Source organism: Streptomyces sp. NPDC048297 (assembly GCF_043201585.1).
Taxonomy (GTDB): Bacteria; Actinomycetota; Actinomycetes; order Streptomycetales; family Streptomycetaceae; genus Streptomyces.
The window spans coordinates 115,343-230,685 of the sequence record NZ_JBICZA010000011.1 but is presented as its reverse complement, the minus strand read 5'-3'; the positions used below and the strand labels follow the sequence as shown (position 1 = coordinate 230,685).

87 protein-coding genes and 3 pseudogenes (2 of these 90 running past the window's edge) are annotated in these 115,343 nt (G+C 71.5%); 40 read left to right on the top strand and 50 right to left on the bottom strand.

Annotation, left to right across the window (positions count from 1 at the left end):
- A protein-coding gene (locus ACGFYV_RS15065) for a fumarate reductase/succinate dehydrogenase flavoprotein subunit (protein ID WP_393878808.1) crosses the window boundary here: on the bottom strand, positions 1–576 show its 5' portion. The gene continues 1,383 nt to the left of window position 1, outside the view; the window shows 576 of its 1,959 coding nt (coding positions 1–576); it begins with the start codon at positions 574–576; its stop codon lies off the left edge, out of view.
- 2 nt (positions 577–578) lie between these two features.
- A complete protein-coding gene (locus ACGFYV_RS15060; protein WP_393878837.1) occupies positions 579–1,250 on the bottom strand; it encodes a succinate dehydrogenase in 672 nt (223 codons plus the stop codon).
- Between the two features lie 119 nt (positions 1,251–1,369).
- Between ACGFYV_RS15060 and ACGFYV_RS15055 the strand changes: the two genes are divergently transcribed.
- The 3 genes from ACGFYV_RS15055 to ACGFYV_RS15045 all read left to right on the top strand — a co-directional run bounded on the left by ACGFYV_RS15055 (position 1,370) and on the right by ACGFYV_RS15045 (position 3,685).
- Positions 1,370–2,254 (top strand): LysR family transcriptional regulator, encoded by an 885-nt coding sequence (locus ACGFYV_RS15055; protein WP_393878807.1) that lies wholly within the window; start codon positions 1,370–1,372, stop codon positions 2,252–2,254.
- A 100-nt stretch (positions 2,255–2,354) separates the two neighbouring features.
- Entirely contained in the window at positions 2,355–2,771 is a 417-nt protein-coding gene (locus tag ACGFYV_RS15050; protein WP_393878806.1) for a hypothetical protein, read from the top strand.
- The gene (locus ACGFYV_RS15045; protein WP_393878805.1) at positions 2,768–3,685 is read left to right on the top strand and encodes a hypothetical protein; all 918 of its coding nucleotides are present in this window, start codon (positions 2,768–2,770) and stop codon (positions 3,683–3,685) included. Before ACGFYV_RS15050 ends, ACGFYV_RS15045 begins: the two co-directional genes overlap by 4 nt.
- Positions 3,686–3,788: 103 nt before the next feature.
- Here ACGFYV_RS15045 and ACGFYV_RS15040 read toward each other — a convergent pair whose 3' ends face one another.
- The 3 genes from ACGFYV_RS15040 to ACGFYV_RS15030 form a co-directional block, all read right to left on the bottom strand.
- Positions 3,789–5,927 (bottom strand): putative bifunctional diguanylate cyclase/phosphodiesterase, encoded by a 2,139-nt coding sequence (locus ACGFYV_RS15040; protein ID WP_393878804.1) that lies wholly within the window; start codon positions 5,925–5,927, stop codon positions 3,789–3,791.
- Entirely contained in the window at positions 5,924–6,736 is an 813-nt protein-coding gene (locus ACGFYV_RS15035; protein WP_393878803.1) for an SAM-dependent methyltransferase, read from the bottom strand. Before ACGFYV_RS15035 ends, ACGFYV_RS15040 begins: the two co-directional genes overlap by 4 nt.
- A 285-nt stretch (positions 6,737–7,021) precedes the next feature.
- A complete protein-coding gene (locus tag ACGFYV_RS15030; protein ID WP_393878802.1) occupies positions 7,022–7,975 on the bottom strand; it encodes an SCO0930 family lipoprotein in 954 nt (317 codons plus the stop codon).
- 783 nt (positions 7,976–8,758) lie between these two features.
- Between ACGFYV_RS15030 and ACGFYV_RS15025 the strand changes: the two genes are divergently transcribed.
- Positions 8,759–8,887 carry a hypothetical protein gene (locus ACGFYV_RS15025; RefSeq protein ID WP_393878801.1) on the top strand — a complete coding sequence of 43 codons (129 nt, stop codon included), beginning with the start codon at positions 8,759–8,761 and terminating at the stop codon, positions 8,885–8,887.
- Positions 8,888–8,917: 30 nt separating this feature from the next.
- Positions 8,918–9,682 carry a DUF4239 domain-containing protein gene (locus ACGFYV_RS15020; protein ID WP_393878800.1) on the top strand — a complete coding sequence of 255 codons (765 nt, stop codon included), beginning with the start codon at positions 8,918–8,920 and terminating at the stop codon, positions 9,680–9,682.
- 117 nt (positions 9,683–9,799) lie between these two features.
- On the opposite strand, the gene ACGFYV_RS15015 is transcribed toward ACGFYV_RS15020, so the two are convergent.
- Positions 9,800–10,615 carry a hypothetical protein gene (locus tag ACGFYV_RS15015; RefSeq protein ID WP_393878799.1) on the bottom strand — a complete coding sequence of 272 codons (816 nt, stop codon included), beginning with the start codon at positions 10,613–10,615 and terminating at the stop codon, positions 9,800–9,802.
- Between the two features lie 332 nt (positions 10,616–10,947).
- Between ACGFYV_RS15015 and ACGFYV_RS15010 the strand changes: the two genes are divergently transcribed.
- The gene (locus tag ACGFYV_RS15010) at positions 10,948–11,625 is read left to right on the top strand and encodes a class F sortase (protein ID WP_393878798.1); all 678 of its coding nucleotides are present in this window, start codon (positions 10,948–10,950) and stop codon (positions 11,623–11,625) included.
- 30 nt (positions 11,626–11,655) lie between these two features.
- On the opposite strand, the gene ACGFYV_RS15005 is transcribed toward ACGFYV_RS15010, so the two are convergent.
- Complete coding sequence (locus ACGFYV_RS15005) at positions 11,656–12,486, bottom strand: polysaccharide deacetylase family protein (RefSeq protein WP_393878797.1); 831 nt, start codon at positions 12,484–12,486, stop codon at positions 11,656–11,658.
- Positions 12,487–12,632: 146 nt separating this feature from the next.
- Entirely contained in the window at positions 12,633–15,908 is a 3,276-nt protein-coding gene (gene lysX / locus ACGFYV_RS15000; protein ID WP_393878796.1) for a bifunctional lysylphosphatidylglycerol synthetase/lysine--tRNA ligase LysX, read from the bottom strand.
- A 214-nt stretch (positions 15,909–16,122) separates the two neighbouring features.
- Between lysX and ACGFYV_RS14995 the strand changes: the two genes are divergently transcribed.
- Positions 16,123–16,530, top strand: a complete 408-nt coding sequence (locus tag ACGFYV_RS14995) for a universal stress protein (protein ID WP_393878836.1) — start codon at positions 16,123–16,125, stop codon at positions 16,528–16,530.
- Here ACGFYV_RS14995 and ACGFYV_RS14990 read toward each other — a convergent pair.
- Complete coding sequence (locus ACGFYV_RS14990) at positions 16,466–17,755, bottom strand: MFS transporter (protein ID WP_393878795.1); 1,290 nt, start codon at positions 17,753–17,755, stop codon at positions 16,466–16,468. The two genes, ACGFYV_RS14995 and ACGFYV_RS14990, sit on opposite strands and share 65 nt — an antisense overlap.
- A gap of 102 nt (positions 17,756–17,857) precedes the next feature.
- Between ACGFYV_RS14990 and ACGFYV_RS14985 the strand changes: the two genes are divergently transcribed.
- Both ACGFYV_RS14985 and ACGFYV_RS14980 read left to right on the top strand, forming a co-directional pair.
- Positions 17,858–18,916, top strand: a complete 1,059-nt coding sequence (locus ACGFYV_RS14985) for a LysR family transcriptional regulator (protein WP_393878794.1) — start codon at positions 17,858–17,860, stop codon at positions 18,914–18,916.
- A 51-nt stretch (positions 18,917–18,967) separates the two neighbouring features.
- A complete protein-coding gene (locus ACGFYV_RS14980) occupies positions 18,968–20,392 on the top strand; it encodes an amino acid permease (RefSeq protein ID WP_393878793.1) in 1,425 nt (474 codons plus the stop codon).
- Here ACGFYV_RS14980 and ACGFYV_RS14975 read toward each other — a convergent pair whose 3' ends face one another.
- Positions 20,393–21,535, bottom strand: coding sequence for a CapA family protein (locus ACGFYV_RS14975; protein WP_393878792.1), 1,143 nt, complete (start codon positions 21,533–21,535; stop codon positions 20,393–20,395).
- Positions 21,536–21,835: 300 nt separating this feature from the next.
- Here ACGFYV_RS14975 and ACGFYV_RS14970 point away from each other — a divergent pair, with 300 nt between their 5' ends.
- The 3 genes from ACGFYV_RS14970 (at position 21,836) to ACGFYV_RS14960 (ending at position 23,897) form a co-directional block, all read left to right on the top strand.
- On the top strand, positions 21,836–22,369 hold the full coding sequence (locus tag ACGFYV_RS14970; RefSeq protein WP_393878791.1) for a sigma-70 family RNA polymerase sigma factor: 534 nt from the start codon (positions 21,836–21,838) through the stop codon (positions 22,367–22,369).
- A gap of 134 nt (positions 22,370–22,503) precedes the next feature.
- A complete protein-coding gene (locus ACGFYV_RS14965) occupies positions 22,504–23,019 on the top strand; it encodes a hypothetical protein (protein WP_393878790.1) in 516 nt (171 codons plus the stop codon).
- Positions 23,020–23,243: 224 nt separating this feature from the next.
- Positions 23,244–23,897, top strand: coding sequence for a zf-HC2 domain-containing protein (locus tag ACGFYV_RS14960; protein WP_393878789.1), 654 nt, complete (start codon positions 23,244–23,246; stop codon positions 23,895–23,897).
- A gap of 76 nt (positions 23,898–23,973) precedes the next feature.
- Here ACGFYV_RS14960 and ACGFYV_RS14955 read toward each other — a convergent pair whose 3' ends face one another.
- Entirely contained in the window at positions 23,974–24,837 is an 864-nt protein-coding gene (locus ACGFYV_RS14955) for an Fpg/Nei family DNA glycosylase (protein WP_393878788.1), read from the bottom strand.
- A gap of 123 nt (positions 24,838–24,960) precedes the next feature.
- Positions 24,961–27,063 carry a SpoIIE family protein phosphatase gene (locus ACGFYV_RS14950; protein ID WP_393878787.1) on the bottom strand — a complete coding sequence of 701 codons (2,103 nt, stop codon included), beginning with the start codon at positions 27,061–27,063 and terminating at the stop codon, positions 24,961–24,963.
- A gap of 157 nt (positions 27,064–27,220) precedes the next feature.
- On the opposite strand from ACGFYV_RS14950, the gene ACGFYV_RS14945 reads away from it, so the two are divergent.
- Positions 27,221–28,642 (top strand): lipase maturation factor family protein, encoded by a 1,422-nt coding sequence (locus ACGFYV_RS14945; protein WP_393878786.1) that lies wholly within the window; start codon positions 27,221–27,223, stop codon positions 28,640–28,642.
- 21 nt (positions 28,643–28,663) lie between these two features.
- Here the strand turns inward: ACGFYV_RS14945 and ACGFYV_RS14940 are convergent, their stop codons facing one another.
- The 7 genes from ACGFYV_RS14940 to ACGFYV_RS14910 form a co-directional block, all read right to left on the bottom strand.
- Positions 28,664–29,497, bottom strand: a complete 834-nt coding sequence (locus ACGFYV_RS14940; protein ID WP_393878785.1) for an amidohydrolase family protein — start codon at positions 29,495–29,497, stop codon at positions 28,664–28,666.
- Positions 29,498–29,540: 43 nt separating this feature from the next.
- Positions 29,541–30,509 carry an aldo/keto reductase gene (locus ACGFYV_RS14935; RefSeq protein WP_393878784.1) on the bottom strand — a complete coding sequence of 323 codons (969 nt, stop codon included), beginning with the start codon at positions 30,507–30,509 and terminating at the stop codon, positions 29,541–29,543.
- Positions 30,506–31,264 (bottom strand): SDR family NAD(P)-dependent oxidoreductase, encoded by a 759-nt coding sequence (locus ACGFYV_RS14930; RefSeq protein WP_393878783.1) that lies wholly within the window; start codon positions 31,262–31,264, stop codon positions 30,506–30,508. The genes ACGFYV_RS14935 and ACGFYV_RS14930 overlap by 4 nt, the downstream gene beginning before the upstream one ends.
- Positions 31,261–32,601, bottom strand: coding sequence for an L-fuconate dehydratase (locus tag ACGFYV_RS14925; protein WP_393878782.1), 1,341 nt, complete (start codon positions 32,599–32,601; stop codon positions 31,261–31,263). The genes ACGFYV_RS14930 and ACGFYV_RS14925 overlap by 4 nt, the downstream gene beginning before the upstream one ends.
- A 134-nt stretch (positions 32,602–32,735) precedes the next feature.
- Positions 32,736–33,761 carry an ABC transporter permease gene (locus ACGFYV_RS14920; protein ID WP_393878781.1) on the bottom strand — a complete coding sequence of 342 codons (1,026 nt, stop codon included), beginning with the start codon at positions 33,759–33,761 and terminating at the stop codon, positions 32,736–32,738.
- A 10-nt stretch (positions 33,762–33,771) separates the two neighbouring features.
- Positions 33,772–35,277: a sugar ABC transporter ATP-binding protein gene (locus ACGFYV_RS14915; protein ID WP_393878780.1), complete on the bottom strand. Its 1,506-nt coding sequence runs from the start codon at positions 35,275–35,277 to the stop codon at positions 33,772–33,774.
- The gene (locus tag ACGFYV_RS14910) at positions 35,274–36,341 is read right to left on the bottom strand and encodes a sugar ABC transporter substrate-binding protein (RefSeq protein ID WP_393878779.1); all 1,068 of its coding nucleotides are present in this window, start codon (positions 36,339–36,341) and stop codon (positions 35,274–35,276) included. The genes ACGFYV_RS14915 and ACGFYV_RS14910 overlap by 4 nt, the downstream gene beginning before the upstream one ends.
- A 163-nt stretch (positions 36,342–36,504) precedes the next feature.
- Here ACGFYV_RS14910 and ACGFYV_RS14905 point away from each other — a divergent pair, with 163 nt between their 5' ends.
- A complete protein-coding gene (locus ACGFYV_RS14905; protein ID WP_393878778.1) occupies positions 36,505–37,233 on the top strand; it encodes a FadR/GntR family transcriptional regulator in 729 nt (242 codons plus the stop codon).
- A gap of 129 nt (positions 37,234–37,362) precedes the next feature.
- Here ACGFYV_RS14905 and ACGFYV_RS14900 read toward each other — a convergent pair whose 3' ends face one another.
- Positions 37,363–38,769 carry a DUF1254 domain-containing protein gene (locus ACGFYV_RS14900; RefSeq protein WP_393878777.1) on the bottom strand — a complete coding sequence of 469 codons (1,407 nt, stop codon included), beginning with the start codon at positions 38,767–38,769 and terminating at the stop codon, positions 37,363–37,365.
- Between the two features lie 202 nt (positions 38,770–38,971).
- On the opposite strand from ACGFYV_RS14900, the gene ACGFYV_RS14895 reads away from it, so the two are divergent.
- On the top strand, positions 38,972–40,459 hold the full coding sequence (locus ACGFYV_RS14895) for a DUF1254 domain-containing protein (protein WP_393878776.1): 1,488 nt from the start codon (positions 38,972–38,974) through the stop codon (positions 40,457–40,459).
- 32 nt (positions 40,460–40,491) lie between these two features.
- On the opposite strand, the gene ACGFYV_RS14890 is transcribed toward ACGFYV_RS14895, so the two are convergent.
- Both ACGFYV_RS14890 and ACGFYV_RS14885 read right to left on the bottom strand, forming a co-directional pair.
- Entirely contained in the window at positions 40,492–43,599 is a 3,108-nt protein-coding gene (locus tag ACGFYV_RS14890; RefSeq protein ID WP_393878775.1) for an alpha-mannosidase, read from the bottom strand.
- A 196-nt stretch (positions 43,600–43,795) separates the two neighbouring features.
- A complete protein-coding gene (locus tag ACGFYV_RS14885) occupies positions 43,796–45,052 on the bottom strand; it encodes a glycosyl hydrolase (RefSeq protein WP_393878774.1) in 1,257 nt (418 codons plus the stop codon).
- A 308-nt stretch (positions 45,053–45,360) separates the two neighbouring features.
- On the opposite strand from ACGFYV_RS14885, the gene ACGFYV_RS14880 reads away from it, so the two are divergent.
- On the top strand, positions 45,361–46,713 hold the full coding sequence (locus tag ACGFYV_RS14880) for an amidase (RefSeq protein ID WP_393878773.1): 1,353 nt from the start codon (positions 45,361–45,363) through the stop codon (positions 46,711–46,713).
- Between the two features lie 223 nt (positions 46,714–46,936).
- Here ACGFYV_RS14880 and ACGFYV_RS14875 read toward each other — a convergent pair whose 3' ends face one another.
- Positions 46,937–47,110 carry a hypothetical protein gene (locus ACGFYV_RS14875; RefSeq protein ID WP_393878772.1) on the bottom strand — a complete coding sequence of 58 codons (174 nt, stop codon included), beginning with the start codon at positions 47,108–47,110 and terminating at the stop codon, positions 46,937–46,939.
- A 491-nt stretch (positions 47,111–47,601) separates the two neighbouring features.
- On the opposite strand from ACGFYV_RS14875, the gene ACGFYV_RS14870 reads away from it, so the two are divergent.
- On the top strand, positions 47,602–48,018 hold the full coding sequence (locus ACGFYV_RS14870; protein WP_393878771.1) for a hypothetical protein: 417 nt from the start codon (positions 47,602–47,604) through the stop codon (positions 48,016–48,018).
- Between the two features lie 78 nt (positions 48,019–48,096).
- Here the strand turns inward: ACGFYV_RS14870 and ACGFYV_RS14865 are convergent, their stop codons facing one another.
- The 6 genes from ACGFYV_RS14865 to ACGFYV_RS14840 all read right to left on the bottom strand — a co-directional run bounded on the left by ACGFYV_RS14865 (position 48,097) and on the right by ACGFYV_RS14840 (position 57,128).
- Positions 48,097–49,590 carry an SDR family NAD(P)-dependent oxidoreductase gene (locus ACGFYV_RS14865; protein ID WP_393878770.1) on the bottom strand — a complete coding sequence of 498 codons (1,494 nt, stop codon included), beginning with the start codon at positions 49,588–49,590 and terminating at the stop codon, positions 48,097–48,099.
- A gap of 379 nt (positions 49,591–49,969) precedes the next feature.
- The gene (locus tag ACGFYV_RS14860; RefSeq protein ID WP_393878769.1) at positions 49,970–51,301 is read right to left on the bottom strand and encodes a wax ester/triacylglycerol synthase family O-acyltransferase; all 1,332 of its coding nucleotides are present in this window, start codon (positions 51,299–51,301) and stop codon (positions 49,970–49,972) included.
- A 148-nt stretch (positions 51,302–51,449) separates the two neighbouring features.
- Positions 51,450–53,771 (bottom strand): GH92 family glycosyl hydrolase, encoded by a 2,322-nt coding sequence (locus ACGFYV_RS14855; protein WP_393878768.1) that lies wholly within the window; start codon positions 53,769–53,771, stop codon positions 51,450–51,452.
- 134 nt (positions 53,772–53,905) lie between these two features.
- Positions 53,906–55,126 carry a glucose-1-phosphate adenylyltransferase gene (glgC, locus tag ACGFYV_RS14850; protein ID WP_393878767.1) on the bottom strand — a complete coding sequence of 407 codons (1,221 nt, stop codon included), beginning with the start codon at positions 55,124–55,126 and terminating at the stop codon, positions 53,906–53,908.
- A gap of 51 nt (positions 55,127–55,177) precedes the next feature.
- Positions 55,178–56,338 (bottom strand): glycogen synthase, encoded by a 1,161-nt coding sequence (glgA, locus tag ACGFYV_RS14845; RefSeq protein ID WP_393878766.1) that lies wholly within the window; start codon positions 56,336–56,338, stop codon positions 55,178–55,180.
- A 40-nt stretch (positions 56,339–56,378) separates the two neighbouring features.
- Positions 56,379–57,128 carry a (2Fe-2S)-binding protein gene (locus tag ACGFYV_RS14840; RefSeq protein ID WP_393878835.1) on the bottom strand — a complete coding sequence of 250 codons (750 nt, stop codon included), beginning with the start codon at positions 57,126–57,128 and terminating at the stop codon, positions 56,379–56,381.
- A 228-nt stretch (positions 57,129–57,356) separates the two neighbouring features.
- Between ACGFYV_RS14840 and ACGFYV_RS14835 the strand changes: the two genes are divergently transcribed.
- A complete protein-coding gene (locus ACGFYV_RS14835) occupies positions 57,357–58,682 on the top strand; it encodes a DMT family transporter (protein ID WP_393878765.1) in 1,326 nt (441 codons plus the stop codon).
- Here ACGFYV_RS14835 and ACGFYV_RS14830 read toward each other — a convergent pair.
- A complete protein-coding gene (locus ACGFYV_RS14830; protein WP_393878764.1) occupies positions 58,652–59,626 on the bottom strand; it encodes a peptidoglycan DD-metalloendopeptidase family protein in 975 nt (324 codons plus the stop codon). The genes ACGFYV_RS14835 and ACGFYV_RS14830 overlap by 31 nt on opposite strands.
- Before the next feature lie 325 nt (positions 59,627–59,951).
- On the opposite strand from ACGFYV_RS14830, the gene gndA reads away from it, so the two are divergent.
- Positions 59,952–61,391: an NADP-dependent phosphogluconate dehydrogenase gene (gene gndA, locus ACGFYV_RS14825; RefSeq protein ID WP_393878763.1), complete on the top strand. Its 1,440-nt coding sequence runs from the start codon at positions 59,952–59,954 to the stop codon at positions 61,389–61,391.
- A gap of 677 nt (positions 61,392–62,068) precedes the next feature.
- Here the strand turns inward: gndA and ACGFYV_RS14820 are convergent.
- The 12 genes from ACGFYV_RS14820 to ACGFYV_RS14765 all read right to left on the bottom strand — a co-directional run bounded on the left by ACGFYV_RS14820 (position 62,069) and on the right by ACGFYV_RS14765 (position 75,546).
- A complete protein-coding gene (locus tag ACGFYV_RS14820; protein WP_393878762.1) occupies positions 62,069–62,413 on the bottom strand; it encodes a GNAT family N-acetyltransferase in 345 nt (114 codons plus the stop codon).
- A gap of 32 nt (positions 62,414–62,445) precedes the next feature.
- Entirely contained in the window at positions 62,446–62,865 is a 420-nt protein-coding gene (panD, locus tag ACGFYV_RS14815) for an aspartate 1-decarboxylase (protein ID WP_393878761.1), read from the bottom strand.
- A 183-nt stretch (positions 62,866–63,048) separates the two neighbouring features.
- A complete protein-coding gene (locus tag ACGFYV_RS14810; protein ID WP_393878760.1) occupies positions 63,049–63,495 on the bottom strand; it encodes a hypothetical protein in 447 nt (148 codons plus the stop codon).
- Between the two features lie 158 nt (positions 63,496–63,653).
- The gene (locus ACGFYV_RS14805; protein ID WP_393878759.1) at positions 63,654–66,455 is read right to left on the bottom strand and encodes a helix-turn-helix transcriptional regulator; all 2,802 of its coding nucleotides are present in this window, start codon (positions 66,453–66,455) and stop codon (positions 63,654–63,656) included.
- A 210-nt stretch (positions 66,456–66,665) separates the two neighbouring features.
- Complete coding sequence (locus ACGFYV_RS14800) at positions 66,666–67,385, bottom strand: alpha/beta hydrolase (protein ID WP_393878758.1); 720 nt, start codon at positions 67,383–67,385, stop codon at positions 66,666–66,668.
- Between the two features lie 44 nt (positions 67,386–67,429).
- Positions 67,430–68,302, bottom strand: a complete 873-nt coding sequence (locus ACGFYV_RS14795) for an alpha/beta fold hydrolase (protein ID WP_393878757.1) — start codon at positions 68,300–68,302, stop codon at positions 67,430–67,432.
- A gap of 402 nt (positions 68,303–68,704) precedes the next feature.
- Entirely contained in the window at positions 68,705–69,871 is a 1,167-nt protein-coding gene (locus tag ACGFYV_RS14790; RefSeq protein ID WP_393878756.1) for a VWA domain-containing protein, read from the bottom strand.
- Complete coding sequence (locus tag ACGFYV_RS14785) at positions 69,864–70,799, bottom strand: AAA family ATPase (protein WP_393878755.1); 936 nt, start codon at positions 70,797–70,799, stop codon at positions 69,864–69,866. The genes ACGFYV_RS14790 and ACGFYV_RS14785 overlap by 8 nt, the downstream gene beginning before the upstream one ends.
- Positions 70,792–71,754: an XdhC family protein gene (locus ACGFYV_RS14780; RefSeq protein ID WP_393878754.1), complete on the bottom strand. Its 963-nt coding sequence runs from the start codon at positions 71,752–71,754 to the stop codon at positions 70,792–70,794. The genes ACGFYV_RS14785 and ACGFYV_RS14780 overlap by 8 nt, the downstream gene beginning before the upstream one ends.
- A gap of 9 nt (positions 71,755–71,763) precedes the next feature.
- Positions 71,764–74,136 (bottom strand): aerobic carbon-monoxide dehydrogenase large subunit, encoded by a 2,373-nt coding sequence (locus ACGFYV_RS14775; protein WP_393878753.1) that lies wholly within the window; start codon positions 74,134–74,136, stop codon positions 71,764–71,766.
- Positions 74,133–74,672, bottom strand: coding sequence for a (2Fe-2S)-binding protein (locus ACGFYV_RS14770; protein ID WP_393878752.1), 540 nt, complete (start codon positions 74,670–74,672; stop codon positions 74,133–74,135). The genes ACGFYV_RS14775 and ACGFYV_RS14770 overlap by 4 nt, the downstream gene beginning before the upstream one ends.
- Before the next feature lies 1 nt (position 74,673).
- Positions 74,674–75,546 (bottom strand): FAD binding domain-containing protein, encoded by an 873-nt coding sequence (locus ACGFYV_RS14765; protein ID WP_393878751.1) that lies wholly within the window; start codon positions 75,544–75,546, stop codon positions 74,674–74,676.
- A 114-nt stretch (positions 75,547–75,660) separates the two neighbouring features.
- On the opposite strand from ACGFYV_RS14765, the gene ACGFYV_RS14760 reads away from it, so the two are divergent.
- From ACGFYV_RS14760 to ACGFYV_RS14695, 14 genes and pseudogenes are all read left to right on the top strand, one after another.
- The gene (locus ACGFYV_RS14760; protein ID WP_393878750.1) at positions 75,661–76,620 is read left to right on the top strand and encodes a LysR family transcriptional regulator; all 960 of its coding nucleotides are present in this window, start codon (positions 75,661–75,663) and stop codon (positions 76,618–76,620) included.
- A 180-nt stretch (positions 76,621–76,800) separates the two neighbouring features.
- Positions 76,801–77,649 (top strand): DUF1684 domain-containing protein, encoded by an 849-nt coding sequence (locus ACGFYV_RS14755; protein ID WP_393878749.1) that lies wholly within the window; start codon positions 76,801–76,803, stop codon positions 77,647–77,649.
- A 436-nt stretch (positions 77,650–78,085) separates the two neighbouring features.
- Positions 78,086–79,213 (top strand): annotated as a pseudogene (locus ACGFYV_RS14750) (O-acetylhomoserine aminocarboxypropyltransferase/cysteine synthase family protein); the annotation flags it as partial.
- Between the two features lie 169 nt (positions 79,214–79,382).
- A pseudogene (locus tag ACGFYV_RS14745) lies at positions 79,383–80,454 on the top strand (amino acid ABC transporter permease).
- 275 nt (positions 80,455–80,729) lie between these two features.
- Positions 80,730–81,368, top strand: coding sequence for a winged helix-turn-helix domain-containing protein (locus ACGFYV_RS14740; RefSeq protein WP_393878748.1), 639 nt, complete (start codon positions 80,730–80,732; stop codon positions 81,366–81,368).
- Between the two features lie 20 nt (positions 81,369–81,388).
- On the top strand, positions 81,389–82,618 hold the full coding sequence (locus ACGFYV_RS14735) for an acyl-CoA dehydrogenase family protein (RefSeq protein WP_393878834.1): 1,230 nt from the start codon (positions 81,389–81,391) through the stop codon (positions 82,616–82,618).
- Positions 82,619–83,089: 471 nt separating this feature from the next.
- A complete protein-coding gene (locus ACGFYV_RS14730; RefSeq protein ID WP_393878747.1) occupies positions 83,090–84,127 on the top strand; it encodes an ABC transporter substrate-binding protein in 1,038 nt (345 codons plus the stop codon).
- Positions 84,128–84,129: 2 nt separating this feature from the next.
- Entirely contained in the window at positions 84,130–84,972 is an 843-nt protein-coding gene (locus ACGFYV_RS14725; protein ID WP_393878746.1) for an ABC transporter ATP-binding protein, read from the top strand.
- Positions 84,969–85,997, top strand: coding sequence for an ABC transporter permease (locus ACGFYV_RS14720; RefSeq protein WP_393878745.1), 1,029 nt, complete (start codon positions 84,969–84,971; stop codon positions 85,995–85,997). Before ACGFYV_RS14725 ends, ACGFYV_RS14720 begins: the two co-directional genes overlap by 4 nt.
- A gap of 78 nt (positions 85,998–86,075) precedes the next feature.
- Positions 86,076–87,431, top strand: coding sequence for an LLM class flavin-dependent oxidoreductase (locus ACGFYV_RS14715; protein WP_393878744.1), 1,356 nt, complete (start codon positions 86,076–86,078; stop codon positions 87,429–87,431).
- Between the two features lie 172 nt (positions 87,432–87,603).
- Positions 87,604–88,503 (top strand): TauD/TfdA dioxygenase family protein, encoded by a 900-nt coding sequence (locus ACGFYV_RS14710; protein ID WP_393878743.1) that lies wholly within the window; start codon positions 87,604–87,606, stop codon positions 88,501–88,503.
- 192 nt (positions 88,504–88,695) lie between these two features.
- Positions 88,696–89,154, top strand: coding sequence for an RrF2 family transcriptional regulator (locus ACGFYV_RS14705; RefSeq protein ID WP_393878742.1), 459 nt, complete (start codon positions 88,696–88,698; stop codon positions 89,152–89,154).
- Between the two features lie 121 nt (positions 89,155–89,275).
- The gene (locus ACGFYV_RS14700) at positions 89,276–89,407 is read left to right on the top strand and encodes a hypothetical protein (protein ID WP_393878741.1); all 132 of its coding nucleotides are present in this window, start codon (positions 89,276–89,278) and stop codon (positions 89,405–89,407) included.
- A 240-nt stretch (positions 89,408–89,647) separates the two neighbouring features.
- Entirely contained in the window at positions 89,648–90,754 is a 1,107-nt protein-coding gene (locus tag ACGFYV_RS14695; RefSeq protein ID WP_393878740.1) for an aliphatic sulfonate ABC transporter substrate-binding protein, read from the top strand.
- A gap of 12 nt (positions 90,755–90,766) precedes the next feature.
- Here ACGFYV_RS14695 and ACGFYV_RS14690 read toward each other — a convergent pair whose 3' ends face one another.
- From ACGFYV_RS14690 to ACGFYV_RS14665, 6 genes are all read right to left on the bottom strand, one after another.
- Positions 90,767–91,255, bottom strand: a complete 489-nt coding sequence (locus ACGFYV_RS14690) for a hypothetical protein (RefSeq protein WP_393878739.1) — start codon at positions 91,253–91,255, stop codon at positions 90,767–90,769.
- A gap of 62 nt (positions 91,256–91,317) precedes the next feature.
- Entirely contained in the window at positions 91,318–91,599 is a 282-nt protein-coding gene (locus ACGFYV_RS14685) for a DUF3349 domain-containing protein (RefSeq protein WP_393878738.1), read from the bottom strand.
- Between the two features lie 62 nt (positions 91,600–91,661).
- A complete protein-coding gene (locus tag ACGFYV_RS14680; RefSeq protein WP_393878737.1) occupies positions 91,662–92,006 on the bottom strand; it encodes a hypothetical protein in 345 nt (114 codons plus the stop codon).
- Positions 92,007–92,028: 22 nt separating this feature from the next.
- Complete coding sequence (locus tag ACGFYV_RS14675) at positions 92,029–93,570, bottom strand: polymorphic toxin-type HINT domain-containing protein (RefSeq protein ID WP_393878736.1); 1,542 nt, start codon at positions 93,568–93,570, stop codon at positions 92,029–92,031.
- Positions 93,486–100,682 carry a LamG-like jellyroll fold domain-containing protein gene (locus tag ACGFYV_RS14670; protein ID WP_393878735.1) on the bottom strand — a complete coding sequence of 2,399 codons (7,197 nt, stop codon included), beginning with the start codon at positions 100,680–100,682 and terminating at the stop codon, positions 93,486–93,488. The genes ACGFYV_RS14675 and ACGFYV_RS14670 overlap by 85 nt, the downstream gene beginning before the upstream one ends.
- Positions 100,666–101,577 (bottom strand): hypothetical protein, encoded by a 912-nt coding sequence (locus tag ACGFYV_RS14665; RefSeq protein ID WP_393878734.1) that lies wholly within the window; start codon positions 101,575–101,577, stop codon positions 100,666–100,668. Before ACGFYV_RS14665 ends, ACGFYV_RS14670 begins: the two co-directional genes overlap by 17 nt.
- Positions 101,578–102,212: 635 nt before the next feature.
- On the opposite strand from ACGFYV_RS14665, the gene ACGFYV_RS14660 reads away from it, so the two are divergent.
- Together ACGFYV_RS14660 and ACGFYV_RS14655 are read left to right on the top strand one after the other, a co-directional pair.
- The gene (locus tag ACGFYV_RS14660) at positions 102,213–103,937 is read left to right on the top strand and encodes a tachylectin-related carbohydrate-binding protein (protein WP_393878733.1); all 1,725 of its coding nucleotides are present in this window, start codon (positions 102,213–102,215) and stop codon (positions 103,935–103,937) included.
- Between the two features lie 193 nt (positions 103,938–104,130).
- Positions 104,131–104,802, top strand: a complete 672-nt coding sequence (locus tag ACGFYV_RS14655; RefSeq protein ID WP_393878732.1) for a DUF1345 domain-containing protein — start codon at positions 104,131–104,133, stop codon at positions 104,800–104,802.
- 69 nt (positions 104,803–104,871) lie between these two features.
- On the opposite strand, the gene ACGFYV_RS14650 is transcribed toward ACGFYV_RS14655, so the two are convergent.
- A complete protein-coding gene (locus ACGFYV_RS14650; protein WP_393878731.1) occupies positions 104,872–106,845 on the bottom strand; it encodes a hypothetical protein in 1,974 nt (657 codons plus the stop codon).
- A gap of 288 nt (positions 106,846–107,133) precedes the next feature.
- Between ACGFYV_RS14650 and ACGFYV_RS14645 the strand changes: the two genes are divergently transcribed.
- The 5 genes and pseudogenes from ACGFYV_RS14645 to ACGFYV_RS14625 all read left to right on the top strand — a co-directional run bounded on the left by ACGFYV_RS14645 (position 107,134) and on the right by ACGFYV_RS14625 (position 112,690).
- Entirely contained in the window at positions 107,134–109,035 is a 1,902-nt protein-coding gene (locus ACGFYV_RS14645) for an alkyl/aryl-sulfatase (RefSeq protein WP_393878730.1), read from the top strand.
- Positions 109,036–109,045: 10 nt separating this feature from the next.
- Entirely contained in the window at positions 109,046–110,785 is a 1,740-nt protein-coding gene (locus ACGFYV_RS14640) for a SulP family inorganic anion transporter (protein ID WP_393878729.1), read from the top strand.
- A 183-nt stretch (positions 110,786–110,968) separates the two neighbouring features.
- A complete protein-coding gene (locus ACGFYV_RS14635; RefSeq protein ID WP_393878728.1) occupies positions 110,969–111,592 on the top strand; it encodes a DUF6230 family protein in 624 nt (207 codons plus the stop codon).
- Positions 111,583–112,026 (top strand): annotated as a pseudogene (locus ACGFYV_RS14630) (DUF6114 domain-containing protein); the annotation flags it as partial. The gene ACGFYV_RS14635 and the pseudogene ACGFYV_RS14630, both read left to right, overlap by 10 nt.
- Before the next feature lie 70 nt (positions 112,027–112,096).
- Positions 112,097–112,690, top strand: a complete 594-nt coding sequence (locus ACGFYV_RS14625) for a hypothetical protein (protein WP_393878727.1) — start codon at positions 112,097–112,099, stop codon at positions 112,688–112,690.
- Between the two features lie 121 nt (positions 112,691–112,811).
- On the opposite strand, the gene ACGFYV_RS14620 is transcribed toward ACGFYV_RS14625, so the two are convergent.
- A protein-coding gene (locus ACGFYV_RS14620; protein ID WP_393878726.1) for a S8 family serine peptidase crosses the window boundary here: on the bottom strand, positions 112,812–115,343 show its 3' portion. 1,248 nt of this gene lie beyond the right edge of the window; the window shows 2,532 of its 3,780 coding nt (coding positions 1,249–3,780); the start codon falls outside the window, past its right edge; its stop codon occupies positions 112,812–112,814.

The window sequence follows — 115,343 nt, the reverse complement described above, 5'->3', positions numbered from 1 at the left end:
GATCTGCCTGCTCAGCGCCTGGTAGGCGCCCAGCAGCAGCTGCTGTCCCGTCTGGCCGCGCGCGTAGAACGTGCGGGAGACCTGGACGCCGCCGAAGGAGCGGGTGTCCAGCAGGCCGCCGTACTCGCGGGCGAAGGGCACGCCCTGCGCCACGCACTGGTCGATGATCTCCACGGAGATCTGCGCGAGCCGGTGCACGTTGGACTCGCGGGCGCGGAAGTCGCCGCCCTTGACGGTGTCGTAGAACAGCCGGTGGATCGAGTCGCCGTCGTTGCGGTAGTTCTTCGCCGCGTTGATGCCGCCCTGCGCGGCGATCGAGTGGGCGCGGCGCGGGGAGTCCTGGTAGCAGAACTGGACGACGTGGTAGCCCTGTTCGGCCAGGGTGGCGCCCGCGGAGCCGCCCGCGAGGCCGGTGCCGACGACGATCACGGTGTGCTTGCGGCGGTTGGCCGGGTTGACCAGCTTGGCCTCGAAGCGGCGCGTGTCCCAGCGCTCGTGGATCGGGCCTTCGGGGGCCTTGGTGTCGAGGGCCGGTTCCCCGGTCGTGTAGTCGGTGTACTGCGACGAAGCGGTCATGGTCAGCTCACCACTTTGGTCATGACGCCCACGGGTACGGCGATGAAACCGGCCGTGAGCACCAGCGCGAGGACGTTGGCGACGGTCTTCAGGGCGCGGTCGCGGGCGCGGCTGCCGACGCCGAGGGTCTGGGCGGCGCTCCAGAAGCCGTGCCGCACGTGCAGGCCGAGCGCGAGCATCGCGACGATGTAGATGACGTTGCCGTACCAGGTGGAGAAGGTGTCCACCACGTTCTGGTACGGGTGGCCCTCCTGGAAGCCGCCGCTGTGCACGGTGCCGGTGGTCAGGTCCAGGATGTGCCAGACGATGAACAGCGCGAGGATGATGCCGCCCCAGCGCATGGTGCGGGTGGCGTAGCTCGCCCCGGGCTTCTTGTGCACGTACTTGCTGGGGCGCGCCTTGATGTCGCGGCGGCTGAGCTGGTACGCGGAGGTGGCGTGGGCGACCACGGCGACGACGAGGACGATCCGGACCAGCCAGAGCGTCCACTCCTCGTGCATGAAGGGCTCGCCGACGGTGCGCAGCCAGTGGGCGTAGTGGTTGAACTCGCCCGCCCCGAAGTAGATCTTCAGGTTCCCGATCATGTGCACGACCAGGTACAGCAGCATGATCACACCGCTGACGGCCATCACCGTCTTCTTGCCGACGGAGCTGTCCCACATCGTGCGCGCCATGGACGGCCGTCGGCCCGTCCGCGTTGCCAGAGCCATGGGCAGGACGGTAGGTCCGGGGGCGCCGATCGGTCCAAGACATGGTTCGGCTGGTTTCGATAGCCAGGCACTATGGTGACATCATGCAGTTCCAGCAGCTTCAGTACTTCGTCGCCGTCGCGGAGACCCGGCACTTCACCCGGGCCGCCGAGCTGGTGCATGTCGCACAGCCGTCGCTGTCCCAGCAGATCAAGGCGCTGGAGCGGGAGCTGGGCGCGGATCTGTTCCTGCGCGCCCGGGGCAACATCTCCCTCACCGACGCGGGCGAGGCGCTGCTGCCACTGGCCCGGCGGATCCTCGCGGACGCGGACACGGCCCGGCACGAGGTGCAGGAGCTGGTGCAGCTGCGGCGGGGCCGGGTGCGGCTGGGCGCGACACCGAGTCTGTGCACCGGCCTGCTGCCCGACGTGCTGCGTGCCTTCCACGACCGCTATCCGGGCATCCAGCTGCTGATCGAGGAGGGCGGCTCGCACGACCTGGTGCGGGAGCTGGCCCGGGGCGCCCTCGACCTCGCGCTGGTCGTGCTGCCGCTGCCGACGCCGGCGCCCGCGCTGACCACGGTGGAGCTGCTGCGCGAGGACCTCGTCGTGGTGTCCTCACCGGGGGCGCCGGCACCCGGGCGGGGCGGACAGGTGGTCGACATCACCGATCTCGAGGGCGAGCGGCTGGTGATGTTCCGGCACGGATACGACCTGCGCGAGCTGACGGTGGCCGCGTGCCGCTCCGCCGGGTTCGAGCCGGAGTTCGCCGTGGAGGGGGGTGAGATGGACGCGGTGCTGGGGTTCGTGCGGGCGGGGCTCGGGGTGGCCGTGGTGCCGCGGATGGTGGCGATCCGGACGGGCCTGGGCCTGCGGGTCACGCCGTTGGCCCGGCCCGGGCTGCACCGGACCATCGCCCTGGCTCACCGAAGTGATGTGGCTCCGCCCCGGGCGGCGAGGGAGTTGCAGCGGATGCTGCTGGAGCGGTGAGGGCGCCCCCGCTGGGGCACAGGCCAACTGTGGCCGGTGAACGGTACGTTGATGGCGGCCACGGGAACGGGTGCGACACAGGGAGTACGGGGAGCCGTCGATGGACGAGATCGGGGAGCGGCTGGCGCGGCTGTGCGCGCAGGCCGGGGAGGAGGGGTTTCGGGAGTGGGCCGAACGGTACGGGGCGGGCGAGGCGTTGGCCCGGCTGGGCCAGGCGGCCCGGTCCGGTCTGCGCACGCCCGCCGTCACCGCCGATCTGGACGCCCTGGACGACGCGTTCGCCCGCCACGGCATCGACGGCCTCACCGTCGGAGCCCGCGCCTTCGAGCCGCTGCGTGGAGGGCGCGCGCACCCGGTCGTCACCGCGTGGGGCTGCCCGGCCGAGGAGTCCTGTTCCCGCCTCGAACCGCAGCAGCGGGAACAGCCGGAACAGCGGAGCGACAGCTCCCGGACCCCGCCGCCGCCCCGGTGCTGGCTCACCGAAGCCCCCCTCGTCTCACGGAAGTTCCAGCTGTGATCACCGTACTCTCGGAGCTGGGCAAGCAGGTGGCGGGCCGCTGGGTGGCCCTGCTGGTGCTGCCGGGTGCCTGCTACGTGATCACGGTGACCGTCGCGGTCCTGCTCGGCCAGCGGCACGCGCTCGACCCCGGGGTGCTGACGGCCTGGCTGGACACGGTCGCCGTCGCCCCGGCCAGCGGCCGGTTCGGGACGGTCCTCATCGCCGCCGCCGCCTTCACCGCCGCTTCGGCGGCCACCGGTCTCGCCGCGTCGGCGGCGGCCCAGCTGGTCGAGCGGGTGTGGTGGGCGTCGGGCGAGGAGCCGGTGCTGCGGGCGCTCGCCGCCTCACGCCGCGGGCGCTGGGAGCGCGCCGAGGCGGACGTGAGCGCCGCACTGGAAGCCTTCACCGCGTCCGGCGGCACCCCGCAGACGGCACGGGCGCTGCGGGCGGCGATCGTGAGGCGCGACGCGATCTGCCCCGAGCCCGCGTCCCGGCCGACCTGGATCGGGGACCGCCTGTACTGCGTGGACGAGCGGGTGCACACCACCTACCACCTGGATCTGACGGCCGCCTGGCCCCGGCTGTGGCTGCTGGTCCCGGACGCGGCGCGCGCCGAACTCGCCGACGCACGGGCCGGTATCAGTGCGAGCGCACGCCTGACGGGCTGGGGCCTGATGTACCTGCCGCTCGCCGCACTGTGGTGGCCCGCCGCCGTCCTCGGCCTCGGAGTGCTGATCACCGCCCGCCACCGTGCGCGGCTCAGCGTCGGTGTGCAGGCCGACCTGGTGGAGGCCACGGTCGACCTCTACGGCCGTGATCTGGTCGTGCAGTTGGGCATCGACTGCACGGGACGGCTCGGCCGGGAGGCCGGCGAAGCGGCGACGACACTGCTGCGCAAGGACCGCACCGACCAGTCGCGCTTCACCGGCTGAGAGCTGAGACAGGCGCGCGCACTGCTGCGCCGCACCGTCGCGCACTGTCTCGTCCCGTACCGTCCCGCACTGTCCTATTCAAACCCGTACAGGGTTTCCCCCCTCAGCCCGCCGCGTCCACCAGCGCCAGTTCGTGCAGCCTGTCCGGTGGGCCGGGGCGGGCGTAGTACCAGCCCTGGGCGGTGTCGCAGCCCAGTATGCGCAGTTGTTCGGCCTGGGCGCCGGTCTCCACGCCCTCGACGGTGACGGCGAGGTCGAGGCTGTGGGCCAGGGAGACGATACCCTCGACGATCTTGAGGTCGACGGGGTCGGCCGGGAACTGCTGCATGCCCTGGGTGAAGGAGCGGTCCAGTTTGAGGACGTTGACCGGCAGGCGGCGCAGGTTGGCGAGGTTGGAGTAGCCGGTGCCGAAGTCGTCCAGGGCGATGTGGATGCCCATCTCGGCGAGCCTGCGCAGGGGTTTGAGGAGATCGTCGTCGGCGCCGATGAGCGCGGACTCGGTGACCTCCAGGCACAGGGCGTCCGGGGTGACACCGGCCCGTTCGAGGATCTCGACGGTGTCCTGGACCAGGCCGGGGTGGGTGAGCTGGCAGGGCGAGAGGTTGACGTTGATGCGCAGCGGGCCCGCCGGCTCTCCGTCGCGCTCGCGCCAGGCTCGGGCCTGGCGGATGGACTCCTCCAGGACCCAGCGGCCGAGGGGCACGATCAGGCCCGTGTGCTCGGCCAGCGGGATGAAGCGGTCCGGGCCGAGGACGCCGTGCTGCGGGTGCAGCCAGCGCACCAGTGCCTCGGCGCCGCGGACGCTGCCGTCGCCGAGGTGCACCAGGGGCTGGTACTCGATGAAGAACTCGCCGCGTTCCAGGGCCGTCGGCAGGGCGGTGGTCAGGCCGTGGCGGGTGATCGCGCGGGCGTCGGCCTCCGGGTCCGCCAGCTCCGAGCGGTTGCCGCCCGCCGACTTGGCCCGGTACATGGTGATGTCCGCGCTGCGCAGGACCTCCGCCGCGGTGCGCTCGCCCGCCGGGCCCTCGACGATGCCGAGGCTGCCGCGCACGAGCAGGTCGCGGCCGTCGATGCTGATCGGGGCGACGAGCGCGCTCATGATGCGCTCGGCGAGTTCGTCGACCTCGCGCTCGGTGCCGGGGCCGGTGGTCAGGGCCACGAACTCGTCACCGCCGAGCCGGGCGACCATCTCGCCGGGCGCGGTCGCGCAGGACTGGAGCCGGTCGGCGACCTCCACCAGCAGCCGGTCGCCGGCCGCGTGGCCGAGGCTGTCGTTGATGGTCTTGAAGCCGTCCAGGTCGAGGTAGCACAGGCCGAAACGCTGGCCCTCGCGCGCGGCCAGCGCCTTCTCCAGGCGCTCGAAGAACAGCGTGCGGTTGGGCAGTCCGGTGAGCGCGTCGTGCGTGGCCTCGTAGCGCAGCCTGAGGTGGAGCAGCCGGCGCTCGGTGGTGTCCTCCATGAGGGCGAGCTGGTACTGCGGGTTGCCGTCCGCGTCGCGCAGCAGGGAGACCGTCAGATTGGTCCACAGGACCGTGCCGTCGGGGCGGTTGAAGGCCTTCTCGACGTGGTAGTGCTCGCGCTCGCCGCGCACGAGTTCCTCGTAGAGCTTCCAGGTCTGGGGCGCGTCCTCGGGGTGCGTCCAGTCCGGGATCCGGCGGCCGCGCAGCGACTGTCCGGAGACGCCGAACATGCGCAGCAGTGCCTCGTTGACCTGGAGCACGTTGCCGTCGAGGTCGGCGATGCCGATCCCTATGGCCGCGCCCTCGAAGACCGCGCGGAAACGGGCCTCGCTGGCGTGCAGCGCCTGGGCCACCACGCCCTGGGCCGCCAGCGCGGCCTGGGCGATGGCCTGCTGCTCGGCGAGGGTGCGTTCGCGCAGCGCCTGGGCGAACCCGGCGGACATCGCGTGCTGCAACCGGGAGGAGCGCATGCGCAGTTCGTCCTGGGGGCCGTCCTGGCCGCAGTACAGGACGAGGTAGGCGTCGACGCAGTCCAGGGTGCGGGAGAGCGCCTCGGGGTCCGTGCAGTGCGCCTCGACCAGGGCGGCGCCGACCGCCTTCGCCTCGTCGGCGGCGTAGTTGCGGGCCCACAGCAGTTCACTCAACCGGCGTGCGAGGGGCAGCAGCAGGTCCTCGAACTCGGCCCGGGTCAACGACGTCGAGGTGACCGGGAAGAGTGCCCGGCTCCAGATGGTCGTGAGCCTGCGGAGTCTGTCCTCCGGCCCGTCCGGCTCCGCGCTCACGCCGTACGCCCCACACCGGCGAATCCGGAGAACGCCCACGGATCCTCGTCCTCCAGCGCCGACTCCGGGCGCCAGCACGGCATCTGCACGAGTCCGGGTTCCACCATGTCGTACCCCTCGAAGAACCGCGCGATCTCGTCGCGCGAGCGCATGATCAGCGGGTTGCGGATGTTCCTGTACACGTCCACCGCGCCCTCGGCCCGCTCCGCGGACAAGGGGATCCCCTCGTACGAGGCGTGGGTCAGGATCAGCATGCTGCCGGGCGCGAGCGCGTCGCGCAGCCCGGCCACCGCTTCGTACGGGTCGTCCGCGTCTTCCACGAAGTGCAGTATGGCAACGAGGAGCAGCGCCACTGGGCGATTCAGGTCGATCAGCTGCCCCAGAGGGGGACTTTCGAGGATCTCGTGGGGCTTGCGGAGGTCCGCGGCGACCACGGCCGTGCGCTCGTCGCCCGCCAGGACGGCCTCGCTGTGCGCGACGGCCACCGGATCGTGGTCGACGTAGACGACCCGGGCCTGCGGTACGGCGGCCCGGGCGACCTCGTGCACGTTGCCGAAGGTGGGGATGCCGGAGCCGATGTCGAGGAACTGGGTGATGCCCTCGTGCGCCGCGAAGCGCACCGCCCGCCGCATGAACGCCCGGTTGGCCTGCATGGTCTTGGGCAGGCCCGGCATGAACTCCATCGCCTTGCGAGCCGCTTCCCGGTCGACCTCGAAATTGTGCGAACCGCCCAGGTAGTAGTCGTAGATACGTGAGACGCTCGGCACCGAGATGTCGATGTTCCGTGGGGCCCAGGCGGGACGCTCCATGTATCTCTCCAAGGCGTAGGCGGCAGGGACAGGCGCTCCGGTGTTCGAGCTGAGGCTACTGATCGCCCGCCAAAGGAGCGACCCGAAACGGAAATTGACCATCCGTTCCCGGTCACTGCCTGCGGCATGTGCCCGTCCGAACCCGCTGTGTGACGACCGCCCGCGCGCCCGCGCTCCGCGCCCCCGTACCGCACAACGGTCCGCCCCCTCCGTGCGGTGCGGAGGGGGCGGACCTGCGACCGGGCGCCTGGGCGGGCGGGGCGATCGACCCTGGGGAGGTGATCTCTACTTGCCCGGCGCGCCGACCGGCTTGCCGTCGGGCGCGACGGCGTACCACGTGCCGCCCACGCCCTGACCGTTGGTGTCCCCGGGAGCCTTGTCACCGGAGAAGGTGTAGATCGGCCAGCAGTTGACCGTCATCTGCTTCACCCCATCGGGGCGGGTGAAGGGCATCAGGCCCTTCTTCTTGACGCCCACGGTGTCGGCCTCGCGCACCGGGCCGACGGCCGGCCACTTCTCCAGGCAGGCGCCGGTGCAGTTCGACACGGACTTCGGCCAGGCCTGGTCCTTGAGGAAGCGGTAGACCGTCATGCCCTTGCGGTCGACGACGATGTCCCCGAGCTCGGGGTCCTTGCGGACGGACAGTCCGGGCAGGGACGCCATGGACGCCTTCTTGCCGTTCGGGGCGAGCGCGAACCACGTGCCGCCCACTCCCTGGCCGTTCACGTCACCGGAGTTGACGTCCTTGACGTAGCGGTAGGCGGGCCAGCCGCCGACGGTCAGCTGCTTGGTGCCGTCCGCACGGGTGATCTCGCCGAGGAGCGCCTTGTCGATCCCGGCGCCTGCGGTGGCGTCGCCGGCGGGCACGGGCGGCCAGGTGGTGGCGCAGTCGCCGGCGCAGTTCGACGTGGGCGGATTGGCGGTGTCCTTGTCGAACCGGTAGAGGGTCAGCCCGGAGCCGTCCGTCAGCACGTTGCCCAGATCCGGGTTGGCGGCCACGGTCAGTTCGCCCGCGGGGGCGGCCGGGACCGCGGAGCCGGAGGTCTGGTCGCCGTCGGCGCCGTAGCCGTTGCCCGTGCCGCCGCCCGGACTGCCGTAACCGCCGGCCGGGGCCGTGGCCCCGACGTTCTGGGCGGCCGACGTGGGGGGCGTGGGGTTGTCCTGACCGCACGCCGTCGTCAGCGCCAGCACCGAAGCGGCTATGGCCACCAGTGAGGCGGTCCGCCAGGAGGTATTCATCGTCAACTCCCCTAATTTTGCTGGATGTTGCAGCGCCTCGCCGAGCCGCCGCACGGTCATGGGTACGCGGGGAGGGGGGTGGAGTGTTCAACGGGAGCGCGAGATTTTCTCTCCGGGGGCCGCGGAGCGTGCCGTGAACCGGGAGCCACAGGGGGAAAAATCAGCCAATCGCGTTACTTCGTCCCGTCAAACCATGGATCATGCTTTGCCGCTCATACGGACCAATCCCGGGCCATGGCGGAGTGGGCGGGGCCCGGGAGCCTCATGATCTCGGTCGTGCATGGACCCGAAGCGACCCGAACCGCGCCCGCCGCACGGGTGTTGGCCCTGTTGGCACTGACCTGGACCCTGGTGGGCTGTCCGGCCGGTACGGCGTCGGCCGACGCCTGTGCGTACGCCTCGACGGGCCCGGACGGCACGGTGGCGGTGGCCGTGGCCGGAGGCGGCGGACACCTGCCGTCCCCCGAACTCTCGGCTCCGTTCCATCACGGGGTACCCCCGATCCCGCCCTGCCCGAAGCCCACCCCGCCGCCGTGCCCGCCCACGCCGACCCCGACGCCGACACCCCCTCCGCCACCACCCCCACCGCCGCCTCCGCCCAAACCGACGCCGAAACCGCGGCCCACTCCGGCCCCGAAGCCGCCGCCGAAGCCGCCCGTCCGGCCCGCCCCGGCGCCTCCCGCGGCCCGGCCGGCCCCTCCCCCGCCGCCCCCGCCCGCCCCGCGCCCGAAACCGAGGCCGACCCCGCCGCCGAAGCCCACCCCACGGCCCTCCGTGACCCCGGTGAGCTACCCGGTCCACCACTCCCGGCCCACCTCGCACCCCGTGCCCTCCCCGACCGCCCCGGTCACCTATGTCCTGCTCATCGCCGTGCCCGCGATCGTCGCCGTCGCGGCGCTGCGCCCGCGCTGACGCGCCGGCCCTCACTGCTGGAGGCATCTCTTGTCGGATTGGCTTGTTCTCGTCCTCGCCATGCTGGGGGCGTGCGCCGTGGTGGTCGTCATCACCGTGGTGCGGCACAAGCGGGCTCCCGAGGACGAGGATCCCAACGACACCCCGGACGTCATCGAGTACATGACGATGTGGATCGGCGTGGTGTACGCCATCGTCCTGGGCCTGGCCATCGCCGGCGTGTGGGAGGCGCGCAGCGCCGCCCAGGACCATGTGCAGGCCGAGGCCCAGGCGTTGCACGAGATCTCCGAGCGGGTGCGGGTGTACCCGCCGGACGTCCGTGACCGCATCCGGGGCGACGTCGACGCGTACGTCAGCTACGTCGTGACCACCGAGTGGAAGTCGATGACCGACCACGGGCGGGTCACCGCTCACGGCGCCGAACTGCTGGGCCGGGTCCGCCAGGACGTCACGGACTACCAGCCGAGGAACGACTTCGAGGCCCAGGCCTACCAGCCGGTGCTGGACCAGATGGCCGCCGCCGACCAGGCGCGCAACGCGCGCGCCGACTCGACCGGGGCCACCATGCCACCCGTGGTGTGGTGGGGGCTGCTCGCCGGAGCGGTGATCACGGTGGGCATGGTCTTCGCGCTGCAGATCCGGCGCACCGCCCGCGAGTTGGTCCTCGCCGGGCTGTTCTCCGCGACCATCGCCTTCATGCTCTTCCTGATCTGGGACTTCGACGCCCCGTTCAGCCGGGGCATCGCGGCGACCGCGGAACCGTTCCTCAACCTGTTCCCGCACGCCGGGGGCTAGCCCCTCGATCGCCGACAGGCCTTCGCTCCGGTGCCCGTGAGGGGCCGGTGCGAAGGCCTGTCGTCGTGTGTCCGTCGCCGCAGGTCACCGGTCCGCCGGGGGCGGGCCGGGGCGGGGTCAGAACTGCTTCTCGTTGCGGCGGCGCAGCATGAACGCGCCGCCCCCGAACACGGCCGAGGCCACCAGTCCGCCGCCGATGGCCATGTCGGTCGGCGTCGCACCGGTGGTGCTGCTGCCGCCCAGTCCGCCCTGGACGCCGCCGAGCACGGTGAAGGCCCAGTTCCGGGTCAGGGTCCGGCGGTTGCAGGTGACCGTGATGTCGTACCGGCCGGGCCGGGCGTCGCGGTCGACGGTGATGTCGGCGCGTGAGCGGTCGTCGCCCTGCGGTTCCAGGGTGGTCGTGCGGAAGGCCCGGGAGGACACCGTGCCGCCCTGGCAGCCGTCCACGGTGACGCTCAGATGGCCGCCCGCGGCGACCACCTCGGGGTGGACGACGATGTTGCGCACCCCCTCGCCCCGGTTGCCGAAGTCGTCACCGTGCCCGAACTCGTTGTCCCGGCCATGGTCGTTGCCCCGGCCACGGTCGTTGCCCCGGCAGTCGTTGTCGTTCCTGTTTCCGTTCCCGTTGAAATTCCCGTTCCCGTTCCTGTTCCCGTTTCCGTTGAAGTTGCCGTTGCAGTTGAAGTTGCCCCCGAAGCCACCGACGCCCCCGAAGCCTCCGACTCCTCCGACGACGCCGCCGACGCCTCCGACACCGCCGACCCCGCCGACCCCGCCGACCCCGCCGCCGATCACGACGTTGCCGTTACTGGTTCCGGTTTCGCCGGACGGGCCGCCCGGGTTGGGCATGCCGTCCGCGACCGCCATGGGGGTGGCGAGCCCGAGCACCGCGACCGCGGCGCACGCGGCCGCCAGGGCACGTTGGTTCCGCATGTGTTCCTCCGCGGGAGGCACCCCGGGTCCCGTTCCCGGAGTGTCGGCGAGAAAGCACCTCCCAGCAAAACCCTCGGACTCCCGGAACACGCCCGCATGTCGAGAATGCTCCGTCCTGGTGATCCGACACTCCGTCAGACAACCACACAATCGGAAATCTCCGCAGGTCACAGGCCGTCAGAAAATCTCTTTCGGTTGCAACTCGGATGGCGCACCGAAAAGCGCGCGTGCCACCCGTTCGCCCGCCGTCCCGTCGCCCGCCGCGTACGGGGGACTTAGCGTTTTCCCATGCGCGAGGAATGCGGGACACCCGCGTCGAGAGGGGATGGCGAATGTATGCGTCCGAATGGGCCGAGCTGGCCGAAGAGGAGGAGCGGCGGAGAAGGCGCGCCCCTTGGGGCGTCATAGCGCTTGTTCTCCTGACCGGCCTGGCGCTCATTCGCAACGGCTCCGGGGAGTTCGACGTCGGCCCGCCGCAGCCCGCCTCGGCCGCCGCCCCGGACACCCGCACCCCCCCGGAGGTCTCCGCGGCGCAGGCCGCGCCCTCCCCGCTGCCGTTCGCCGCGGTCGACCGCATCCGGATCCCGGCGATCCAGGTGGACGCGCCGGTGATCCCGGTCGGTCTGGACACGAACGGCTGGGTCGGCGCACCGCCGCCGGACGACCCCAACCTGGCGGGCTGGTTCACCGGCGCGGTCTCGCCCGGCGAGAAGGGCACCTCCGTGATCGTCGGCCACGTCGACAACCAGCAGGGCCCCGCCGTGTTCTACGGCCTCGGGGCGCTGAAGAAGGGCAACCGGGTCGAGGTCCTGCGCAAGGACGGGAAGTCCGCGGTGTTCGAGATCTACGGGGTCGAGGTCTTCGAGAAGAGCAAGTTCCCCGGCGACCGGGTGTACGGCTCGAAGGGCACACCGGAGCTTCGGGTGATCACCTGCGGCGGCGGTTTCTCGAAGCAGAACGGCTACGACGGCAACGTCGTCGTCTTCGCCCGCCTGGTCACGGTCGACTGAGGCGCCGCGGCCGGGCGGGCGGACGCCGTCTCAGGTGCGGCGGCTCGGCACGGTGAGGTGGTAGCCGGAGTCGAGCAGATAGGGCAGGTACTCGTGGATCGCCCGGACGCTCTGCGAGCGGTCGCCCCCGGCGTCGTGGGAGAGGATCACGACGCCGGGGCCGGCGTTGTCCTCCACCCGGTCGACGATGGTGCGCGTTCCGGGCTCCTTCCAGTCCGTGGTGTCCGTCGTCCAGGCCATCGGCTCCATGCCCATCTGGGCGCCCAGTTGGAAGGCGGCGCGGTTCCAGGCGCCGTAGGGGGCGCGGAACCACTGCGGGCGGTCCCCGTAGGCGTCCTCGATGATGTCGCTGGTGCGCTCCATCTCGGAGCGGATGTCCCCCCGGCCGAGTTCGGTCAGCAGCGGGTGGGTCCAGGTGTGGTTGCCGACGACATGGCCGTCGTCCGCCATCCGGGCCAGCAGTTCCTTGTTGTCGACGACCATCTCGCCGCACACGAAGAACATGGCGCGCACGTCGTACTTGGCGAGGGTGTCCAGGATGTGCGGGGTGTAGTCCGGGTGGGGACCGTCGTCGAAGGTCAGCATCATCTGCCGGCCGCGCGTGGAGATCCGCACGAAGGGCTGGTGCCGCACGGTGAGCTTGTGCGGCTTGGCACGCGGCGGGCCGTTTCCGGTGAGCGGCTGGAGCCGGAACTCGGACGGCTTCAGCACCGGGCGTGCCTGTGGGCCGGCGAGGACCGGGGGTGGGGCCGGTGTTTCCTCGCTGCCCGCCATGATGAGTCCGGCCGTGCCCGCGGCACCGAGAGCGGCGGCGCCGGCGAGCAGCATCCGGCGCCGCGTGAACAACTGATCCTTCTGCATGACCCATCAGTCGCCCCACGACCCTTCGGCGCACCACAGCGACACCGTTGCGGCGGCGGAAAAGCACCCGTTCGGCGCAGTTTGCACACCCATGTGCAGTACGGCGCGGGTGGCCGGGGTCCGCGCGCCCGCGCCGGGTTCGTCCGCTACCGGTGCCGCACCAGCGGGAACGGGAGGGTCTCGCGGATCGTGAGGCCGGTGAGGAACATGACCAGCCGGTCCACGCCGAGGCCGAGTCCGCCGGTCGGCGGCATCGCGTACTCGAGGGCGTCGAGGAAGTCCTCGTCGAGTTCCATGGCCTCGGGGTCGCCGCCGGCCGCCAGCAGCGACTGGGCGGTGAGCCGGCGGCGCTGTTCGACGGGGTCCGTCAGCTCGGAGTAGGCGGTGCCGAGTTCGGTGCCGAAGGCGACGAGGTCCCAGCGTTCGGCGAGCCGCGCATCGCCGCGGTGCTGCCGGGTGAGCGGACAGACCTCGGCCGGGAAGTCCTTGTAGAAGGTGGGCAGCCGGGTGCGGTCCTCCACGAGCCGCTCGTACATCTCCAGGGCGATGTCACCGGGGCCGTCGTCGGCGGTGTACGGCACACCCGCCTGGTCGCACATCCGGTGCAGCCGCAGGAGTTCGGTGCCGGGGGTGACCTCCTCGCCGAGGGCCTCGGAGATGGCTCCGTACACCGTACGGACCGGCCACGGGCCGGAGATGTCGTACGCCTGGCCGTCCCGGTGCGCGACGGGTGTGCCGAAGGCGGCCGTGGCGGCGGCCTGCACGAGGGCGCGGGTGAGGTCGAGCATCACGTCGTAGTCGGCGTGCGCCTGGTAGGCCTCCAGCATCGTGAACTCGGGGTTGTGCTTGTAGGAGACGCCCTCGTTGCGGAAGGCGCGGCCCAGCTCGAAGACCTTCTCCAGGCCGCCGACGCACAGCCTCTTGAGGTACAGCTCGGGGGCGATGCGCAGGTACAGGTCGAGGTCGTAGGCGTTGCTGTGGGTGGTGAAGGGGCGGGCGTTGGCGCCGCCGTGGATCTGCTGGAGCATCGGGGTCTCGACCTCGATGTAGCCGCGGTCCAGCAGTCCCTGGCGCAGGGCCTGCACGACGGCGCAGCGGGCCCGCAGCACGGCGCGGGAACGGGGGCTGGTGGCCAGGTCGAGGTGGCGGCGGCGGACCTTGGCCTCGGGGTCGGTGAGGCCGCGCCGCTTGTCGGGCAGCGGGCGCAGGCACTTGCCGGTCAGCTGCCAGGCGGTGACGAAGACGGTGGGCTCGCCCCGGTCGCTCGGGCCGGTGTGGCCGCTGGCGGTGATCAGGTCGCCGATGTCGGTGTCGGCGCGGAAGCGGTCCAGCTCGGGACCGCTGCCGTGACGGGTCAGGGCGATCTGGTGGTCGCCCGACCAGTCCCGCAGGATGGCGAAGAGGATGCCGCCGAAGTCGCGGACCAGCAGCACCCGGCCGGCCACGGTGACGTCCTGGTCCAGGGGTACGTCGGCGAGGGCGTGGGTGGGGGCGGGGGTGCCGACCGGGTAGGGATCGGTGCCGGCGGCGCGCAGCCGGTCGAGGGTGCGGTGGCGGACGCGGACCTGGTCGGGCAGGCCCGCCTCCGGTGCCGCGGGCCCGGCCTCCTCCCCCGCGGCCCGGCCGGGTGCCGCCGGCGGCGGACCCGGGAGGGCGGCGGGCCCCGGCCCCGGCTCGGTGTGGCCCCGGCGCCAGAGCTTGCGCAGGGACGGTACGGGGACGAACCCCTCGGCGATGCCGGAGGCGAGGCCGATGCGGGCGAGGGAGGCGGTCTCGCCGTAGCAGATGAACCGGGGGTACCACTCGGGGTGGTACTTGGCGTTGGAGCGGTAGAGGGCCTCCAGCTGCCACCAGCGGGAGAAGAACAGCAGCAGGCGGCGCCAGAGCCGCAGGACGGGTCCGGCGCCGATGCGGGCGCCCTCCTCGAAGACCGAGCGGAACACCGCGAAGTTCAGCGAGATCCTGTGCACCCCGAGGCGCGGGGCGGCCGCGCACAGCTCCGCGACCATGAACTCCATGACGCCGTTGGGTGCGGCGCGGTCACGGCGCATCAGGTCGAGGGAGACGCCGTCGCGGCCCCAGGGCACCAGGGAGAGCAGGGCGAGCAGCCGTCCGCCGTCGCCGATGGCCTCCACGAGCAGGCAGTCGCCGTCGGACGGGTCGCCGAGCCGGTCCAGGGCCATGGAGAAGCCGCGTTCGGTCTCGGTGTCGCGCCAGGCGTCGGCCTTGTCGACGACCTCCTCCATCTCCCGGTCGCCGAGGTCGGCGTGGCGGCGGATGCGGCAGGTGGCGCCGGTGCGGCGGACGCGGTGCACGGCCTGCCGGGTGACGCGCATGTCCCGGCCGCCCAGGTCGAACCCGGGTACGTGCAGGATCGCCTCGTCGCCGAGCTGGAGGGCGCCGAGGCCCGCGCGGGCGTAGGCGCGGGCGCCGTCCTCGGAGGCGCCCATCACGGCGGGCGCCCAGGCGTGCCGGCGGGCCACGTCGAGCCAGGCGGCGATGGCGGGCGGCCAGGCCTCGGGGTCGCCGACGGGGTCGCCGCTGGCGAGGCAGACCCCGGTCTCGACCCGGTAGGTGACGGCGGCCTTGCCGCTGGCGGAGAAGACGACGGCCTTGTCGCGGCGGGTGGCGAAGTAGCCGAGCGAGTCGCGTTCGCCGTAGGCCGCCAGCAGGGCGCGGATACGGGCCTCCTCGTCGCCGTGCAGGGCCGCTTCCAGGCGCTGCGAGCGAAACAGCGCGGCGGCGGCGTTCAGCAGGGCGAGCGCGCCGAGCAGGCCGAGCACGAAGGTGACCTGGCGCGGCGGCCTGCCGTCGAAGGCGCTCTCGGAGATCAGCCCGCCGCACACCCGGTCGGCGGCCCAGGCCAGGTGCTGGCCCTGCGGCAGGGTGCCCGGGAACAGCACGACCAGGCCCCAGCCCACCAGGACCGCCACAAGGATTCCCGTCGCCAGGACGGCGAGCGCCCGCCACACGGCTCCGCGGCGGGAGGCGGCGTAGAACTCCCCCCGGGCCACCACCAGCAGGAGGAGCAGCAGCCCGCACAGCACCAGGGACGTCACCGAGTCGACGTACAGGCCGAGGGCGACGCCGACGGCGTCGGTGACGACCACCAGGCCCAGGTAGACGACGACCAGCCACCAGGCGACCTTCTTGCGGGCGGCGGTGGCGCCGGCCAGCAGGAACAGGAAGACGGCGTAGGCGAGGTTGGCGCTGATGGGGACCAGGAGCGTGTCGAGGGTGTGCACCAGCGGGTGCAGCAGCCGGCGCAGCGGGGCGACGAAGGCGAGCAGGGCGCAGAACAGGCCGAGCGCGCCGAAGAGGGTTCCGAAGGCCTCGGGCACCCGGCCGAGCCGGCCGCCCGGGAGCGGGCGTGTCGGCCCCCCGGCGTCGCTTCGTGCGGCCGGCCCGGCGGTGGCGGTCATGTTTCCGACTGTAGGAAGGCGCGGGGCCACGCGCCCGTCGAGCGGCCCGGGCCTCGGCAGGAAGCGGTGATTCCGATAGCCTCGGGACGTGGCGGAACAGCATGATCAGCACGAGCAGCACGAGCAGCACGAGGAGCACGAGCGGCACGAGCGGCACGAGCAGCGCGAGCGGCAGGCGCACCGGTTCGAGCGCGGTACGGACGGGCCCAAGGTCATCGTGGTCGGGATGGACGGCTCGGAGTCCTCCATGCGGGCCGCCGCCTACGCGGGCGGTCTGGCCCGGCGGCAGAACGCGCTGCTGGCCGTGGTGTACGTGCAGCCGGTGCTGGCGGCCGGGGCGGCACTCGGGGCGCCGGTGGCGGAGACGACCGACGAGATCGCCGAGGATCTGATCGCCCACATAAGGGCGGCGACGGAGCGGGTCAAGGGGATCTTCGACGTGCGCTGGGAGTTCCACACGTTCCGCGGCGACGCCTACAACGGCCTGGTGACGGCGGCCGACGAACTCAAGGCGGACGCGGTGGTGGTGGGCGCCTCCGAGCAGGCCGGGCACCGCATCATCGGCTCGGTGGCGGTCCGGCTGGTGAAGGCCGGGCGGTGGCCGGTGACGGTGGTTCCGTAGGCGGTGGTTCCGTAGGCGGTCGTTCCGCAGGCAGTCGTTCCGCAGGCAGTCGGAGGAGCGTCAGCGGGGTCGCCAGCAGCAGGACTCCGGCGAGGGCGATCGCGGTGCGCGGCCCGGCGAGACTGCCCAGCAGCCCCCACAGGGCGGTCATGCCGGCCGTGACGGCCTTGCCGGTGACCGACCAGGCGGACAGGGTCCGGGCGAGACGGTCGTCCGGGGTGCGTTCCAGTCGGTAGGTGGCGAGCACCGGGCTGAAGACGCCCGAGCCGGTGATCACCCCGAGTTCGACGGCCATCACCAGCAGCAGTCCGGGGAGGCCGGGCCGGACGAAGGCCAGTCCGAGCGGCCACACGACGCGCAGGACGGCCATGGTGAGCAGGATCCGCCGCTGTCCGTGCCGGGCGACGAGCGGGCGGGCCAGCCGGGAGCCGACCAGGCCGCCGAGGCACGGCACCGCGAAGGCGAGGCCGTACTGCCAGGGGGCGAAGCCGAGCGGGCCGAGCATGAGGACCGCGAGGGGCGGGGCTGCCGCCATGAGCAGGCTGTTGGCGAGCAGCGAGTTGAGGAACAGGGGCCGCAGCCTCGGGTCGGTCAGCAGGTGCCGCCAGCCTTCGAACAGGTCGGCCACCTTCAGACCCGGGGCGCCGGTGCGCTCGGGGGGTCGTTCGGTGCCGCCGACGGCCCGGATACCGAGGGCCGAGAGCAGAAAGCTGACGGCGTTCGCCACGACCGTCGTGACCGGTCCGAACACGCCGATGACGGCGCCGCCGAGGGGCGGTCCGAGGACGCTGGCGGTCCAGTTCGTGGACTCGAAGCGGGCGTTGGCGGTGAGCAGCCGGTCGGCCGGTACGAGGCCCTTCAGGAAGGCCCCGGAGGCCGCGTTGAAGGTGATGTCCGCGGACGCGACGAGGACGGAGACGACCAGCAGCTGGCCGAGGCCGAGCCGGCCGAACGCGTAGGAGGCGGGGATGGTGAGCAGGGCGACGCACCGGACGAGGTCCATCCCGGCCATCACGGGCCGCTTGCGCCGCAGCTCCGTCCAGAGCCCGAGCGGCATCGCCAGCAGGGCGCCCACGGCGGGTCCGGTCGCGGCGAGCAGCGCCACATGGGCGGAGTCCGCGTGCAGCACGAGGACCGCGATCAGCGCGAAGGCGTCGAAGGCGAGCCACGTCCCGAACGCACTGACCGAGTAGGCGGCCCACAGCCACCCGAACCGCCGCCCCATGCACAACCTCCCGTTGACCCGGCACATGAAAACCCGCAGGTGGCCGCCGAATCAAACAACTCTCGCGCCCGCTACCACAACCGTTGGTTGTACGGTGACGACATGGACCTCACGGCAGTGCGCACCTTCGTCACCGTGGCCGACTCCGGGCAGTTCCAGGAGGCCGCGGCCCTGCTGGCGGTCACCCAGCAGGCCGTCTCCAAGCGCGTCGCCGCGCTGGAGAAGGAGCTGGGGGCACGGCTGTTCACCCGGACCCCCCGGGGCGCCGCCCTGACCGCCGACGGCCAGGCCTTTCTGCCGTACGCCCGCGAGCTGCTGCTCGCCGAGGAGCGTGCGACGGCCTCCGTGCGCTCCGGGCGGCGGCCCCTGCGGGTCGATGTGATCGGCCCGCGGCTCGCCCCCGCGGCACTGCTGCGCGGCTTCCACGAGGCGCACCCGGACGTCGCCCTGGACGTCGTCACCCTCTTCGACCTCGACTCGGCGGTCACCGCCCTGCGCTCCGGTTCGATCGACGCGACCTTCCGCGCCGTCGCCGCGCCCGGCCGTCCGCTGCCCCGGGGTATCGAGGCCGTCCGGGTGTACGACGAGCCGCTCCAGGTGCTCACCGGCCCGGGGCATGCCCTGGCCGGCCTCCGCTCGGTCTCGCCGGGGCGGCTGGCCGGGCACCGGATCTGGATGCCGGGCATCGTGGAGGGCACCGAGTGGGCCGCCTACTACGCCGCTCTCGCCGCCGCGTTCGGGCTGACCATCGACTCCTCGGGCCCCAACTTCACCGGGGCGGTGCAGGACGCGGTCGCCGGCTCCGACACGCTGGCGACCCTCGTCACCGAACAGAACCGGCTGATGTGGCCGGCCGGCCACGATCTGCGCCGGATCCCGCTGCGCGACCCGACCCCCGTCTACCCGCACTCCCTGCTGTGGACCACCGGCAACCCGCACCCGGCGCTCGCCGCCCTGCGTGCCCACCTCCCCGAAGCGCGCCCGCCCGGCACCGCGGCGGACGTGACGGATGCGAAGGGCTCGAAGGAGGTGGCGGACGCGAAGGGCTCGAAGGACGTGACGGGCGCGAAGGGCTCGAAGGAGGTGGCGGACACGACGGAGACCTGGCTGCCCGGGTGGGCCGGGACCGTGCGTGGCGTCTTCCGCCCGGGGCGCCCCTGAGCCATCATGATCCGCCGTCAGCCGTTTGCCGTCGGGGAAGAGGTGAGGCGCGTGGCAAAGCTCCGTGTGGGTGAAGGGATTCTCCGCCGCAAACCCATCGAACACATCGAGGAGAGCGAGGTCCACGAGGGGGCCACGCTGGAGCGCTCGCTCGGGCTGTGGCAGCTCACCGCGATCGGCGTGGGCGGCATCATCGGCGCCGGCATCTTCACGCTGGCCGGCACGGTGGCCAACGAGACGGCCGGGCCCGCGGTGCTGGTGTCCTTCCTCATCGCCGGTCTCGCCAGCGCCTGCGCGGCGCTGTCCTACGCCGAGTTCGCGGGGCTGATCCCGAAGGCGGGGTCGGCGTACACGTACGGGTACGCGGTGCTCGGGGAGTTCGCGGGCTGGTTCATCGGCTGGGACCTGCTGCTGGAGTACACCGCGATCGTGGCGGTGGTCGCCATCGGCATCTCCGGGTACTTCAGCTTCCTGGTCGAGCAGATGGGCGCGAACCTGCCCGCGTGGATGCTGGGCGCGCCCGGCACCGGGCACGGCCACCGGGTCGACCTGTTCGCGGCCGTGCTGTGCCTGCTGATCGCCTGGCTGCTCAACCTGGGCATCCGCAGCGCCGCCCGCTTCGAGACGATCGTGGTCGCGCTCAAGGTGCTGGTGGTGCTGGTGGTGATCGCGGTGGGCGTGTTCCACATCAACGCGGCGAACTACCACCCGTTCTTCCCGTTCGGCGTCAGCGGGGCGTTCACCGGTGCGGCGACCGTGTTCTTCGCCGTGTTCGGCTACGACGCGATGTCGACCGCGGCCGAGGAGTCGAAGGACGCGCAGCGGCACATGCCGAAGGCGATCATCTACTCGCTGGCGATCTCGATGGTGCTGTACGTGGCGGCCTGTCTCGTCCTGACCGGCATGCAGAACTACCGGCACATCGACCCGGAGAGCGGCTTCTCCACGGCGTTCAAGTCGGTCGGCCTGGACAAGCTCGCGGACGTGATCGCGGTCGGCGCGATCATCGGCATCCTCACCGTGATGTTCACGTTCATGCTGGGCGTGACCCGGGTGTGGTTCTCGATGTCCCGGGACGGGCTGCTGCCCCGCTGGTTCGCCAAGACGCACCCGACGCGGCACGTGCCGACCCGCGTGACGTGGATCGTCGGTGCCGCCTCGGCGCTGATCGCCGGGTTCCTGCCGATCGGCGAGGCGGCCGAGCTGACCAACATCGGCATCCTGCTGGCGTTCGTCGTGGTGTGCGTCGCGGTGATCGTGCTGCGCTACCGCCAGCCGGAACTGCCGCGCACCTTCCGTACGCCGTGGATGCCGTTCGTGCCGGCGCTGGGCGTGGTCTTCTCCATCTGGCTGATCACGTTCCTGCAGTGGCAGACCTGGGTGCGGTTCGCCGTGTGGTTCGTGATCGGCTGCGTGATCTACTTCGGCTACTCCTACCGCCGTTCGGCGCTGGCCGGCGCGCCGACCGAGCGGTGATCACCGCTCGATGAGCAGACCGTCCTTGGCCGCTCCGCGGCTGAGGACGACGTCCTGGATCCGGTCGCGCGCCGCGGCCAGTTCGGCGCCGCCGGCGATGGCCTGGCCGAGGTCGAGGGCCCGTCCCGCGTCGAGGTCGAAGACCTGCGGGAGGGCCTCGGCCCGGGTGATCTCCCAGCGGGCGCCGGGGCGGGCCGGCGGGGCGAAGGTGAAACGGCCGATGGTGGACTCGTCGCCGCGGGAGTCCCGGGCGCCCTGGTCGTTGTACATCTCGCCCGCGACCTGGTCGCCCATGCCGTAGACCACCCAGGTCCCGTTGACCTTCTCGTAGGCCTGCGGGACGTGGGCGCCGGTGCCGAGGATCAGGTCGATGTCCGGGCGGCCGGCGCTCTGCGACGCCGTCAGGCGCTGGGCCAGGGTGAGCTGCAGCTGGTCGGGGGCGTCCTGCCAGGCGGTGCCCCAGTGCACCGAGACCACGACCACGTCGGCGCCCGCCTTCCGGGCGGCGCGGGCGTCGGCGATCATCCGCTGCTCGTCGACCTGGTTGACGGCCCAGGCCGGGCCGGCGCCCAGCGGGTGCTGGTCGCCCGCGTAGGTGTACGACAGATGGGCGACCTTGGCCGGGCCCGCCTTGAGCATGGGGACCGAGCGGGCCTCGGACTCGTTGCGGGCGGTCCCGGTGTGCCGCAGGCCCGCCTGGTCCATGGCGGCGAGGGTGCGCTGGAAGGAGTCACCGTCGTCCAGGGCGTGTTCGGAGGCGGTGGAGCAGCTGTCGTAGCCGGTGGCGGCGAGGCCCCAGGCGATCTGCGGCGGGGCCGTGGAGGCGGGGTGGCCGTTGCGGTCGCCCTCGTGGACCATCTCCAGGTGGCACAGCGCCACATCGGCGCGGGAGACGACCGGTTCGATACCGGAGAGCATCGGACGGAAGTTGTAGCCGTTGCCGCCGGCGTCGAAGCCGGCCCGCTCCACGACCGAGGCGTGCGGCAGGACGTCACCCGAGGCGACGAGTGTGAAGCCCTGGGCCGCGGGCGGCGCCGGGTTCGCGGAGGCGGCCGTGCCCTCCCGCTCCTGGTTGGTACAGGCGGCCGCCGCCGCGAGCAGGGCGGTCAGGGCCAGAGCCACCTGGTGTCTGCGTCCGATCATCAGCTCACCCCAGAGTTGTCGTATTGGCAGACAAAGCCGTGACAGGCATATGGGTACGAAGCCGACGCCCGGCGCAAACAGTCCGGGCGCTCTGATTAACCCATCCGGTGTCAGGCCCCGCCGTCCGTGACCGTTCGGCGCACCGTTCGGCGCACCGTTCGGCGCGCCGTTCGCCGTACCACTCGCCGTACCACTCGCCGTACCGCTCGCCGACACGTTCGACCGTCCGTCGCACGGTCACGCGAACCCTCTGTCCCCCCGGTGGCGGCCTGCGCTGACATACGGGCCATGGCCGGAACGATGACTTACCCGCGGTCCACCACCGCGGAGGACACCCTGGCGGAGCTCCAGCGCGAGCACGGGCGCCCCCTGTTCTCGCTGCTGCTCAAGCTCAGCGACGGGGACCGGCAGCGTGCCGAGGACCTCGTACAGGAAACCCTGGTGCGGGCCTGGCAGCATCCCGAGGCCCTGCACGCCGAGGGCTTCGACTCCATACGACCCTGGCTGCTGACCGTCGCCCGGCGGCTGGCGATCGACGCGCGACGGGCCCGGCAGGCCCGGCCGCCCGAGATCTGCGCGGAGGTCCCGGAGCACGCGCGGACGACCGACGACCCCTCCGAGCGGGCCGTCACGAGGCTCGACGTCCGGGACGCTGTGAAGACACTCACGCCCGAGCACCGTGACGTGCTCGTACTCGTGTATCTGCGGGGGGCCAGTGTGGCGGAAGCGGCGAAAACGCTGGGCATTCCAGCCGGTACCGTGAAGTCCCGCGCGTACTACGCGCTGCGCGCCCTGCGCCGGGCCCTTCCGGATTATTCGACCGACCTGCGGTGAAACCGGCGTCGGAGCAAAGTCTTGGCAAAGCGCCTTGCTGTGACCCCCGTTCGGGCCATCAGCTGTCCTCATCCGTGTTCCGGGCGGGGACCGGGTTCGGGCGACGCGCACGCACCGGAGGAGGGCAGGAAGGGATGCTGCACAGAGGTCACGAGAGCATGGACGGCACCGACGACGATGAACTCGCCGTCCCCATGGCCTGGTTGTACGCCGAGTACATCGCCGACGAGCTGCTGCGCACCGGCGATCTCATGCCGCCGACGTCCTTCGAGTTCCGGGCAGGCCGGGACGCGCTGGCGCTGACCGTCTTCCTGTCCGACACCGACGGCGAACTCTCCTGCATCCGGGTGGTCTCGCAGCTGGAGACGTGGCTGTCGCTGACGCAGTACGACCAGCCGTGGCGGGACTGGGTGCACGAGCGGCTGGCCGAGCTGACCGCCGAGGCGGCCAGGTCCGCCGCGCCCGCGCCGGATCTGGCGCTGGCACGGGACGCGTGGCACTGGCTGGAGGAGACCGAGCTGCTCGCGCCCGACCTGGACGCGGTGCCGGGCGGCGCGACGGTGTTCGGTGAGGACGACGGACCGAAGGTGTGGACCCCGGCCTGGCGCCTCGGCCTGCCCCTCGGGCATCTGGCCATCCACCTCTTCTGAGCCGTCGGCCGCTGAGCCGTCGACCGGGGCCTGCAGAGCCGTCCGGCCGATCGGGCGTTCGGAGTTCTTCGAGGCTTTCCTGAATTCGCACCAATCCGGGGGCCCGGCCGCTCCGAATCTCCCGGCCGGGATTCCGTGTGCGGCTTGAGTGATTCGGCCGTCCTGTGCGTACGGGTGGGAGCAACGAGTCACCCCACCCCCACCCCACGGCACGAGGATTCGGCATGAGGTCCCTGGAACGGCATCGCGACGTCGGCGCGTACGCGCTCGGCGTGCTGGACGAGGCGGACGCCTTCCGCTTCGAGGACCACCTCATGGAGTGCCCCCGGTGCACGGCACACATGACCGAATTCGGGCCTGCGACACGGCAGTTGATGCTGTACCGGCGGGCCACCCCGCGCTTCGTGCACCCCCTGGCCCAGCCCGGCCCCCGGCTGCTGGAACGGCTGCTCGGACAGATCGCCCACCGGGACCGGACACGGCGCCGCCAGTTCCTGTACGGCCTCGCCGCCACCGCGGTGCTCGCGGTGACCGGTCCCGGCCTACTGGCCCACACGGGCCACGGTGAGAACGGTCCGCGGGTCACCGCGGCGACCGACCAGGCGACCGGCGTGTGGGCGCGGATCACCTCCGAGGACGAGGACTGGGGCAGCCGGCTGCGCCTGGAGGTCAAGGACGCCTCCGGACCCCACACCTGCCGGCTCGTGGTCGTCGGACGGGACGGCTCGGAGCAGAACGCCGGCGCCTGGGGGGTGGGCGCGCCCGGCACCGGCCCGATCACGGCCCTGGCCGGCTCGACGATGCACCCCGACCAGGTCGCGCGCTACGAGGTGCGCACCACGGACGGGCAGCGCCTGATCACACTCCGGGCGCGGTAGCCGGACCACGGCACCGGCCGGTCCCCTTCCGCCCCCAGTACGGCAGCCTCCACCCTCACTGCGGCAGCCTCCGCCCTCACTTCAGCAGCCGGGACATTCTGCGGTCCGCCAGCGGCCTACCGCCGGTCTGGCAGGTGGGGCAGTACTGCAGCGAGGAGTCGCTGAAGGAGACCTCGCGGATGGTGTCCCCGCACACCGGGCACGCCTCGCCGGTACGGCCGTGGACGCGCAGACCGCTCTTCTTCTCGGCCTTCAGCCGTCCCGCCGCCAGCCCGCGCGAGCGCGCCACCGCCTCGGTGAGGGTCGTGCGCAGCGCCTCGTAGAGCCGCGTGGTCTCCTGCGGGGTCAGGGCCGCGGCGAGCTTGAACGGGGACATCTTCGCGGCGTGCAGGATCTCGTCGCTGTAGGCGTTGCCGACCCCGGCGATCAGGGACTGGTCCCGCAGCGCGCCCTTCAGCTGCCGTCTCTCGTCCTTGAGCAGGGCGGCGAAGCGGGACTCGTCGAACGCGTCGGCGAGCGGGTCGGGGCCGAGGCGGGCGATGCCCGGCACCTCCTGAGGGTCGTGCACGACGTACACCGCGAGGCGCTTTTGCGTACCGGCCTCGATGAGGTCGAAGCCCTCGCCCGTCTCCAGTGCCACACGCAGCGCCAGCGGGCCCTTGCCGGGGCGGGGCATGCCGTCGGGGAGGGGGTCCTTCCACTGGAGCCAGCCGGCCCGCGCCAGATGGGTCACCAGATGCAGGCCGCCGCCGGTCTCCAGGTCGAGGAACTTGCCGTACCGGCGCACGGCGGTGACCTCGCTGCCCTCGACGGCGGTGACCGGCGGGTCGTACGTCTTCAGCACGCTGATGGCGAGCGGCAGCACCCGCACCACCCGGCGCCCGGCCAGGTGCTCGGCGAGGAAGTCCTTCAGCGCTTCCACCTCGGGCAGTTCCGGCATGGATCCAGAGTGCCATCCGGCACCGGCGGCGGACAGCGGACAGCGGACGGGCTGTGCCCGGAACCGCAGTCGTCCGTGTTCGTCAGTCGTCCGTGTTCGTCAGTCGTCCGTATCGGTCAGCCGTCACTGTTCGTCCCCGGTGTCCGGGGCCGGGGCCGGGGGCGCCACCCGGAACTCGCACCACACGGCCTTGCCGCCGCCGCGCGCCTCCACGCCCCACGCGTCGGTGAGCCGGTCCACGAGGAGCAGGCCGCGTCCGGAGACCCCGTCCTCGCCCGCCTCGCGGCGGCGCGGCAGGGCACTGGAGGAGTCCTCGACCTCGACGCGCAGCCGGCGGTCGCGGCCCTCCAGGGCGCGCAGGGTGACGATGGCGGAGCCCTCGGTGTGCATGAGCGCGTTGGTCATCAGCTCGTCGGCGACGAGTTCGATCTCGTCGGCCCGGTCCCGGGCGCCCCAGGTGCGGACCGCCGCGCGGATCATGTGCCGGGCCTGGCGGAGGGCCTCCGGGTCGCCCGGGGGCACGTGTCTGCGCAGCCGGCCCGCCGCGCGCGGTGCCTCGGGCGAGCGGCGGCGCAGCAGGAGCAGGGCGACGTCGTCGTCGCCGCCGCGCTCCTCGGCCACCGCGATCAGCCGCTCGGCGAGTTCGTCCACGTCCTCGGGGCCGGCGGTGATGAGCGAGGCCAGGGTCCGCATGCCGTCGTCGAGGTCGGTGCCGGGCTGTTCGACGAGCCCGTCGGTGCACAGCATCAGGGTGTCACCGGGGTCGAGGTCCAGGGTGGTGACGGGGTACTCCAGCCGGCCGAACTCGGCGGACAGGCCGAGCGGCAGCCCGCCCTCGACCGGGATGCGCCGGCAGGTGCCGTCGGCGTACCGCAGGAGCGGGTCGATGTGCCCGGCCCGGACCATCTGGACGACGCCGGTGGACAGGTCGGCCTGTGCGTACAGGCAGGTGGCGAAGCGTTCGGTGTCGAGTTCGTGCAGGAAGACGGAGGCGCGGGCCATCACGGTGGCCGGGGTGTGTCCCTCGGCGGCGTAGGCGCGCAGCACGATCCGCAGCTGGCCCATGACGGACGCCGCGTGGGTGTCGTGGCCCTGTACGTCGCCGATGACCGCGCCGACGCGGCCGCCGGGCAGCGGGATGATGTCGTACCAGTCGCCGCCGATGTCCCGGCCGAGGGCCGCCGAGCGGTAGCGCACGGCCACGTCGGCGCCGCGGACGCTGGGGATGGTCCGGGGCAGCATCGCCTGCTGCAGGCCCTGGGCGAGGTCCTTCTCCTGCTCGTAGAGCATGGCCCGCTGCAGGCTCTGCGCGATGGTGCTGCCGAGGGCGACCAGGACGGCCCGCTCCTCGTCCGAGAAGCCGCGGCGGTCGTAGTAGAGCAGGCCCATGGCGCCGATGGGGCGGGCCTGGGCGATCAGAGGCAGGTAGGCGGCGGAGGTGATGCGCAGCTCGGTGATGTGCGGCCACAGGATGGGGTAGCCGTCGGCGAACTCCTCGGGGGTCTCGATGAAGCGGGGGCTGAGGGTGCGGACGACCTCGCTCATCGGGTACTCCTCGTCGACCCGGGTGATCAGGGTGCCGGGCACGAAGCTGCCGGCGGGACCCTCCGAGACGAGCCGGATCCGCCCGGCCTCCACCAGACCCATGACGATGCTGGCCACGCCCAGGTCGCGCATGTCGCGGGTGTCCTTGAGGACGTCGATGACGTCCTGGACGCTGCGGGCGTGAGCGAGGGCGGCGGTGATGCTCTGGACGACGCTGCTCTGCCGGCGGAAGGCGTCGCTCTCGGCCGCGCGCAGGCTGTGCGCCTCGGTGTCGGCCAGCTCCGCGGTGGCGTCGCGGACGATGCCGATGATCCGGCGCGGCCGGCCGGTCTCGTCGCGCTGGATGTGGCCCTGGGTGTGGGTCCAGCGCGCGGTGCCGTCGCGGCAGCGGATGCGGAAGTAGGAGCCGTAGTTCTCGCTGCCGTCCTTGATGGCCTGGGCGACGACCGCGTCCAGCCGGGCGGCCTCCGGCGGCGGCACCCGGCTCACCAGGGACTCCGGGCGGCCGTCGAACTCCTCGGGGAGCAGGTCGTACACCTCGTGGGCCTGGGCGTCCATGTGGAAATGCCCCGTGTCCAGGTCCCAGTCGAAGCTGCCCATGCCGTTGAGCGCCAGGATCGGGTCCGGGTGGGCGGGCCAGTCATCCGGGAGTGACAGGGCGCTCGCTCCCCGATCAACCATGGGCCCACCTTGCCAGGATTTGTCCGATTCTTCGAGCGGGACGATCCTCCCTCCGGGGTGACGCGGGCGACCGGGTGCGGTACACACGGTGACGGCGTGGAACGGTCGCCGTGGGGGGCCGCCGGGGTGGTCACAATGGAGGCAGGAGCGCACGGACGTGGACTGGTTCACCGCACCCGAGTACTGGCTGAGCCGGCTGGTCTTCCAGCGGGCCCTGGCCGCCGTGTACCTCGTCGCGTTCCTGACGGCCGTCTCGCAGTTCCGGCCCCTGCTGGGCGAGCGCGGCATGCTGCCGATCCCCCACTACACGCGCCGGATCCCCTTCAAGCGGGCCCCGAGCCTGTTCCAGTGGCACTACTCGGACCGTTTCTTCGCGGCCTGCTCCTGGGCGGGCTGCGCGGTGTCGGCGGGGCTGCTGGCCGGCGTGGACGGTCTGCTGCCGCTGTGGGGCGCCATCCCGCTGTGGCTGGTGCCGTGGGCGCTGTATCTGTCGATCGTGAACGTGGGCCAGACGTGGTACGCCTTCGGCTGGGAGTCGCTGCTGCTGGAGACCGGTTTCCTCGCGGCGTTCCTCGGCAACGGCACGGTGGCGCCGCCGGTCGTCGTGCTGTTCCTGCTGCGCTGGATCCTGTTCCGGGTCGAGTTCGGCGCAGGGCTGATCAAGCTCCGGGGCGACGCCTGCTGGCGGAAGCTGACGTGCCTCTACTACCACCACGAGACGCAGCCGATGCCGGGCCCGCTCAGCTGGTTCTTCCACCATCTCCCACGGCCCCTGCACCGGGCGGAGGTGGCCGCCAACCACGTCACCCAACTGGTGGTGCCGGTCCTGCTGGTCACCCCGCAGCCGATCGCCTCGGGCGCCGCCGCGCTGATGATCGTCACCCAGCTGTGGCTGATCGTGTCCGGCAACTTCTCCTGGCTGAACTGGATCACCGTCGTCCTGGCCCTGTCCGCGCTCCGGCTGCCCACCACCGCACCACCGGTGCCCGGGGCACCGCTGTGGTACGAGGTCCTGGTGCTCGCGGTCGGCGCGCTCCTGCTCTCGCTGAGCTACCACCCGGTGACGAACATGATCTCCCGGCGCCAGGTCATGAACCGCTCCTTCGACCCGCTGCACCTGGTCAACACCTACGGCGCCTTCGGCAGCGTCAGCCGGATCCGCTACGAGGTCGTGGTCGAGGGCACGCTGGACGACGTACCGCGGGAGGACTCGCACTGGCGGGAGTACGAGTTCCGGGGCAAACCCGGTGATCCACGGCACTGGCCGCGCCAGTTCGCCCCCTACCATCTGCGCCTGGACTGGCTGATGTGGTTCGCCGCGCTGTCGCCGGCCTACGCCGGGGAGTGGTTCGGCGGCCTGGTGGAACGGCTGCTGGTGGCCGACCGCGACACCCTGCGGCTCCTGCGCCGCTCCCCCTTCCCACCGGACACCCCGCCCCGTTTCGTGCGCGCCCGGCTGTTCCGCTACCGCTACACCACGTGGCGGGAGCTGCGGGAGACGGGCGCGTGCTGGGAGCGGGTGTACGTACGGGAGTACCTGCCGCCCACCCGGCTGGCGGGGTTGTCCGAGAGGCTGTGAGCGGCACCCGGGCCGGCCGCGTCACAGGGCGTAGACGCGGGCCGCGGTGTCCTCGAAGACCGCGGCCTTCTCCTCCGCGCCGAGGCCGGCGGTCAACTCCTCGGCCAGGTCGAGGACTTCCGCGTAGGTGGCGTCCGGCGTGCACACCGGCCAGTCGGAGCCGAACATCAGGCGGTCCGGGCCGAAGGCGGCCAGGACGGTGTCGGCGTACGGGCGCAGGTCGTCGACGGTCCCGGAGGCGGGGCCGGCCTCGGTGACCATGCCGGAGAGTTTGCAGACGGTGTTGGGCAGGGCGGCCAGGGCCCGGACGGCGGTGGCCCAGGGTTCGAGGGCGCCGGAGGCGATGGGGGGTTTGCCCAGGTGGTCCAGGACGAAGGTGAGGTGCGGATGCGCCTCGGCGGCCCGCACGCAGGCGGTGAGCTGGTGGGGCAGGACGATCAGGTCGTAGACGAGGCCCGCGTCCGCGACGGCGGCGAGGCCCCGGTGGACGTCCGGGCGCAGCAGCCACCGCGGGTCGGGTTCGCCCTGGACCTGGTGGCGGATGCCCTTCAGCCAACGGCCGCCGGGGAGTTCGCGCAGGCGGCCGAGTTCGTCGGCGACGTCCGGGCGGGTCAGGTCGGTCCAGCCGACGACCCCGGCGACCAGGTCGTGCGTGTCGGCCAGCGCGAGGAACTCGGGGGTCTCCTCGGGGACGGTGACCGTCTGGACGAGGACGGTACGGGTGACCCCGGCCGCCCTCGCCTCGGGTTCGAGGTCGGCCAGGGTGAAGTCCCGTCTGAGGGGGCTGGTTTCGGCGATCCAGTCCTGGTCGCGCACCGCGAGGTCCCAGACGTGGTGGTGGGCGTCGACGGTCATGGCAGCTCCCGGTCCGTGCGGGCCTTGGTGTGCGGGGCGGCTCTCATGAGGGCTCCTCGGGGGGAAGCAGACCGGTGGCGCGCAGATCCTGCCAGAAGGCGTCCGGGACCGGCGTCCCGAACTGCTCGGCGCAGTCGTGGACTTCGGCCGCCGAGCGGGCGCCGACGAGGACGGCGGCGACGGCCGGGTGTGCGGCGCAGTGGGCCAGGGCGGCGGCGCGCAGGGTGATGCCGTGCCGGTCCGCGGTCTCCTTCATCCGCAGGGCGCGGTCCAGCAGGTCCCGTGGCGCACGGGTGTAGTCGTACGTCGACTCGGGTGTCGGGTCGGCCAGGAGGCCGGAGTTGAAGGCGCCGCCGATGACGACCGGCACGCCCCGTGCGAGGGCCGCGGGCAGCAGGTCGGTCGCCGCGCTCAGGTCGAGCAGGGTGTACCGGCCGGCGCACAGCACCACGTCCACGTCCGTGTCGCGGACGAACCGGGTGAGCATCTCCGTCTGGTTCATGCCCGCGCCGATCGCGCCGACGACGCCCTGCGAGCGCAGCTCCTCCAGTGCGGGGTAGCCCTCGCGGAAGGCCTGTTCGGCGTGGTCGTCGGGGTCGTGGAGGTAGACGACGTCGACACGGTCGACGCCGAGCCGCTCCAGGCTCGCCTCCAGGGTGCGGCGTATGCCGTCGGCGCTGAAGTCCCAGACGCGGCGCTGCGTGGCGGGGACGGCGAAGCCGCAGGCCAGGTCGTCGCCCGTGCCGTCGGCGGGTTCCAGGCGCCGGCCGACCTTGGTGGAGAGCGTGTACGCGGCGCGGTCGTACTCGCGCAGGGCCGCGCCGAGGCGTCGTTCGGACAGGCCCAGGCCGTAGTGGGGTGCGGTGTCGAAGTACCGGATGCCCTGTTCCCAGGCGGCCCGGACGGCGTCGTGCGCCTGCTCGTCGCTCACCGGCGTGAACAGGTTGCCGATCGCGGCGGCGCCGAGGCCGAGGCCGCCGACCTCGACGCCGCCCTGGCCGAGGGCGGTCATCGGCCGGCCGCCGGACGCAGTCGCAGGCCCTGCATGCCGCCGTCGACGGCGAGGGCGGTGCCGGTGGTGGCTCCGGAGTGGGGTCCGGCCAAGTAGGCGATGGCGGTGGCGACTTCGGCGGCGGTGACCAGGCGTCCGGTGGGCTGGCGGGCTTCCAGGGCGGCGCGTTCCGCGACGGGGTCGGGGGCCGCGTCCAGCAGGCGGCCGACCCACGGGGTGTCCACCGTCCCGGGGTTGACGCAGTTGACGCGGATGCCCTCGCGGACGTGGTCGGCGGCCATGGCCAGGGTCAGGGAGTACACGGCGCCCTTGGTGGCGCTGTACAGCGCACGCCGGGGAAGTCCGGCGGTGGCGGCGATGGAGCAGGTGTTGACGATCGCCGCGTGCGCGGAGCGCCTCAGGTGCGGGAGGGCGGCGCGGGAGGCGCGGACCATGCCGAGGACGTTGACGTCGTAGACGCGCCGCCATTCGTCGTCGTCGTTGTCCTCCACGGTGCCCTGGGCGCCGATCCCGGCGTTGTTGACGAGGATGTCGAGCCCGCCGAGGGCCTCGGCCGCCGCGCCGACGGCCGTGCGGACCGAGGCGTCGTCGGTGACGTCGGCGGACAGTTTGAGCAGCGGCTCGTCCACGGTGGAGGGGTCCAGGTCGAGGACGGCCACCTGGGCGCCGTGTGCCGTGAGGAGGTCGGCGGTGGCCCGGCCGATTCCGGAGGCCCCGCCGGTGACCAGGGCCTTCAGGCCGGCGAAGTCGCTCATGCCGCCCGTCCCTTCTGTGTGTCGGGGTCGGCGGCCCAGAAGGTGCCGCCGGGGAAGGTGTACCGCGCGATGGACTCGGGGCGCATCTCCGCCGAGAAGCCCGGCGTGGCCGGAGCCGTGTAGTGGCCGTCGCGGATGACCACGGGGGAGACGAAGTGCTCGTGGAGGTGGTCGACGTACTCGATGACCCGGTCCTCGGTGGTGCCGGACACCGCCAGGTAGTCGAACATCGAGAGGTGCTGGACGAGTTCGCACAGGCCGACCCCGCCTGCGTGCGGGCAGACGGGGACGCCGAACTTGGCGGCGAGGAGCAGGATCGCGAGGTTCTCGTTCACGCCGCCGACGCGGACCGCGTCGATCTGCACGATGTCGACGGCCGCGGCCTGGAGCAGTTGCTTGAACACGATGCGGTTGGGCACGTGTTCGCCGGTGGCGACCTTGACGGGCCGTACCGCGCGACGGATCGCCGCGTGCCCGAGGACGTCGTCGGGGCTGGTCGGCTCCTCCATCCAGTACGGGTCGAACTCGGCGAGGGCGCGGGTCCAGGTGATCGCCTCCGCCACGTTCCAGCGCTGGTTGGCGTCGACGGCGAGACGGATGTCGGGGCCGACGGCCGCGCGGGCCAGACGGCAGCGCCGTACGTCGTCGTCGAGGTCGGCGCCCACCTTCAGCTTGATCTGCCGGAATCCGTCGGCGACGGCCTGGGCGGCGAGCCGGGTCAGCTTCTCGTCGTCGTAGCCGAGCCAGCCCGGGGAGGTGGTGTAGGCGGGGAAGCCGCGCTCCAGCAGCCGGGCCCGGCGCTGCGCCGCGCCCTGTCTGCCGCGGCGGAGCAGGTCGAGGGCCTCCTCGGGGGTGAGTGCGTCGGTGAGGTAGCGGAAGTCGACCTGGCTGACCAGCCATTCCGGTTCGGCGTCGGCGAGAAGCCGCCACAAGGGCTTTCCCGCCCGGCGCGCCGCCAGGTCCCACACGGCGTTGACGACGGCCCCGATCGCCATGTGCATCACCCCCTTCTCGGGTCCCAGCCAGCGCAGTTGGCTGTCGCCGACGAGGTCCCGCAGGAGTGAGCCGGGGTCGGCGCACAGCGCGTCGGCGTCGCGGCCGAGCACATGGCCCCGCAGCGCGTCGATCGCGGCGACCTGGACGTCGTTGCCCCGCCCGATGGTGAAGGTGAAGCCGTGTCCCTCGTGGCCGTCGGCGGCGTCCGTGCGCAGGACGACGTAGGCCGCCGAGTAGTCGGGGTCCGGGTTCATCGCGTCGGAGCCGTCCAGCTCGCGCGAGGTGGGGAAACGGATGTCGTGGGTGTCGACCGCGGTGACGCGGGCGGGGGCTCGGGACACTGAAGTCCTTTCCGTCAGGGGGCGGTGGAGGGCGCGCCATGCGACGGTGGACGGCGCGCGGGTGTCCGCGAGGGACTCGGCGAGGGGCTCGTCGGAGGAGCCGGCGGAGTGCCCGGCAGGGGGCAGCGGGGGCTTCAGTCCTGGGCCCGGCCCGTCGTCACGCGGGCGATGACGAGGGCGACGAGGATGATTCCTCCGTAGATGGCCTGGATCCAGAAGGACGGCACCTGCGCGAGGGTGAGCAGGTTCTGTACGACACCGAGCAGGAGGACGCCGGTGAGGGCGCCCGCCATCGTGCCCTTGCCGCCGTCCAGGCTGATGCCGCCGATCACGGCCGCGGCGAACACGGTGAAGATCATGTTGTTGCCCTGGTTGGCGCTGATCGCGCCGACGTAGCCGGTCTGCAGGAGCCCGCCGACGGAGGCGAGGACGCCCGCGACGACGAACACCCCGAGCATCACGCGGTCGACGCGGATACCGGCCGCGCGGGCGGCGTCCGCGTTGCCGCCGATGGCGTACAGGGCGCGGCCGACGCGGTGGTGGCGCAGGACGACGCCGGTGACCGCGAAGGCGAGCGCGGCGAGCCACACGGACATCGGGACGCGCAGGAAGGTGCTGGTGGCGAGGGTGAAGAACGCGTCGGGCATCCCGAACAGCGTCTTGCCCTTGGTGGCGCCGACCAGCAGTCCGCGCAGGACGATCAGCATCGCGAGGGTGACGATGAAGGCGTTGAGCTTGAACTTCACCACGAGGATGCCGTTGAAGGCGCCGATCGCCGCGCCGACGACGAGGATCGCGGCCAGGGCGAGTCCGGTGGACCACTCGGTGCCCCAGCCGGACTGTGCGGCGGGCAGGACCAGCAGGGCGCCCACGGCGGGGGCGATGCCGACGACCGATTCGAGCGACAGGTCGAACTTGCCGGTGATCAGGACGAGCGACTCGGCGAGCACCACCATCGCCAGGGCCGCCGAAGCACCGAGGATCGAGATGATGTTGCGCTCGGTCAGGAAGGAGTCGTTGACGAAGGCGCCCAGCACCATCAGCAGCAACAGGGCGGGGACCAGGGCGAGTTCGCGGGCCCGGCGGAGCAGGACCGCACGGGCCTGCCCGGCGCCCTGGAGCGTGACGGGCGTGCGCGGCGGGGCCTTGGTGTCAGCCATGGTCCACTCCTCAGCCATGGTCCACTCCTTCGATGGATGCGATCAGCTCGTGGTCGTGCCAGCCCGCCGGATGCTCGGCGACGATCCGGCCGTGGAAGAGGACGAGGACTCGGTCGCAGCGCCGCAGGTCGTCGAGTTCGTCGGAGACGACGAGCACGGCGGTGCCGTCCTCGCGGGCGCTGTCCACGCGGGCCAGCAGCGACTCCTTGGACTTCACGTCGACGCCCGCGGTGGGGTTGATCAGGACGAGCAGCCTCGGTTCCGAGGCGAGGGCGCGGGCCATGACGACCTTCTGCGCGTTGCCGCCGGAGAGATCGGAGACGGGCTGGTCGGGGCCCTCGGTGTGGATGTCGAGGCGTGCGATCAGGTCGGTGGCGACCGCGCGCTTTCTCCGGGTGCCGACGAACCCGTGGCGGCCGAGGCGGTCCAGCACGCTGAGGGTGGCGTTGTCGCCGATGCTCATCGCGGTCACGAGGCCCTGCTCGTGCCGGTCGCGGGGCACGCAGCCGACGCCGGCCGCGAGCGCCGCCCCGACGTCCCCGAACGGCAGGGGGCGGCCGTCGATCCGGGCCGTGCCGCGCATCGGGGTGTGCAGTCCGGCGAGGGACTCGGCCAGTTCGGTCTTCCCGCTGCCGCTGGATCCGGCGAGTCCGACGACCTCGCCGTGCCGGACGGCCAGGTCGATGTCCTGGTACGACGGCGACGCGAGGCCCTGCACGTCGAGGGCGACCGGAGCGTCGGCGGCGACCGCGTCCCGCGCGTCTACGGCGTGCTCGGCGACGCGCTCGCCGGCCATCGCCTCCACCAGCGCGGCCCTGGGCAGTTCGGCGACGGGGGCGGTGGTGATCCAGCGGGCGTCACGCAGCACGGTGACCGTCTGGCAGACCTCGTACACCTCCTGGAGGTGGTGCGAGATGAACAGGAAGGTGACCCCGGAGTCCTGGAGGGCGCGCATCCGGCCGAAGAGCCGCTCGATCTCCCGGTTGTCGAGCTGGGCGGTCGGCTCGTCCAGGACGATGAACCGCGCGCCGAAGCTCAACGCCCGTGCGATCTCCACCATTTGGCGGTCCTCGACCCGCAGGTCCGCGGTGCGGGCCGCCGGGTCGACGCGCACGTCCCAGGTGGCGAGCAGTTCCGCGGCCTCGGCGCGCAGCCGGCGCCAGCTGATGAGCCCGCGCCGCAGCGGCTGCCGGTTGATGAACAGGTTCTCGGCGACGCTCAACTCGGGGACGACCGTGGGCTTCTGGTACACGCAGGCGACCTTGCGGCGCCAGGCGTCCCGGTCGGCGAGCGGGGGTGCGCTCTCGCCGTCGAAGCGTACGGTGCCCCGGTCCGGCGCCTGGAGCCCGGTGAGGACGTTGACCAGTGTGGACTTGCCGGCGCCGTTGCGGCCGACGAGTGCGTGGGACTCGCCGGGCCGCACGGTCAGCCGGCCGTCGGCGAGGGCGACCGTGGGGCCGTACCGCTTGACGATGCCCTCGGCCTCGACAAGGGCTTCAACACGAGGTGCGCTCATGTGACCGTGTTGCCCCAGAGCTTGGGGTCGTCGACGTTCTCCTTGGTGACCAGCGGCGCGGGCAGCTGGTCCTCCAGGATGCCGCTGGGCAGCTTGACGATGGTCGAGCCGTGGTCGGTCGGACCCGGCTCGAACGTCTTCCCCGCCATCGCCGCCTTGATGTAGTACATGCCGTACTTGGCGTAGGCGTCGGCGGGTTGGGAGACGGTGGCGTCGATCTGCCCCTTGCGGATGGCGTCGAACTCCTGCGGGATGCCGTCGTTGGAGACGATGACGATGTGCCCCTTCTGCCCCGCCGTCTTCAGCATGTTCTTCGCCTTGAGGGTCTGCAGCGTCGGCGCGAGGTACACGCCTCCCGCCTGCATGTAGATGCCCTTGATGTCGGGGTCGGCGCCCAGCAGCGTGTCCAGCTTGGCGGCCGCGGTGTCGGACTCCCACTTGGCGGGGATCTCCAGCACCTTCAGCTTCGGGTACTTCTTCTTCACGCAGGACCGGAAGGCCTCGGAGCGGTCACGGCCGTTGACGGAGGCCAGGTCACCCATGATCTGCACGACCTTGCCGCTGCTGACGTGCTGTCCGAGGTACTCGCAGGCCTTCTCGCCGTAGGCGACGTTGTCGGCCCGCACCACCATGGCGACCTTGCCCTTGTCGGGCGCGACGTCCACGGCGACGACGGGAACGCCCTTGCGTTCGGCCTGGTCGAGTCCGGCCTGGATGGCGGCGCTGTCCAGCGGGGCGACCACCAGGCCCTTCACACCCTGGTTCAGCTCGTTGTTGATGTCGGTGATCTGCTGCGAGGGATCGCTGTTGGAGTTGACCGTCTTCAGCGCGTCGACCCCCTCGGACGTGGCCATCTTGGGCACGTAGTCGTTGTACGACTGCCAGAACGGAGAGGTCAGCAGCGGCAGGATCACCCCGACCTTCCCGGAGCCGCCGCCACCACCGGCACTCGCCTCGTCCTTCGTGCTGCCGCATGCGCTGAGCATGAGCGTGGCGCCGACGGCCAGAGCCACCACGCCGGTGATCCGTGACCGCTTGCGCTTCCTGGCTGTACTGGCGGGCATCCGCGGCTCCTCGTCGGGGGCGTTCGAGCAGTTGCCAGAACATTTATCAGACCAATCTCTCGCCGGAACACCCCCAGGAGCCTGATTTTGCGGTGTGCTGCGCAGGGTGGTCCGACCACTTCGGTGATTACACTGCGACAGACCCGGACACTGGAGGAGCGGCATGGACAAGACGGACCAGCCGAAGGGCACCGTGACCCAGCGCGCGATCGAGCGGATCAAGGCGATGATCGCCGAGGGCTCACTGGAGCCGGGCCAGCGTCTGCCCACCGAACGGGACCTCGCGGCCCAACTGGGCATCTCCCGCAGCTCGATGCGCGAGGCGATCCGCGCCCTGACGGTCCTCGGCGTCCTGGAGGCCCGGCACGGTTCCGGCATCTACGTCACCGCGCTGGAGGCTGGCGACCTGCTGGAGACCTTCGGTGTGGTCGCCGATCTGTCCCGGGGGCCGCGCCTGGTGGAACTGCTGGAGGTGCGCCGGGTCCTGGAGGCCACGGCGACCGCACTGGCTGCCGCCCGCATCACCGAGGACCAACTCGGCGAGGTGGAGAAGCACTTGGAGGCGATGAACGCCACCGACGACCCGGAGGAGATCCTCGCCCACGACCTGGCCTTCCACCGCGAGATCGCGAACGCCGCCGGCAACGAGACCATGGCCGCCATCCTCGACGGCCTCTCCTCCCGCACGTTCCGCGCCCGCGTCTGGCGCGGCTACCAGGAGGAGGGCGCCTTCACCCGCACCCGCCGCGAACACGCCGCCATCCACCGTGCCCTGGCCGCCCGCGACCCGGAGGCCGCCCGCGCGGCTGCCGCCGCGCACGTGGGCGAGGTGGAGGAGTGGCTGCGGGCGCAGCTCGGGGCGGCGGAGGTTCCGCGGGCGAGCGGGAGCTGAGGGCGCGGGTGGCGAGTGGGCGCCGAGGGCGCGGCAGGCGAGTGGGAGCCGAGGCCGCCGGAGCCGACCGGGGCAAGCGGCCGAGGGTACCTGTCGTCCCGTGAGGCGGACGGGCGGCCGGACGGACGGTCAGTGTGAGCCGGTCGTCCTTCTGACCGCCGGGGGCTGCCAACTGCCGTCGTATGCCGCCGGTTCGGGCCAGTACGCGCGCAGGTAGAGCGAGAAGCGTCCCGTGGGGGCGGGCAACCAGTTGGGGAGGTTCTCCTCGCCGGCGGGCGGCCGGGCGCCGGCGTACAGGGTCAGGGAGCCGTCGTCACCGTTGCGCAGGCCCTTGTTCTTGGTGCCCAGGGAGTAGCGGTGCAGTTCGTTGGGGTGGAAGAAGTGGTGCTCGTTGTAGAGCGTCACCGACCAGAAGCCCTTGACGGGCGGGAGTGCCCCGGCGGCGAAGGTGAGCGTGTAGCCGTTCTCACCGGTGAGCAGTTCTCCGTCGTCGTCCAGGTCCTGGTAGAAGTAGGCCGTCTCGCGCGGCGGGTTGACGAAGATGTTGGCCCTGGCCATGGCGGTGCGGCTGAGGTAGTCGCCGCCGAACTGCGCCCCGTTGCGCTGGGTGCTCCAGTGGTGGCCGAGCGGGATGCCGATGTTCCGGAACTCGAACAGCTCCCGCACCAGTGTGGAGTCCGCGTCGACCGCCGCGTCCCGCAGCGCCATGGCCGCCTTCGGATCACGCGCGGCCTCCCCAACCAGCGACCGGAGCACTCCGTACAGGGCCTCTTCGCCGGGGCGCGGGGGCACCTCGTCCAGGACGGCGGGGAGGATGTCGAAGAACGTGTGCGGGTCGACCCACTGGGTCTCCCGCTCCCCGCCGGTCGCGTTCCCGGCCGGGAAGGCCGGCGCCTGTGACCAGTCGGTCGTGCGCGGCTGCCCGGTGTACTCGTCCAGGGGGTAGGCCATGATCCGGTTCACCAGCGGCTGGATCGCGGCGCGGTCCTCGTCGGTGTCGTTCAGGAAGACCCGGGGGATGCATGCCGCGATCCGGGTGTCGTACCGGAACACCTCGACGATCCCCTCCGGGGTCCGCCCGTCCCATCCGGCGGGGGCGAGCAGGTAGCAGCCCGGCTCCGTGCCGTACATCGCCCCGAGCCGGGCGAAGGCCTCCGTACGCTGGTCGACCACCTGATAGACCCAGAACCGGCCGCCGAAGTCCGGGACCTGGACCACCGTCGGCCCGCGCCGCGCGTCCAGGATCCCCAAGCCGTAGGCCACGTCCTGGTTGGGGCAGGCCACGATCCGCTCGTCCGGCGCGATGTAGTCGTGCAGCATCCCGAGCGTCCCCGGCGGCCCTGCCGGGATCACGCCGCCGAGCAACCCGGGCGAGGGCACCCGCTCCATGAGCCCGAGCCGGTTGTGCATGTTCACCAGCGGCCAGCCCCACAGGTAGGCGGCCCGCCCCATGGTGCGCAGGTAGTCACCGGTCATGCGGGCCCCGGACACCGGCGGTGCGAGCCCTGCGGAGGGGTCGGCTGCGAAAGGGGTCATGAGCCGACGTTACGGGCGCCGCGGCGCCGGCACCCGGTCTGACTAGCCCGTCCGAAGACCGCCGGCTCCGACGGGGTGCTCGCGCACCCCCGCAGGGCACGCCGGGCACGCCGGGCACGCCGGGCACGCCGGCGGACGATTCACCCCTTAAGATCCGATTTATTCCGCTCTGGCTTCCCGGCAGTACCGGAGGTGCCCGCCGATGACGTCCTCGCTCGACCGCTACCGGGAACTGGCCTCGCTCCCGTTCACCGGCGGGTATCCCACGGACGCGACCGCGCGGACGCTGGAGGACGAGTTGTTCTTCCAGCGTGCCGTGCAGGTGTATCTGTGGGCGCTGCCGGCCGTGAACATGTGCGCGATGCGCGACGGCCTCGGCCGGGAGTTCGGCTACGGGTACCAGGTGATGTCGGTGTTCGAGAAGCGGCTGAAGCCGCGCACGATCATCACCACACCCAACTGCGACGTGATCTACGGGATGGCGTTCGCGGACCTGGGCGAGACCGGGCCGCTCGTGGTCGAGGCGCCGCCGGGCATCCAGGGCCTGGTGGACGACTTCTGGCACCGGCCCCTCACCGGGCCCGTCATCGACGGCGTGCGCTACCGCGGCGACATCGGCCTGCCCGGCCCGGACCACGGCAAGGGCGGCAGGTACCTGATCGTCCCCGAGGAGCACGAACCGGAGCGGGCGGGCGAGTACGACGGGTACTTCGTCTACCGCAGCCGCACCGACGGCGTCTTCTTCCTGCTGCGCGGCTTCTTCACCTCGGTCGACGACCTGTCACCGGGCATCGCGGCGATCGAGGGCATGCGCATGTATCCGCTGCGTGGGGAGGCGGCACCGATGCGCTACGCGCACGCCTCCGACGTCCCGGTGGACGCCCTGTTCCCGCGTGACCTCTCCTACTTCCACCGGCTCGACGCCTTCGTCCAGGCCGACCGGGTCGACCGGGTCGATCCCTACATGCACGGCGCCCTGTCCGCCCTGGGCATCCGCAAGGGCCGTCCGTTCGATCCGGCACCGCGTCAGCGCGAACTGCTGGAGCTGGCCGCGCGGACCGGCTGGAAGACGGCCAAGACCCTCGCCGCCGGTTTCGACCGCGAACCTGGGGCCCTGTGGTGGGACGACCGGCGGTGGGTGGCACACGCCAAGACCGCCCAGGACGACTTCTGGCACACCCTGCTCGACGAGGAGTTCCGCGACCGCGCCACCGGCCACACCGATGTCGACGCCAAGGCGCACATGTTCGTCAATCACTACTCGATCAGCACCGGGATGATGAGCTCCGTCGTCGGGTTCGGAGCGAAGTACGCCGGTGCCTACCGCGACCACGACGGCGACCTGCTGACCGGCGGACGCACCTACCGGATCGACCTCCCGGCCGACCCGCCGGCCCGGCTGTTCTGGTCCCTGACGCTGTACGACGCCGAGACCGCCGCCGAGGTCGACGCCGAGGGCCAGACGTACTCCTCCCTCAACGGCATGAACGACATCGTCTTCGGCGAGGACAAGTCGGTCACCATCCATGTCGGCCCCGAGCGCCCCGAGGGCGCCGGCAACTGGATCAGGACCGTCCCGGGCCGCGGCTGGTTCGCCCTCATCCGCTGGTACGGCCCGGAGCAGGCGTTCTTCGACCGGCGCTACAAGCCCGGCGACTTCGTGAAGGCCGTCGGCCGCGACGCGTCCTGATCAGCGGCGGCACCTGGCGACGGGTGACGGGCTCAGGCCTGCCGCAGCCGCAGCGTCATCAGCTGGAACGGCCGCAGGCGTACGGCGATCCGCGCACCCTCCCGCTCCTCCCGCGCCACCCGTTCGCCCCGCTCCTCCCGTTCGCCCCGCTCCTCCCGTTCCTCCCGCGCCACCCACTCCACCCGCTCCCCCGCCCTGTCCGGGCGTTCCAGCAGGTCGGTCACCTGGACGTCGGCGACCGCGAAGCCGGCCGTGAGGGTGGCGCGGGCCCGGCCGCCGTGGGCCTCGTGGAAGCGGACGACCACGTCACCGCTGCCGTCGTCGGCGAGCTTCACGGCCGTGACCACGACCGCGTCGTCGTCCACGGTGACCAGCGGGGCGACCTCGCGGGCGCCGGTGGTGCGCCGCTGCGGCAGGTTGATCCGCCAGCCCTCGCGGACCGCGTCGGCGATCCCGGCACCCGGGATCAGGGCGTGCCGGAAGCGGTGGACGCCCTGGTCGGTCTCGGGGTCCGGGAAGCGGGGGGCGCGCAGGAGAGAGGCCCGGACCGTCGTCGTCGTACCCCGGTCGCCGTCGGTGCGGACGGTGCGGGTCACGTCGTGGCCGTACGTCGAGTCGTTGACGACCGCCACGCCCCAGCCCGGTTCGGCCAGATGGACGAAGCGGTGGTTGCAGGCCTCGAACTTGGCCCACTCCCATGAGGTGTTGGTGTGGGTGGGCCGGTGGACGTGCCCGAACTGGGTCTCGGACGCGTACCGTTCGGCGTGCAGGTCGAGCGGGAAGGCCAGCTTGAGGAACTTCTCCGTCTCGTGCCAGTCGACCTCGGTGTCGATGTCCAGCCTCCGCTCCCCCGCCGGCAGCGACAGCACCTGGGTGACGCGCGAGGCGCCGAAGGACCGGACGATCCGCACCGACGCCCCGTCCTCGCCGCCGCTGATCTCGCCGACGCTGACCTCGTCGGCCTCCGTGAGGTCGGTGACAGTGTTGCGGTAGAAGGCGTCGACGTCCCAGGCGTCCCACATGTTCGGGAAGTCCGGGTGCAGTTGGAGGAGGTTGCCCGCGCTGCCGGGGGCGATCGTCTCGCGGTCGGCGGCGTGGTCGTACGCGGAGACGACGAGGCCCCGGGCGTCGATCTCGATCCGCAGCAGTCCGTTGTCCAGGACGTGTCCGCCGCCAGGTCGGGGCGCGAGGGTCGTGCGGCCGTCGGTCACCGCGCGGCCGGCGCCGCCCGCCGCGATGCCCGCGCGGGCGTGCGGGGCGGAGTTGAAGACGAGCGGCTCGTCGCCCTCGCCGGCCAGGGCGCGCTGGGCGGCCTGCGTGATCGCGGTCAGCTCGGCGGCCACGCGGTCGTAGGTCGCGCGCGCCTCCCGGTGCACCCAGGCGATCGACGAGCCGGGCAGGATGTCGTGGAACTGGTGGAGCAGGACCGTCTTCCAGATGCGGTCCAACTCCTCGTACGGGTAGGGGAATCCGGTGCGCACGGCGGCCGTCGCCGCCCACAGCTCCGCCTCCCGCAGCAGGTGTTCGCTGCGGCGGTTGCCCTGCTTGGTCCTCGCCTGGCTGGTGAGGGTGGCGCGGTGCAGTTCGAGGTAGAGCTCGCCGACCCAGACGGGCGGATCGGGGTACTCGGCCTGGGCCTTCTCGAAGAAGGCGCGCGGGGTCTCCCAGACGACGGTCGCCGAGCCTTCGAGGTCGCGCAGCCGGGCCGCCTTGGCGACCATCTCACGGGTCGTGCCGCCGCCTCCGTCGCCCCAGCCGGAGGGGGCGAGCGAGTGCCGCGCCCGGCCCTTGTCCCGGAAGTTCCGTGCCGCGTGGGCGATCTCGCTGCCCTTCATGGAGCAGTTGTAGGTGTCGACGGGCGGGAAGTGCGTGAAGACGCGGGTGCCGTCGATGCCCTCCCACTGGAAGGTGTGGTGCGGGAACTTGTTGGTCTGCGACCAGGAGATCTTCTGTGTCAGCAGCCACTTGGAACCGGCCGCCCTGATGATCTGCGGCAGGCCGGCGGCGAAGCCGAAGGTGTCCGGCAGCCAGGCCTCCTCGTTCTCGATGCCGAACTCGTCGAGGAAGAACCGCTTGCCGTGCACGAACTGCCGTGCCATCGCCTCCGAGCCTGGCATGTTGGTGTCCGACTCCACCCACATCCCGCCGGCCGGCACGAACCTCCCCTCCGCCACGGCCTTCTTCACCCGTGCCCACACCTCGGGCCGGTGCTCCTTCACCCACGCCCACTGCTGGGCCTGCGACATGGCGAAGACGAAGTCCGGCTCGTCCTCGATGAGCGCGGTCATGTTGGACGTCGTACGGGCCACCTTGCGCACCGTCTCGCGCAGCGGCCACAGCCACGCCGAGTCGATGTGCGCGTGGCCGACGGCGCTGATCCGGTGGGCGGACGGCACGGCGGGCGCCGACAGCACCCCGGTGAGCTGCTCCCGGGCCCGTTCCGCCGAGCCGTTGACGTCCTGGAGGTCGACGGCGTCCAGCGCCCGTTCGATCGCCCGCAGGATGTCCCAGCGGCGCGCCGAGTCCGCCGGCAGCTCGGCCATCAGCTCGCCGAGGACTTCGAGGTCGAGCATCAGGTGCCACACGGTCTCGTCGAAGAGGGCGAGGTCCATGCGGGTCAGCGTGTACTGCGGCTCGTGCCCGGCGGTGTCCTTGTCGCCGAGCGGGGTGGGCCGGAAGGGGGGGTAGCCGAGGATGACCGGGTTGGAGGCGGCCTCGACGTGCAGGCGCACCTCCTCCCCGCCCTCGACGGGCGCGCCGACGCGCACCCACTGGTTGCGCGGGTTGAGGCCCTTCACCGGGGTGCCGTCGGGCCGGTAGACCAGGCCCTCGCACTGGAATCCGGGCATGTTCTCGTCGAAGCCCAGGTCGAGCAGGGCCTCGACGGTCTTCCCGGCCCACGTCCCGGGCACGGTCCCGGTCACCCGGAACCAGCTGGTGCCCCACGGAGCACCCCACCGCGCCCCCACCTCGATCGGCTCGGGCTCGGCCGCGAGGCCCTCCTCGACCGGGACCGGCTCGCCCGGCGCGTGCCACACCGCGACCCGCAGCGGCACGGACTCGGGGTACACGGCGGGACGGATGCGTTCGTCGAGGACGCGCCGGAGGCGTGCTTCGACCAGATTGCGGTCGTCATGCATGCGGAGTGCTCCCTGCTGGGTCTGCGGGGTGATCAGGGGGTTGGGGGGCAGGGGGTGGGCCTGCGGGGTGGTAACGGGTGGTTACCGGCTATGGGTGACGGTCACCGGAGTCGACGAGGCGCTGTACAGCTCCCCCACGGCACGCGCGTCGAACCGTGCGGCCGTCTCTCCTCACTGTCTCTCCTGTCCGGCGGGTTCACGAGCGCGCGCCTATGTGGGGGACGGCGAGCACCTGTTCGGGGGTGACGACCTCCGTGATGCCGCGGGCGGCGAGGTGTTCCTTGTCGTCCGCGCGGGTGTCGAGGACGGTGGTGGGGCGGGCGCCGTCGGCGACGAGCCGGAAGCAGGCGTCGAAGACGGGACCGCCGGGGGCGCACAGGGTGCGGTGGGCCGGGTCGGCGGGCACGACGAGGGCGGTGCCGCGCACCGCGGGTGCCTCATGAGGTGCGCGAGCCGCGTCGGCCAGTACGCGCGCGATGTCCTTGGGGCGCCGGTCGTCGGTCAACAGGCCCAGGCCGTATTCGAGTTCGGGGAAGTCGGCCAGGTCGCGGGAGACGTCGTAGGAGCACCACCAGGTGATGCCCCACAGGTCGGGGCAGTCCAGGACGTGGCGGACGGTCGCCTCGGCGAAGGCGGCGGCGTGCTCGGGGGGCACGAGGGGCGCGGGCGCGCCGACCTCCTGGAGCCACACGGGCCGGTGGGGTTCCTCGGCCCAGGCCTTGCTGAGTTCGACCAGGTAGGCGGCGTGGTGCTCGGCCGGTACGGAGGTGCGGCCGTGCCGCTGGCCTGTGCCGTTGAAGATCCAGGAGTGCACGGCGGTGACGTCGCCGAGGCGGGCCGAGTGGCCGGGGGTGAAGGGCTGGTCGTCCTGGTACCAGGCGGCGTCGTACGAGGCGTGCAGGTGCAGCCGGTCCGGGGCGCCCTCGGCGCGCGCGGCGAGCAGCCGGGTCAGCCATCGCTCGGCCTCCTCCGGTGTGATCCGGTCGGGGTCGGGGTGCGGTCCGGCGGCGAACTGGTTGACCTCGTTGCCGACGGTCATGCCGATGAAGCCCGGCCGGTCGGCGAGGGCGGCGGCGAGGGTGCGCAGGTAGGCGGCCTGGCCGTCGACCACGTCGGGGTCGGTGAAGAGGTTGCGCCGGTGCCGGGTGCGGGTCCAGGCGGGCAGGAAGTCGAAGCTGCTCACATGGCCCTGCAGGCCGTCCACGTTGACGTCCAGGCCGCGTTCGGCTGCCGCGTCGGCGAGGGCGACGCGCTGGTCGACGGCGCGGGGGCGGATCAGGGTGCGGTTGGGCTGGAAACAGGGCCAGAGCGGGAAGACGCGGATGTGGTCGAGGCCGAGGGCGGCGATCGCGTCGAGGTCGGCGCGTACGGAGTCGAGGTCGAAGTCGAGCCAGTGGTGGAACCACCCCTCGCTGGGGGTGTAGTTGACGCCGAAGCGCACGGCAGGGGGCATGCGGTGTTCTCACTCCTCACGGACGGGGACGGGGACGGAAACGGGGCTCAGCCCGGCATCGAGCAGAGTTCCGCCCACGTAGTCCTTCCCGCCTGCCACCCCTGAACGCCCGCACACACTCCGCGCACCTGCCTCTCGACGTGCCGCGCCCGACCGTGCACAGTTCTCCCTACGCGTTCGGTCATACCGGCGAGTAGCCTCCAGCGGCCGAACGCCCAGGCCGGGACACGGCGACCAGACACGGCGACCAGACCCGGCGACGGGACACCACGACGAGACGCCACGACGAGACACAGCGAGGAGTGCCTGTGAGCAGCTGGGCCGGACGGAGTGCCGCCGAGATCGCCGCGGCCGTACGCGAGAAGCGGGTCACTCCGCGCGAGGTCGTCGCGGAGCACCTCGCGCGGATCGAGCGGCTGGACGGCCGGGTGGGGGCGTTCCGCATGGTGCGGGCCGAGGCGGCGCTCGCGGAGGCGGACGAGGTCGGGGCGCGGGGCGATCTGGGTGAACTGCCCCTGGCGGGCGTTCCGTTGGCGGTGAAGGACAACGTGGCGGTGCGCGGTGAGGCCCTGCGCATCGGCTCGGCCGCGACGCCGGACACTCCGGTGGGCGAGGACCATGTGACGGTGGCACGGCTGCGGGCGGCCGGCGCGGTGGTCGTGGGGCTGACGAACGTGCCCGAGCTGTGCGTCTTCGGCACCACGGAGGGGGTCCACGGCACGGCCCGCAATCCGTGGGACCTCTCCCGTACGGCGGGCGGCTCGTCCGGCGGCAGCGCGGCGGCGGTGGCGGCGGGCCTGGTGCCGCTCGCGCTCGGCAACGACGGGATGGGCTCGCTGCGCATCCCGGCGGCCAACTGCGGACTGGTCACTCTGAAGCCGGGGCACGGGGTGGTGCCGGCGGGGATCGGGAACGGCGACTGGTTCGGGATGGCGGAGAACGGTCCGCTGGCCACGACGGTCGAGGACCTGCGGCTGATGCTGTCGGTCCTCGCGGACACCGGGTTCGTACGACGTGAGGAGCGAGAGCGGCGGAAGATCGCCGTCGGTCTGCGCAGCCCGCTCGCCGGGGTGAGCGTGAGCAGGCCGTACGCGACCGCGGTCCGTCAGGCCGCCGGAGTGCTGGCCGGTGCCGGGCACCGGGTCCGGCGGGCCGAGCCGCCCTATCCCCTCTCACTGGGCGTGACGTCGCTGCGGCACTGGACGGCGGGTACGGCGGTGGACGCGGAGGGTCTCGATCCGGCGCTGCTGGCCCGGCGGACCCGGGTGCACGCGGCCGTGGGCCGGCGCTTCGTGCGGACCGTGCGCGACGGGGACGGGCGCGAGCGGCTGCGCGAGCGGCTGACCCCGTTCTTCACCGAGTACGACGTCCTGCTCACCCCGGCCCTCGCGCGCCGCTCCCCCAAGGCGGGGCCCTGGCACGAGCGGGGCTGGCTGCGCAACATCCTGGCGAACACGGCGTACTCACCGTTCACCCCGCCGTGGAACCTGACGGGCTGGCCCGCGATGGCGGTCCCGTTCGGCACGCTGCCGTCCGGCGCGCCCTGCGCGGTGCAACTGGTCGGCCGTCCCGGCACGGAGGCCGGCCTGCTGGACCTCGCGGAGGAACTGGCCGAGCTGCGCCCGTGGCGGCGGTCGGCGCCCATGGCGGACGGGGTCTAGGGTCCGCGCCGGGCCTGGCGGGCTCATTCAGAGGGCGCGGGCCGCTTCCTGCGGGGTGTCGGGGTCCCAGGCGCAGGTCTCGGCGGCTGCGACGATCCGGTGCCGATCCGGTGTCACAAGCGCCGGATCCGCGGCCGGTCCCCGGCCGCGGCTTCTGTGATCAGCATGGGCGCGACCCTGTCACGCCCATGCTCGCGGCGATCGCGACGGTCCGGCCCGCGGGTCAGTCCACGCTCGGCAGGATGTGGGGTTCGGCGAGGTCGTCCTCGTATCCCGCCAGGCGGATCGGGGCGGACCGGGCCCACACGTCGAGGCTGCCCAGTTCGTCCGGGCGGCGGCGCGCGCTGTCGACGCGTTCCTTGGGGCCCTTTTCGCGATTCGTCTTCTCCAGTGTCACCGCGCACTCCTTATGTGTCGGTCACCCTCGGGGCCGGCCGGGCAGCTTGCGCTCCGGCACTCGTCACCCGCTCGGGTCTGTATAGGCCAGTTCGGGCGCGGTGGCGCCGGTACTTCATGTCGGAGCAGGCCGTTGTCGACCGGCTCACCCCGGGACGGACGATGGGTGTGGGTGGGACCCCGTGTTGCTGTCCGTCCCTACCAGGGTAACCAAATGAGCGGGCACCCGCTCGATCGGGAGTGCAAACAAGACGTAACTATCGCGCGGCAAATCGCCCAGTAATGTCCTCTAATATGCTGCTATTTACCATAAAGTGCATCACCTGCCCACCGGGCAAATCACCCACTCGGCCTCACCGCCGCGCATGTGTCCTCGATCCGATGAGAGCCGGTTCACCGGACGCGGCGCAGTTCAAGTGCCGTTGGCCGGGTCGCAAGCTCGCCATGATCTGGTGACATGCGGTAACGGCTGTCTCGCGGAGGGACTGACGCATGGAGCTGCGCAGCGTCGAGGAGCTGATGGATCTGATGGATCTGATGTACGCCGGCCGGCACCAGCACGCGCTGCGGACCGCCGCGCTGCTGCGCCGCAGCCGGCCCGCCGACAAGGAACTCCAGGTGGCCGGCCTGGTCCGCGGCCTCGGCCCGGCGCCGCACCCGGCGTCGCACCCGACCGACGAGCCGTCCGGGGCCCAGGACGCGGCCGAGGCGGTACGGGCACTGCTCGGGGAACGGGTGTTCCGGCTGGTCCGCGGGGACGGCGGCCCCGCGGACGACGATCAGCTCCGCCTGTATCAGGCCGCGGAGGAGGGCCGCGCCGGGGGCTTCGACGCGGGCGTGCTGGAGGACTGGCGCACGGTCCTGGAGCTGGTCGCGGCCCGCAACTCACGCCTCGGCGCGGTCGACTGACCTCCGCGCCCCGGCTCCCCGCCGTCACGCCAGGTCACGTCACGTCACGCACGTCACACCACGTGACCCACCAGGACGTCACCACTTGCCCGGCGCGTAGTCCTTCATGAAGACGCCGTACAGGTCGTCGCCCGCCTCGCCGCGCACGATCGGGTCGTAGACGCGGGCGGCGCCGTCGACCAGGTCGAGCGGGGCGTGGAAGCCCTCCTCGGCGAGGCGCAGCTTGTCGAAGTGCGGACGCTCGTCGGTGATCCAGCCGGTGTCGACCGAGGTCATGAGGATGCCGTCGGTGTCGAACATCTCCTGGGCGCTGGTCCGCGTGACCATGTTCATGGCAGCCTTCGCGGCGTTGGTGTTCGGGTGCCCGGCGCCCTTGTAACCGCGGCCGAAGACGCCCTCCATCGCCGAGACGTTCACGACGTACGCCCGCCCGCTGTCCGCCTTCTTCGCGGCGTCGGCCATGGCGGGGCGCAGCTTGCTGATCAGGATGAACGGCGCGGTGTAGTTGCACAGCTGGGTCTCGAGCAATTCCACCGGCGAGATCTGCTCGATGGTCTGGACCCAGGTGTTGGACTCGACGACGTCGGGGACGAGGCCGCCGGCGTCGATGGCGGTGCCGTCGAGGTGCCGGGCGACGCTGGCGTTGCCCGCGACGAGGGCGAGGTCGGCGACCTTCTGCGCGTCCAGGCCGCTGGTGCCGAGCGGCAGCGCGGCGATGCCGTCGACGGCGCCGGAGTTGAAGGCACCGATCACCTGGTGGGCGGGCAGTTCCCCGGCGGGCAGCGGAGCGCTCTCGCCGTCGACCAGGGCGGCGTACGCGGAGGGCAGGCGGCGCACGGTCTGGGTCGCGTTGTTGATCAGGATGTCGAGCGGGCCCGCCTCGGCGACCTGGTCGGCGAGGGCGACGGCCTGCGCGGGATCGCGCAGGTCGATGCCGACGACCTCCAGCCGGTGGATCCAGTCCGCCGAGTCCTCCATCGCCTTGAACCGGCGGATGGCGTCCTTGGGGAAGCGCGTGGTGACGGTGGTGTGGGCGCCGTCGCGCAGCAGCCGCAGGGCGATGTACATGCCGATCTTGGCGCGGCCGCCGGTGAGCAGGGCGCGCTTGCCGGTGAGGTCGGCGCGGGCGTCGCGCTTGGCGCGGTTCGTGCGGGCGCAGTCCGGGCAGAGCTGGTGGTAGAAGTAGTCGACCTCGACGTAGCGGCCCTTGCAGGTGTAGCAGGAGCGCGGGCGCTGGAGTATGCCCGCGATCTTGCCTTCGTCGACCTTGGAGGAGGGCAGGATGCCCTCGGTCTCGTCGTCGATGCGCTCGGCGGAGCCGGTCGCGGTGGCTTCGGTGACCATCTTGTCGTGGGCGGTCTTGGCGGCCCGGCGTTCCTGACGGCGACGCTGCTTGACCGTCCGGTAGATCGCCGAGGTGGCCCGGCGTACCGCGATCGCGTCGGGGTGGTCGACCTCGATCCGGTCCAGTTCCTCCAGCACGCTCAGGCAGACGGCCAGGCGCTCGGGGTCGATCCCCGGTCCGTAGACCACCTCGTCCATGGCCATGGAGCCGTCGTCTGTCACCGTCATCGCGCTGCCGCTTCCCTGAGTCACTCCCGCAGCGCGCCGACTTGCGCCTGCTGTCGAACAGGGAATTTTACGGAGCGGGGGCCTTCCGGCCAAAACGCGATTTCGTGGGGGGGATGTGATCTCCGTCGGCGAGCGCGAACCTCTCACGGCTGATCACGCCCACACAGCCAAGCCACATATCAACACAGCCCCGCCCCCACCGACGCCATGAACCCGCCACCGGCCCGCAAGCCGCCGACGGTGATCACGCCCCACGGGGGCCACCCGCACCCGACGACGAAAGCTGTACGGGTGGTGCGGGTGGGAAAACCGGACCCGGCCGGAGGCCGGGTGTCCCCCCACCTACCCGCACCCACCCGCACCCACGGAACCTCACACCTCACACCTCACAAGCCACCACCAACCCCCGCACCTCATCCCTCACAGCCCGCGCAAACACATCAAGGTCCGGCACAGCCTCCGCATCGGCGACCAGCCCATAGTGCACACGCCCCCGGTACGTGGAGATCGCCACCGCCAGCGCCTGCCCCGGCGCGAGCGGCGCTAAGGGATACACCTCGCTGAGCTGATGCCCACCGAGCCTCAGCCCCAGCCCCGGCAGGGGCACGCTGGTGACCAGGATGTCGAACCAGAGCCGCGCGGCCTGCCCCACCAGGGGCCCGCCGATCCGGTGCCCGAGCGCCGGCACATGATCGGCGAGCAGCGCCACCGCCCCCGCACCCCGGTTCGGCCCCGCGTCCTTGTTGCGGATCATGGCCGTACGGACGGTGTCGAGCCGGCGGAACGGATCGGCGTCGTCGACGGGAAGCCGTATCAGGTACCCGGAGAGCCGGTTGCCCTGTGGCTGGGCGCCCCGCGGGCGGCGCCGGGACACGGGGATGAGGGCGCGGGGCACGACCCCTTCCGTGCTGTCGCCGCGCTCCTCCAGCCAGCGCCGCAGCGCGCCGGCGACGACCGCGATGAGCACGTCGTTGACGGTGCCCCCGACCGTCTTGCGGACCCGGTGCACGTCGTCGATGTCGAGGACGACACCGGCGGTGCGCCGGGTTCCGCTGGGCGCGGAGGTCAGCGCCGACGAGGGGCGCATGCCGAGGGTGGAGCGGGCGAGCGAGGCGCCGATGTCCATGGCCCGGCCCGCGTCGGACAGGGCGCCCCGGACCAGGCCGGGCACGCGGCCGGGCAGTCTGCGCACCTCGGACAGCAGGTCGCGGGGCGGTTCGACGGCGCGCGGGCCGCGCTCGGGCAGGTCCACGGGGTCGAGGACGCCGGCCGCCAGCTTCAGCGCGCGCAGCCCGTCGGCGAGGGCGTGGTGGAACTTGAACAGCACGGCGAAGGAGACGCCGTCCTCGCCGGGCAGCACGTGTGCCTCCCACGGTGGCCGGCCGCGCTCCAGCGGACGCTCCATCAGCCGGCCCGCGACCGCCTGGAAGTCGGAGGTGGGGGCGTGCAGGCGCACGTGGTTGAGGGGATCGAAGTCCGGGTCGCTCTCGCGTGTGGCGCCGCCGAACGCGAGCGGCTGCCAGACGTCCCGGATGCGCATGCGCAGGCCCGGCACGGCGGCGGCGCGGGCGGCGAGCAGGTCGGCGGCGTGGGCACCCGCGGTCGGCGAGTGCGTGGCGAAGACGCCGAGCGCGCCGAGGTGCATCGGGTACCGGTCGGACTCCATGTTCCAGAACGCAAGGTCGAGCGGAGCGAGCAGGTCGGAAGTCAAGGGCTTGCCTCGCACATCGACGACGGGGTGGACCAGCAGTCAATCCCCGATAGGCAATTACGGTCAAGTACGATCGCGCTACGCACAGTTAACAGCAGATTAAGACCCGCCCCCACCGAAAGGGGCGGGACTCGTGGGACTCCTGAGGTCATCTCAGGACGGGGGGCGCCGCCGAGGGTGACGTACCCCACTCCGACGGGCGCGGGCCGACCGTGAAACCGAGCGTGCGCAGGGAGCGCAGCGCGGCCGTCGTCAGGTAGGTCCGCGCGTGCGGTGTCCCGTCCGCCCGGACGGCCTGGACGTAGCGTTCGCTCGCCGAGGTGCCGGGCGCGGTGACGGTGAACCCGCCGCTCGGCCAGAAGCGGCGGTCCAGGGTGAGGTCGACGCGGTCGAAGACCGGGGTGGACAGGCCCCAGGTGTCGTAGCCGGGCTGGATCGGGAAGAGGCCGATCGAGGACAGCACGTTCCAGGCGGACATGGTGCCGAGGTCGTCGTTGCCGGTCATGCCGGTGGGGCCGTCCGTGAACAGGGTCAGCGCCGCGTGCACCACGTCCGTGGTCTTCCAGGGCTGGCCGGTGGCCAGGTAGGTGTAGGGCGCGATGAGGTCGGGCTCGTTCATCGGGTTGTACGTGGCGGCGTTGTAGTAGTCGTACGCGTTCCCGTGCACCCACACCTCGCGTGCGGTCCGGCCGGGGGCGGCGAGCAGCCGGTCGTAGGCGAAGAACGCGTCGAGGCGGTCGTTCGCGGCGCGCTCGCCGCCGATGAGGCGGACCATGCCCGGCAGGTCCTGCGGCACCAGCCACTGGTACTGCCAGGCGGTGCCCTCGTGGAAGCCGATGCCGCGGGCGGGGTCGGCCGAGCCGGTGAAGGCGCCGGAGAAGTCCCGGGCGCGGAAGAAGCCGATGGAGGGGTCGAAGATGTTCCGGTAGTTCTGCGCGCGGACGGCGTAGCGGGCGGCGTCGGCGGTGTGTCCGAGGCCGCGGGCCATCTGGGCGAGCATCGCGTCGGCGAGGGCGTACTCCAGGGTGACGGAGGCGCCGTGGTGGTAGTCGGAGTCGCCCATCTTGGCGTAGGGGCGGTCCTTGTCGTAGGGGGCGAAGCCGTGCGCGAGGTACTCGGCGTTGGCCTCGCGTCCGATTCCCGGGTTGTCGGCGGGCGGCACGCCGTCGGCGTTCTTCTTCAACGCCCGGTAGGCGCGTTCCTCGAAGCCCTTGAGCAGGCCGGCGTGGTAGGCGGTGGTCAGGAAGGGGGTGACGGGGTCGCCGCTCATGATGTTCGTCTCGACCGTGCCGTAGCCCCACTTGGGCAGCCAGCCGCCGTCCTCGTCGACCTTGACCACCGACAGCGCCATGTCACGGGCCTCGCGCGGCGCGAGCAGGGCGAGCAGTTGGGCCTGGGTGCGGTAGGTGTCCCACAGCGACCAGTTCTGGTAGTACGTGAACCCGTTCGCGTGGTGGATACGGCGGTCCCAGCCGGTGTAGCGGCCGTCGGCGTCGCTGCCGATGTTGGGCGCGAGGAACGAGCGGTACAGCGACGAGTAGAACGTCCGGCGCCGTTCCGGATCCCCGCCCTGGACGCGCACGCCGGCGAGCCGGCGCTCCCACTGCGCGCGTGCGCGCTCGCGCACGGCGTCGAAGGACCGGCCTCCCTCCGCGCGCAGGTTGGCGTCGGCGCCGGCCGCGTCGACGTACGACAGCGCGGTGGTCGCCTCGACCGTACGGTCGCCGGTCGTGTCGAAGCGGACGTAGGCGCCGCCGCTCCCGTTGCGGGCGCCCGGGGTGACGGTGGACCCGTCCCAGGTGCCGTAGGCCGTGAAGGGCCGGTCGAAGCGGGTGGTCGTGTAGACCGTGTAGGGGCCGGTGTCGCGGCAGAAGCCGTGTCCGGTGATGCCGGTGCGCACGGTGTGGTCATCGAGGATCTCGACGGAGCTGGCGACCGGCTTGTGCAGCGACTGGGCCGCGTTCAGCAGGACGTTGGCCTTGTCGGTGGCCGGGAAGGTGTAGCGCTGCACCCCGGTGCGTTCGGTCGCGGTCAGTTCGGCGCGGATGCCGGAGTCGAGGCCGACACGGTAGTAGCCGGGGCTCGCCTGTTCGTTCGCGTGCGAGAAGGACGCCGCGTACGTGGCGTCGTCCGTCCGGGTGATGTCGCCGGTGGTGGGCAGCACGGGCAGGTCGCCGCCGATGCGGCAGCCGACGCCCGAGAGGTGGACCAGGGAGAAGCCGCGGATGCGGTGCTGGGTGTAGTCGTAGCCCGTGCTGTGCCCGGTGTCCGGGGACAGTTGCACCATGCCGAAGGGCACGGCGGCGCCGGGGAAGGTGTTGCCCTCGTTCTGGCTCCCGATGAACGGGTTGACCAGGTCGGTGAGGTGGCCGTCGAGCCGCTCGGCGGCGCCTGCGGCGGGGGTGGCGGCCAGCGCGGACGCCGCCATCACCCCGGCCAGGCACAGCCGTGTGCACCGGGTCCCTCTCATCTCGGATGACCTCCGAAGGTTCGACATCGTTGCCTGCATCGTGCGGGGCGAACGACGTGAACTCGGGCATCCTGGGCGGAATGTGTCGGCGCGTCGCGCAAGCCACCGCCCCTGAGGGCGACGGAACACCCCGGTCAGAGGACCCGGCGGCCCTTGCCCAGGGCGATCACTCCCCCCTCGGAGACGGTGTACAGCTCGGTGTCCCGCTCCGGGTTGACGCCGATCGTGGCGCCCGGCGGGACCTCGACGTTCTTGTCCAGGACGGCGCCGCGGACGATGGCGCCGCGGCCTATGTGGACGTTGTCGTGCAGCACCGAACCCTGCACGACCGCGCCCGGGTCGACCAGGACCCCGGGGGACAGCACGGACCGGCTGACCTGACCGCGGATCAGGCAGCCCGCGCTGATGATCGACTCGCTGGCGATGCCGCCGGCGTTGAACCGGGCCGGGGAGAGCTGGTTGGAGTGGGTGTAGATGGGCCACTGGCGGTTGTAGAGGTTGAAGGCGGGGCGTTCGGCGATGAGGTCCATGTGGGCCTCGTAGTAGGCGTCCAGGGTGCCGACGTCGCGCCAGTAGCCCTTGTCACGGCTGGTCTCACCGGGCACGTGGTTGGCGCTGAAGTCGTACAGCTGTGCCTCGCCGCGGCTGGTCAGCTGGGGCAGGATCGAACCGCCCATGTCGTGCACGGACTCCGCGTCCTCGGCGTCCCGTTGCAGCGACTCGACCAGGGCCTTGGTGGTGAAGATGTAGTTGCCCATCGAGGCGTACACGCACTCCGGGTCGTCCGCAAGGCCGGGCGGGTCGGCCGGCTTCTCCAGGAACCGCTCGACCGTGTAGCCGTCCGATCCCGGGGTGATCACCCCGAAGGCGGAGGACTCCGAGCGCGGCACGCGGATCCCGGCGACCGTGACCCCCGCGCCGTTCTCCATGTGCTGCTGGAGCATCTGCCGCGGGTCCATGCGGTAGACGTGGTCGGCGCCGAACACCGCGACGTAGTCGGGCTGTTCGTCGTACACCAGGTTCAGGGACTGCAGGATCGCGTCGGCGCTGCCCAGGTACCAGCGGGGGCCGAGGCGCTGCTGGGCCGGGACCGGCGTGACGTAGTTGCCGAGCAGGCTGGACATCCGCCAGGTGGTGGTGATGTGCCGGTCCAGCGAGTGCGACTTGTACTGGGTCAGCACGCAGATGCGCAGGACGTCGGCGTTGACGAGGTTGGAGAGGACGAAGTCGACGAGGCGGTAGGTGCCGCCGAAGGTGACCGCTGGTTTCGCGCGGTCTGTGGTCAGGGGCATCAGGCGTTTGCCCTCGCCCCCCGCCAGCACGATTCCGAGTACCGACGGTCCCCCACGACGCATGGTCGCTCCCCTCAACCTGGTTTGAGGCATGATTGCCCAGAGCAGACGGGCCTAAGCCTGCTTGAGTATCTCCTCATACAGCCCGGCCGTGCGCCGGGCCACGGCGTCCCAGCCGAACTCGCCCGCCGCGCGCCGCCGTCCGGCCTCACCCATCCGCCGGGCCCGCTCCGGATCGGCGAGTACGTCGTCCAGGGCGCGGGCGAGGTTCGTCTCGAAGACGCCGTGGTCGTCGTCCACGTCGACGAGCAGACCGGTACGGCCTTCCTCGACGACCTCGGGGATCCCGCCGACCCGGGAGGCCACGACCGGAGTGCCGCAGGCCATCGCCTCCAGATTGACGATGCCGAGGGGTTCGTACACCGAGGGGCACACGAACACCGCCGCGTGCGTGAGGAGCTGGACGACCTCCGCGCGCGGCAGCATCTGCGGGATCCAGAGCACGCCCGCGCGCACGCGGCTCAGCTCCTCGTACAGCTCGCGGAACTCCCGGTCGATCTCCGGGGTGTCCGGCGCGCCCGCGCACAGCACGACCTGGGCGGCGGGATCGATGTCCCGTACGGCGCGCAGCAGATGGGGCACGCCCTTCTGGCGGGTGATCCGGCCGACGAACAGGACGTACGGCCGGTCCGGGTCGACGCCGTGCCGCACGAGGGCGTCGGCGGCGTGGTCGGGCCGGTAGAGGGTGGTGTCGATGCCGTTGTGCACGACGTGGACCCGCGCCGGGTCCAGGGCCGGGTAGCAGGCGAGGATGTCCTCGCGCATGGCCCCCGACACGGCGATCACCGCGTCCGCGGCCTCGATCGCGGTGCGCTCGGCCCAGCTCGACAGCGCGTATCCGCCGCCGAGTTGCTCGGCCTTCCAGGGGCGCAGCGGCTCCAGCGAGTGGGCGGTCACCACGTGCGGGACGCCGTACAGGAGCCCCGCGAGGTGGCCGGCGAGATTGGCGTACCAGGTGTGGGAGTGGACGAGTTCGCAGCCTTCGAGGGCGGCGGCGACGGAGAGGTCCACGGAGAAGGTGCGCAGCGCGTCGTTGGCACCGTCCAGGGCGGGCCAGGGGCGGTGGCGTACGACACCGGGGCCGCGGCCCTCGCCCCAGGTGTGCACCTCCAGGTCCACGAGGGAGGCCAGTTCACGGGCGAGGAACTCCACATGGACACCGGCGCCGCCGTACACGTCCGGGGGGTACTCCCGGGTCAGCAGTCCCACTCGCACCCTACAACCCCTTTGTTCCGGCGGCAGATTCCCTTCATGGTCACCCAGATGCGGCCCGCGGGGAAGAGCCAGGTGGCCGGGTGAAGCAGCAGTCGCCGCAGACTCCCCCGCCGGGGACGCGGTAGTACAGGCAGCAGCTGCGGCGCCGGAACGCCGTACCGGTGCGGGTGCCGGTGGCGCGCAGGAGGGGGTGGGCGAAGAGGTCGCGGGCGAGCGCGGCGGACCGCTCCGCGACGTCGGTACGGCCGTGCGCGCGGGCCCAGCGGTCCAGTTCCCGGGCCGCGCCGGCGAGTGCCGAGCCGGCGTTGCCCCACAGCATCCCGGAGGCGACCCCGTACCGGGATGTCAGGGCTTCCCTTAGGGGCTCCAGATGGGCGTGCAGCACGGTGTCGAGGAGTGTGGCCGCGTTCCCGGGCAGCGGTCGCACCGCGGTCAGCCACAGCTCGTCGGGCAGGGGCGCCGAGACGTCCCAGCGCAGCAGGCGCGGTTCGAGGCCCGGCACGCGGCCGTACAGCGCGGCGCTCCCCAGGGCCACCGACCACAGGCGCGCGGCCAGGCCTTGCTGGGCGAGGGAGGCGGCCACGCGGGGTTCTGCGGTCCGGAGCCGGTCCGCGATCACCGCCACACGGGAGGCCATCGCGTTTCCGGGGGCGCCCGATGCCAGGGTCTCGTACGTCTGCGCGAGGGTGGGCAGAGCGGCGACGGCCGGCCCGTTTCCTGCTGCGGTCGTCCGCAGGACGAAGAAGCCACCCAGGGGGTGGAGAGCGGCGAGTTGGGGGTCGAGGTCCACGAACAGCACTAGTACCAGGCCCGATCGTCCTTCCCGGCTCAGGGTCTCCACCCCGGGTCACCCCTCTTGGGGATGATCGGGGGGCCGTCCTACTCCATCGGCAGTAGGACGCATTGCGTGCTCAGGTACGACGACTGGAAGAGTCCGAGCGGGCAGAGTGTTGACCATGGAAGCCGTCCGTACGCCGCACCGGGTCCCATGGGCCCGCCTCCCGCAGAGGATCAGCTGATGAGCGCCCTCGCGCTGTCCGTGGTGCTGTCGTTCGTCTCCGCCCTCGCCTACGCGGGCGGGGCGATCGTGCAGGAGCAGGTCGCGGTGTCCTGCCCCGACGAGCAGTACGCGCCGCTGCGCCGGCCGAGCTGGTGGGCGGCGCTGGGACTGAACGGACTCGGCGGCCTGCTGCACGTCGTGGCGCTCGCCTACGGCCCGCTCAGCCTCGTGCAGCCGCTGGGCGCGCTGACCATCGTCTTCGCCCTGCCCATGGCGGCGCTGTTCGTCGGCCGCAAGGCCGGGGCGACCGCCTGGCGGGGCGCCATCATGGCCACGGCGGGCCTCGCCGGCCTGCTGTCCCTGGTCGGCTCCGACGAGGCGCACTCCCTGGACACGGCCCAGCGGGTGGCCGTCGCGCTGGTCACCGGCGGTGCCGTCGTGGCACTGATGGCCGCGGGCCGGGCCGCGCACCGGCACCCGGCGGTGCGCAGCGTACTGCTCGCCACCGGCTCCGGCATAGCCTTCGGCATGTCGTCGGTGTTCACCAAGGCCGTCGCCGTCGACTGGAGCAACGGGATCGGCCTCGGCGACCTGCCCTCCCTGGCCGTGATCGGCGTCTTCGCGGTCGCCGGCATCATGCTGTCCCAGGCCTCCTACCGGGGCGGCGGCCTCGCCGCGCCGCTGGCCACGCTGACCGTCGTCAACCCGGTGCTGGCCGCCGCGGTCGGCATCCTGATGTTCGGCGAGACGTTCCGCTACGGCACCACGGGCACGGTGCTCGCGCTGGGCTGCGGTGTGGTGGCAGCGGGCGGACTGATCCTGCTGACGACGGAACGGCTGGAGGACACCGCGGATCCGGCCGAGGACGGCGCCACCGAGCCGGCGCTCACCACCGAGCCGGCGCTCACCACCGAGCCGGTGCTCGCGGCCGAGCCTGCGCGCGCGGTCGAGCCGACGCTCACGGCTGAGCCGGCGGTGGCCGTGCCCCGGCAGCGCGCGGGGGCGCGAACCGAGTTGGAGGGGGCCGTCGTGGAAGGGGTCGCCCTGGAGGCGGCCGTCACGGACGGGGTCGTCACGGACGGGGTCGTCGCGGGCAGGGTCGTCGCGGAGGAGACCGGGGAGATCCTGGACGGGCCCGACGGCGCGGAGCTGCCGCTCCTGGACGACGCGCTCTGGGCAGGGGCCTGGACGGGAACGTGGGCCGGAGGCTGGGCGGGGCAGTCGGCTCCGCACGCCGATCCGGCGTCGTACGTCCCGCTCTCCGCGAGCATCCCGGTGCCGCTCGCCCTGCTGGACCGGCACCGGGCGGCACGTCAGATGGTGACGCCGCCGGCCCGGAGGTAGGCGATCGGATCGATGTCGGAACCGAAATCGGGCCCCGTCCGCACCTCGAAGTGCAGATGCGGGCCCGTGACGTTTCCGGTCGCCCCGGACCGGCCGATGCGCAGGCCCGCGGACACGCGCTGCCCGGCCCGCACCGAGATCGCGGACAGGTGGGCGTACTGCGTGTAGCGGCCGTCGGCGTGCCGGATGACCACCTGGTAGCCGTACGACCCTCCCCAGCCGGCGGCCACCACGTGACCGGCCGCCGCGGCCCGGACGGAGGTGCCGGTCGGCACGAGGAAGTCGATGCCGGTGTGGTAGCCCTTCGACCAGTGCGCGCCGGCCACGTGGTAGCCGGTGCCGATCGCGGCGTGCACGGGGGCGACGAGGGCGTGGCTGCCGGTGGACTTCGTCGAGTGCGGGGAGGTTCGGTGGCCCGTGGGGCTCTTGTGCTGGTCGTGGCTCTTGCTCTGCTCGTGGCCCTTGCCCTGGTCGTGGCCCTGGCTCTGTTCGTGGCTCTTCTTCCCGGTGGGAGCCTTCTTCCGCGCGGGCGGGGCGGCGGGGGTGCGCAGGCTGAGGTGCTGGCCGGGGAGGATGAGGTCGGGATCGGCGCCGACGGTCGTCCGGTTGGCCGCGTACAGCCGGTGCCAGCCGCCCCGGACGTCGTGGTCGTCGGCGATACCGGAGAGGGTGTCGCCGCGCACCACGGTGTACATCTCGGCGCGGCCCGCACGGGACTGCGGTGTGGTCTGCGGCCGCACGTCCCGCACCGAGGCCGTCGTCGCCGTGCGTGGTGCGACGCTGTCCGTGTTCATACTCACCGCCGTCGTGCCCCCGGGGTGGATCTCCGGGCCGGCGACAGCGGCCAGGGGGATCGCGAGGCCGGCGCCGCCCGCCGTGACGGTCAGTGAGGCGCGGTTGATCCTGTTCGGCTGGTACCGGCGGTGCCGGCCGCGTACGGCCATGTCCGAATCCCCTCGGCATGCGTCAGGAGCGCAAAAGTAAGCGCGGGGACAGGCCATGACAAGAGAGGAAACCGGCCGTATGTCACGGCCAAGTGCCCCGGACATGGCCGCTCTTGGCCGGTCGGCCCGCGCACTCGCGCACACTGGGGCGAGCGGTGCCTTCCGTCCGTGGTCAAGCGTGGCGGGTCGGAAGTGCGTTCGCCGTGGCGGCACGTCAGGATGGGCCGTGGGCTCGCACCGACGGAGCCACAGCACGAGGCAGGGTCACGAGGCAGCTGCAGCCACGACGCGGCTGTCGTCACGAGGCAGCATGGGAGCAGGCGGTATGAGCACTTCAGCGCAGATCGGCGTCACGGGCCTGGCGGTCATGGGCCGCAACCTCGCCCGGAACTTCGCGCGCAACGGGTACACGGTCGCCGTGCACAACCGTACGGCGTCGAAGACGCGGGCGCTGGTGGAGGAGTTCGGGAACGAGGGGGACTTCGTGCCGGCCGAGACCGCCAAGGAGTTCGTGGCGGCCCTGGAACGCCCCCGCCGGCTGGTCATCATGGTCAAGGCGGGCGGCCCGACGGACGCGGTGATCGAGGAGTTCGCGCCGCTGCTGGAGCCCGGCGACATGATCATCGACGGTGGCAACGCGCACTTCGCGGACACCCGGCGCCGTGAGAAGGAGCTGCGCGAGCAGGGCATCCACTTCGTCGGCACCGGCATCTCCGGCGGTGAGGAGGGCGCGCTGCACGGGCCGAGCATCATGCCGGGCGGCTCGGCGGAGTCGTACGCCTCCCTCGGCCCGATGCTGGAGAAGATCTCCGCGAAGGCGCCCGACGGTGCGCCCTGCGTGACCCATGTGGGCCCCGACGGTGCCGGGCACTTCGTGAAGATGGTCCACAACGGCATCGAGTACGCCGACATGCAGCTGATCGGCGAGGCGTACCAGCTGCTGCGCGACGTCGCCGGGTACTCCCCCGCCGAGATCGCGGACATCTTCCGCACCTGGAACCGGGGGCGGCTCGACTCCTACCTGATCGAGATCACGGCCGAGGTGCTGTCCCATGTGGACGCGGCGACCGGGAAGCCGTTCGTGGACGTGGTCGTCGACCAGGCCGAGCAGAAGGGCACCGGCCGCTGGACGGTCCAGATCGCCCTTGACCTGGGCGTACCGGTGTCGGGCATCGCGGAGGCGGTGTTCGCCCGCTCCCTGTCCGGGCACGCGGCCCTGCGGGAGGCCTCGCACGGGCTGGCCGGTCCGACGCCGGAGCCGCTGGGCGAGGCGGAGCGGGGGGCGTTCGCCGACAAGGTGGAGCAGGCGCTGTACGCCTCCAAGATCGTGTCCTACACGCAGGGCTTCCACGAGATCGCCGCGGGCAGCGAGGAGTACGACTGGGACATCGACCTCGGCAAGATCGCCTCGATCTGGCGGGGCGGCTGCATCATCCGCGCGGCCTTCCTCGACCGTATCCGCGCCGCGTACGACGCCCGGCCGGACCTGCCGAGCCTGCTGTCCGACGAGACGTTCGCCTCGGAGATCGGTGCGGCGCAGGACGACTGGCGCGAGGTGCTGACCGCGGCGATCCGGCAGGGTGTGCCGACGCCGGGGTTCGCGGCGGCGCTGGCGTACTACGACGCGTTGCGTGCGGAGCGGTTGCCTGCGGCGCTTACGCAGGGGCAGCGGGACTTCTTCGGGGCGCACACGTATCGGAGGGTGGATCGGGAGGGGGCGTTCCACACGTTGTGGGGTGGGGACCGTCGGGAGGTTTCGGCGTAGGGGGTTTGTTCTGGGTGCCTAGTGGGGGGGGTGGGGAGCTGTGGGGTGGCGGGTGCGGGTGTGTTGTGGCTGGTCGCGCAGTTCCCCGCGCCCCCTTTAGGGCGATGCGGCTCGCGGTGATGTGGGGGTGGGGCGGGGCTGTCGGCCGGTGGGTGGGTGCCGGTGCGTTGTGGGTCGTCGCGCAGTTCCCCGCGCCCCCTTTAGGGCGATGCGGCTCGCGGTGATGTGGGGGTGGGGCGGGGGATGCTGGGCGGCCCGTGTGGGTTTGTTGTGGCTGGTCGCGCAGTTTCTCGCGCCCCTTTCGGGGCGCTGATGCCCTGTGCCCCTTTCGGGCTCCGTGGCCTTTTTCAGGGGGGTGGGGTGAGGGGTGGGCCTGGTTCTGGGGTGGGGGTGGGGTCGGGGTTTGGGGGGATTGGGGAGGGTGGGGGTTCCGGTGGTGCCGGGGGTGGGGGTTCTGGGGGTTCTGGGGGTTGGGGGGATGGTTCGGGGGGTGGGACCGGGGTGGGGTAGGGGTCCGGTGGGGTGGGGCCCGGGGTGGGGGGTGGGCCCGGGGATGCGGGGTCGGGGTATGGGGTCGTCATCAGGACCTCCGGGCAGTCGCCGGGCAGGTGGCGTCGCCTCTGGATACCTCCCGACTACCCGGCGTTCGCACGGCCACTCACGGCCGGCCGGGGCGCTCAGAAGCGGTCGGGTTGGGCGCGCAGCCAGTTCCTCGCGGCGGTGAGGAGTTCCGGGGCGGCGGGCGGGGCCGCTTCGGGGTGGCGGTTCGCCCATGTGACGACGTAGGAGCACAGCGGGGCGACCTGGACGCCCTCGCGCTCGGCGATGGCGTAGAGCTCGCGGGTCAGTGAACCGGCGATGCCCTTGCCCTCGTGGGCGGGCTCCACGAGGGTGTGGACCGCGACCAGGGCGCGCGCGGGCGACTCGAGGACGAAGTACTCGATGTGTCCGACGACCTCGCCGTCGCCGACGGCCTCCAGGCGGCCGGCCGCACGGTCGTCACGGATCTCGATGTCGCTCATGGCCACGCACGCTCCTGGTCGTCGGCAGCCGGTCAGGCTCGTACGGCCTGCGGGCTGCGCTCCTGGTCCGAACCGGGCACCGGCTCGGACGGGTCCGCGCCGAGAGCCACGATCCTGTTGTCGCGGTCCACGTGCACGACCCGCGGCCGCAGCTCCCGCGCCTCGGCGTCGGTGAACTGAGCGTAGCTGATGATGATCACCAGGTCCCCGGGGTGCACGAGGTGGGCCGCCGCCCCGTTGATCCCGATCACTCCGGAGCCGCGCTCGCCCTCGATGACGTACGTCTCCAGGCGGGCGCCGTTGGTGATGTCGACGATGTGGACCAGCTCTCCGGGCAGCAGGTCGGCGGCGTCGAGAAGGTCCGCGTCGATGGTCACCGATCCCACGTAGTGCAGGTCGGCCTGGGTGACGGTGGCGCGGTGGATCTTGGACTTGAACAGAGTACGAAGCATTCAGAACTCCCGAAATTCGCTCCCTGCCTGCTTTCTGCAGGTCAAGGGCTGTTGTCCAAAGCTACAACGGCTCTCTCGTCGGCTGGCACCCCGTAGCCCTCGTCCGAGCCACAGGGATTGCTCCCCGACTCCGACCAGCAATCAGACTATGGATCGCGGTGCCGGAGCGAAGCGAGATCTGCATCACGTGGCACCCACGTCACGCCCGTCGTGTCCAGGCGTTCGCAGACGCGGCAGCCCATACCGATCGGTGAGGCGTTCGATGTCGTACCGGACTTCTTCGGCGGCCCCGTAATCGTGGCACTGGTGCTGGATCGCCTCACCCACCGTCGGGTCGTGGACGATCGGCAGCAGCTCCGGCAGGTGGTCCCGGAGGACCTTGAAATAGAGGGTCTCGTTGTGGTCGTGCAACTGGCTCAGGTACAGGTTCTTGGCGAGAGTGCCGTCCTGGGCCCGAAGTTGGCGATAGGCCCGCTGGGCCTGCTGCTCCAGTGTGAGGACGGCTGCCGGGAGACGTCCGGTCAGGCCCAGCGCGTCGCGTTCGGTCTGGGTGAAGGCCGTGCCGTGATTTCGGAGCGGGTCCCGCAGGACGTCAGGAGCAGCCGCCGTTCTCCTGTTGCCCGTCGTCATGGTCAAACTCCTCACCTCGGTAAGCAGTTGTGTTCAACGGGTCCATCCTGGGGACGGGCAGCGGATGCCACATCAGTCATGTGACCAGCGTGAAACCCGCTCCCGCGCACGACTCCCCGGCCACGGGCGCATCTGACAGATGACTGGCGCGGCACCCTTCAGCCGGAACGCCGAGGCTTCTCCTCGATGGCGGACAGCGCGTCTCGCAGTGCCACCCGGGTGGTGATCCCGAGCTTCGGATAGATCTGGTAGAGGTGGAAGCCGATGGTGCGGTGGGACAGGTAGAGCCGTTCCCCGATCTGCTTGTTGGTGAGACCGGAGGCGGCCAGTGTCGCGATCTCCCACTCCTGCGGGGTGAGGAGCGCGTGGGCGGCTTCGCCTTCTCCCCGGGGCAGACTCCGGCCGGCCGCACGCAATTCCGTCGCGGCCCTCTCCGCCCAGAGGGCCGAACCGAGTTCCCGGAACGTGGTGAGCGCTGACGACAGTTGGGTCCGCGCCTCGGCGGTACGGCGAACCCGGCGCAGGAACTCCCCGTGGAGCAGTTCGGCGCGGGCGTGGTCGAAGGGCCAGCGGCGGGCCTCGGGGACCGACAGCGCCATCTTGAAGTGCTGGTCACTCTTTTCAGGATCAGGGTCGGTCAATGCCTCGATCACGGCCACGTGCAGCCGCAGACGTGGAGACAGTTCCGCCATGCTCGAGTTCCGGACCGCGTGAGCGTGTCTGCGTGCCTCGTCGGTACGTCCGGTCCGCATGGCGGCCTCTACCAGATCGAGCGCGCTCCACACGGCAACCTGTATGAACGGGGCGAGTTCTCCGGGTGGGGAGATGAGGCACGCCTGGCGGTACGCCTCCTCGACGTCACCGCTTCCCAATGCGCTCAGCGCCTGCGTCTGGGCGGCCCACAGAACCACCCCGTGGGCGCCACGCGGTGCGGCCCACCGCTTGATCTGATCGGTCAGCTCGCGGTTGGTGTCGGTCTCGCCGCGCAGGGCGGCCATGAACGACTGGATGTAGCGGAAGTACCAGATGTAGAACATGTATCCCTGGTCTTCGCAGACCTTCAGCCCTTCTTCGGCGAGGTCGTCCACTTCCTTCCAGCGGCCCGTGAACAGATATCCGCCGCACAGATGGAACAGGGCGGCGATGTAGCGTCGGCCGGGGCTCTCGCCTCTGCGCCCCTGACGCACCACTCGCCAGGTGACCGCCCGCAGGTCCGGCAACCGGTCGGCGAAGACCGACGCGGTGCCCAGACGGACGATGCGGGACGGATCCGTCTCGTCCGGCACTTCTCGGTGCGCCTGGTCCAGGCGTTCCACCACCTCGCTCCCGGCCCGTGCCGCGTCGCCGAACGTCCGGGAGACCAGCCACAGCAATCCGCAGACGTCGTCGCCGAGTTGATCGATGGACCGGATGAACTGCTCCCAGAGGTCGGCGCGACTGCTGTACCAGGAGAGCAGGTACAAGGTGTGCAGAGCCTCGGAGAGTGCGAACGCGTCGTTCGGCTCCGGAGAAGCCAGGTGGGCCTCTATCGCACCGGCGAGCAGGCCGTGCGCCGTCTCCACATGGCTGTCCGTGTTGATCAGCAGGTGGGCGGTGGCGGCCACGGCCATGAGCGAACGGTGCAGGGTGGCGGGGTCTGCCTGCCGGGCGCTCTCCAGAAGGGCGGAAGCGCTGCGCAGTCCTCCCCCGGCGTCCGCGCCGATGTACGCGGCCTGCGCGAGTCTTCGGCTCCTGTCCTGGGCCAGCGGACTGAGCCGCGCGGCGCGGGAGAGCGCGGCGATGGCGCCCGCCGCGTCTCCGCGGGCCAGGATGCACTGGGCCGCGGCGTCCAACTGCTTGGCGACAGTCTCGTCAGCGGTGACGGTGGCCTCGCCGAGGTGCCAGGCGCGTCGTTCCGGGTGCGCGATCAGGGATTCGGCCAGTTCGCGGTGCGCGTCCCGGCGTTCACCGGACGTCGCTGTCTCCACCACCGCGGACGCGAGCAGCGGATGGGAAAAGGTCAGCCGGTACGACGCGAGGTCGATGGCCACCACACGGGCCCGCTCCGCCGGGCCCAGATCATTCACGAAGGAGGAGCCCACTCCCCCCTCGATCACCGACAGGTCGCCCGTGCCATCGAGGGCGGCCAGCAGCAGCGCCTGCCGGCAGCCAGGCGGGAGTTCCGCGACCCGGACAGCGAACAGGTCCTTCAGGCGCTCGGTGAGCGGCAGGATCGAGGGCATGCCGATCTCCGCCTGTTGCTGCGGGCTGGACAGCACCTCCGGCAGTTCGACCAGCGCCAGCGGATTCCCGCGCGCGACCTCGACGATGCGGCGCCTTACGCTGAAGGCGAGTTGGGGGTGGGCGGCCCGCAGAAGCTCATGGGAGGAATCGTCGGGGAGTGGCTTGAGCACGTACTCGGGCAGGCCGGCGCGTTCGAAGTAGCCGTCGGAGTCCGAGCGGGAGGTGGCGAGGAACCCGATCTTGCTGCCGACGAGGCGGCGCGCCACGAAGCCGAAGACCAGCGCTGTCGCCCGGTCGAGCCAGGGAATGTCGTCCACCACCAGCAGGACCGGCATCTCCTGCGCGACCTGGCGCAGCAGGAGCAAGGTCGCCGTCGACACGAGCAGCCGGTCGGGGGCGTCTCCGGTACCGATACCGGTGGCCACCCGCAGGGCGTCGCGGTGTGCTTCGTCGAGGCATTCCAGGTGCGGCAGGAGGGGGACGAGCAACTGGTTGAGGCCCGAATAGCCGATGTCGGCCTCGAACTGAACGCCTGTCACCCGCAGTACGGTGCAGCCGGTCCCCTGGGCGTCCTGCGCCACCGTGTGCAGCAACGCCGACTTGCCGACACCCGCGTCGCCCGTCATCACCAGCGCGCCACCCGTGACGGAGGTGCCCATCAGGAAGCGGCGAACGAAGTCCAGATCCGCGTCCCGGCCGATCAGCCGCCGCGACAGAGGTGTTGAGGTCGTGCCCATCAGGCCACTCCTAGGTGGGGTGGTTCGCCCAAGAGTACCAACCTCGGGTGCGCTCACATGCCTGTCTCGCGTGCGCACGGCCGCCCGACCTGTGTCCTCTTCGTCCGCCGCCTCACCCTCGGCGTTGCCCCCGGGGCGACTGCGGTGCCGAGCCACGCCGTGAGCCGCTCGAAGGCCGAACGGCTCACGGTGCGGCGGTGCACGGCTTCGTCAGACCTTGCTGAGCGCCTGCTTGATGAATTCGGCGACACGGACGGGCTGGGCGATGAAGGCGGTGTGGGAACCGTCGATCTCGTCGGTGGTCGCGCCCATCCGCTCGGCCATGAAGCGCTGGGCCTCCGGCGCGATGGCGTTGTCGTGCCGGGCGATCTGGTACCAGGACGGGAGGGACTTCCAGCCGGCGCCGGTGACGTCCTCCGTGAAGGCGGCGGCAGCGAGCGGGCGCTGGGTGGCACACATGACCTGCGCCACGTCGACCGGGACATCCGCGCAGAACGTCTCGCGGAACCGTTCCGGATCGATGTAGAGGTCCGGACCGCCCACCGCCCCGGAAGCGTCGTACGACGTCGGCTGTACCGTGCTTGCCAGCAGCGAGGCCGGGAAGGGAGCCCCCACGCTGGCACAGCTCTCGCCCTCGCCGGGCCCGAAGGCCGCCAGGTACACCAGGCCCACGACGTTGTCGAGGCCGACGGACGCCTGCGTGATCACGGCACCGCCGTAGGAGTGGCCGACCAGCACGACCGGCCCGTCGATCGCGCCGGCCACGGCGCTCACCACGGCCGCGTCACTTGCCAGGCCGCGCAGCGGGTTGGGCGGCGCGACGACCTTGTAGCCGGAGGCGGTCAGCTCACCGATGACGCCGGCGAAGCCCGAGGCATCGGCGAACGCCCCGTGCACGAGGACGACGGTGGGCTCAACGGGGTCGGACATACGAGGGCTCCTCGTTCTTCTCTTCCAGTGAATGGACATGCCGGTCAGTGGGCGGTCGCTGTCGCGGCTCGCTCGATGAGGCGGGTGACGGGCCCGGGGTTGGTGAACATCACCAGGTGCGGACCGTGCACCTCGACGGTGTGCGCGCCGGCCCGCTCGGCCATGAACCGCTCAAGGTCCGGGGCGATGGCACGGTCGTCCTTGGCCACCATGTACCAGGACGGAATCGTCTTCCAGGCAGGCGTTCCGGAGGTCTGCGTGGCCGCGTCCACGCTCAGCGGGCGCTGCTCGGCCGCGAACGCGTTCGCCTCGGCGGACGGCAGCTCGTTGTCGAGGAACACGTCGCTGTACTTCGCGGGGTCGATGGTCAGCTCGGTTCCCGTGGTGCCGTCGGGCTTCGGGTAGGTCGTCGGCAGCGTGGGGAGCGCGGGGATGGGGTGGGCCACCTGCTTCTGGAGGAGGCTGCCCAGCGAGTCGCCCTCGTCCGGCGCGAAGGCGGCGATGTACACCAGCGCCTTCACGTTCGGGTTGCCGACGGCGGCGTCGGTGATGACCGCGCCTCCGTAGGAGTGTCCGACCAGGACGATCGGTCCCTTGATCTGCTTCAGGTAGTTCGAGATGTACTCCGCGTCCGGGGTCAGACCGCGCAGCGGGTTCGGCGGGGCCGTCACCGTGTAGCCGGCCTTCTCCAGCCGCTCGACGACCGGGGTCCAACCGGAGGCGTCCGCCCAGGCGCCGTGCACCAGCACCACCGTGGGCTTCGCGGAGGCCACGGTGCCCGCGTGAAGTGTCGTGCCCGCGTGAGCCGCGACGCCCTGATGGACGTCCGCGCTCGCGGTGGGACCGATGGCCAGCACCGCGCCCGTCACCACGGCAGCCGCGCCGGCGATACCCGCGATCCGGGAACTGCGTTTCATCTTGCTCTCCGATCAGTCAGTAATGCCAGCCAATATATGGCGTGATTTTCGCAGGGAGCGGGCATGAGCGCTATCGGTCGGATGACTGGAACGAGTTCGCGCCGAAAGCCAAAAAAGACCGGTAACTTTGTGATTGCGATTATTCAAAGCAGGAGGGACGGAGCGAATCGGCCAGCAAGTCATGCCCATCGCCATGAAATCTCGACCGGACCAGTCACATTACCTGCCATCCCGAGCGACTGTCCCATTGCACGTGCACACGCCTGATTGACCTTCAGGAATGATCCATGAACATGATCGACCACTGCGCACAGCCAATTGACGGCTATAAGCATTTCCCGGCATCGCGGTCGGCACGCGGGTCTCGGTCACGCTCTTCGAGAACGTTCGGGGCGGGCGGGGTCAGCGGCGGCGGCGCGGGGCGGACAGCGCGGCGGTGAAGTCGTCGAGGGCCGCGAGGTTGTGGGCGCTGACGACGGCGTCGCAGTAGGGCAGCGCGGCGGCCATGCCGGCCACGAGCGGGCGGTAACGCGGGTTCGCCGTACGCGGGTTGACCCATACGACGCGGTAGGCGACCCGGGACAGCCGTGCCATGCGGGTGGCGAGGCCGGCGGGCGCGCCGGTGTCCCAGCCGTCGGAGACGATGACGACCACGGCGCCGTGCGCCATGCCGCGCCGGCCGAACCGCTGGTCGAACTCCGCCAGGCAGTCCGCTATCCGGGTGCCCCCGGACCAGTCCGGGGCCGCGCGTCCGGCCCGTGCCAGGGCGTCGTACGGGCCGGAACGCCGCAGGACCGGCGTGAGGCGTGTGAGCCGGGTGGCGAAGGTGAAGACCTCGGCGCGGGTGGCGCGGGCGGCGCAGTAGAGCAGTTGCAGCATCGCGCGGGCGTAGGGCTCCATCGAGCCGGAGATGTCGCAGAGCACGATGAGGTCGCGGGGGCGGGTGCGGGGCACGAAGCGGCGTAGCCGCAGCGGGTAGCCGCCGGTGCGCCGGCTGTCGGAGAGGGTGCGGCGCACGTCGACGCGCGTACCGTGGCGTGCGGTACGGCGCCGGCGGGACGGGCGGGTCGGGGTGCGGAGCACGAGGGCGCGCATCAGCTCGGAGAGCCGAGCCAGTTCCTCGGCGGTGAGGTCCGCGAAGTCGCGGGTGGCGAGACGGTCGAGGGGGCTGGCGGCGAGGGGTACGGGAGCCTCCCGCGGCGGTGCGCCGGGGTCCCGGTCTCGTCCGTCCGCGGTGTCCTCGCGGGCGCCGGGGATGCGGCCGGGAACGGTCTCCGGGAGCGATCGGGCCGGGTCTCCGGGCTGCCCGCGCTGTGCCCCGCGGCCGGCCGGGCCGCCGAACACCTCCTGGAAGACCGCGTCGAACGGTTCGATCTGTTCCGGGCCGGACACCAGGGTGGCGAGCGCGCAGTGCCGTAGCTCGCGTGTCGTCGTCGGTGCCAGCAGGGTGAGCGCGCGGGCGAAGGCGCGGGTACGGTCGGGGCCCACCGCGATCCCCGCGTCGTGCAGGGCGGCGGTGAACGCGGCGGCCAGCTCAGGGAGTTCAGGGAGTTCAAGCAGATCAGGCATCGGAGCCCGCTTCCGCGTCGACCAGTTCCGCCAGTCCGGCCCGGCGCACGGCCTCCAGGTCCTCGGCGTACTTGAGTACGGCCCCCAGGGTGCGGTCGGCGGCGTCGGCGTCGAGAACGGACAGTCCCAGCGTGTGCAGCGCGCCCGCCCAGTCGATCGCCTCGGCGATGCCGGGCGGCTTGGTGAGTTCGTGGCGGGCGCGCAGGCGTGCCACGCCGCGCGCCACGCGCGGGGCCAGCCACGCGGCGGACTCCGGTACCCGTCTGCGGATGATCGCGGCGACGCGTGCGGTGTCCGGGTAGTCGATCCAGTGGTAGAGGCACCGGCGTTTGAGCGCGTCGTGCAGGTCCCGGGTGCGGTTGGAGGTCAGGACGGCCACCGGCGCCACCGCGGCCGTCCGGGTGCCGAGTTCGGGGATGGTGACCGCGGCGTCGGCGAGCAGTTCGAGCAGGAAGGCCTCGAACTCGTCGTCCGCGCGGTCCACTTCGTCGATGAGCAGCACCGCAGGCCGCGGTCCCGGATGGCAGATCGCGGCGAGCAGCGGCCGTGGCAGCAGGTAGTCCTCGGTGAACAGGTCGGCGTCCCGCAGGGGTTCCGCGCGCGACTCGGCCAGCCGGATGGCCAGGAGCTGGCGGGGGTAGTTCCACTCGTAGAGGGCCTCGGCCGAGGACAGTCCCTCGTAGCACTGCAGCCGGATCAGCGGGGTGTCGAGCACGGCGGCGAGCGCGCGGGCCGCCTCGGTCTTGCCGACGCCGGGCTCGCCCTCCAGCAGGATCGGCTGCCGCATGCGCACGGCCAGCAGCAGCGCCGTGGCCAGGGCGTCGTCGGCCAGGTAGCCGAGCGCGTCGAGACGCGAACGCAGGGCGGGGACATCCGGAACGAGGGAGTCGAGAGGATCGAGGGGGCCGAGGGGGCCGAGGTCAGGCATGGTCGTAGCGGGAGAGGTTGTCGGCGAAGGCGTGCCGGCATCCCGGCCCGCAGAAGTACACCCTGGTGCCGGCCCGGTCCAGGCAGAGGGTGTCGGGCGTGATCGCCACGGTCATGCCGCACACCGGATCCACGTCCTCGGTCACGGCCCGCGGCGCGCCGGTGCCGGCTCCGGGCCGCACGCCCCGGACCCTGTCCGGCCGCAGCGCGACGATCTCGGCGTACACCGACAGCGCGATCTCCCCCGGGGTCCGCGCGCCGATGTCCAGACCGGCCGGCGTGTGGACGCGGGCGCGTTGTTCCTCGGTGAGGTCCAGCCCGGCGAGCACCGCCGCGCCGCGCTTCGGACTGGCCACGAGACCGATGTACGGGATCCCGGCGCGTGCGGCCTCGACGAGCACGCTCTCCTCCGCGCGGCCGTGTGTGGCGATGACGACGACGTCCAGGTCGGGCGGCAGCGGCTCCCCGGGCGTGGCCGCCCTGGCGTCGAGGCCGGCCGTGCGGCCGACGTCGAGCAGGGCGCGGGCGATGGGGGCGTGGCCGTAGACGTACGCCAGCGCCGCGGGGAGGTTGGCTTCGAGGAAGATGTCGAGCGTCCCGCCGGACAGGCAGGGGTTGGCCACCGTGACCAGGCCTTCGACGGTCCGCCGAGCGTTCTCGGGGCTCTCGGTGTTCTCGGTGCTCTCGGTGCCGGTGTCCGCGCCGGGCGTGACGGGCGTGATCCTCAGCAGCAGCGACTCGCCGGTCCGCAGCACGCGCAGGCCCTGCAGCTGCACCGTCGTCTCGGCGCAGGTGCCGCCCACGAACCCCTCGACGGTGCCGTCGGGCAGCACCAGTGCGCTGTCCCCGGGCTTGGCGCTCGTGGGCCGTTCCGCGTGGACGACGGTGGCCAGGACGAACGGTGTCCGGCCGTGCCGCAGGACGTCCGCGCGGGTCAGCAGTTCGGGGTTCGTCATCGCGGTGCCTCAGGTGATCGCCAGGTCGGTGCGCAGCGGCCGGCCCTGGGCGGCCCGCCACACCACGGCGGGCGTCAGCGGCATGTCGACATGGCGTACGCCGAGCGGCTTCAGGGCGTCGACCACGGCGTTGACCACGGCGGCGGGCGAGCCGACGGTGGCGGACTCGCCGACGCCCTTGGCGCCGATGGGGTGGTGCGGGGAGGGGGTGACGGTCTCGCCGAGTTCCCAGGAGGGGCATTCGACCGAGGTGGGCAGGAGATAGTCCATGAACGACCCGCCGAGGCAGTTGCCGTCCTCGTCGAAGGCGATCACCTGCATGAGTGCCATGCCGAGGCCGTCGGCGAGTCCCCCGTGCACCTGTCCCTCGACGATCGTGGGGTTGATCCGGTTGCCGCAGTCGTCCACGGCGACGAACCGGCGGATCCGCACCTGTCCGGTGCCCGCGTCCACGTCGGCGACGCAGATGTACGCGCCGAAGGGGAAGGTGAGGTTCGGCGGGTTGTAGACGCAGCTCGCGTCCAGGTGGCCCTCGACGCCCTCGGGCAGTTCCAGGCTGGAGTGCGCGGCGAGCGCGATCTCGGCCATGGTCCGCCCCTGGTCGGGGTCGCCCGTGACGTACCAGCGGCCCTTCTCCCATTCCAGGTCGTCCGGGCTCACTTCGAGCATCGCGGAGGCGACGATCTTCGCGCGTTCGCGCACCTTGCGGGCGACGATCGCGGTCGCGGCTCCGGACACGGGCGTCGAGCGGGATCCGTAGGTGCCGAGCCCGAACGGGGTCTGGTCGGTGTCGCCGTGCACCACCTCGACGTCCTCGGGCGGGATGCCCAGTTCCTCGGCGACGATCTGCGCGAACGTCGTCTCGTGGCCCTGTCCCTGGGTCTGTACGGAGATCCGCAGGACGGCCTTGCCGGTCGGGTGGACCCGCAGCTCGGCGCCGTCGGCCATGCCGAGCCCGAGGATGTCCATGTGCTTGCGGGGGCCCGCGCCGACGGCCTCCGTGAAGAAGCTGACGCCGATGCCCATCAGCTCGCCGCGCTCGCGCCTTTCGGCCTGCTCCCGGCGCAGGTCCTCGTAGTGCGCGATGTCCATCGCCAGTCGCAGGGCGCGCGGGTAGTCGCCGGAGTCGTACTCCCATCCGGTCCGCGTCGTGTACGGGAACTGCCCGGGGCGCAGCAGGTTGCGCATCCGCAGCTCGGCCGGGTCCGTGCCGAGTTCGGCGGCGAGCACGTCGACCATCCGCTCGACCAGGTACACGGCCTCGGTGACGCGGAACGAGCAGGCGTAGGCGACGCCGCCGGGGGCCTTGTCGGTGTAGACGCCGGTCACGGTGCAGTGTGCGGCGGCCAGGTCGTACGAGCCGGTGAAGACGCCGAAGAAGCCGGCCGGGAACTGCGTCGGCTGTGCGGTGGCGTTGAACGCGCCGTGGTCGGCGATGACATGGACGCGCAGGCCGAGGATCTTCCCGTCCTTCGTCGCCGCGATCTCGCCGTGCATGTGGTAGTCGCGGGCGAAGGAGGTGCTCATCAGGTTCTCCGAGCGGTCCTCCACCCACTTCACGGGCTTGCCGGTGACGATCGAGCCGACGACCGCGCACACGTAGCCGGGGTAGATGCCGACCTTGTTGCCGAAGCCGCCCCCGATGTCCGGGGAGATGATGCGGATCTTGTGCTCCGGGATGCCGGCCACCATCGCGTAGATCGTGCGGTGGGCGTGCGGGGCCTGGGTGGTGGACCACACCGTCAGCTTGCCGGTGATGGCGTCCATGTCCGCCACGGTGCCGCAGGTCTCCAGCGGCGCCGGGTGCACCCTCGGGTAGAGCATGTCCTGCTCGACCACGACGTCGGCGCCCGCGAAGACCTCGTCGGTGCGTTCCTTGTCGCCCGCCGACCAGTCGAAGATGTGGTTGTCGCTCTGGTGCTCCTTGTCGTCGCGGATCACCGGCGCGTCCGGGTCGAGCGCCCGGAGCGCGTCGATGACCGGTGGCAGCGGTTCGTACTCCACGTCGATCAGTTCGAGGGCGTCCCGTGCGGCATAGCGGTCCTCGGCGACGACGAAGGCGACCTCCTGGCCCTGGAAGCGCACCTTGTCGGTGGCGAGCACCGCCTGCGTGTCGTACGACAGCGTGGGCATCCAGGCCAGCCCGAGACCGGCCAGGGTCTCCCCGGTGATCACGGCCCTGACCTTCGGGTGCGCCTCGGCGGCGCTGGTGTCGACGGACACGATCCGGGCGTGCGCCAGGGGGCTGCGCAGGATGGCGCCGTGCAGCATTCCGGGCAGCCGTACGTCGTCGACGTAGGTCCCGTGGCCTCGGACGAACCGTGCGTCCTCCTTGCGGGGCATGCGCCCGAAGCCGACCGGCCGTTCCTCGGTGGTCGTCATGCCCGCACCTCCTCCCGGCCGGGCGCCGGCTCGTGGGCGGGCGCCGGTTCGGTGCCCGCGTCGGCGGTGCCCCGCCCGCCGCCGTGCTCGGCGGCCCAGCGGATGGAGCGCACGATGTTCTCGTAACCGGTGCAGCGGCACAGCTGTCCCGAGATGGCCTCGCGGATGTCCTCCTCGGACGGATCCGCGTCGTGGTCCAGGAGCCAGCGGGCGGTCATCATCATGCCCGGCGTGCAGAAGCCGCACTGCAGTCCGTGGCAGGCGATGAATCCCTGCTGCACCGGGTCGAGTTCGGCCCCGTGCGCCAGGCCCTCGACGGTGCGCACCTCGTGACCGTCGGCCATCACCGCGAGGACCGTGCAGGACTTGACCGGCGTCCCGTCCAACCACACCGTGCACACGCCGCAGTTGGAGGTGTCGCAGCCCCAGTGGGTGCCGGTGAGTCCGAGTTCGTCGCGCAGGAAGTGCACGAGGAGCAGCCGGGGCTCCACGTCCCGCGTGTGCTGCTCGCCGTTCACGCTCACGGTGATCCGCATGTCACGCCTCCTGCCCCTGGGCACGTGCGGCGGCGGCGCGCAGCGCCCGCGTGGTCAGCTCGCCGGCCAGGTGCCGCTTGTAGTCGACCGGGCCGCGCTGGTCGGCCGTCGGCCCGCACTCCCTCGCGGCGATCCGTCCCGCCTCGGTGAAGGCCTCGTCGTCCGCTCGTCCGCCGCGCAGGAAGTCCTCGGCCCGCTCGGACACGAACCGCGGGGCACCCAGCGCGGTCAGCCCGATCCCGGCCTCCGTGATCACCCCGCCGGAGATCTCCAGCACCGCTCCCGCGGCGCCGACCGCCCAGTCGCCGACCCGGCGCTCGACCTTGCGGTAGGCGCTGGCGTGCGAGCGGATGGGCACGCGGATCTCCACCAGCAGCTCCGCCTCGTCCAGGGCGGTCTCGTACGGACCGAGGAAGAACTCCCTGATCCCGATGGTGCGCCTGCCGCCGGGGCCCTGGGCGACCAGGGTCGCGCGCAGCGCCGAGAACGCCGCGGACAGGTCCTCCGACGGATCGGCCTGGCACAGCGAGCCGCCCACGGTGCCACGGTTGCGGACGAGCGGATCGGCGATGACCCGTTCCGCGTCCCGCAGGATGGGGAAGTGCTCGCCGACGACCGGCGAGGCGAGCAGCTGCGCGTGCCGGACCATCGCCCCGACGGCCAGGTCGTGCCCGTCCACCCGGATCAGGGCCAGCTCGCCGAGGCCGTTGATGTCGATCAGGGCTTCGGGCTGGGCCAGCCGCAGCTTCATCATGGGCAGCAGGCTGTGTCCGCCCGCCACCACCCGGGCCTCGGGGCCGTACCGGGTGAGCAGCTCGATCGCCTGCTCCAGGCTGGTGGCCCTCTCGTACTGGAACGCGGCCGGAACCTGCATCGGGCCCTCCTGGGATCGCCGTGCCCGTCGCTACAGGGATGCTGCGCTCCCCCGCACCGGCCGGGCAATGGGCGGATAAGCATTCACTTATCGGCGCGAAAGCGGGAAAATCGGATGGTGACCGTCACACAGCTCAGCACCTTCGTGCTGGTCGCGCGGCTCGGTTCGGTGGGCGCCGCGGCACGGGCCCTGGACGTGAGCGAGTCCGCGGTGTCGCAGGCGCTCGCCGCGCTGCGGACCCACTTCGGCGATCCGCTCATCCGGCGCACCGGCGGCGGTGGGATGCGTCTGACGCCCGCCGGGGCGCGGCTGCTGCCGGTCGCGTCACGGATGGTCGCGCTGAGCGCGGACGCCGAGGCCGCGGTGCGGGCGGCACGGGGCGCGCCCGACGAACTGCGGGTCGTCGCCACGAGCACGCTGGCCGAGTTCGTGCTCCCGTCCCTCGTGGAGGCCTTCGCCGCCCGCTCGGGGCGCGGAACCGAGACCTCGTTCGGGGTGGCCTGCGGCAACGACATCCGGGTGCTGGTGGAGAACCGGCTGGCCGACGTCGCGCTCGGGCCGTGCCCTGGCGCCGCCCACAGGGGCGAACTGGTCAGCGAGCCGCTGTTCCGCACCCAGCTGGTCGTGGTGACCGGCGCCAGGTCGCCGAGGCCGCCCGGCGCACCGGCGCAGTGGTCGTGGCTGGTCGACTCCTCCGGGACCGATCCGGACGCGGACTCCGGGCGGCTGCTGCGCCGGCTCGGTGTGACCGAGGGACACGTATGGGTGTTCCCGAACCAGGCCGCGACCTGGGCAGCCGCCGCCGAGGGGGCCGGGGTGGCACCGGCGGTGGCCCATCTGGTGTCGCCCCACGTCCGGCGTGACGAGCTGCGTGTGCTGGAGACCCCGGCCACGCCGTCGGACGCCACGTGGCACGCCACCGTCCTCCAGCCCGGACTGCGTTCCCCGGCCACCGACGCGTTCCTGCACTTCCTGCACACGCCCGCGGCGACCCGCATCATGCGCGCGCCCGGCACGGGCGTCCCGCCCTCACGGTTCCGGCCCCCGGTGTCCGTCACGCTCTGGGGCACGTGAGGGAGCGGGTCTCTGGGGCACGTGAGGGCGCGGGCTCCGCCGTCCGGTGCGCATGACTGACCCGGTGCACGTGGCTGACCTGACCCGGCAGACGTGGCTGACGCCCGGTACACATGACTGACAAGAAGCTGTCACACGCGGAGCGGAATGTGCCTGCGGCGGGCGCCCGTTGTGACGGGCATGACTGTGGAAACAGCACACAACGCGCCCGACGAGCGCAATGCGCGGGATCTCCGGGCCTTCACCGAGAACTGGCTGGACTGGTACCGCGCCCAGGAGGCCAGGCTCGCCGACCCGCACGGATTCCTGGCCGTCACCGGACTGCACTGGCTAGACGACCGGCCGCGGCGCTTCCCCGACGCGCCCGGTGCGTGGCACACCGGCCCCGACGGGGTCGTCGTACGGCTCGACGAGGGAGAGGAACTGGTCGTCGGCGGAGCGCCGGTGCGGGGTGAGCACGGCTTCGGGGTGCTTCCCGAGCGCGGCGGCGTCGACGCGGTCTGGGGAGACGCCGTGATCGAGGTCGCCCGGCGCGGCGGCCACGACATCGTGCGCCCCCGGCACCCGGACGCGCCGCTGCTCACCGCCTTCACCGGCACACCCGCCTTCGCCCCCGACCCGCGCTGGGCCGTGACGGGCAGGTACGTCCCCTTCGACGAGCCGCGGCCGACGACCGTGGGCGCGGCCGTCGAGGGCCTCCAGCACGTGTACGACGCCCCGGGCAAGGTCGAGTTCGAGTTGCTCGGGCGTCAGCTGTCCCTGACCGCGTTCCCCGGGCAGGGTGCCGGCCGGCTGATGGTGCTGTTCACCGACGCGACCTCCGGGGTCGCCACCTATGCCGCCAACCGGGTCCTGACGGTCGAGCCGCCCACCGCCGACGGCACGGTGGTCCTGGACTTCAACCGCGCCGCGAACCTGCCGTGCGCCTACACGGACCTGGCGACCTGCCCGCTGCCACCGGCCGAGAACCGGCTGCCCGTGGCGATCGAGGCGGGCCTGAAGATCCCCCGGGAGCGCGGCGGGTCCTGAACCACTGCCCCGCGCGGTGATCGCTTCTTCGCGCAGAGGGCCGAGGGCCGCGGGCAGAGGGCCGCAGGCCGGTCCTGCCGTCGTGTGTCAGGGAGATGAAATGGCTACGGCGCGCTGGTGCGGTGCCGCGGCCGTGTGGTCTTCTGGCTCCATGACCGTGCTCGTGACCCGCCGCCACGTCGACTACGTGCGTGTCACCACCATGGGTTGTCCTGCCGCGAGTTGAGTCCGCGCTCCGGCTTCTGACCTGTCTCTGACCGGTCCTTTTTCCAGCGCACCGCTTTCCACCGCATCGCGTTCCACCGCACCGCGCTGAACGCCGCCCTCTCACGGGCCCGGCACGCGGCCCCGCGGCACCTTCGCGCATCCGCGCCCACATCCACATCCACGTCACGCACCGCGCGCGTCTCCGCCCTCCGTCAAAGGGAGCACGCCCATGAGCCAGCCCATCGACTCCGTCACCGCCGGCCACACCCCCGAGAACGAATCCTCCGGTCCCGACGCCTCCGCCTGGTCCTTCGAGACCAAGCAGATCCACGCGGGTGCCACACCCGACCCGACGACCGGCGCCCGTGCCACGCCCATCTACCAGACGACGTCGTTCGTGTTCCGGGACACGCGGCACGCCGCCGACCTGTTCGCGCTGGCCGAGCCCGGCAACATCTACACCCGGATCCACAATCCCACCCAGGACGTCTTCGAGCAGCGCGTCGCGGCGCTGGAGGGCGGGGTCGCGGCCGTGGCGCTCTCCTCCGGGCAGGCGGCGGAGACCCTGGCCATCCTGACCCTGGCGGGCTCCGGCGACCACATCGTCTCCAGTACGTCGCTGTACGGCGGCACGTACAACCTGTTCCGGCACACGCTGCCGAGGCTCGGCATCGAGGTGTCGTTCGTGGACGACCCGGACGACCTGGAGGCGTGGCGGGCGGCGATCCGGCCGGACACCAAGGCCCTGTTCGCGGAGACGCTGGGCAACCCCCGTGGCAACGTGCTCGATGTGCGAGGGGTCGCGGACGTGGCGCACGCGGCGGGGGTGCCGCTGATCGTGGACAACACGGTCCCGACTCCCTATCTGCTGCGGCCCGTCGAGCACGGCGCGGACATCGTCGTCCACTCGGCGACCAGGTTCCTTGGCGGGCACGGCACGGCCATCGCGGGTGTGGTCGTCGACGGCGGCACCTTCGACTTCGGGGCGCACCCGGAGCGGTTCCCGGACTTCACCGAGCCCGACCCGAGCTACCACGGACTGCGGTACTGGCCCGCGCTCGGACCGGGTGCGTTCGCCGTCAAGCTCCGTGTGCAGTTGCTCCGCGACCTCGGTCCGGCGCTCTCCCCGCACTCCGCGTTCCTGCTCCTTCAGGGCGTGGAGACGCTCAGCCTGCGCATCGAACGCCATTCGGCCAACGCCCAGGCCCTGGCCCAGTGGCTGGAGCAGCGGGACGAGGTCGCCGCCGTGCACTACCCGGGGCTGGAGACCAGCAGGTGGTACGAGGCGGGGCGGAAGTACCTGCCGCGAGGCGCGGGCGCCGTGGTCTCCTTCGAACTGCGGGACGGAGCCGCCGCGCGCGGCAGCCGCACCGGCCGCGTTGAGGGACGCGGCGACCGTGACGACGCCCGAATCCGGGCCGCCTGCCCGTTACCCCCGCGCGCCGTCCGCGCGCGAATTTCCGTGAACGTGCGCCGCCGTGCGGTCACCGGCGCCCGCGCGTCTTTCTCCCCTGGAGAGCCTCCTGATGGTTTCGCCGTCCGACATCACCGGCCCCTCGCGCCCTACGGCATCCCTCCGGCCCGGCGGACACCCGGAAGTCCCCGGCCACGCTCCCGGCCGGGCCCCTGGCACACCTCCGGGCCAGGTTCCTGGCCTCCCTCCCGGTCAGGGCCCCACCGACGAGCTGCCGCGGATCGTGCCGCGCCGGCACATCGGCCGCCTGCTGACAGCCGGTGCGGCGCTGCTGGTGTTCGCGGCCGTGGTCAACTCCGTCCTGCGCAACCGTGCCTTCCAGTGGGATGTGGTCGGCCGGTACTTCTCCAGTGCCGCCGTGCTCGACGGGCTGCTGCTGACCCTCTGGCTGACCGGGGTGGTGATGGTGCTCGGCTTCCTGCTCGGCACCCCCGTGGCCGTGCTGCGACTGTCCGCCAACCCGGTTCTGCGCACGCTGAGTTGGGGATACGTGTGGATCTTCCGGTCCACCCCGCTGCTGGTGCAGCTGCTGTTCTGGTTCAACATCGGCGCCCTCTACCCGACGCTCGGCCTCGGCATCCCCTACGGGTCCCAGTTCGTCACCGTCAAGACGGTCAACCTGCTCGGCCCCACCCTCACCGCCGTCATCGGGCTGACTCTCCACGAAGCCGCCTACGCCGCCGAGGTGGTACGCGGCGGCATCCTCTCGGTGGACGCCGGCCAGACGGAGGCCGCCCAGGCTCTCGGCATCGGCAGACGGCGCACCCTGCGCCGGATCGTCCTCCCGCAGGCGATGCGCTCCATCGTGCCGGCCGCCGGGAACATGCTGATCGGCACGCTGAAGGGCACCAGCATCGTCAGCGTGCTGGCCGTCCACGACCTGCTGTACTCGATGCAACTGGTGTACAACCAGACCTATCAGGTCATCCCGCTGCTGATGGTCGCCCCCCCTCTGGTACATCGCCGTCACGACGGTGCTCAGCGCGGGACAGTGGTACGTCGAGCGCCACTACACGCGCGGCTCCGCCCGCGACCTGCCGCCCACGCCCCTACAAAGGCTCACGGTGCGCGCGGCCACACTTCGCGCCCGTCCGGAGAAGGCGACGCGTGCGCCCACGGTGTGACCTTCCCTACATTCCCTATCGGTTTACTAGGGAAGCGTTGACGTCCCCCGGCGCGGTGCGCAGGATGATGCGCATGTCCCCCGCGCAGCAACGACTCGTTCGTCGTCGGCATGTCGACTTTGGTCACGTCGTCAGCGCCGCCTGCTGTCGCGCGTAAGGCACACGGCTGACACCCAGCCCGCGCCGCTCCGCTCCTTCCCTCCCCCTCCGGGTGATCCGGCGAGCCCGTTCCGGCCGCGCCCGACGCCCCGACGCACTTCCGAAGGACGACCGCCATGACATCGGCACTCCCGGCCCGCGCCACCACCCCGTCGGATTCCCGGCTCCCCGACCCGCGCCGTCTGCGCCTCGTCGGGGACAGTACGCGCGACGGCGACGACGGACACGGTTCCACTCCCCTCGTCGGCTACCTCCTGCTCGTCCCCGAGGGCACCGATCCCGCCGAACTCTTCGCGAAGGACGTGACACGGCCGGAGATCCGGCCGGTCGCCGCCACGGACTCACCTCTGCCGCGGGACGAGCCAGGCGACAGTGTCCGCATCGACCCCGCGCGACGCGCGGCGACGGTGGACGGACGCGAACTCGACCTCACGTACCTGGAGTTCGGGCTGCTGGAACACCTCGTTCTGCGTCCCCACCAAGTGCACTCCCGCGAGCAGTTGATGGCCGGCATATGGGGCTACGACCACATCGGCGACGGCCGCACCGTGGACGTCCACATCGCCCGCCTGCGCCGCAAGCTGGGCGCGGCTCACCGGCACCGGATCGTCACCGTACGGCGCGTGGGCTACAAGTACGTGCCCGACCGGCGGACGAGCACGAGCACCGCCTCGCACCCCAGCACCTCTCCGCACCCCAGCACCCCCTCGCACCCCAGCACCTCTCCGCACCCCAACACCCCTTCGTGCCCCTGACCTTCGAGGAGGCCACCGCCATGGGCGTTGCCATCGCGCCGTCCGACCCCGCTTGTGAGGCGGAGCGGACCGGGCCCGGCCCTGCGCACTGGCTGCGCGTGGCCCGCGAGACGGCGGACGACCTGGCCACGGACGCGGTGGCCCGGGAGCAGGCGGGCAAGACCCCGTTCGACGAGGTCTCCCGGCTGCGCGAGGCGGGACTGCCGACGCTCCTCGCACCGGCCGCCTCCGCAGGGGGCGGCGCCGACTGGCCCACGGCCTGTGCGGTGGTCCGCGAGATCGCCGCGGCGGACGGCGCGATCGCTCAACTCCTCGGCTGTCACTACTTCCTGTCGTGGAGCGCCCACTTCTTCACCGACCCCTCGCGCGCCGCCGACATCGAGGCGCGTTCCGCGGCGGAGCAGTGGTGCTGGGGTGGCGGTCTGGCCTCTCAGGACCCCCCTCTCACGCTGACCTGGACCGGCGGCGGCCATGTGCTCGACGGCCGGCAGAGCTACACCACCGGGGTCCTGGTCGCCGACCGCCTCGCCGTGCGGGCCGTACGGGCGGACACCGGCGAACCGTTCGCCGTCGTCGTCGACCCCGCCGGACCGGGCGTGCGGATCGACGGTGACGTCGACACCTTCGGCCAGCGGCTGGCGGCCGGCGCGAGCGTGGAGTTCGACGCCGTACCGGTCGCCGCCGACGACGTACTCGGTCCCCTGCCCACGGACGAGGACATTCTGTCGCCCGTGGCCGCGCTGGCGGCGCCGGTCGGGCGGCTCCTGTCCGTCCAGCTCCGCCTCGGCATGGCCGAGGGAGTGCTCGCCGAAGCCCGGGAGTACAGCCGGGCGGGACACGTCCCCTCGCACCCGGCCGGGCCGGCCAGCGCTCCCCAGGACCCGCTGGTGCTGACGACGTACGGCGAACTCACCGTCCTCACCCGCTCCGCGTCCGCACTCGCCGATCAGGCGCTGACCGCCGTGCACGGCGGACTGGCACGCGGCGAGGACCTCACCTACGACGAGTACGCGGACATCGCCGTGCTCGTGGCCATGGCCGAAGCCGCCGCCTGCCGGGCCGCGCGGGAGTCCACCGCCCACGCCCTCGACGTCGTCGGCGCCCGCTCCGCGTCCTCGCGGCTGGGCTTCGACCGCTTCTGGCGCAACGCCAGGACCCACACCTTGTACGAGCCCGTCACTCGCCAACTCCGCGATGTCGGGGACTACTTCCTCAACGGCACGCACCCGCCGTTCGTCCTGCCCGTCTGACAATTGCGGGACGCGCAATTTCGGGACGCATAATTACGGCACACCGCAAGGCAATTGTGAACGCAGCGCTTCCCGCGCATGTCGGAGGGTTGCGAACATGAGACGCCGGCCCAAGTGGCATTGACCCGGCCGGATTTCACTGCGAGTCTCTTGGCTGTGAGCACGTCGGAGAATCTCGCCGCGCGCCTGCACGTCGACCTGCGACGTCAGGCCAGCGCCATCTGTGCCGTCGGTCGCCGTACCCACTGACAGGCGCCACTCTCCCGCACGTCTCCCGCACTCCCTTTCACGGCCGGCTTCTGCTGCGTTCACGGTCGGCTCCCGCTGCGTTCACGGTCGGCTTCTGCTGTGCCGATTCCTTTCCGCGCACACGCCGGACCCCTCACAGCAATTCTCGGTGAGATCCACTTCCCGCCGTTCCGCTTTTGCCGCGCACCCCCTTTGAATCATCTTTCGCGAACAGGATTCCCCATGGCCACGACGGCATCGAACCGACGCCAGTTCCTCTCCCTGCTCGGTCTTTCGGCGGTGGCCGTGAGCTGCGGCACGACCGCTACGGGAGCCACCGCGGGCAAGGGCCGCACCAGGACGCTCCGGTACCAGGGCTCGGCGGGCCAGGTCACCCTGCCCGAACTGGCCGAGGACCTCGGATATCTGGGCGACGTGAAGCTGCAGTGGATCGGCAACACGATCAGCGGACCGCAGGACATCCAGTCCGCGGCCACGGGCCAGGTCGACTTCGGCGGCGCGTTCAACGGCGCGGTCGTCAAACTCGCCGCGAACAAGGCCCCCGTCAAGGCGGTGATCAGCTACTACGGCTCCGACAAGTACGCCTACAACGGCTTCTACGTGCTCGACGACAGCCCGGTCCGATCGCCCGGCGACCTGGCGGGCAAGAAGGTCGGCATGAACACCCTCGGCGCCCATTCCGAGGCCATGCTCGACATCTATCTGCAGCGGGGCGGCCTGTCGCGCTCTCAGATCGGCAAGGTGGAACCCCTCGTCGTACCCCCGGTCAACACCGAACAGACGCTGCGTCAGAAGCAGATCGACGTGGCCGTGCTCGGCGGCATCCTGCGCGACAAGGCGCTGGCGACCGGGGGCATCCGGCCGCTGTTCACCGACTATCAGCTGCTCGGCGCGTTCAGCGCAGGCACGTACGTGATGACCGACCGCTTCCTGGAGCAGAACCCCGAGACGGCCCGGACCTTCGTCACCGGCGTGGGACGAGCGATCGAGTGGGCCCGTTCCACCCCGCGCGACGAAGTGGTCGCCCGCATGACGGACATCGTGAACAAGCGCGGGCGCAACGAGGACACCGCACCGCTCAAGTACTGGCGGTCCTTCGGCGTCGCCGAGCGGGCGGGCCGGATCACCGGCAAGGAACTCCAGCTGTGGGCCGACTGGTTGACCGAGCGCGGCGACATCAAGAAGGGCCAGGTCAAGGTGGCCGACCTCTACACCAATGAGTTCAACGCGGCTTCTTCCTCCTCGACGAGCGGGAGCTGACCATGCCGGAACCGACCACACCCAAGATCGCGCTGAAGCAGGTGCGAAAAGAGTTCGCCGTCAAGGACCGCACGGCGGGCCAGGCCCGGCAGGGCCACCGGTTCACCGCCCTCGACGGCATCGACCTGGACATCGCCGCCGGCGAGTTCGTCGTCCTGGTCGGACCCAGCGGCTGCGGAAAGTCGACGCTGCTCGACCTCCTCGGCGGCCTGGCCCGACCCACGAGCGGACAGATCCTGTTGGACGGCGAACCCGTCACCGGCCCGGGTCTGGACCGGGGCGTCGTGTTCCAGCAGTACGCGCTGCTGCCATGGCGCACGGCGCAGGGCAATGTGGAGTTCGGCCTTGAGGCCACCGGCGTCCCCCGGCGTCGACGTGCGGCACGGGCAAGGGAGTTCCTCGACCTGGTCGGTCTGTCCGGCTTCGAGGACCGCCATCCCCATGAGCTGTCGGGCGGGATGCGCCAGCGGGTGGCGATCGCCCGCAGCCTCGCCTACGACCCCGATGTGCTCCTGATGGACGAGCCGTTCGCCGCGCTGGACGCCCAGACCCGGGAGTCGCTCCAGGACGAGCTGCTGCGCATCTGGCAACGCACCGGCAAGACCGTCGTCTTCATCACGCACGGCATCGACGAGGCCGTCTACCTGGGACAGCGCGTCGCCGTCATGACATCGAGGCCCGGCCGCATCAAGCAGAGCGTGCCCATCGCCTTCGACTCCCGTACGGCGACGGACGATCTGCGCTCAAGCCCCGAGTTCGCACGCCACCGGCACGAGATCTGGTCACTGCTGCACGACGAGGTCGCCAAGGCCCAGGAGTTGGAGAAGGAGGGGGCTTCCGTATGAGCTCCGTAACCGGCACGGCCACCGGCACGGCCACTGGCAAGACCACGACACCGGGCCCGACGAACGCCACCGAGCGCGTCCCGGCCGCTTCCGCCGCCACGCCGGCGTCGCCCGTATCGCCGGCGTCGCCCGTATCGCCCGCGCCCCCCGAGGCATCGGCACCGGCATCGGATGCGCTCACGCACCGAGGCCCCACCCCCGTCGCGCCGGTCGGCCCGGTCGCCCCGGTCGCCCCGGTCCGCAGGGCGCTGCGCCGGCTGCCGCACCTGCTGGCGAAGGGGGCGACCAAGTCCGCGGCGATCGTGGCGCTGGCGCTGCTGTGGGAGACCGCGCCTCGGCTCGGCCTGGTCGACCGGACCTTCCTGCCGCCGTTCAGCGAGGTCGCCCGCGCCTGGTGGGGGCTGGCGACCGACGGTCAGCTCACCGACAACGCCCGCGCCAGCCTGGTCCGCTCCTTCAGCGGATTCGGTCTCGCCGTGGTCGTCGCCGTGCCGCTCGGGCTGCTGATCGGGTGGTACCGGCCGGTCGCCGACCTCCTGGGACCGCTGCTGGAGGTCTTCCGCAACACCGCCGCACTGGCCCTGCTGCCGGTGTTCGTGCTGCTCCTGGGCATCGGCGAGACCTCGAAGATCTCCATCGTGGTGTACGCGTGCACCTGGCCGATCCTGCTCAACACCATCAGCGCGGTCCGCAGCGTCGACCCGACCCTGCTGAAGCTCGCCAAGTCGATGAACCTGTCGGCGCCCCGGCTGTTCCAGAAGGTCATCCTGCCGTCGTCAGTACCGGTGATCTTCACCGGCATCCGGCTGGCCGGAGCGGCGTCCATTCTGGTCCTGGTCGCCGCCGAGATGATCGGCGCCAAAGCGGGCCTCGGCTACCTGATCAACGCCTCGCAGTTCAACTTCGCGATCCCGCAGATGTACGCGGGCATCATCACGATCTCCGCGATCGGGGTGATCTTCAACCAGGTCCTGGTGGCGGTGGAACGGCGGCTCAGCTCCTGGCGCGTGCCGGCGCGCGGCTGACCCGGCCCCTCAACACCTCGCCGCCCCTCCTCTTCCGCCTCCCCCCTGATCTTCCCCTCCCCCGATCCGAGGACTCCCATGACCACGACACGCCCCCGCCAACTGCACCTCAACGCCTTCCTGATGAACGCCGGCCATCACGACGCCGCCTGGCGGCACCCCCGTACCCAGCCCGAACGCGTCACCGACCTGCGCTACTTCCAGCAGCTCGCTCAGACCGCCGAACGCGGCCTGCTCGACTCGGTCTTCCTCGCCGACGGCCTCGCCCTGTGGGGCAAGGCCCGGCACAACGCCCTCGGCGGCTTCGAACCGCTGACCCTGCTGTCGGCCCTCGCGGCGGTCACCGAGCACGTCGGCCTGATCGCCACCGTCTCCACCACCTTCAACGAGCCCTTCCACACCGCCCGCAAGTTCGCCTCCCTCGACCACATCAGCGGTGGCCGGGCGGGCTGGAACATCGTCACCTCCGGAACCGTGAACGAGGCCCGCAACTTCGGGCAGGACGAGCACCTGGAGCACGGGCTGCGCTACGAGCGGGCGCGGGAGTTCGTGGAGGTCGCCACGAAGCTGTGGGACAGCTGGGAGGACGACGCGATCCTGCTCGACCGGGAGCGCGGTGTCTACGCCGACACCGGCAAGGTGCGGGAGATCAACCACCAGGGCACGTACTTCGGGGTGCAGGGCCCCCTGAACGTACCGCGCACCCCGCAGGGATACCCGCTGCTGGTGCAGGCCGGTTCGTCGGAGGACGGCAAGGAGTTCGCCGCCCGGTACGCCGAGGCCGTCTTCACCGCCCAGCAGTCCCTCGCCGACGGCCAGTCCTTCTACAAGGACCTCAAGTCCCGGCTGGCCCGCCATGGTCGTACCGAGGACCAACTGCTGGTCCTCCCCGGCATCGCCCCCGTCATCGGCTCGACCGAGGCCGAAGCCCGCGCCCTCGAACAGGAACTGACCGACCTTCAGGTCTCCGAGTACGGTCTCGCCCAGCTCTCCGGGATGCTCGGCACCGACCTGACCGGGCTGCCGCTGGACGGGCCGCTGCCCGACCTGCCCGAGGAGCGGGACATCAACGGCAACAAGAGCCGCTTCACGCTCGTCGCCGAACTCGCCCGCCGTGACGGCCTCACCCTGCGCGAACTCATCGCCCGTCTCGGCGCCGGCCGCGGCCACCGCGTCTTCGTCGGCACGCCGGAGCAGATCGCCGACCAGCTGGAGGAGTGGTTCACCCAGGGCGCCGCCGACGGCTTCAACATCATGCCGCCCCATCTGCCGGGCGGTCTGGAGGACTTCGTCGACCACGTCGTGCCGATCCTGCAGCGGCGCGGTCTGTTCCGCACGGAGTACACCGGCGGCACCCTGCGCGAGAACTACGGCCTGGCCCGCCCGGCCAACCGGCTGGTCGCGCAAGCGGTGGCAGGAGGACGGCCCGCGTGACCGCGCCGCGGGCCGCTTCTCAGCCGATCACTCCACTGATCACCCCGAGCCCGATCACCTCGCTGTTGGCCCCTCGACCGATCGCCCCACGGTTGGCCCCTCGACCGATCACCCCACTGCCTGCCCCTCGACCGATCACCCCACTGTTCACCTTGCGAAAGGACACCCGCACATGACCACCGGCAACGCCTTCGACATCCGCCGGATCGGCGGCCGTATCGGCGCCGAGATCCACGGCGTGGACCTCTCCACCGACCTCGACCCGGCCCTCGTCACCGAGATCAACTCCGCACTGCTGGAACACAAGGCTCTCGTCTTCCGCGACCAGCGGCTCGACGACGCGGGCCAGATCCGCTTCGCGTCCCTCTTCGGCGAGCTGACCGCCGCGCACCCCACCGTGCCCTCCGTCCAGGGGCAGCCGCAGATCCTGCCGGTCGACGGCGACGAGGGCATCCGCGCCAACCACTGGCACACGGACGTCACGTTCGTGCGCACACCTCCGAAGGCGTCCACGCTGCGCAGCATCGTGGTCCCGCCCTACGGCGGCAACACCCTCATCGCCGACTCGGCCGCCGCGTACCGGGATCTGCCCGAGCCGCTGCGCGAGCTGGCGGACAAGCTGTGGGCGGTGCACACCAACGACTACGACTACGCGGCACCGAAGAGCGAGAAGGCCGCCGAGCATCGCCGGCAGTTCGTCTCCCGGAAGTACCGCACCGCGCACCCCGTCGTCCGCGTCCACCCCGAGACCGGGGAGCGCGGGCTGTTCATCGGCGGCTTCGCGCAGAGCATCGTCGGGCTCGGCCCCTCCGACTCCCGCGATCTGCTGCGGATCTTCCAGTCGTACGTCACCCGCCCGGAGAACATCGTGCGGGTGGCCTGGACGCCGGGTGACCTCGTCCTGTTCGACAACCGCATCACCCAGCACTACGCCCCCGACGACTACGGCGACCTTCCGCGCCTGCTGCACCGGGTGACCGTCGCGGGTGACATCCCCGCCGGCATCGACGGCACCCTCAGCCGTGTCATCGAGGGCGACGACGCCTCCCACTACACACCGGCCGGGGCCTGAGCCTGTCCGGGTGTGCCGGGCGGGGCGGGACATCCGACCCGCCCGGCACGCCGCCCGCGGCGGATGCCGCCCGCGGCGGATGCCGCCCGCGGCGGATGCCGCCCGCGGCGGATGCCGCCCGCGGCGGATGCCGGTCGCGGCGGATGCCGGTCGCGGCGGATGCCGGTCGACGCCGTACGGGATAATGAGCGCATGCGGATCTCAGCAAGGGCGGACTACGCGGTACGGGCCGCACTGCAGCTCGCCGCCTCGAAGGACGACGGGCCCCAGAAGGCCGAGGCCATCGCCGACGCGCAGGGCATTCCGCACAAATTCCTCGAAGGCATCCTGAACGACATGCGCCGGGGCGGTCTCGTGCTCAGCCAGCGCGGCGTCAGCGGCGGCTACCGGCTGGCCAGGCCCGCCGAGTCCATCAGCATCGCCGACGTCATCCGCGTCGTGGACGGCCCGCTGGTCTCGGTCCGCGGAGTCCGCCCTCCGGAACTCTCCTACACAGGTCCCGCCGAGGCCCTGCTCCCTCTCTGGATCGCACTGCGGTCCAACGTGCGCGAGATCCTCGACGGCGTGTCGCTCGCCGACGTCGCTTCTGCCCAACTTCCTGCCGAGGTGTCCGCGTTGACCGAGGCCCCGGGGGCGTGGACGAACCCCTGACATCTCAGAAAGCGAGATAGGCGGGTCCACCATACGAACACCCTCTTGGGGTGGGGGCCACCTTCTGCCACGATCCCTAGCAGCCAGGTAGGAAAACTAGGGAATGTGGGGAGGCGTGGCCATGGGATCGCTCGACCACGGGAACCTGTCGCCGGCCCTGCTGACCTCCCGTCGCCACATCGACTTCGGCCGCACCTCCAGTGACATCTGTCGGCCCCTGCGCGGCCTGCGCAGCACTTGCCGGCCTGCCTGAGACCTCGGCGGCACGCACCGGCTCGGTCCGCGAGCCCCCGGCGGAAGCGGTCGGCGCCGCAGCACATCCCACGGGGCTCCGCACACCGTCCGCCCAGCCCCGGCGGACGGATCACCCCCGCCTGCCGCTGCATGCCAGGGGACTCGCTCCCCGCTCTTCCGCACCGAACTTCTGTTGCCGATCTCCTGTTACCGATCTTCCGTACCTTCCTGATCACCCATTCCCCGAGAGGACACCTCCGTGTCTGCCGCAAGACCGTTCGCCACCCTGCGCACCGTCGCCGTCATCACGGCACTCCCGCTCCTGCTGACCGCCTGCGGGTACGGCTCAAACTCCACCGATGACGCGAAGGCGCCCGCGGTCGCGGCGGGCGCCAAGAAGCTCTCCGCCGACGAGGTCAAGATCGGCTACTTCCCCAACCTCACGCACGCCACCGCTCTCGTGGGCGTCCAGGAGGGCCTGTTCCAGAAGGAGCTGGGCGGCACCACGATCAAGACCTCGACCTTCAACGCCGGCCCCTCGGAGATCGAGGCGCTCAACGCCGGCTCCATCGACATCGGCTGGATCGGCCCCTCGCCTGCCATCAACGGCTACACCAAGTCGAACGGCAAGAACCTGCGCATCATCGGCGGTTCGGCCTCGGGCGGCGTGAAGCTCGTCGTCAACCCGAAGAAGATCACGTCCCTCAAGGACGTCAAGGGCAAGAAGATCGCCACGCCCCAGCTGGGCAACACGCAGGACGTCGCGTTCCTCAACTGGATCGCCGACCAGGGCTGGAAGGTCGACGCGCAGAGCGGCAAGGGCGACGTCTCGGTCGTCCGTACCGACAACAAGATCACGCCGGACGCCTACAAGTCCGGCTCCATCGACGGCGCCTGGGCTCCCGAGCCGACCGCGTCCAAGCTCGTCGCCGAGGGCGGCAAGGTGCTGCTGGACGAGTCGACGCTCTGGCCCGACAAGAAGTTCGTGATCACGAACATCATCGTGTCGCAGAAGTTCCTCAAGGAGCACCCGGACGTCGTCGAGGCCGTGCTGCGCGGCTCGGTGAAGACGAACGAGTGGATCAACGCCAACCCGCAGAAGGCGAAGGCGTCCGCCAACGCGGCGCTGGAGAAGCTGTCGGGCAAGGCACTGCCCGCCGACGTCATCGACCCGGCCTGGAAGTCGATCTCCTTCCTCGACGACCCGCTGGCCGGAACCCTCACCACCGAGGCCGACCACGCGGTCAAGGCCGGCCTGCTGGACAAGCCCGACCTGAAGGGCATCTACGACCTCACGCTGCTCAACAAGGTCCTGAAGACGGAGGGCAAGGGCGCGGTCGACGACGCCGGTCTCGGCGCCGAGTAACCGGCCCCACCCTCACCCGAGTCGCGCGGCCAGGACGGACCGGTAGTACGCCAGCCGGTCCTCGTCCTCGTCCACGAACTCCAGAATGTCGAAGGCGGCCTCGGTGTTCCCGGACACGGCCTCGATGTACAGCATCACGATGCCCTCACGCACCGCGGCAATGCACTCCTCCGCCAGGTCGGGGCGACCGGCCTCGACCTCGCTGCGATGCGACTCCCCTGCCACGAGGTACTCCAGCATCCCGAGGAAGTGCCGCCTGACGGAGTCGTGCAGATCCTCCCCGAGAGCCGCGAGCATCACCGGCACGGCATGGGGGGCCACCTCGAAGAGCATGCTCTGCACCTCGAGGTGGTTCTCCAGCGTGTACCCGACCGTCTCCCGCACACTCCGGGCGTCCAGCAGCCTCCCGAACGCCTCCACCAGATGCGAGCCCGACTGCCCGCAACCGCAACGCAGTTCGGCCCAGTCGTGCCGTCCGAGCTCAAGGCGCGACGCCTTCACCGAGACTCCTCCCTGTCGCATCGCCAGGCGACTGCTCGCCGAGCGGGGTGCATGACCCGGACTCAGTCCTCGTCCGGGTCCCACCCATGGGACACCAGCAACTGACGCAGACGTTCCACGCGCGCACGCCGTTCCCGGTTCCCGCTCTTGCTCAATGCCTCGGTCACCAGCCACACGGCTTCGGCCTCATGCATACGGAGAAAGGCGCCAGCCGTGATGCCGACGTTCTCCTCGCCCATCCCCTCCGACAGCACGATCAGGAGCGGCAGGACATCGGCGTCGTCCACTCCGTCGGGAAACGCCGCCTCAAGCACGCCTACCACTCGCAGCAGATGGGAATCCACTTGATGTCACCCCCTGTCGCCCAGCCCGCACCTCACAGCCGCTCGCCAACCTTGTCGAAGGATCACTCCACATCAGCGAAGAACCTGATATCGCCCAGGGCATCCTCAGCGACTCCCCCCAGTACAGGGTCGCCAAGAAGAGTCTCCAGGCAGGCAACTATTCGGTTGCTGATAATTCCGCGCATCCTTCCGATATGACCCATGCAAGTCACCGCCAATGAGCGCAACTGAGGATCGTTGTCCTCCCTCAACTGGTCAAGAAGTAGACCTTCCAGCCAGTGCCGATCCGGGTCCTCGTAGGTTAGATAGAGGAGAGCGCGAGTCGCCCGGGGCAGGTCACCACTCGCGAGATCCGCCAACTTTTCGATGCGAATCCCGCCCGACTCAGTTGCATCTCCGGCCATCATGGCTCCTCAATATCTCCCGACTTCATTCCCCGGCGCAAGGCATTCCGCGCCTGCTGCATCCCCGGGTCGGAATTGATATCGGTCCTGACATGCCCATGGAAGATCTCATTCGTCCCCCCTTCACTGTGCATCCACACGGGACCTCCCCGGTACGGTCGAGGATCACGGGATCACCGTTGCTGGGATCGACCCCAACACGACGCGGGGAAGTCGCCTTGATCTGCACTGAATTATCAAGCGCACCTTGCCCATCCGCAGGTTCCGCACTGTTCTCGCCGCGAGAACTGCCCCGCGCTTCCCGGCCGTGCTTTCCTCCCGCCTCATATTTACGCTCACCGCAGTTGTGGACAAGGACCGGCGTCGCCCCCGCCGACACATAGTACGTATGCGCCGTATCCACCGTCAGGTTGTAGACCGCCGCCTGCTGCGTCCACGCGCTCACCGCTTCGATCTGGACGCGCGTGCCCGAGCCGGTGCGGAGCCACTCGCCCGGTTTCAGGTCGCCGGCCTTCAGCCACTTCTTCAGGGACGGGACCCAGAAGGGGTGGCCCTCGGTGGCGGTGACGGTGTCGGTGGAGTGGCCCTTCGGGCCGTCCGTGTCGAGCGTCAGTTTGACGAGGTGCTTCTCGCCCGAGCCCTTGATCGTGTCGGTGACCTTCTGCTTGCTGGTCCTGCCGGTGGTCGGGGCGGTGGCGAGGACCTCGTCGCCCTCCTCGACCTTCTCGATCGGCTTGCGGGAGCCGTCGGCCATGACGACTTCCGTGCCCGGGACGAAACTGTTGCCGCTGGCGAGGGAGGCCACGTCTCGGGCGGTCGACACGCATTCGGCCACCGACTCGACCTCGTTCAGGACCTTCTTGCCCTTCTCCGCCGCCTTCGCGATCTCGTCCGCGCACTTCGCCGCCTTCGCCGCCATCCGGCCGGCCTTGGCCGCGCGGACCGCCGCCGCGCCGGCGCCACCGAGGACGATGCCGGCCACGGTCGCCGCGGCCCAGGCACAGGACTCCATGTCGCCCGTGGTGACGCAGGCCTTGATGTCGTTGAAGCCGGTGACGTCGCCGACGATGTTGCCGACCGTCTTGACGCCGTCCCAGACCTCGCCCCAGTCGACCGAGTCCTTGACGGTCTCGACGACGCTGCCGACCTGCTTGACGACCTCCTCGCGCAGGGTGTCCACGGTCTTGGCGACATCGGAGACGACCTGGACGGCCGCGCCGACGATGATCGCCGGGAGGTTGGGGTCGGCCGTGACGATGGCCTTGGCGACCGCGATCAGGGGCTTCGTGGCGGCGACGATCGCCGGGATCGGGTTGTGCTGGGCCGCGAAGGAGGCCGCCTGCCTGGCCTTCTTGGTGAGGTAGACCTTGGCCTGGTAGGCCGCCGCCGCCGCTTGTCGCGCCTTCTCCCGGGCCCATTGGGTGATGCCCGTCTTCTGGCCGACCCACTTGACCGCGCTGACGGTGGCGTCGACGACCGTCTTCAGACCCGACTTCGGTAGACCCAGCTCGCGGCCTTGCCCACGTAGCTCAGGGCCTTCTTGAACGCCGCTATCGGATGGCGCCACGCGTACTGCGCGGCCCGCCAGACGGTCCCGGCGGTCTTGGCGACGTAGTGCGCGCCCTGGTTGATCTTCTTGCCCGCCCAGCTCACGGCCTTCTTGCACCAGCCGCAGCTCGGCCAGTGGCCGTCCGGGTCGGAGTAGTCCAGCGGGTCACCGGCGCCGTAGGCGTAGCGGTTCGCCAGGATCGAGGCGCCGGAGGCGTAGGTGTACGAGTCACGGGAGTCGAACGTGCCGGTCCCCGGGTCGTACCAGCGGGCCCCCATGTCGACCTGGCCGGTCTCCGGGTCGGTCCAGTCGCCCTGGTATCCGGCGTTTCCGTCCACACCGTCCGCTCCGGACCCGCCGGACGTGCCCAGTACCTGGCCGAAGGGCTCGAAGGCCGTGGACTGGTCCAGGCCGGCCGCCCCGCCGTCCGTCGCGGACATGTCGCCGACGACGTCCCCGTGCTGGTCCTCCAGCGTGAGCCGGGCCGTGCCGCCGTTCTCGGCGACCGCCATGAGTTCGTCGGACGCGCGGCGGCCGTACGTGGCGCTCTGGTCCTTGACCGGGTCGGGTGCGAAGCCGTCGTAGGAGAAGTCGACGCCGTTGCGGGCCGAGACGCGGTCCAGCGAGTCGTACGTGTACTGCGTCCCGGACTCGCCCGCCTTCACCATCCGGTCGAAGGCGTCGAAGGTGAACTGCTCGGTCAGACCGGAGCTGGTGCGCGAGGCGAGCGTGCCGCGCGAGGTGTAGTCGTCGTCGGACAGCAGCCGGTCGCGTTCGTCGAAGGTGGCGGTCTTGGCGCCGTTCTTCACGCGGTTGCCGCTGTCGTCCCAGGCGTAGTCGGTCGTCGTGCCGTCGGCCGTCCAGGAGGTGAGGCGGCCGGCGTCGTCGTAGCCGTAGGTGCTGGTCCCGGCCTTGGCGGTGCCGGTCGTGGTCTTGGACGTCAGATGGTCGTCGGTGTCGTAGCCGTAGTCGGTCGACGCCATCGTCCGGCCGGCGCTGTTCTTCAGGGTGTCGGTGTCGAGCCGGCCCAGGTCGTCGTAGGTGAAGTCGCGGGACCGGCCCGCGCCGTAGTCGACCTTCTTGACCGCGCCCGAGCCGTCGTAGGTGTAGGTCTGGCGGACACCGGTGAGCGGGTCGGTCGCCGAGTTCAGCCGCTGCTTGACGTAGCCGAAGGTGGCGGTGCCGGCCGCGTCGGTGCGGCTGGTGAGCAGGCCGTCGCTGTCGTACTGGTACGTGGCGTTGCCGGAGGGTCCTGCGGCGGTCAGCAGGGCTCCGCGGTCGTTGTACTCGTAGGTGTTGTCGCCCTTCGGGGAGGACGCCTTGACCAGCCGGCCCGCCGGGTCGTACTCGAACCGCTTCTCGGCGGTGGCCACGGCGGCACCCGTGCCGGTCTCGCGGACCAGTTGCCCGGCCTTGTCGTACTCGCGTTCGCGGACCACGTCGCCCGGTGCGGTGAGCTTCACGGGCTCGCCGACGGCGTCGTACGCGGTCGTCCAGGTGCGGGCCGCGGCCGACGGGTCGCGCGCGGTCGACGGTTCGATCACCGACTCGGCGAGGCCGAGCGTGTTGACCGTGTAGATCGTGGAGTTGCCGCGGCCGTCCGTGTAGCGGGTGCGGTTGCCGAGCGCGTCGTAGCCGAAGGACGTGGTGATGGACTTGGTGTCGGAGACCGGTTCGGTCTGGCTGGTCATCCGGCCCAGGGCGTCGTACGTGTAACTGGTCGTGCTGTTCAGCGGGTTGGTCGAGCTGACCAGGTTGCCCGCCTTGTCGTAGGTGTAACCGGCCTTGTGCAGCTGGCTGTTGACCGGGTCCAGGTCCTGGTCCTGGACGAGCTGGCCGAGTTGGTCGTAGATCTTCGCCGAGGTGCGGCCCATCCCGTCCGTGCGGCGCACCTCACGGCCCGAGGCGTCGTAGCCGAACTGGGTGGCGACGCCGCTGGCCTCCTGGAGCCTGGTCAGCCGGCCGAGGCCGTCGTAGGTGTACTGGCTGACGGCGCCGCTCGGTGAGGTCTGCTTCACCACGTTGCCCGCGTCGTCGTACTCGTTGCGGGTGGTGAAGGCGCCGGGCCGGGGCTTGCGTTCGATCTGGGTGGTGGTGACCGGGCGGTCCAGGTCGTCGTAGGTCGACTCGGCGCGGGCGCCGTTCGGGTCCGTGACCGACAGCACCTCGCCGGTGCGGGTGTACGTGTATGTCCACCGACCGCGCTCGTCGCCCGTGCCGACGGGCACGTCCTTCACGGTGAGCCGGTTCTCGCGGTCGTACTGGAACGTGGACACGCGGCCAAGCGGGTCGGTCGTCCCGGTGATGTTGCCGAGCGCGTCGTAGGTGGTGGTGACGGTCGGGGCGACGGTCTCGGTGGAGCCCGGCGCGGTGTAGGAGGGCGCCGTCCGGGTGACCGCGCGGCCCAGCAGGTCGTAGGTGGTGCGGTTGACGTTGCCGAGCGCGTCGACGGACTCCGTGACGGCGCCGAAGGTGTCGTAGCCGGTGAAGGTGACGGGCCGGGTGGCGGCGGGGGTGCCGCCACCGGACTCGGTCTGGACGGTGGGCGCGGTGACGGAGACCGGCCGGCCGAGTTCGTCGTAGGTGTAGTCGGTCCTGTTGCCGGCCGGGTCCGTGGTGGAGGTGGTGAGCCCGCGGTCGTCGTAGGTGTGGGCGGTGGTGCGGGAGTCGGCGCCGTTGTCGACCGTCTCCTTCATGGCGTTGCCCGCGTCGTCGTACTCGTAGCTGACGGAGTCGCCGCTGACGCTCACCGGCCAGGGGACGTTGGAGGGCGAGCCGCTGGAGGCGGTCGTCAGCACGTTGCCGTCGAGGTCGTAGGTGTACGTCGTGCGCCGTGCGAGCCCGTTCGGGTCCATGACCTCGGACTTCACGCGGCCGACGGCGTCGTAGGTGTACGCGGTCTGGAGGGTGCCGTCGGCGGTCGTCTCGGTGAGGACGTTGCCGGCGCCGTCGTAGGTGTCGGACTCCACGACGACGTCGCGCTTGGTGCCGTCGGGGTTGTGGAAGTCCTTGAGGGTGATGGACTTGACCAGGTCGTCGCCGTAGTACTGGTAGAGCAGCGAGCGGCCCATCGAGTCGGTGTGCCGGGCGAGCCGGCCGCCCATGTCGTAGGCGTAGGACTGCAGGACGGTGTAGCTGTCGTCGCCGCCGTCGTCGTCCCAGTCGCGCAGCCGGGTCTCGGCCATCATGTTGCGCGCGGTGCAGACGTAGTCGAAGTGGTTGCCGTTCGCGTCCACCATCGAGGTCTTGTTGCCGAAGACGTCGTAGGTGTACGTGGTCTCGTTGCCCTCGGCGTCGGTGGCCCGTTCCGGGCGGCCGTGGTCGTCGAGGTCGAAGGTCATCGCCCGCGCGGCGTCGCCGCCCACCAGGTCGCCGACCTCGGTGCGCACCACGTTGCCGTCGGCGTCGTAGTCCGTGGTGGTCCGCCGCTGGTGCTTGCCTGTCGTGACGGCGTTGGTGGCGGCCGGGTCGGTGAGGGTGCGGACGCGGGAGAGCTTGTCGTAGGTGAACGTGGAGGTCGTGCCGGCCGGCTGGGCGTCGGTGACGACGGTCTCGGTGAGCTTGCGGCCCAGCGTGTCGTACGTGTACTTGGTGACGCTCCCGGACGGCTCGGTCACCCAGGCCAGGTCGCCGTTCTTGTAGTACTGGTAGCGGGTGATCTTCCCGCGCGGGTCGGCGGTGGTCAGCGGCAGCCCGGTGGGCGTGTTGCCGCCGCCGACGGCCGGTTCGGCGCCGGTCGTGTACGTGTTCCTGGCCGTGCCGCCGTCGGGTGCGACCTGGGTGAGCAGCGCGCCGCTGGTGTTGTACGTGTACTGGGTGCGGAAGCGGTTGTTGGTGGGGCCGGAGGAGCGGCCGTCACGGGTCTCGGCCGGCTGGTCGGCGCGCAGGTCGAAGTCGCCGGTGGGCGTCGGGTAGGTGGTGTACGAGGTCTGGCAGTCGTCGGCCGCACGGCAGGTCGTCCGGCTGGTCACATTGCCGCGGGAGTCGTAGCCGAGGGTGACCTTGTCGCCGTTCTCGCTGGTGATCCCGGTCTGGAAGCCGTTGTCGTCGTACGCGAAGGAGCGGATGGCGACACCGTCGACGGGGTAGCGGATGAAGTCCGGTCCGTCGCCGCCGCCACCGGGCGGGTTGGTGCAGAAGGCCGGGTCGCCCGGGTCGGGCTGGGTGCAGACCTGCCCGGGATCGGTGGGCGACGGGGACGGTGCGGCGGTGGCGGACTCGCGGGCGCCGAGCGCCATCGGCTCGCCGTAGCGCAGCAGCCGCGAGGACAGGCCGTCGTACTCGTAGAAGTACGGGGCGTCCAGCGGGTCGCGGACCTCGACGGTGCGGCGCAGGTCCTTGTCGTCGCCGAAGACGGCGGGCGTGCCGATCTTCCAGGTGCCGCCGTTGCGGTCGGTGTACTCCTGGACGCGGTCGCGGGTGGTGTCGTACCGGACCTCGGAGGCGACGCGGCCGCTCGGCAGTGTCGTCCTCGTCAGGACGTCGGCGGTGCGGCCGCCCTCGCGGTAGTGGGCGGCGACGGCCGCGGTGCCCAGCGGGTGGTGGTAGACGGCGACGTCGTCGATGGTGCCCGTGAAGGACTTGGCGGCGGTGGTGCCCCAGCCCGGCCAGGAGGCGGGGGTGGTGGCGGTGGCGGCGCCGATCTGGTTGTAGGTGAGGGTGGTCTGCAGCGGCTGCTTGCCGGTGATGGTCCCGGAGAGTTTGCCGTCCAGGTAGAGGCTCTGGGTGGAGCCGGACATCGACAGCGCCGCGTGGTGCCACTGGCCGTCGTTGACGTTCTTGGTGATGTCGGTGATCGGCTCGACGGTGCCGGTCCAGAACTGGCCGTGCAGCTTCGCGTCAGTGCCGACGTACAGCATCGGGACGCCGGTGCCCGGCGTGGTGCCCCAGGTCTTGTCCTGGTAGCCGACGAGCGGGCCGCCGACGCCGCCGGTGACGGTCTTGAACCACACCTCGACGGAGGCGTCGCGGCTCTTCTTCAGCGTGCCGGAGGGCAGGTCGACGCGTGAGGTGGAGCCGTTGAAGGCCGCGGCGGTGTCGGGGTCGCCGGTGATCGCGCCCGCGGCCTTCAGGGTGACGTTCTGGTAAGTGCCGCGGTCCTTGCCGAGGCCCGCCTCGTTGGCGCTGTTCGCCGCGGTGCCCTCCTCCTCGCCGAGGCGCCAGTAGGACTCGGGGCGGGAGTCGAGCACGGTGGTGCCGTAGTGGCTGCCGGAGGCGTAGGTGTACTGGGTGCAGCCGTTCAGCGGGTCGCAGACCTTGTCGAGGAGATCACCGGTGTAGGTGTACGTCCAGGCCAGCGGGGCGCCGTCGACGGCGGTCGTCTGGACCCTGGTGACGTGCGCGCCGGTCCAGGTGAAGGTCAGGGTGCGGGAGGTGCGGTTGTTCGTCGCCGTCGCGAGCTTGCCGGCGCTGTAGGTGTAGGTGACCGTGTTGGAGAACTGGTCGGTGATCTGGGCGAGCAGGCCGGACGTGCTGAAGGCGTACGTCGTACCGGACTTGTCCTGCAGCCGGTAGGTGCCGGCGGCCGGGTCGAACGTCAGCTTGGCGAAGCGGCCGGGCGGTGGGGCGTACGTCCCGTCGGCGTTCTTGCCGAAGCGGACGTCCTGGCCGTCGGGGTAGCGGATGACGACGTTGCCGCTGCCGTCGTCGTCCGGGGTGAGCCGCATGTCGTAGCGGGTCGTCCAGCCGGCGCCGAACGCGAGGTCACGCCGCGGGTCGAGGCTGTTGTACGTGCGCACGAGCGTGAGGTCGGGGCCGACGCCGGCGACGGACGCGTCGGAGGCGCTGGAGGTGAAGTCGCCGACGTTCGGGTCGAATTCCTTGCCCTGGGCCTGGGAGAGCCGTGAGGTGATCTCGGGCTGCGGAACGGTGGCGACCAGGGCCATCTGCGCGGTGGGGACCTCGTTGGACGCGTCCTTGACGAAGCCGCGCCACAGATAGGTCTTGCCCCACTGCAGCCGGCCGGAGGGGACCGGGTAGGCCGAGCCCGTCTGGTAGGCGGACGTGGTACAGCCGGTCGGCTTGCCGTCCTTGTCCGACTCGCAGATCTCGAACTTGTACTGCAGCGAGGAACCGGGGGGCGCGTCGATGTCGACGCCGGCCGCCCACAGTTGGGGGGTGAGGGTCTGGGCCTGGTAGCCGTTGGGCGGGAACTGCTCCTTGACCACCGGGGCGATGTCGAAGACCTGGATGGTCAGTCGGCCCGGTGGCACCTGCTCGTCCGTGAAGACCTTGCCGCCCTGGCGCACCATCGTGAAGTCGAGCATGTAGACGCCCGGCGGGAGCGCCTTGATGGTGGCGTCGACGCTCGCCTTGGCGCCGTGGGCCACGTTGCCGGTGAGGCTGCCCGCGCGCTGCTGCGTGACGAGCTTGCCCTTCTTGTCGTAGGCGCGGTAGGCGAGGTAGTAGGTGGACGGCGTCCAGGTCTCGGCGCCCTTGTTGGTGACGGAGACCTTGATCTGCCCGGCCTGGTTCTGCAGCACCGGCGGGTCGGGGACGGGCTTGGGGAAGCTGTAGGACGCGTTGTACGGGGAGTGGGTGACGTACAGCTTGGGCGGGTTGGCGGTGGCGTGGCCGGTGAACTTCTTGAACGCGAGGGAGTCGGTGGCGGACGCCCGCAGTGACAGGCCGTAGTTGGCCTGCGTGCCGTCGACCCAGCGCTGGACCAGGTCGCGGCCGCCCTTGCCGAGGTCGAAGAGTTCACCGGCGGCGGGGCAGGCGGACCGTGACTGGCCGAAGCCTATGTAGCCGTACGCGAAGGACTTCGACGCGAGGGCGCCGCCGACCGCGGGGCCGGGGTAGGCGGTGCCGGTACCGGCGGTCCACGACTCGGTCACGGGGTGGACGGAGACCGAACGCGGCTTGCAGGAGGCGGAGTCGAAGTTCACGACCTGGAGCTGCGCGCCGAAGATCTGGTGGTACTTGAGTTCCTCGTCGAGGCCGGGAAAGCCGAGGTAGGCGGCGGACGCGCCGTCCGGGCCCTTGTCGACCTGGAGTTCGCTGGAGCCGACGACGGAACCGCCGCTGCGGACCGTCATGAAGGTGGACGCGGACGTGGTGTCGACGGAGGGGTCGATACGGACGGGGAAGGCGCGGGCCGGGTCGGCGAGCCACTCACGGTCGGCGGTCACCTTCAGCGCCTGGCCGCCGCCTTGGCCGCCGTCCTGGCCGCCCTCTTGCCCGGACGAGTTCGTACGTCACGGCGTGCGAGACGGCCTGTCCGGCGTCCTCCATGAACCCGGCCGGGACGACGGCGCGGGTGCGGCCCTCGGCGTCGGTCAGCAGGATCGATCCGCCGTCGGCCCTGGCGGTGAGGCCGTCGAGGTGGAGCGGGAAGAGGAAGCTGTTGGGGGCCTTCGCGGACTTCAGGACGAGGGTCTCCTTGGCCCCGCCGGCCTGTGAGTCGAGCCAGAGGTCGGTGTCGGGGTGCACCTGCCCGTAGCTGACTCGGGCGCCGTCCGCCGTGCCGGCCACGGAGGCGGCACCGTTCAGTGCGTACCCGAAGGACTCGCCGGTCGGCAGCGTGACGGAGGAGAGTTCACCGGCGTCGGCCCGGTCGGCGAAGCGGACGTCCACGGAGTCGGCGGTGTTGGCCCAGCCGTCGCCCTCCTCGACCAGGGAGCTGTCGATGCCCCGCCAGGCGCCGTGCGCGTCACGGTAGTTGAGGGGGCTGGTGGAGATCTCGGTGGTGCTGGTGCCGTCCTCGTTGGCGTACGTACGGCTGTGGGCGTCGCGCCGCGCGAGGATCTCCTTGCTCATCTCGCGGTCGAAGCCCGTGACCTTCGGGCGCGGCGGGGTGGTGACCTCGGCCTTGTTCCCGCGCACCGCGGGCCGGGCGGCGGAGGTGCCCTTCAGCGGGTACTTGGCCCGCAGGGACCGCGGCGCGTCGTCGTTGCGCCCGCGGACCACCTCGTGACCGCGCCCCTCGGCGCTGCCCCAGCGCTGGCCGGGGCCATGGGCGGGGGCCTGGTCACCGGGGAGGAACAGGATCCCGACATCGGCGACGGCGAGCGCACCGACAGCCATGACCGTCACCAGGGCGAGCGCGACGGCTCCGCTCCAGCGACGGCGGAGCGGCCCAGCCGTCAGGAATTTGCGCGCGCGTATGCGATACACCGGCACAGTCCCCCCACAGAAAGCGCAAAGAATCGAGGCGATCTTGACCTCTTCCTGACCTTCCCGCCCACCGGTCACCCGGAGCATTCGCCTGGCGGTGATCTCTCCGTGATCTACACCGCGATGACCGAACTCGCCCTCCCCCAGGAACATTTGCGCCACCACCCCGACCGACCCGCACAAGAAGCGAGAAAGTCCCCGAATTTCCGCACATGATCTTCCTGTTCACGGAATGGCAAATTCCAAGATCGCCCAATTCACCTTCTCGCCACCGTACCGTTCACCCAACGCCGCCTCATGTCCGTCGACATGACGATCAACTCATCGCCCCGCAGTGCACGCCGGACCGCCGTAGCGACCGCAATCGCCGCAACTTTGCCGTTTCTCGTCGCTGTGCCCGGCACCGCGCAGGCCGCCGTGCCGTTGACGTGCGGCACGGCCGCGGCCACGTACACCCTGGACTCCGCCGGCAAGCTCAACCGAGCCGACATGCCCGACCCCGCGGTCGGCAACGCCGTCCCGAACAGCAGCACCATCGACACCACGTGGACCGGCTACGGGCGGATGCTCGCCGGCCGGGTGCGAGCTTCTACGGCATCAAGTCGGACGGGCTGTACTACAGCCACCGGATCAGCGCCAGCAACACCTGGGACGTGCACCATCGCAAGATCAGCTCCGGCTTCACCCGGTTCAGGACGGCCGGCCTGACCGACGACGTCACCATCGACCGCAGTAGCTACATCTGGACGCTCTCGGAGACCAACGACCTGCGCTGGTACCGCTACGATGCGGCCGCGAGCGACTTCGTGGCGGGCAGCGGCAAGATCGTCGACAAGGGCTGGAACTACGACGCGATCTACGCGGCCGACCAGGGCGTCATCTACGGCCGTGACGCGACCGACGGAAAGCTCTACCGCTCCCGCTACGACTACACCAGCCAGCGCTGGATCGAGCGCCACCGGCTGGTGTCCGCCGCCGACTGGAGCGACACCAAGTTCATGACCTCGTACGGCGGCGACACGCTCTTCCGTGTGAAGGGCGACGGATCCGTCACGTACTACCGCTTCGACGAGGACACGCTGGCCTGGCCCGTCTGGAACAAGCAGGTCGAGGCGTCCGGCTGGGCCGGCTTCGCATCGGTCGCGGGCGGGCCCGACATCTGCCGGATCGGCACCAACCACACGCCGGCGGCGACTCCGGTGCCGCTGGAGTCGTACACCCCCAACGCCGTCGTGCAGGCCTGCGACGGCAAGCTGGAGCTCGCCTACACCGACAACATCGGCCGCCTGGTGCACGGCCGCACCGACCCGGCGGACGTCAACGGCGCCCAGTGGACGGTGATTTCGGGCCAGGACGCCTTCGCCGGAACGCCGTCGCTCTCCGAGCACACCGACGGCCGTGTCGTCGTCACCGCCCACAACACCTCCGGCAGCGTCTGGCAGCGCAACCAGACCGCCAAGGGCGCCGCCGACTGGGGCGACTGGATCGACCTGGCCGGCGCCATGGGCGGGCACGCCGTCACCGGCAGGACCCCGTCCGGGCTGATGACCCAGTTCGCCCTCGACGCGAACGGCAAGCCCTGGTACCGGATCCAGCAGCGCGCGAACGTCGACTTCATGGGCTGGACGCCGCTGTCCGGCACCGGCTTCGCCGGCCCCCTCAAGGCCGTCACCGTGCGCGACGGCATCCAGCTCTTCGGCAAGGACGGCTCCGGCAACCTGAGCACCGCCCTCTTCAAGGAGGACGGCACCTTCTCCGCCTGGACGTCCCTGGGCAACCCGGCGATCACGGGCACCCCGTCCGTCGTCGTCTACCCCGGCTACCGCATGCGCCTGTTCGCCACGGACACGAACGGCAACGTGGTCACCGCCGGCCAGTCCGTCGAGGGCGGCGCCTACGGAACGTGGGACAGCGTCTCCGGCATCGCCGCGCAGGGCTCCCCCAGCGCCGTGATCTCCCCGCTGACCGGCCTCACCGAGGTCGTGGTCCGCAGCGGCGACGGCAACGTCTACAACACCGGCGAGACCACCCAGGGCAGCGGCCAGTGGCGCAACTGGCAGCAGGTGAGCTTCGAGGCCTCGGCCACCGAGCCGACCGCGTTCACCTACACCAACCCCACCGGTCCGACCTGGGCCTTCACCTTCCGCACCGCCGACAACCAGACCCGCATCCACCAGGTCCAGCAGACCTCCGCGCTCACCGCGATGCGTGCCGCTGCCGACGCCCCGGACTTCAAGGGCACCAAGCTGCCCGCTCCGCCGGCCAAGTGATCACGCCGTAGACCCGGCCAGGTGACCACACCGTAGACCCGGTGAAGTGATCAGCACCGTAGAGGAGGCCGTGGCGGCCCACGCCGTCACGTGGGAACCCGGTGGCCGGCAGGCGTCGTCCGGTCCGTAGGGTGGCCGCTGCCGGGCGCGGTGGACGCCGCGCCTTCCCGGCGGAAAGGCAGGACACGGCTCCGTGCAGCAATGGCTCTCCGAGCGCCGCCGGTCGGCGGCGAGTCTCCTCGTCGCGGCGTGCACGGCGGTGGTTCTGCGCGCCCTCATGGACGGCACCCTGCGGCTCTCGGCGGCGGACTTCGGTGTGCTGGTGCTGTTCGGCTATCTCCTCCCCTATCTCGGGCTCACCGTCTCCGCCTTCGCGAGCGCGCGGCCGGAACACGTGCGGGCGTGGGCGCAGCGGGAGACGCGGGGCACGGTGCTCCAGCGATGGGTTCTGGGGACCGCGCCCGGACCGGGGGTGTCGATCCTCATCGCGGCCGCCGCGTTCACCGTGGCGGTGCTGTGGCTGCCAGGGCACCTCGGTTCGGCGATCCAGGTGATGCCGCGTGACGTGGTGGCGCTCGCCCTGGTCGTCGTCGCCTGGGTCTGCGTGGTCGTGTCCTTCGCGGTCACCTTCCAGGCCGACGATCTCGTGGAGGACGAGCTGGGGCTCGAGTTCCCCGGTGAGCACTCCACGGTGTGGGCCGACTACGTGTACTTCGCCCTGTCCGTCATGACGACGTTCGGCACGACCGACGTGAACGTGACCTCGCGGGAGATGCGGCGGACCGTGGCGACCCATGGGGTCATCGCGTTCATCTTCAACACCGTGACGGTGGCGACCCTGGTGTCCGCCCTGCAGGGTGGCTAGACCCCGCGAGGTGTCCGTATGCGGGCATCACGCGGGCCCGGCTCGGCGGCCTGCGGGCATCACGCGGGCTCAGCGGCGGACCAGGCCCGCCGCGCGGTCCATCACGCGGAGCGCGGTCTCGGGCCAGAACGTGTCCGGCACGAACCCGGCCACCGGTCGCACCACGGCCCGCAGCGCACCCTCCAGGTCGCCCTTCGGTACGGCTCCGGCGACGTCGCGCACCGTGCGGATCACTCCCTCGGACAGGTCCATGAACCACCCCTGGCCGTGCCGGTCCTGGTGTTCCGGGGTGAGCTTGAGGAGCTGCCAGCCGGCGCGGCGGGGCGGGTTGTCGCGTGCCTGCGTGGGGTACTGCCAGCCCTGGTTGGTGCCGAAGAACAGGTACTCGTCACCGACCGGCATGACGCCGCGGATGCCCCACGTGCAGGCGTTGTTGAAGCCGGAGGTGGTCAGCGGCCAGGCCGGGCTGTCGGCGTCGTCGAAGACCCACACCTGGCCGGCGACCCGGTCGTCGGGGAAGAGGAAGGTGCGCGCCAGCCACAGCTCGACCTGGCTGACGGGCCGGTCGAGCACGTGGGAGAGCAGTCCGGTGGTGGGGTTCAAGGTGATGTCCCGCACGACCTTGGTCATGTTGAACGTGCCCATGTACAGCTTGCCGCGGAACACGGCCGCGCCCCAGCCGACGTAGTCGTTCCACCGGTCGCCGAAGCCGCCGCCGCCGAACTTCGGGTCCTGGTGCAGCAGGTTGTCCTGGAGGGTCCAGCCGTCGTCGCCGTTGCCGGGATCGTACGTCCAGTACGAGCGCTCGCCGTACAACAGCTCGACCTGCTGGTCGGGTTCGCCGGGGTTCTTGATGCGGTAGACCACGCCGGCCGGGGACGTCCGCAGGTAGGCGCGGGCCAGGTCGGGCAGCGTGCCGCGGGGGATGCCGGGGTGGGCGGTCAGGTGGTGGGTGAGGGAGGGTTCGACGCTGGGGATGCCGAAGGTGGCGTACACCCATCCGTCGAAGGAGGTCACGGCGAACGACACCATGGAGCGTGCGGTGATCGGGTCCGGGAAGAACTGTGCCGCCGTGAACACCGTTCGCCAGCCGGTCCGGGTGTCCGGCGACAGCTCGTGCAGGGGCGGGCTGATGTAGACACCGGTGTGTTCCTCGCTGCCCGTTCCGGCCCAGGTGCTGGTGACGATCCGGTCGTGGTGGACCGTGAAGTAGGAGGGCTGGTTGCCCAGCAGGCCGACCTCCTCGAAGCGGAACGGGTCCTGCTCGTCCCCCGCCCAGCGCTGGACGCTGCCGGTCGGCGGGTTCGGGCCCGAACCGGTGCCCCGCTCGCCGGGTTCGGCCAGGCCGACGCCGAAGTACAGCCGGCCTCCGGCGACGACGAAGTTCTTGATGTTGTTCCACTCGGGGAACACGCGCCGGCCCAGGAACTCGGCGTTGTCGGCCCGGTAGGCCAGCAGCATGACGGTGCCGCCGCCCTGGGCTCCCTCCCCGACGACGGTCTGGATCCCGCCGATGAGGACGACGTTCCCCAGCGACCCCGCCGCCCGCAGTCCGGCGAGCGTGTTCAGTTCGGGGCACTGCTCGGGGGCGGGGGTCCGGTTCGTGGACACCCCGGTGGCGATGTCGTGCTGCCACACCTGCACGGGGACCGCGTCGCCGACGATGCCCCGGGCCGGCGGCACGTCGTGGGTGGAGTCGTAGGAGATGTCGAACTCGACGGTCACGTTCTCCGGGTCGTCCCAGGGCTGGAGCGGGGCGAGCATCCCGGTGCCGGGAAAGTCGGTGGACACGGTGGCCAGTCCGGCGCCGGTGACGTTCCCGGTCGTGCCCCACCACAGGTTTCGCTGCGCCTGGTCCACGGTGAACGCCCAGATGTAGTGCTGGGTGGTCTGGGGCCTGGCCCCCTCGGGCGGCTCGGCTCCGGGAGTGATCGGCTCCGTGCGCCGGCCGAAGCCGAACCACCACCGGTCCGGCTCCGCCTGCGCGGCGACCGTCACCCCGTGCCGGCGGTCCTCGCCCGGCGTCGCTTGTACTGAGAGCATCGTGCCTCCTGTGAGGGCTCACCAGAGGGATTCCGCGGCGTCGTCGCCACGCGGTCACCTGTCGCTGTCGAGTCGTCGAAGCCGCCGTCCACGCTAGCCCAGCGGGACGCGGCTCACCTGCCGAGCGGGGACGGGCAGAAAGGAGCAGGGGCGGGGGCGGCGGTATCGGGCGGCCGTTCCTCCGGACGGCCTACACCCGGTCGTGCGACGGACCGGCCGCGGCGAGGGTGGGAGCACTGCCGCGTGCGTCCAGACACCGGCTCACCCATGTCCGCGAGGGAGACCGAGATGCCCGACAACTCCGAAGCCAAGCCGGCCCAGCCGGGCATCGTGGCGGGGAACGAAGCCGTACGGCAGCGGTTCGCGTTCGACGACACGCAGGACCTTCAGGACGCGCGCCGCGGCTTCATGGGCACCGCGCCGGACAACGTGATCCGCGACGCCGACGGCCGTGCCGTGTGGGACCTGGACGCCTACGGATTCCTCGACCGGGAGTGCCCCGACACGGCCAACCCCAGCCTGTGGCGGCAGAGCCGGCTCTGCTCCGACCACGGCCTCTTCGAGGTGACCGAGGGCATCTACCAGGTGCGCGGCTTCGACCTGTCGAACATGACGATCGTCGAGGGCAAGCAGGGAATCCTCGTCGTCGACCCGCTGCTGTGCGCCGAGACCGCGGCGGCGGCCCTGGCCCTGTACCGCGGCCACCGCGGCGACCGGCCGGTGCGGGGTGTGCTCTACACCCACAGCCACGCCGACCACTTCGGCGGGGTGCGGGGTGTCGTCACCGACGAGGACATCGCGGCGGGTGTACCGGTGTTCGCCCCGCGCGGTTTCCTGGAGCACGCGGTCAGCGAGAACGTCTACGCCGGTACGGCCATGAGCCGCCGGGCCGCCTACATGTACGGCGCCGCGCTGCCGAAGGGCGAGCGCGGGCAGATCGGCGCGGGCCTGGGGCAGACGACCTCGACCGGCTCGGTCGGCCTGATCCCGCCGACGGTGGACATCACCCGCACCGGGCAGACGGAGACGGTCGACGGCATCCGGATGGTCTTCCAGCTCACGCCCGGCACCGAGGCCCCCTCGGAGATGAACGTCCACTTCCCCGACCACTCAGCCCTGTGCATGGCCGAGAACGCCACCCACAACATGCACAACCTGCTCACCCTGCGCGGCGCCCAGGTCCGCGACCCCCGTGTGTGGGCCCACTACCTCACCGAGGCCGTGGACCTGTTCGCGGCCTCCAGTGACGTGGCCTTCGCCTCCCACCACTGGCCGACCTGGGGACGCGAGCGGGTCGTCGAGTTCCTGACAGGCCAGCGCGATCTGTACGCGTACCTCCACGACCAGACGCTGCGCATGCTCAACCAGGGCCTGACGGCACCGGAGATCGCCGAGCGGATCGAGCTGCCCCCGGCGCTGGAGCGGGCCTGGCACACCCACGGCTACTACGGCTCGGCCAACCACAACACCAAGGCGATCTACCAGCGCTACCTGGGGTGGTTCGACGGCAACCCGGCGCACCTGTGGGAGCATCCGCCGGTCGAATCCGCCCAGCGGTACGTGGAGTTCATGGGCGGTGCCGGCGAAGTCCTGCGCCGTGCCCGGCAGTCGTTCGCCGACGGCGACCACCGCTGGGTGGCGCAGGTCGTCAACCACGTCCTGTTCGCCGACCCGGACAACGCCGAGGCGCGTGCGCTGCAGGCCGACGCCCTGGAGCAGCTCGGGTACGGCAGCGAGAACGGCACGTGGCGCAACTTCTTCCTCATGGGCGCCTATGAACTCCGGCACGGCTCGGTCGGTACGCCCACGGTCACCGCCGCGCCCGACATGCTGGCCGCGCTGACGCTCGACCAGTTGTGCGACGCGCTCGCCATCCGCGTCGACGGGCCCCGCAGTTGGGACGCGGACATCACGGTGCGCTGGAACGTGACCGGCGGCGAGCCCATCACGCTGCGGTTGCGCAACGGCGTCCTCACCCATGTCACCGGAACCGGTCCCGCGGCCACCGCGCCGGACGTCGAGATCACCCTCGCGGAGAACCACCTGCGGGACGTGCTGCTCGGCGTCCTGCCCCCGGACGAGCTGACGGCGCGCGCCGACGTGAAGGTCAGGGGTGACGCCGGCAAGCTGGGCGAACTCTTCGGCCATCTCGGCGCACCGGACATGGACTTCGCGATCGTCACCCCCTGAACGGGCCTCCGTGCGAAGGATCCTGACGGTCCGTCCGGCTCTTGCCGCGCTGGGCGGACCGAAGCCCGCGGACGTGGGCGCCGGCCTGGTGACCGGGCTCTTCTCGATCCCGGAGGGCATGGCGTACGCGTCCATCGCGGGGTTCAACCCCATCGCGGGCCTGTACGCGGGCGTCGTCCCCGCGATCGTCGGCTCGCTGACCGCCCGTACGGTGCTGATGGTCACCACGCTGACCAGCGCCATCGCTCTCACCTCGCAGAGCGTGCTGGCGCAGGCGGGTCTCGACCCGGCGAAGGCCGGCAACGTCGCTACGCTGACGCTGCTGGCCGGGGTCGTCATGGTGCTGATGGGTGTCCTGCGGCTCGGCGTGGTGATGAGTTTCGTGTCCAACGCCGTGATGACGGGCTTCTCCACCGGCATCGCCCTGCAGATCATCACCGGTGTCCTCAAGGACGCCACCGGCTACAAGCCGCAGGGCCACAACCGCCTGTACCAACTGGGCGACTGGCTCGCCCACATCGGCCGGTGGCAGCTCGCGGCGACCCTGGTCGCGATCGCCACGATCGTCGTCTGGGCGCTCGCTCGCGCGGTGCGCCGTCTGGAGCCGGTCGCGCTGCTGGTGGCGATGATCGTGGTCAGTGCCGTGGTCGCCCTGCTCGGGACGGACGTCGAACTCGTGCGGGACATCGCGCACATCCCCGCGGCCCTGCCCGGTTTCTCGGCGCCCGACCTGTCGGCCGTACCGCACCTGCTCGGGGGCGCGGTCGCCGTCGCCCTGGTGGCGCTGGCCCAGGCGGCGAGCATCGGCTCGTCCGTGCCGAACCCGGACGGCTCACGTTCCTCGGTCAACGGCGACTTCACCGCGCAGGGCCTGGCCAACCTGGCCGGCGGCCTCTTCCAGTCCCTGCCCGCCGGCGGCTCCCTGTCCCGTACCGGGGTGGCCGTCTCGGCGGGGGCCCGCACCCGCTGGGCGGGCGTCCTCTCCGGGATACTGCTGGCGCTGGTGGTGCTCGTGTGCGCGCCACTGGCCGAGCACATCCCGATGCCCGTGATCGGCGGGCTGATCCTGGTGGTGGGCGGCGAGCTGATCTGGGGCAAGCGGCGGGACATCCTGCTCGTGCTGCGTACCTCGCGGCTGTCGTCCGCGGCGATGGTCCTGACCTTCCTCGCCACCACCCAACTGCCCCTGCAGCAGGCGATCGTGTTCGGTGCGGCGGCCTCGCTCCTGCTCTACTGCGTGCAGGCGGCCCGCCAGGTCCCGTTCCTCGCCCTGACCCGCGACCCGCGGGGCCGCTGGCACCTCGGCGCTCCCCCGGACCGGCTGCCGTCCGGGGACGTGACCGTGCTGTACTACGCGGGGACGAGCTTCTTCGCCGAACTCCCGCGTATCGAACAGGCTCTCCCGCGCACCGACGACGCCCGTGACGCGGTGCTGATCCTCGTCCTGCGCGGAGCACCGGACGTGCCCTCCTCGTCCATGGCCAAGGTGATCCGGCGCCATGCGCGCGAACTGCACGAGCGGGGCGGGCGGCTGATCCTCGCGGGTGTGGCGCCCGATCTCGAACGAGTCCTCAGGATGACCGGGGTCGCCGGGGATCTCGGGCCGGGCGGGATCGTCCCGGCGGCGGGCGCCGTGTTCGACCCGCTGGACCAGGCACTGGCCGACGCGCGCGCCTGGATCGCCGACCGGCCGGTGGTGGGGGTGGCCGACGGGGACGACGGCGCTGTCCCGTACGGCCCTTCGCCCTGACGCCCGGCGGCCCCGGCACCTCCGCCACCCGAACGGCTCAGCAAAAGTTGCCTCACCCGTCCGGCGGACCTGACACACAGCCGGTCGCCATGCCCGCGCCCCTAGGATCCGACACCGGACAAACGGAACATCGCTGGCCTTGCCGGGTGCGGGCGGCCCCCTTTGACGACCGAAGGAGACTGGATGACACACCAGGCGGGCAGAACCCGTTGGAGGCGTTTCGCGGCCGTCCTGGTACCCGGCGTCGCCGCCTGTGCGGCGCTCGGCATCGCGATGGCACAGGGCGCCCTCGCCGCGTCGTTCTTCGTCTCCGGCCAGAAGTTCCAGATCAGCGCGGACTCGCTGACCGCCAGCGGCTTCAGCCTGTACACCATGGTCGACATGACCCGCAAGCACGAAGCCGTGCCCGTGCTGGTCACCGGAGTCCGGCACGCGTCGGTGAGCGGGCTGTGCCAGTCCATGGTGGTCGACCTCCCGGTGCTGGGCCAGTACACGGTGCGGCTCTCCGGCGGCGAGGAACGGCCGATCGAGGCGTCCGACCTGTTCCTCGACGTGACCGCCGAGTCCGCCGGGCAGGCGAACTTCAGGGATCTCGACATCGGCATCGCCCAGGGGTCCCTGACCACGGGGCCGGTCCGTCCCGAGGACCGCAGCTCGCGGCTCTTCGACCCCGACCTCCCCGCCCAGCAGGCCCGGTCGATCTCCCTGACGAATGTCCGCACGACCGCGATCGCCGTCTCCGCCGGCAGTTTCGACGTCCCGGGGCTGCGGGCCGTGCTCAAGCAGGGGCGCCACGAATGCTTCTGACCCCGCCGCGGCGCGTACTCACCAGGTTCTTCGGCACTCCGCGCGAGACGCCCCTCACCGTGGCCGGGGTCAGACGCCGGTTCCGCACCTGGCGGGGTGAACGCCCTTTCTGGGCCGGGCTGTTCACGTTCAAGGCCGGACTGCCCATCCTGTACTGGCCGTACGCACACCTGGAATTGGGCGGCATCCCGCTGGCCATGTCGACCACGTCCGGTGCCGGATCCCTCACCATCGGCGTCCTGCTGATGACGCTGGGGCTCGCGCTCTGGTACCGCCCCCACCTTCGCGTGTTCGCCGGGATCGCGGCCATCCTGCTCTCCCTCTTCTCCTTTCCCGTCGCGAACTTCGGCGGCCTCTTCCTCGGAGTGTTCTCCGGCCTCATCGGGGGCTCCCTGGCGTGCGCCTGGCTGCCGCCGCCCGCGAAAGAGGACGACGGTGGCAACTGAGACGGTGACAACTGGGAGGCGTCTCAGGCCTGTTGTCTGCGCCCTGACTCTGGCAGCCGTGCCCCTGGCCCTGCACCTGACCGCTCCCCCGACACCGACGGCAACGGCAACGGCGCCGACGGCCTCGGCACCGGCAACGGCACCGACGTCCTCGACACCGGCACCAGCACCGCTCGTCCAGCTGCCGGCTCGACCCGCGAGCGGCGCCTGGGTCCTGCGCGCCGACCGGCTGGTGTTCCGCGACACCCGGTTCCGTGGTGTGGTCAGGGTGCGGACCGCCGCCGGGACCGTGCGGGTGCTCAAGTTCACCGCACGGTCGCTGAACGCCCTCGGTCTCGACGTGACCACGGGCCGAGGCCGTGCGGCGCTGCGGATGCGGGCCCGGCCCGCGAGCACGTCCACACTGCAGGGGCGGGGCGGCGACGGCATGGTGACGCTCTACGTGCGCAGCCTGTCCGGCTCGCTCCACGGCCGCGAGATCACCCTCACTCCCGACGCCGTACCCGACTGGCTCTCGCCGACCGTCTCCCCCGCTGCCCCCGCGACCCCCGCCCGCACGCTCACGTTCGCCGGCGCGACCATGTCGACGCTCGCGCAGTTCGGCGGCGATCTGTCCCTGCCCGGACCGGAGTTCCGCAGCACGGCCGGGTGACGCGGGCGCTGCCGCACTGCCGCATGGCCCGCACTGCCGTACGGCCGCACGACGAACCGCCGGGCGGCACCTCTGTGGCCGCCCGGCGGTTGCCGGTGTGCGTGGGATCAGCGCGGAGGGATCAGCGCACGTCGTAGGCGCGCTCGACGGTCTGCGTGACCGAGTTGTCGTTCGTGTCGGTCAGCGTGACCTTCAGGGTGACCTGCTTGCCGGAGGCTCCGGCGTGGTCCACCATCGCGGTCCAGGCGCCGTCGTTCTCGGCGGTCGGCGCCTTGGTCCAGGTGGTGCCGCCGTCGTAGGAGTACGAGAGTTCGGCGCCGCGCAGGGCGCCGGGCGTGTAGCCGGCGTGGCCGGTGGCGGTGAGGGTGATGTGCTGGCCGTCGGAGGCCGGCAGGGTCTTCAGGCCGTCCTCCGGCAGGCCGTAGTGCGGGAAGAGGAGCGGCAGGCCCTGGGAGTAGGCGTTCTCGTCGAGGTGCGAGCGGAACGACCAGGTGGTCCGGGTCGAGGTGGAACGCTTCCATACCTGCGCCGGCTGACCGAACTTGCCGGTGTTCAGGGTCAGTTCGTACGCCGAGTCGGCGGCCGGGACGTCGAAGACTCCCGAGGCCCAGCTGCTCGATCCGGCGTCCTTGCCGTCGATGCGCAGGGTCATCGAGCCGAGGTCGCCGAACGAGCCCTGGGTGGCGCTGTGTTCACCGTCGCCCCAGATGCTGGGCGCGATGCCGATGAGGTTGCCCTGACGCTCGGCGGCGAGCTGTTCCCGGCCCGCGGCGTCGCGCGGGGCGGTGGGGACGATGACGCCGTCGTACCAGCTCTCGGTGCGCCGGTCACCCGCCTTGTAGGTGTGGGCGGAGCCGTCCATGAACTCGCCCCAGGGGAAGCTGCTGGAGACCCACTGCGTGAAGCCGGTGTCGCCCGCGCTGTAGTACTCGGTGCGCTCGGCGGGCACCGGGACCAGGTCGAACACGCCCACGGGCACGTCCGTGTCGGGACGGTGTGCGGTGACCCCGTCGAGGTAGTCGGCGGCGACACCCATGCTGTGGTACGTGGCCTTGGTGCTGCCGAGGCCGGCGTCCCGGACGCGGTAGGTCCGGTCGGACTCGACGGGGCCGTTCTCCGGGAAGGCGAGGGTGTACACGTACGGGCTGACGGCGGTGGCCCGCCAGTCCAGGGTGACCGGGCCGGACGCCAGCCGGTCCAGGACGGACTTCGCGTCGCCGGCGGGCAGGCCGAGGACCGGCAGCGGTCCGCCGGTGTAGCCGACCGAGGGGTACCAGGTGGCGGGAGCGTCGTGGTAGGCGACGAGCGCGACGGCGCCCGCGGTCCGGGCTTTCTGGGCCTGCGTGTTGACGGCGGTGGTGGTGTCCGGGACCCGGATCAGCGCGATCTTGCCCTTGACCTGGGCGGCGGCGAGTTCCGCGGCGGTGCCGGCACCCGCGTCGACGACCTCGGCCGTGCCGGTGCCGTCGAGGTTGACGGAGCCGGTGGACGCGGTGACGGGGTGCAGGCGCGGACCGCCGGCGATGCCGAAGTCGCTGATCTGCGGGGCGTAGCGGCGCCAGTAGCTGCCGAACTCGAAGTCGCCGTCGTGGGGTCGGCCCTGGACGTCGGCGTAGTAGCCGTCGATCTGGCGTCCGCCGCTCAGGGAGCCCGCGTGCAGCCAGTTCGCGCCCCAGGTGCGGGCGAAGGTGAGCGTGGTGCTGTGGTTCTCGGTGGGCCGGTCGGTGCGCACGGACAGCCGGTGCGCGTCGCGTGCGTCGAGGACGACGGTGGTGTCCTTGGTGATCCGCAGCTCCGGGCGGGCCTCGTACGTCACGGAGTCGACCTGGGTGGAGCCGCTGTCCGGGGTGATGATGTAGGAGGAGAGGAAGTAGGTGCCGGGGCGGACCTGGTACGTCTGCTCGGTGGCGCCGTCGTTGTAGCGCCGCTCACCGGACGCGACGTCGGTGCCGATCAGGTCGAGGGACGAGGAGCCCGTGGCGGGCTGTCCGGCGCGGTCGACGACCTTGACGCGGAGGGTGACGGTCTCCGGCTGGACGTACAGCGCGAAGGGGGTGGAGACGGTGACCTTGTCGGCGGCGCCGCTGCCGGTGGTGGCGACGACGCGGCCGGTGACGTCCCCGTACTGGCTCGCCTTGAGGGAGGCGTCCGGGTCCAGCTGGAGCGGCACCGTCACGGTGGCGCCCGCGGGCACGGTCACGGACCGGTCGCCGAGCTTGGCGAGGGCCGAGTGGACGGCGGAGCCGTCGTTGCCGGTGACGTCCCGCACGGTGAGGTTCAGCGTGACGGGGTGGTCGGCGGTGTTGGTGTAGGGCACGTCGACGGTGGTGCGGTCGTCCTTGCCCTGCGGCCAGTCGAAGCTGCCGCCCTGCACGGCGGGGGCGCCGAGCACGGTCTCGTCGATCGCGGCCTTCACGTCGAGGCGTCCGCCGCCGGTCTCGCGCACGTCGCCGGGGATGGCGCTGTCGGCGGAGGAGACGAGCGCGGCCTTGATCTGCTGGGCGGTCCAGTCGGGGTGGCGCTGCTTGACGATGGCGGCTGCGCCCGCGACGTGCGGGGTCGCCATCGAGGTGCCGCTCATGGTCTGGTACGCGTAGATGCCACGGCCGCCCGCCGCGGCGGCGGAGATGCCGACGCCCGGCGCGGCGATCTC

Excerpts from the sequence above, each read along its gene's own strand:
- ACGFYV_RS14770 (WP_393878752.1), bottom strand. The coding sequence starts at position 74,672 with ATGCGGATCACCGTGAGCGTGAACGGCGAGCAGCACACGCGGGACGTG.
- ACGFYV_RS14775 (WP_393878753.1), bottom strand. The coding sequence starts at position 74,136 with ATGACGACCACCGAGGAACGGCCGGTCGGCTTCGGGCGCATGCCCCGC.
- glgC (WP_393878767.1), bottom strand. The coding sequence starts at position 55,126 with ATGCGTCGTGGGGGACCGTCGGTACTCGGAATCGTGCTGGCGGGGGGC.
- ACGFYV_RS15050 (WP_393878806.1), top strand. The coding sequence starts at position 2,355 with ATGGACGAGATCGGGGAGCGGCTGGCGCGGCTGTGCGCGCAGGCCGGG.
- ACGFYV_RS14760 (WP_393878750.1), top strand. The coding sequence starts at position 75,661 with ATGGTGACCGTCACACAGCTCAGCACCTTCGTGCTGGTCGCGCGGCTC.
- ACGFYV_RS14680 (WP_393878737.1), bottom strand. The coding sequence starts at position 92,006 with ATGATGGCCGGAGATGCAACTGAGTCGGGCGGGATTCGCATCGAAAAG.
- ACGFYV_RS14930 (WP_393878783.1), bottom strand. The coding sequence starts at position 31,264 with ATGAGCGACTTCGCCGGCCTGAAGGCCCTGGTCACCGGCGGGGCCTCC.
- ACGFYV_RS14710 (WP_393878743.1), top strand. The coding sequence starts at position 87,604 with ATGACCACCGGCAACGCCTTCGACATCCGCCGGATCGGCGGCCGTATC.
- lysX (WP_393878796.1), bottom strand. The coding sequence starts at position 15,908 with ATGACCGCCACCGCCGGGCCGGCCGCACGAAGCGACGCCGGGGGGCCG.
- ACGFYV_RS14870 (WP_393878771.1), top strand. The coding sequence starts at position 47,602 with ATGGAGCTGCGCAGCGTCGAGGAGCTGATGGATCTGATGGATCTGATG.
- ACGFYV_RS14985 (WP_393878794.1), top strand. The coding sequence starts at position 17,858 with ATGGACCTCACGGCAGTGCGCACCTTCGTCACCGTGGCCGACTCCGGG.
- ACGFYV_RS14755 (WP_393878749.1), top strand. The coding sequence starts at position 76,801 with ATGACTGTGGAAACAGCACACAACGCGCCCGACGAGCGCAATGCGCGG.
- ACGFYV_RS14830 (WP_393878764.1), bottom strand. The coding sequence starts at position 59,626 with ATGGCCGTACGCGGCCGGCACCGCCGGTACCAGCCGAACAGGATCAAC.
- ACGFYV_RS14905 (WP_393878778.1), top strand. The coding sequence starts at position 36,505 with ATGGACAAGACGGACCAGCCGAAGGGCACCGTGACCCAGCGCGCGATC.
- ACGFYV_RS14780 (WP_393878754.1), bottom strand. The coding sequence starts at position 71,754 with ATGACGAACCCCGAACTGCTGACCCGCGCGGACGTCCTGCGGCACGGC.
- ACGFYV_RS14900 (WP_393878777.1), bottom strand. The coding sequence starts at position 38,769 with ATGACCCCTTTCGCAGCCGACCCCTCCGCAGGGCTCGCACCGCCGGTG.
- ACGFYV_RS14700 (WP_393878741.1), top strand. The coding sequence starts at position 89,276 with ATGGGATCGCTCGACCACGGGAACCTGTCGCCGGCCCTGCTGACCTCC.
- ACGFYV_RS14950 (WP_393878787.1), bottom strand. The coding sequence starts at position 27,063 with ATGGTTGATCGGGGAGCGAGCGCCCTGTCACTCCCGGATGACTGGCCC.
- ACGFYV_RS14915 (WP_393878780.1), bottom strand. The coding sequence starts at position 35,277 with ATGAGCGCACCTCGTGTTGAAGCCCTTGTCGAGGCCGAGGGCATCGTC.
- ACGFYV_RS14705 (WP_393878742.1), top strand. The coding sequence starts at position 88,696 with ATGCGGATCTCAGCAAGGGCGGACTACGCGGTACGGGCCGCACTGCAG.
- ACGFYV_RS15010 (WP_393878798.1), top strand. The coding sequence starts at position 10,948 with ATGTATGCGTCCGAATGGGCCGAGCTGGCCGAAGAGGAGGAGCGGCGG.
- ACGFYV_RS14735 (WP_393878834.1), top strand. The coding sequence starts at position 81,389 with ATGGGCGTTGCCATCGCGCCGTCCGACCCCGCTTGTGAGGCGGAGCGG.
- ACGFYV_RS14790 (WP_393878756.1), bottom strand. The coding sequence starts at position 69,871 with ATGCCTGATCTGCTTGAACTCCCTGAACTCCCTGAGCTGGCCGCCGCG.
- ACGFYV_RS14635 (WP_393878728.1), top strand. The coding sequence starts at position 110,969 with ATGACACACCAGGCGGGCAGAACCCGTTGGAGGCGTTTCGCGGCCGTC.
- ACGFYV_RS14720 (WP_393878745.1), top strand. The coding sequence starts at position 84,969 with ATGAGCTCCGTAACCGGCACGGCCACCGGCACGGCCACTGGCAAGACC.
- ACGFYV_RS14955 (WP_393878788.1), bottom strand. The coding sequence starts at position 24,837 with ATGCCGGAACTGCCCGAGGTGGAAGCGCTGAAGGACTTCCTCGCCGAG.
- ACGFYV_RS14795 (WP_393878757.1), bottom strand. The coding sequence starts at position 68,302 with ATGAAACGCAGTTCCCGGATCGCGGGTATCGCCGGCGCGGCTGCCGTG.
- ACGFYV_RS14645 (WP_393878730.1), top strand. The coding sequence starts at position 107,134 with ATGCCCGACAACTCCGAAGCCAAGCCGGCCCAGCCGGGCATCGTGGCG.
- ACGFYV_RS14895 (WP_393878776.1), top strand. The coding sequence starts at position 38,972 with ATGACGTCCTCGCTCGACCGCTACCGGGAACTGGCCTCGCTCCCGTTC.
- ACGFYV_RS14975 (WP_393878792.1), bottom strand. The coding sequence starts at position 21,535 with ATGATCGGACGCAGACACCAGGTGGCTCTGGCCCTGACCGCCCTGCTC.
- ACGFYV_RS15055 (WP_393878807.1), top strand. The coding sequence starts at position 1,370 with ATGCAGTTCCAGCAGCTTCAGTACTTCGTCGCCGTCGCGGAGACCCGG.
- ACGFYV_RS14785 (WP_393878755.1), bottom strand. The coding sequence starts at position 70,799 with ATGCCTGACCTCGGCCCCCTCGGCCCCCTCGATCCTCTCGACTCCCTC.
- ACGFYV_RS14725 (WP_393878746.1), top strand. The coding sequence starts at position 84,130 with ATGCCGGAACCGACCACACCCAAGATCGCGCTGAAGCAGGTGCGAAAA.
- ACGFYV_RS14885 (WP_393878774.1), bottom strand. The coding sequence starts at position 45,052 with ATGCCCCCTGCCGTGCGCTTCGGCGTCAACTACACCCCCAGCGAGGGG.
- ACGFYV_RS15035 (WP_393878803.1), bottom strand. The coding sequence starts at position 6,736 with ATGGAGCGTCCCGCCTGGGCCCCACGGAACATCGACATCTCGGTGCCG.
- ACGFYV_RS14855 (WP_393878768.1), bottom strand. The coding sequence starts at position 53,771 with ATGAGAGGGACCCGGTGCACACGGCTGTGCCTGGCCGGGGTGATGGCG.
- ACGFYV_RS14990 (WP_393878795.1), bottom strand. The coding sequence starts at position 17,755 with ATGGGGCGGCGGTTCGGGTGGCTGTGGGCCGCCTACTCGGTCAGTGCG.
- ACGFYV_RS14890 (WP_393878775.1), bottom strand. The coding sequence starts at position 43,599 with ATGCATGACGACCGCAATCTGGTCGAAGCACGCCTCCGGCGCGTCCTC.
- gndA (WP_393878763.1), top strand. The coding sequence starts at position 59,952 with ATGAGCACTTCAGCGCAGATCGGCGTCACGGGCCTGGCGGTCATGGGC.
- ACGFYV_RS14810 (WP_393878760.1), bottom strand. The coding sequence starts at position 63,495 with ATGACGACGGGCAACAGGAGAACGGCGGCTGCTCCTGACGTCCTGCGG.
- ACGFYV_RS14765 (WP_393878751.1), bottom strand. The coding sequence starts at position 75,546 with ATGCAGGTTCCGGCCGCGTTCCAGTACGAGAGGGCCACCAGCCTGGAG.
- ACGFYV_RS14820 (WP_393878762.1), bottom strand. The coding sequence starts at position 62,413 with ATGAGCGACATCGAGATCCGTGACGACCGTGCGGCCGGCCGCCTGGAG.
- ACGFYV_RS14805 (WP_393878759.1), bottom strand. The coding sequence starts at position 66,455 with ATGGGCACGACCTCAACACCTCTGTCGCGGCGGCTGATCGGCCGGGAC.
- ACGFYV_RS15015 (WP_393878799.1), bottom strand. The coding sequence starts at position 10,615 with ATGCGGAACCAACGTGCCCTGGCGGCCGCGTGCGCCGCGGTCGCGGTG.
- ACGFYV_RS14865 (WP_393878770.1), bottom strand. The coding sequence starts at position 49,590 with ATGACGGTGACAGACGACGGCTCCATGGCCATGGACGAGGTGGTCTAC.
- ACGFYV_RS14935 (WP_393878784.1), bottom strand. The coding sequence starts at position 30,509 with ATGACCGCCCTCGGCCAGGGCGGCGTCGAGGTCGGCGGCCTCGGCCTC.
- ACGFYV_RS15030 (WP_393878802.1), bottom strand. The coding sequence starts at position 7,975 with ATGAATACCTCCTGGCGGACCGCCTCACTGGTGGCCATAGCCGCTTCG.
- ACGFYV_RS14835 (WP_393878765.1), top strand. The coding sequence starts at position 57,357 with ATGAGCGCCCTCGCGCTGTCCGTGGTGCTGTCGTTCGTCTCCGCCCTC.
- panD (WP_393878761.1), bottom strand. The coding sequence starts at position 62,865 with ATGCTTCGTACTCTGTTCAAGTCCAAGATCCACCGCGCCACCGTCACC.
- ACGFYV_RS14940 (WP_393878785.1), bottom strand. The coding sequence starts at position 29,497 with ATGACCGTCGACGCCCACCACCACGTCTGGGACCTCGCGGTGCGCGAC.
- ACGFYV_RS14650 (WP_393878731.1), bottom strand. The coding sequence starts at position 106,845 with ATGCTCTCAGTACAAGCGACGCCGGGCGAGGACCGCCGGCACGGGGTG.
- ACGFYV_RS15060 (WP_393878837.1), bottom strand. The coding sequence starts at position 1,250 with ATGGCGCGCACGATGTGGGACAGCTCCGTCGGCAAGAAGACGGTGATG.
- ACGFYV_RS14960 (WP_393878789.1), top strand. The coding sequence starts at position 23,244 with ATGAGGTCCCTGGAACGGCATCGCGACGTCGGCGCGTACGCGCTCGGC.
- ACGFYV_RS14730 (WP_393878747.1), top strand. The coding sequence starts at position 83,090 with ATGGCCACGACGGCATCGAACCGACGCCAGTTCCTCTCCCTGCTCGGT.
- ACGFYV_RS14665 (WP_393878734.1), bottom strand. The coding sequence starts at position 101,577 with ATGGCTGTCGGTGCGCTCGCCGTCGCCGATGTCGGGATCCTGTTCCTC.
- ACGFYV_RS14965 (WP_393878790.1), top strand. The coding sequence starts at position 22,504 with ATGCTGCACAGAGGTCACGAGAGCATGGACGGCACCGACGACGATGAA.
- ACGFYV_RS14970 (WP_393878791.1), top strand. The coding sequence starts at position 21,836 with ATGACTTACCCGCGGTCCACCACCGCGGAGGACACCCTGGCGGAGCTC.
- ACGFYV_RS14800 (WP_393878758.1), bottom strand. The coding sequence starts at position 67,385 with ATGTCCGACCCCGTTGAGCCCACCGTCGTCCTCGTGCACGGGGCGTTC.
- ACGFYV_RS15005 (WP_393878797.1), bottom strand. The coding sequence starts at position 12,486 with ATGCAGAAGGATCAGTTGTTCACGCGGCGCCGGATGCTGCTCGCCGGC.
- ACGFYV_RS14910 (WP_393878779.1), bottom strand. The coding sequence starts at position 36,341 with ATGCCCGCCAGTACAGCCAGGAAGCGCAAGCGGTCACGGATCACCGGC.
- ACGFYV_RS14740 (WP_393878748.1), top strand. The coding sequence starts at position 80,730 with ATGACATCGGCACTCCCGGCCCGCGCCACCACCCCGTCGGATTCCCGG.
- ACGFYV_RS14920 (WP_393878781.1), bottom strand. The coding sequence starts at position 33,761 with ATGGCTGACACCAAGGCCCCGCCGCGCACGCCCGTCACGCTCCAGGGC.
- ACGFYV_RS14715 (WP_393878744.1), top strand. The coding sequence starts at position 86,076 with ATGACCACGACACGCCCCCGCCAACTGCACCTCAACGCCTTCCTGATG.